Here is a 115,343-nt window from a genome sequence, read left to right on the forward strand (position 1 = left end):
AACTTACGTTGTATCAGTGTGGTAACGGGCAGAGGGACTGCAGCAGCCTGACTTACCAATACCATTTTCCGGGCAGTGGCGCTGCCTTTGAGGGAGAACCTGAACACACCCGCCACCTGGGTATTGGCTACATACCTTTCAAGTGTCTGGGTATCATATAAAACCGGAATACTTCCACCTGCATTGAAGTTCTTTATCTCCAGGTAATACCCCGCCGTTCTTGCTTCCAACTCAAAATAAAACTGGTTGGCACCCCCAAAATCAAACTCTCTCGGATAAATGATTTCATAAAAGGATAATACCAACCGATCAAGATAGGGATCAGGACCAGATGGTGGCGCCGGAGGCTGAACATTTGTAAATGCCACAGCCGCACTACCTGAAGAAAGTAAATTAGTTGAGAAGCTAACGGACGATACAAGATCATTGAAAAAATTCATTACAGTATCTTTCAACATGTTCCCGTTCACCGCCGCACTGATCCGCCTCGTTTTTACGGTATTGCCAAAAGCACCAAATCTAAGAACTGCATTAGGACCGGTGACCACAGGTTTCAGATTGGAGAGGTTTTCCGTACGGGTTACCCTTTGCCTGATATCCGTACTGGACCAGAATTCACCCCTGTCATAGGAAGATGAATAAATATATTGCTCAAGATCAGCAGCAAACCCAGGATTGATCTGCTGTTTGAAATGCGTTCCGACGGTGTGTAAAAAATAAGGTTCTGCAGCCAGTGTATTGCCCGCCACATCATTATCTACTGATGCAAAGCGCAAATTGGGAGATACAGGTTCAACAGTCAAAAAGTAAATGGCAGTATCAGCGTGAAGATTATACCTGGTGGAATGCTGGAACCTGGCATTACGATAAAGCACCCGGTCCGGTTCCCCATCATTCGCCCTTCCCCAGAACTCAATATACCCCCCTGCCGGCAAGGGTCCGCTGGCAGCCGATGTATACAGCGGAACTTCCACCCCATTCCTGTACAATCTGAAATGCTCAGCCGGTGTATTTTCCAGTCCGCTCGCACGAAGGGTGGATTCCGGAATGCGGTACAGACCGTCTTTGCCAACCTTGAATTTATAATAGGTATTGCTGAAATTGATCCATTCATTGTTGAATGGCTGGGCCTTTGTTATAAATGAAAAAGCCAGTATTGCTACCAGCAAAAAGCTTATTCTCCGCAAAACTATTGTTCGGTTATTTCGCATATGCTTTAGCACTTACTTATTTTTATTTTTTTTGACCAGGTCGAGCTTCAGCGAAAACACATGTGTATAAAGTGGATTCGACTGATTGGCAAGATTTGTAAACGCATAGTCGATCATCACATTCTGCAGCCTGAAACCGGCCCCCAGGGCAGGCTGGTATATCCATATCTTTTTAGAATAAGTGCTGTCATCGTCATCCAGTGCTTTCTGAAAATTGTTGATGCCTGCCCTTACAAAAAATACATTTTTCACAGCAGCTTCCAATCCGATCTTTGGGTCGATGCTCACTGCTGAACTGCTGATGACCGTATTCCTTCTTCCATCAAATGTAAAATCGAGGTTGGCTTCTGCCAGCAGGTTGACAGATTTGTTAATCCGGAAATTATAGGAAGCACCGGCAATTAGTTTGGGAGCGGTCAGTTCGGTTGATTTAACAGGGATATCATTCTGGGTAACATAAAATACTTCCCGCATTTTATCATTTATGCTGTAGGTCCAGGCATTAAAGGTGGTTGTTACATCCCTGGCAACAAGTCCCACCTGCAGCTTTTTGTTGATGTACTGCACACCGGCATCAAATCCGAAGCCCCATGCACTTGCAAAATCTCCGGCCTTACGGTGAATAACCTTTGCATTAAAACCCAGGTTGAGTTTTTTATCCGGGTCATTCATTTTCAGTTCCTGGGCATAGGAAAACAGGAAAGCATAATCGGCTGATGAAAACGTAGTGATATTATCAAAATTAATACTGCCATCCGGTTCTACCAGGAAGACCGTATTGGGAATATCATCCACAGCGAAGCGTAACACCGAAATCCCGATGGTTCTTTTACCATCGCTCAGCGGAATAGCAACATTTGCATAATCGTATTTTCCGATACCGGCAAAATATTCGGCATGCATTATGTTTACCTGCGCCTGGTTCTTTACATGAACCAGTGCAGCGGGATTCCAGTACCCCGCCGTACCGTCAGAAACGGAAGCTACCTGGGCCGACCCCATAGCCAGCCCCCTTGCACCAGCCCCGATATTCAAAAATTCATTAGAATATTTCCGGAACTGAGCCGACAATAATGCAGGCAGGAAAACACAAAAAGGGATCAACCATTTGATCTTGGCAGTCATTGGATCAACTTTCAGGATAAGCAATAAGTACGCTAATGAACACTAACGAGCGGCCGGCCTTAATATTGCCTTTCGCAGGCTAACCCGTTTGCGTTAGTTTTGCTGCAAATTGCAGCATTTTTTATGAATTTGATCGAAGAATTACGCTGGCGAGGCATGTTGCAGGATATCATGCCCGGCACCGAGGAACAGTTGAACAGGGAAATGACTTCCGCCTATATTGGTTTTGACCCTACCGCTGACAGCCTTCACATAGGCAGCCTGGTCCCCATTTTATTACTGGTTCACCTCCAGAAAGCCGGCCACAAGCCATTTGCGCTGGTTGGTGGAGCCACGGGAATGGTAGGCGATCCTTCGTTCAAGGCTGAAGAAAGGAAAATGCTGGATGAGGCCACACTGCAGCAAAACCTGGCAGGTATCAGGGCCCAGCTTGCCCATTTCCTGGATTTTAATGAAGCCCTCCCAAATGCCGCTGAAATTGTCAACAACTACGATTGGTTTAAAAATATCAGTTTCCTCGATTTTATCCGTGATGTGGGCAAACATATTACGGTTAATTATATGATGGCAAAGGACAGTGTGAAGAAACGGATCGAGGGAGATAGTGGCATCAGTTTTACAGAATTCACCTACCAGCTTATCCAGGGTTATGACTATTACTGGCTCAATAAGCACAAGAACTGTAAACTACAGATGGGCGGCAGCGACCAATGGGGTAATATCACCACAGGAACGGAACTTATCCGCCGCATGTCGGGTGGGGAAGCATTCGCTTTTACCTGCCCATTACTGACAAAGGCAGATGGCGGCAAATTTGGTAAAACCGAAAGAGGAAACGTTTGGCTGGACCCCAAAAAAACTTCGCCCTACCAATTCTATCAATTCTGGCTGAATGCATCGGATGAAGATGCCATAAAATGGATCCGGATTTTCACCTTCCTGCCCAAGACTGACATTGAACAATTGGTTGCGACTCACCAGGAAGCTCCCCACCTGCGGCTCCTTCAGAAAAAACTGGCCGAAGAAATCACTTCGCTGGTACATGGCCGTGAAGAATTTGAATTTGCGGTAAAAGCATCTGAAATCCTGTTTGGTAATGCTACTACCGAAGTACTGCAAAGCCTGAATGAAGACCAGCTTTTGCAGGTTATGGAAGGAGTTCCTGCACATGAATATGCCCGCACTGCATTTGAAGCTGGAGCTGATATCGTTTCCTTCCTGGCGGATACCGGCATTTTTCCCAGTAAGGGAGAAGCCAGGAAAATGGTACAAAGCGGAGGCATCAGCATTAACAAGGTTAAAGTGGAAGGAATAGATGCAAAACTCCAGATCAGCGACCTGTTGAATAACAGCTACCTGCTGGTTCAGAAAGGAAGAAGAAACTATTTCCTGGTGAAGGCGGTCTGAATACGTTCCAGGTTTCGTAAATTGAATACTGAACCTGTCTTTTATGAAATCATTGCCTGCCATTGTTGCCATTACCTGCCTGCCTGCATTGGGGTTTGCCCAACAGGATTTCCAGCGAAACTTACAGGCCCGGTTCATTGAGGCGGAACATCAGTCTGTGATTGAACTGCCGGAAGGAAATTTCCAGCTCAATGCTTCTTTGTGGCTGGACGGGAAAAACGGTATTACCATAAAAGGAAAGGGGATGGATAAAACCATCCTGAATTTTTCCGGCCAGATTTCCGGTGCGGAAGGCATCAAGATTACCAATGGCTCCAATGTTACCATCGAGGGCCTGACAGTACAGGATACAAAAGGTGATGCTATCAAAACACAACTGGTGGATGGAATTACCTTCCGCAATGTAAAGGCGGAATGGACCCGCGGCGCTCATGAAAAGAATGGTGGATATGGCTTGTACCCCGTTCAATGCAGCAATGTCCTTATTGAAGGATGTGCTGCAAGAGGTGCCAGTGATGCCGGTATTTATGTAGGCCAGTCCAGTAAAATCATCGTTAGAAATTCTCTTGCTATGGAAAATGTAGCCGGGATAGAAATTGAAAATTCGCTCCATGCCGAGGTTTACGACAATGAAGCGACCAATAATACGGGCGGCATACTGATCTTCGACCTGCCAGACCTGGTGGTAAAAAAGGGCGGATACACGAAGGTTTACCGCAACCATGTTCACCACAATAATCACCCGAACTTTGCACCCAAAGGGAATATCGTCGGCAAAGTGCCATTAGGCACGGGAATCATGGTTCTTGCCACCAATAATGTGGAGATCTATGGTAACAGGATCATCAATAACAAAACAGCAGGTACTGCCATTATCAGCTATTATATCACTGAGAACCCGGTTAAAGACAGCACCTATTACCCCTACCCCGGCAATATTTTCATTCATCACAACGAGTATAAACGACAGCGCGGCAGGGCTACCATGAAAGGCAGAATGGGCAAACTGTTCCGTTTTAAACTGAAATTCGGTAAAGACGTTCCGCATATCATCTACGACGGCATCCTGGATGATAAAAATCCTGGCAATAATAAAATCTGTATCCGTGAAAACAGCCAGGCAAGTTTTGCCAATATTGATGCCGCCAATAATTTTAAAAAAATAACACGGGATTTGTCATCGTACGATTGTGAACTCGACATTCTGATGCCAAATGCCGGCAGCAAATGAAATCAGCCACAATAATAATTTTGCTTGCAATCGCAGTCTTCGCGGCAGTAGCTTTTTCCGGCAAATCGCCGGATTTTGAAGCTCCTAAACAAAAGCTATCCGACTACGGATTTTTTACCGGAAGACTGGCCGACCTCATACCCGCCAAAAAGGTCATACCCTATGATCTGAACAGTGCATTGTTCAGTAACTATGCTGAGAAATCCAGGTTCATCGTATTGCCTGAAGGAGAGCCGGCCATTTACAATCCCGACAGCGCCTTTAATATGCCTGTTGGCACGGTTCTCATCAAAAACTTTTATTTCCCTGCAGACTTCAGGCACCCCGAAAAAGGAAGGAAAATCCTGGAAACCAGACTGCTGGTGCATGAGCCGGCAGGGTGGAATGCGCTGCCCTATATTTGGAACAAAGAACAGACAGAAGCCTATTATGATGTTGCCGGTGATACCCGACAGGTGCAATACACCGATTCAAAAGGTAAAAAAGTAAATACCAGCTATGTCATCCCTAATAAGAACCAGTGTAAAGGTTGTCATTCCTCCGGCAATCGCTTCCTGCCGATTGGCATCAGTGCAAGGCATCTGAACAAGGATTTTTCCTATGCCGACGGTGCAGAAAATCAATTGACCTTCTGGAAAAAACATGGATTGCTGAATGAACTCCCTGAAGACAAGATACCGGCGAATTGCAACTGGCAGGATGAAAGCAAGCCCCTGGAAGCACGGGCCAGGGCCTACCTGGATATCAATTGCGGGCACTGTCACAATTCAGCTGGCCCTGCCAATACATCGGGATTGTTCCTGGATATTCACAATAAAAATGAGACTTCGCTGGGAATAATGAAAACTCCTGTAGCCGCAGGCCGGGGCTCTGGCAATCTTGATTACGCCATAGTTCCAGGCAGGCCCGACAAATCCATCCTGCTGTACCGGATGAACACCACAGATCCCGGAATAGCCATGCCGGAAATCGGTCGCGAACAGATCCATAAAGAAGGTATCGAACTCATCAGCCGCTGGATCAGCAGCATGAAACAATAAACTCACTTGCCACCGGACGCAAAGGATTTGATTCCTTTCACAAGTATGTCGAGTTGTTGCGTTGTTGTGTACACATGCGGCGTAATCCTTACTCCACTGATATTTTCCCATTCAATTCCCACCGTATGAATCTTGTGCTGGCTGAAAAGGTATTGATCAAGTTCTGATGGCTTCCTGTCCTTTACGGATACTAACCCTATTGCACAACCGAATCCCTGCCTTGTTGAAGTGCCGATCCTTATTCCCGGCATGTCTTTCACCTGGTTGATCCAGTAATTCTTCAGGTATAAAAGGCGTTGTTCTTTGCGTTCAGCGCCGATCATTTGATGAAACTCGATTGCTTTGCCAATGGCCTGTTCAATAAAGAAGGGCCTGGTGCCCAGGTTTTCAAACTTCCTGATATCCGCGCTTCTGGCATCGGGTGATGCAAACAAGGGGTAGAGTTTGGCTATCTTTTCTTTCTTCACATACAGCAGGCCGCTGCCAATGCAGGCGCTAAGCCACTTATGGAGACTGGTCCCGAAATAATCCGCGCCTAATTCGGGAATGGTAAACTTAAAATGAGCAAAGCTATGGGCCCCATCCACCAGTACTTCGATTCCCCTGGCATGTGCCGCATCGGCAATTGACCTTACCGGCAGAATCTGCCCGTTCCAATTAATGATGTGGGTAAGATGTACGACTTTGGTTTTGGTGGTAAACGCTTTGGTGTATTGTGCCGCCAGGTAAGCGTTATCCTCTGATGGCAATTCCAGGTTCACCCAAACCAGTTTGATGCCATCCCTTAATTCGCGTTGTTTCCAGGCATTGATCATATTCGGGTAGTCCTGTTTGCTTAAAACCACTTCATCTCCGGCTTTCAGTGGCAGCCCGAAAATGACCGTTTCCAGTGCCTCCGATGCATTTCTTTGGATGGCTATTTCCTCCGTATCACAACCAGCCAGAGCGGCCAGGTTTCGGCGCAAGGGTTCGCGCCCCTGATCGAGTATCCGCCACATATAATAACTGGGTCCCTCATTGCTGAGGTCATGGTAACGTTTCATGGCTTCCTGGACCACTTTCGGCGAAGGGCTGACCCCTCCGTTGTTCAGGTTTATGATGGAAGGAGATACCGTATAGGCCTGCTGGATGGCATACCAGAAATCCTCTTCGCCAGCCAGTTCTTCGGGACTTGCTGAGCCATATTGCAGGATGCTTTTTTCCAAATGCCTGCTCCAGGCGGGTTGTGAAATTCCGGCTAATACAGCGCCAAAACCAATTTTACTTAACCCTGACAAAAAATTTCTGCGTCCAGTAGCATTCATGAGGGGAATTTTTCTAAATCTAATATGTATTCTGTAAACGGGCAAAGACAAATGGGGCTCCCCTGTTTGTTATCCAATCCTGCAGAAATTTCAGAGATTTTTTTGGCAGTAAAGTTTGGGCCCATTATTTTTGCACTCCCATTTAGGACGGATTGGCCTATAGTATAATGGTAGTACGACAGATTTTGGTTCTGTTTGTCTAGGTTCGAATCCTGGTAGGCCAACGAAAAAGCCATAATGGCAAAAAAAAGCTACAACTCAAATTGTAGCTTTTTTTTATTGCCATTATTTCCCGGTCCTCCCCTTGCATACAACCCGGCTCCAGGTATCAGTTGACCTGCAAGTAACATTCATCAATCTTCTGTAAAGGGTATATTGAGGTACGACAATTCCGGAAACAAATTTATCTATGCCAGTAATTGTTGCAACTGAAGCAGGCAGGCCTTCAGGCTATCCTTCCAGGGAATGGTCCGGATGCCAAACACTGAGCGGATTTTATCCTTGCTAAGCACGCTGTAAGCTGGTCTTCTGGCCGGCGTGGGGTAGGCGGTAGTCGGAATGGGATGAATTTTACATTTGCTGCCGGAAAGATCCCTTATGGCAACAGCAAAATCGTACCAACTGATAACCCCGTCATTGGAATAATGGTAGATTCCACCGAATTGATCAACATTTGGCTGCTGGTCAAGGATAACAATGATATCAAGGATCGCTTTTGCCAGGTCAGCAGCATAGGTTGGGGAACCAAACTGATCGTTTACCACACTCAGTTCCTTTCGCTCCGACATCAGGCGCAGCATAGTTTTTACAAAATTGTGGCCATAGGCAGAATAGACCCAGGCAGTCCGAATGATAATAGCATTCGGTGCATACGCTACAGCAAGTTGTTCACCTTTCAGCTTTGTTAATCCGTAAACCCCCAGCGGATTTACCGGAGTTTCCTCACTTATTGGTTCAGTGGCCTCGCCATCAAACACATAATCGGTTGAAATATGTATAAATCTTGCCCCGTTTTCTGCGGCTGCTTTTGCAAGGTAGCCAACCGATGTTCCGTTAACCAGCATGGCCATATCCTGGTCGGTTTCGGCTTTATCCACCGCAGTATATGCAGCGCAATTGATACAATAAGAGGGATTCTGTTCCCTGAAAAAGGCAAAAACAGCCTTCTCGTCATCTATCGGCAATTCTGCATAATCAGTAAACAGAAACTCAAAACCAGCGTATAAAGGGGCCAGTTGTTGCAACTCACTTCCTAATTGACCATTACCGCCTGTTACCAGAATTTTTTTCATGATGCTAGGGTAAAAACTTGTTCAATATCAGCAAATACGGGGTAAAGTTTGTCTTTATCCGAGAGTATCATTTTGTCTTCCGGTATCTGCCAGTCAATATTCAAAGCCGGGTCATTGAATAAAACACCTCCTTCTGATTCCTTATTGTAAAATTCGTCGCATTTGTACATCACTTCTGCTGTTTCACTTAGTACAGAGTACCCATGTGCAAAGCCTTTGGGAACCAATAACTGTTTTTTATTTTCAGCGGACAGTTCGATACTGAAAACCTTGCCGAAACTGGGTGAACCGGTCCTGCAATCTACCACCACATCCAGGATAGAACCTTCCAGGGACCTGATCAGCTTTGTTTGGGCAAAAGGTGGCTTCTGGAAATGCAGTCCTCTTACAACGCCATAAACTGATCTGGCCTGGTTATCCTGAACGAATTTGTATTGAAGTCCATGTTTATTGAACAAGGCCTCGTTGTAGGATTCGAAAAAATATCCGCGTTCATCACCAAAAACCCTGGGTTCAAAGATCAGCAGACCAGGAAAGCCCGTTTCTATAAAAGCCATTATTAACGTTGTTCGTATTGTTCAAGATAATATTTCTGGTAATCACCGCTGGTTACATGATTGATCCACTCTGTGTTTGCCAGGTACCAGTCAACCGTTTTTTCAAGGCCCTCTTCAAACTGCAGGGATGGTTTCCAGCCCAGTTCACGGTTCAATTTGGTGGCATCAATGGCATATCGCAAATCATGGCCGGGTCTGTCAGTTACATAGGTAATCAGCTCTGCTGACTCACCCTCTGTGCGGCCGAGTTTCCGGTCCATTATACTGCACAGCAGATGCACCAGGTCAATGTTTTTCCACTCATTAAAACCACCCACATTGTATTTCTCCCCTTCCTTACCATTGTGGTAAATGGTATCGATGGCCCTGGCATGATCCTCCACCCATAACCAGTCGCGCACATTCTCCCCTTTTCCATAAACCGGAAGGGGTTTATTGTTCCTGATATTATTGATCATCAAAGGAATCAGCTTTTCAGGAAAATGGTAAGAGCCGTAATTATTGGAACAGTTACTCATTACCACCGGCAAATGGTAGGTGTGATAATAAGCCATTACCATATGATCCGATGCGGCTTTTGAAGCAGAATAGGGTGAGCGGGGATCATAAGGAGTCTCTTCGGTAAAGAAGCCTTCTGCGCCCAGCGAACCATATACTTCGTCTGTGGATACATGGTAGAAACGTTTGCCGGCATAATTTCCATTCCAGTTTTTCCTGGCAACATTCAGCAGGTTGGCTGTTCCAAGCACATTGGTGCGAACAAACTGCAACGGGTCAAGGATACTGCGGTCAACATGGCTTTCAGCAGCCAGGTGAATCACTCCGTCAAATGCATACTTTTCAAATAATTCCTGCATGCGTTTTTCATCAGTAATATCACCCCGCTCAAAAATATAGTTTGATTTATCCTCAATATCCTTAAGGTTCTCCAGGTTTCCTGCATAGGTTAAGGCATCAAGGTTTACTATGAGATAATCAGGGTACTTATTGACAAATAACCGTACCACATGTGATCCGATGAAACCGGCACCACCGGTAACCATAATTGTTTTTGCCAACTTCCTCATTATAAACTCCAATATAGTCGTGAATGAATTTTCCCCTTGTAAATACCCTTAAGGTCGACAACAACACCATGTGCGCGGGTAATAGAGGCGAAATAAGCATCATCATACTGACGGTACTGATCATGAGGAACAGTGATAATTACCGCATCGTAGTCAGTTCCTGGCTGTCGTGTCAGTTGCAGGCCATACTCCTCTTTCACCTCTGCATGTTCCGCATAAGGATCCTGGACGTCCACATGAATATTAAATGCCAGCAATTCTTCAACCGTATCTACAATTTTCGAATTGCGTATATCGCTGACATTTTCCTTAAACGTTACCCCCTTAACCAATACCCGGGGATTATCAGAATTCCTCAATACATATTTGATAATCTTTCGTGCCAGGTATTTGGCCATATCATCATTGATAAAACGGCTGGCGGCGATTACACGTGACTGGTAGCCCAGTGAAGCCGCCTTATGTGTCAGGTAATAAGGATCCACACCAATGCAATGACCACCTACCAGTCCGGGCTGGAATTTCAGGAAATTCCATTTTGTTCCGGCTGCTTCAATTACATCATAGGTATTGATACCCATACGATCGAAGATGAGTGACAACTCGTTCATCAGGGCGATATTCATATCGCGTTGCGTGTTTTCCACGATCTTGCTGGCTTCAGCCACTTTGATGGAAGGAGCACGATGAACACCGGCATCCACCACCAATTCATAGGTACTGGCAATTTCTTCTGCAGCTTCGGCATCACTTCCCGAAGTCACTTTAACCACTGTCCTCAGCGTGTTCTTTTTATCTCCCGGATTAATCCTTTCAGGGGAATAACCCAATTTAAAATCGGCACCCAGTTTTAAACCGGAAGTTTTTTCAAGTACCGGCAAACAATCTTCTTCGGTGCAACCTGGATAGGTAGTTGATTCATATACAACATAATCCCCTGCTTTCAATACCTTACCTACGGTAGTAGAAGCTCCGATAAGGGGTTTAAGATCAGGTACATTGTATTTGTCAACAGGAGTAGGCACAGCCACAATGTAGAATTTTGCTGTACGTAACAATTCCAGGTCGTCCGTAAATATTATATCGCGGTCTTTGAACTCTTCGTGCCCCACTTCCTTGCTGGGGTCAATTCCGTTACGCATCAGTTCAACCCGGTGAGCGTTGATATCAAAGCCGATGACTGATATTTTTTTTGCAAACTCCAGGGCCAGGGGTAATCCCACATAGCCCAGGCCAATTACTGCGAGCTTTTCTTTTTTGTCGAGCAGGTCCTGATAAATTTTCATTGATGAAGGCTTTTAAATTCTTTTGGTTGCTTAAATAGTTCTTCGTGTGGCAATGCTTTAAAATATTGGTAGGTAGTTCGGACACCTTCAGACCTGTTGATCTTTGGTTCCCACCCCAGTAGTTCTTTGGCTTTTGTGATATCCGGTTTTCTTTGCTTTGGGTCATCCTTTGGCAAGGGTCTGTAAACAATCTTTTGCTGGGTCCCGGTAAGTTTTATGATTTCTTCAGCGAAATCCTTCAACGAAATTTCATCGGGGTTGCCGATATTAACCGGGTAGGGATGATCACTCATCAGTAACCTGTATATTCCTTCTATGAGGTCATCCACATAGCAGAAAGAGCGGGTTTGGGAACCATCGCCAAAAACGGTGAGATCTTCCCCCCTCAGCGCCTGGCCGATAAATGCAGGCAGTGCCCGTCCATCATTGAGCCGCATGCGCGGACCATAGGTATTAAATATTCTGACGATCCTGGTTTCAACCTGGTGAAACGTATGATAGGCCATGGTTATTGATTCCATGAATCGCTTTGCTTCATCATATACTCCACGCGGACCTACCGGGTTCACATTTCCCCAATACTCTTCCGTTTGCGGATGCACCAGCGGATCACCGTAAACCTCCGAGGTCGAGGCCACCAGCATTCGGGCATTTTTTGCCTTCGCAAGACCCAGACAGTTATGCGTACCCAAAGCACCCACTTTCAAAGTCTGGATGGGTATTTTAAGGTAATCAATGGGGCTTGCAGGAGAAGCAAAATGAAGTATATAATCCAGTTCACCGGGAACATGAATGAACTTGCTTACATCATGATGGTAGAATTCAAATTGTTCCAGCTTAAATAAATGCTCAATATTCCGGAGGTCGCCGGTGATCAGGTTATCCATGGCGATCACATGAAACCCCTCCTTTATAAACCTGTCACATAAATGAGAGCCGAGAAAGCCGGCAGCACCAGTTATCAATACTCTTTTTGCAGACATAGATTTATTTGTTGTGTTGGGTTACAGCCTTTCGACCAATACTTTCATAGTGAAAACCCAGCTCAGCTATTGCAGCTACATCAAAAAGGTTTCTACCGTCGAAAATCGCCTTGTTTTTCAGGCTGGTTACAATCTTTAGAAAATCGGGAGTACGGAACTCATTCCATTCTGTAGCAATAATCAGGGCATCTGCACCTTTCAGTGCGTCATACTGGTTTTCAGCATAATTGATCCTGTCGCCAATAGCCTGCCGCACATTCTTCATTGCCTCCGGATCAAATGCTGTAACTGTGGCTCCCGCCGCGAGTAATTCTTCGATGATATACAGAGCAGGGGCCTCCCGGATATCGTCCGTGTTGGGTTTGAACGCCAGCCCCCACAATGCGAAATGCTTTCCCTTCAAGTCATCCTTAAAATACCTGCGAACCTTGGGCAGCAAATGGAGTTTCTGTTTCTCATTTACATCCATTACCGCATTCAGTATCTGAAAATCATACGCAACTTCCCTGGAGGATTTCACCAGCGCCTGAACATCTTTCGGGAAACAGCTTCCACCATATCCTATACCCGGGAATAAAAACCTTTTTCCGATCCGGTCATCACTTCCTATTCCGAGCCGCACCATATCAACATCAGCGCCCAGTTTCTCACAAAGCTGTGCGATCTCATTCATGAAGGAAATCTTTGTAGCAAGGAATGAGTTGGCTGCATATTTGGTTAATTCTGCAGAACGCTCATCCATGTATATAACGGGATTGCCTGACCGAACAAAAGGGGAATACAATTCTCCCATCAGTTTGCGTGCCCTTTCGGAACTTGTTCCGATCACCACACGGTCAGGTTTCATAAAATCATCCACAGCAACCCCTTCCCGCAGAAATTCAGGGTTAGAGACAATATCAAACTCACCTGTATAATTTTTGGCTACAGCGGCATGCACTTTTTCCGCAGTGCCTACGGGAACCGTACTTTTATCAACCAGGACTTTATAATCAGTAAGGAGTTTGCCAATATCTTCAGCCACTCCCAGTACGTATTTAAGGTCAGCAGATCCGTCCTCCCCGGGAGGTGTTGGTAAGGCTAGGAATACAATTGAGGCGTCTTTGATTCCGGCCTCGAGGTCGGTGGTGAAATTCAACCTGCCTTCTTTCAGGTTACGTAGAAATAGTTTTTCAAGACCAGGCTCATAAATGGTTATTTCGCCATTTGCCAATTTTTCAACTTTCCTGCGATCTATATCAACACAGGTCACATCATTTCCGGTTTCAGCAAAACAGGTCCCTGTCACAAGACCAACATATCCTGTTCCTACAACTGCAATTTTCATTTGGTATACTCTTGGTTTAATGATTATTTATAAACTCCAGGACTTTTGTGCTGATGTATTCCAGCTGCTCAGAATCCAGTTCTGTATGCATGGGTAATGAAATCACCCTTTCGGTCAGCCAGTCAGTAACCGGCAGGTTATAGGAGGCTCCACCGAAGTCAGCAAACATTTGCTGCCGGTGCGCTGGCACAGGGTAATAAATCATGGAGGGAACCTGGTTATCGGCCAGGAATTTATTCAGCGAATCACGATCCACTCCTTCGAGCAACAAGGTGTACTGGTGGAATACATGTTTATTGTTATCTGCCCTGTATGGAACAGTAATTTTCGGGTTCCCTGCGAATGCCTTATCGTAAAAATCCGCAGCTTTTCTGCGGGCATCGATATACGCATCGAGGCGGGGCAATTTCACATTTAATACGGCAGCCTGGATACTGTCCAGGCGGCTGTTACAACCAACGATATCATGATAGTAGCGTTTGCTTTGGCCATGGTTGGCAATTTTGGTGATTTTTGCGGCCAATGCATCATCATTCGTACAGATAGCACCACCATCGCCATAACACCCAAGGTTTTTGGAAGGGAAAAAGGAAGTACAGCCAATGGTGCCAATGGTGCCGGTCTTCTGTTTGCGGCCGTCACTGAAAACAAAGTCACTTCCAATTGCCTGGGCATTGTCCTCAATTACTGCAATATTGTGCCTGTTGGCAATTTCCATGATGGCTTCCATATCGGCGGACTGTCCATAAAGGTGTACAGGAACAATTGCCCTGGTGTTGGGTGTGATTGCCTTTTCAAGTGCCACCGGGTCAATGCAGAAGGTTTTCGGGTCAACATCCACAAAAACCGGCTTTAACCTGAGAAGCGCCACCACTTCGGTGGTCGCAATATAAGTGAAGGAAGGTGTAATGACTTCGTCTCCCGGCTGCAGGTCCAGCGCCATCATGGCAATTTGCAGCGCATCCGTGCCATTGGCGCAGGGTATAACATGTTTCGCCCCCAGGTATCCTGCCAGAGAAGCGGAAAAATCCTGCACTGCTTTACCATTAATGAATGCAGCACTGTCGATTACTTCGTGAATGGCAGCATCTACTTCAGCCTTGATTTGCTGGTACTGCTGCTTAAGGTCCACCATTTGAATTGGTCGCATAATTCTTCCCCTCATTTTTAAATGCGCACAAAAATAGCAAAATATAGGTAGGGTGAAAGTTTGAATTTAGTTTTGCAGCTTATTAACCATTTGATTCCGTGAGCCTTTTACTTTACAACCTTTTTCTTTTATTCTACCGGCTGGCCCTGGGGATAGCAGCCCGCTTTAATCCCAAGGCAAGGCTTTGGGTGGATGGCCGCCAGGATTGGGAGAACCGCCTCAGGTCTGCCCTGGATAAGCAACATGGACCACTTGTCTGGATGCATTGCGCTTCCCTGGGGGAGTTTGAGCAGGGGCGGCCGATCATTGAACATATCAGGAAAAACCACCCCCAATACCGCATCCTGGTTAGTTTCTTCTCGCCTTCAGGGTTTGAAATCAGGAAAAATTATAGTGGTGCAGACCATGTTTGTTACCTGCCGCTGGACGGGGCAAAAGCATCTAAAAAATTCATTGAAATCGTTTCCCCCGACCTGGTTATCTGGATAAAATACGAATTCTGGTATCACTACCTCTCGCGCCTGAATGCCCTAAAGACCCCCGTTTTGCTGGTATCCGGATTGTTCAGACCTGGTCAGCCCTTTTTCAAGTGGTTCGGGCGCCTGCACCGTCATATGCTGTCCTGCTTCAGCCAGCTTTTTGTTCAGGACCAGGACTCCCGGCAACTGCTCGGAAAAATCGGTATCAGGAATGTGATTGTCAGCGGCGACACCCGTTACGACAGGGTTTCAGCAATTGCCGGCAACTTCGTTCCAATTGAGGCCATCGGTGCTTTCACTGCCAATCACAAGGTGATCGTGGCCGGAAGTACCTGGCCGGAAGACGAAGAAGAACTGGATCATTTTGCCAACACCAACCCGCAATACAGGTTTATCATTGCTCCGCATGAAACTTCTGAAGCCCATATCAGGGAAATGGAGAGACTATTTCACCCGGTTATCCGCTATTCCCGGTGGGAAAAAGAATGGACCAATGAATCATTCCGGCAGAATCACCCACATATAATGATTATTGATAATATAGGAATGTTGTCCCGTTTATACCATTATGCCGACATCGCTTATATAGGTGGTGGATTTGGTGGAGACGGACTGCACAATATCCTGGAAGCAGCAGTATACGGGGTACCGGTGATCCACGGGCCGAATTATGACAGGTTCCCCGAAGCAGCAGACCTGATAAATGCCGGCGGATCCTACGCGGTCAGCAATGCACTGGAATTGGAGAGCAAATTGAATGACCTGTTAATGGGAGACAATGCCTATCACCTGGCCTGCCAGGCAGCAGGCAGGTTCGTTCAGGAAAGAAAAGGAGCAACAGCAAAGATCATTCATTACATGGAAGAAAACCGTCTTCTAACCAGCTGACAAAAATGGCGGACGGTGTCTTTCGATTCATCCCATGCCAGTTTCAGCTTTAGTTCGCGTTCCATCCAGAATTCCGCTTCCTGGAGGATATTGAAGGAATTGATGGTCTTGATGCTTCTTTCATACATTACCTCGTCTCCCCGGAAAAGTTCATTTACAAAAACGAAACGGTCATTAATACCAATAGCTTTCTTAAGATCCCGTACCGGTTCACGGGTTAAAACCTCAGCTAATTCTGTAGAAGACTGCTTTAGTTTATCGTTCAGTGATGCGCCGTTTTGCTGACTGATCACCTCGTTCAGTTCACGCAGGTCTTTCTGGTGAGCTAGTGTCGGAATCTCCTGCATGAGGGAATGTAACCAATCAGAAGTGGCTTCAGAAGTTTGTGGCTGGTGGTTGTTGGTTGGTAATTCGTGGGCCGCAGCAGCAGCCACGGGTGCTTCCTCAGGCAGCGCCTCAGACCTTAGCTCAGGCGCATGGGAGGAGGTAATATCCGGAACACGGGGTCCGGAAGGCATCACAACAGCGACCTTTGCTGATCCTGCCCGGGCGGGAGCAGCATGGGGACTGGATTGCAATTCAGCCTGAAGCATCTGGACGGTAACCATTAATGCCTGGGAATCAGCCCCCTGATCAAATTGTTCCTGCAACTTGTTAATCAGTGCTCTAACTCTTTCCATACGATATGGTACTTTTGGGTTAGTATTGGATTTCATAAAGTTATATAAAAATAAACCTATAAAGCCGTTTGTAGTTGGTTGTTTGTCGATTGTGGTTCAGTTTAACGGAATCACAACAACAAGCCTCCTACTACAAACCATAAACAAACCATGTTTATCGAACCAAACCTCTCCGGCGGCCGGCGCGGATGGATTGAAGTCATATGCGGCTCCATGTTCTCCGGAAAAACCGAAGAACTGATCCGTCGTTTAAAAAGGGCCAGGATTGCCAACCTGAAGGTCGAAATCTTCAAACCCGCCATCGACGTGCGATACGACGAACAACATATCGTGTCTCACGACGAAAACGCCATTCAGTCCACCCCTATCGACAACTCCCAGACAATCCTGCTGATGGCCAGTGATGTGGACGTTGTCGGGATTGATGAAGCCCAGTTCTTCGATGATGAGTTGCCCATGGTCTGTGACCAGCTTGCCCGCCAGGGTATCAGGGTAATCATTGCCGGACTTGACATGGACTATCTTGGTAAACCCTTCGGACAGATGCCTTTTCTACTGGCCAAAGCAGATTATATCACCAAGTTGCATGCCATTTGCGTAAAATGTGGAAATATTGCAAGTTTCAGCTACCGGAAAGTGGCTGCCGAATCACAGGTATTACTGGGTGAGAAGGAATCCTACGAACCCCGTTGCCGCACCTGTTATGATGAAAAAGACTAACGCAAACCTATATTCTTGAAACACATCATCGCATTATTTAAAAAAGATCTGTTGCTTGAATTCAGGCAGCAGTACACATTTTATGGCATTGTTTTATATGTTGCCAGCACCATTTTCGTGCTCTACCTGGCAATGGGACAACCGGAAGACCAGGTATGGAACGGGCTTTTCTGGATGATCCAGTTATTTGTTTGTGTCAATGCCGTGGCAAAAAGTTTTCTGCAGGAAAGCCGGGGCCGACTACTCTACTTTTATTCAATTGCCGGTGCACGCGATTTTATTCTGTCCAAATTGCTGTTCAATGCACTGCTAATGGCCCTGCTCAGCCTGGTGGGCTGGATTTTATTCAGTCTTTTACTGGGCAATCCTGTGGCCAATGGACTTCGATTTATGGGAGTGGCCATTTTTGGCGGATTGGGTCTCAGTCTTGTTTTTACATTTTTGTCAGCAATTGCAGCAAGGGCGCAGCAAAATGCCGCCCTAATGGCCATCCTGGGCTTTCCGCTCATAATCCCGCAATTATTGCTGATGATGAAACTGGCCAATACGGCCTTCAGCCAGGTGATACTGGACAGCCTTAGCCAGATTGTTTTATTGCTTGCCGGCCTCGATATACTGGTCATTGCACTGGCGATTATCCTGTTTCCGTTCCTTTGGAAAGACTAGTTCTATTTGATGTTTGAAGTTTGAGATATGTTTTCCCTAATTTTGCCCGACTTATATAAACCTATGCGCTTGTCTTGGTGGAAAATACTCTGCATCCTATTACTCCTGGTCATTTCAATAGCCGGCTTCCTGGGAGGAGTACCCGCAAAACCCATCCTCAACGAAACCATCCGGAATCTATACTACCACGTGCCAATGTGGTTTGGCATGATGATTTTCTTTATCGTGTCGGTAGTCAACTCAGTGAAATACCTGCGTTCCGGAAAAATGAAATTTGATACCCTGGCAGTTGAATATGCCAATACCGGGATCCTGTTTGGCATCCTGGGGCTTACCACCGGCATGATCTGGGCCAATTATACCTGGGGCAAACCCTGGAGCAATGACCCCAAACAAATTGGCGCGGCAATTGCCATTCTCATTTATTTCGCTTACCTGGTTCTACGAAATTCCATGATCGATATGGACAAACGGGCAAGGATAGGCGCTGTTTATAACATTTTTGCTTTTGCCATGTTGTTTCCTACCATCTGGATCATACCCAGGCTGGTTGAAAGCCTCCACCCTGGTGGAATGGGTAATCCTGCGCTCAATACGAATGATATCGACAGCAGGATGCGGATGCTCTTCTGGCCGGTTGCGGTTCCTGCCTGGACCTTGCTGGGGGTATGGATCACCACCCTTCGCGTTCGCCTCAGATTAATCGAAGAAAAAAAACTGAACCATGCGTAAAATACCTGCCTTCCTTATCCTTACAATATTCCTGCTCGCAGCCGGCCCTGCGCTGATGGCACAATCGCCCATGACCGACGAACCCGTACAGATGGCCGACACATTCAGGGCCAATGGTAAAATCTTTGTGGTTGTTGCGGTAGTTGTAACAATCCTTGGAGGCGTAATTGCCTACCTGGTGACCCTCGACAGGAAGATCAGCCGTCTTGAAAAAGAGGGGAAATAAACCGTCGATTGCTTAAACACATATAAAACAAATTTCAAAAACAACAATCATGTCTGGACATCAAGAGTATAGCTTCTTTGGAGCTGTTGAGAAGAGCTTTGACAAGGCAGCTAAGTTCACGAATTGGGATCCGGGTATCCTGGAACAGATCAAACAATGTAATTCCGTTTACCGTATGCATTTCCCGGTTAAAATCGGCGATCAGATCGAAGTGATCAAGGCCTACCGGGTTCAGCACTCACACCACAAGACACCCTGTAAGGGGGGTATCCGCTTTGCCACATCCGTTAACCTCGATGAGGTAATGGCCCTGGCAGCACTGATGACCTACAAATGCGCTATCGTAAACGTTCCTTTTGGCGGCGCCAAGGGTGGTATCACTATTGATCCGAAAAAATATACCCCTTACGAACTGGAAAAGATCACCCGCCGTTATACCCACGAACTGATCAAGAAAAACTTCATTGGTCCGGGTACCGATGTTCCCGCACCAGATTATGGTACCGGTGAAAGGGAAATGGCCTGGATTCTCGACACATATATGAGCCAGAAACCCGGTGAAGTGGATGCACTGGGTTGTGTAACCGGGAAGCCTGTTACGCAGGGAGGTGTTCGTGGCCGTAGGGAAGCAACTGGACTGGGTGTATTCTATGGTATCCGCGAGGTATGTAACATGCCTGATGTTATGCAAAGACTTGGACTTACCCCCGGAATTGAAGGAAAGACAGTAGTAGTGCAGGGATTGGGTAATGTGGGTTACCACGCAGCCAAATTTTTCCGCCAGGGTGGAGCCAAAGTAATTGCCATTGCAGAATACGAAGGCGCCATCATGAACCCGGATGGTTTGAATGAAGATGAAGTATTCCAGCACCGTAAAAAAACAGGTTCTATCCTGAATTTCCCGGGAGCAACCAATATTGCCAAATCAACTGATGCACTGGAACTGGATTGCGAGATATTGATTCCTGCTGCCCTCGAAAACGTTATCAATGGAGAGAATGCTCCCCGCATCAAAGCGAAGATCATCGGTGAAGCAGCCAACGGTCCGCTGACTCCTGAAGCAGATGATGTATTTGCAGCCAAAGGCACATTGGTTGTTCCGGATATGTACCTGAATGCAGGTGGTGTAACGGTTTCCTATTTCGAATGGCTGAAAAACCTTAGCCATGTCCGTTATGGCCGCCTTGAAAAAAGGTTTACCGAAAACCAAAACAAGAATATCATCCAGCAGATCGAGGGACTCACAGGCAAGAAGGTGAATGATGAAGAGAAGGTGAAAATCGAACATGGTCCTGATGAAGTGGACCTGGTATATTCCGGACTGGAAGAAACCATGATCAGCGCAACCCGCGAAATCATGGAATGCTGGAAAAATAACCCATCCATTCCCGATATGCGCACAGCTGCATATGTGGTAGCCATTAACAAGGTTGCAACCAGCTATGCTGAATTGGGCATCTTCCCATAAGGGTATGAGGATAAATAAAAAGGGGTAAGATGTTTTGAACTTCTTACCCCTTTTTATTTCCTTCCTCCACCCGGTTCACCTCTCATTCCCAATCAGGTAAACCGGTCATTCTTTCAAGTTTCCCCTCCTTCCTTTCAAACACAAAAGTCCCTGTACCATTGGTTATCACCAGGTAGGTAACAGGAATGGAAATATTATATCTTAACAACTGATGCAATACATCATCATTTAAAGGAACTTCCATCGACTTGCATTCCACCATCAGCCAGGGTTGGTGATTTCTGTCGTAGACGAGGATATCAAAACGCCTGGAGAGTTCGCCAAGCTTCATTTCTTTTTCAACAGCGATCAGTGTAGAAGGATAGTTTTTTACCTGCAGCAGGTACTGCAAAAAATTCTGCCGCACCCACTCTTCCGGAGTAAGTACGATCCACCGTTTTCGGTGAATATCAAATATCTGGCGTTTGCCTTCCACTTCCCGCGAACGGAATGCATAGTCAGGGTATTGAAGCGATAACATTTGCCAAAGCTATGATTCGAAAATCGTATATTGCCAAAATTCACTTTTTTGTACTCAACATAATACCGCAGGGATGAAAACCAAAGAAGAGATCGTACAGAACTGGCTGCCCCGTTACACCGGGCAACAACTTGAGCAGTTTGGAAAATACATCCTGCTTACAAATTTCAGCAACTATGTGGAATGGTTCGCAGAATGGAATAAGGTGGAAATTATCGGCGCGGGAAAACCAATGCAGTGTGCCACTGCAGGAGATATCACCATCATTAATTTTGGAATGGGTAGTCCCACTGCAGCAACCATAATGGACCTCCTGACAGCCATCGAGCCAAAGGCTGTTTTATTTCTTGGTAAATGCGGGGGATTGAAAAAAAGAAATAAGGTGGGTGACCTGATCCTGCCAATCGCAGCGATACGGGGTGAAGGAACCTCAAATGATTACTTTCCTCCTGAAGTTCCTGCCCTGCCTGCATTTGCGCTCCAGAAAGCTGTTTCAACAACCATTCGGGACTATAGTGTTGATTACTGGACCGGTACAGTTTACACCACCAACAGGCGGGTCTGGGAGCACGATGAAGTCTTTAAGGAATATCTGCAAAAAGTAAGGGCCTACGCCATCGATATGGAAACTGCTACGATTTTTTCAGTCGGATTTTACAATAAAATACCAACCGGCGCCCTCCTGCTGGTGAGCGATTCGCCCATGATACCCGAAGGTGTTAAAACAGAGGAGAGCGATAAAAAAGTGACCGGAGAATTTGTTGAAAGACATATCCGTATCGGCATCGATTCACTGAAACAACTGATCAATGATGGCCATACGGTAAGGCACCTGAGGTTTTAAATATGAGGGGTGAGGACGGGGCTTGCAGGAAAAAAACCAACCAGTACAATTCATTGAGCTATCCATTATTATCAATACAGAACCTTTCTGTTGCCTTCGGATCAGGCAATAATAAAAACCTTGCTGTAAAAAAGGTTTCTTACGATGTGAATCCCGGCGAGGTGGTGGCGGTTGTGGGTGAATCGGGGTCGGGCAAATCAGTAACCGCTTTATCAGTTTTACAGTTGCTACCAAAGGAACAAACCAGTTATCCGGAAGGGAACCTGTTGTTCTGCCCGGATGGTTCCAGTCAAATTGACTTGCTACAGACAAATAACGCTCAGCTTCAACATATCCGGGGCAGTGAAATAGCCATGATCTTCCAGGAGCCAATGACCTCACTCAACCCGGTCTTTACCTGCGGCAGCCAGGTGATGGAAACCATCCGGCTACACAGAAAATGTAATGCTGCCATTGCCCGTGAAGCAACCCTCGATTTATTCAATAAGGTACAGTTGCCCGACCCGGCAGGAATGCTGAAAAAATATCCGCATGAATTAAGCGGGGGGCAAAAACAGCGGGTGATGATCGCCATGGCCATCAGTTGCAATCCTTCCTTATTGATTGCAGACGAGCCAACCACTGCATTGGATGTTACCGTACAAAAAAGTGTAGTGGAACTGCTGGCTAACCTCCAGGCACAAAGGAATATGGGCATGATCTTCATAACCCATGACCTTGGCCTTGTGCAGGATATTGCTGATAAAGTCGTGGTAATGTATAAGGGGGAAATAGTTGAACAGAACAATACCCGGGAATTATTCAGAAACCCCGTTCACCCTTATACGAAAGCATTGCTGGCCTGCCGGCCGATCTTATATCCTAAAGGGGTGCGCCTGCCGGTGGTGAGCGACTTTTTGAAAGCTGCGGATAAAGGGGAAACTGATAAGCCTTCCCTGCAGGATTCAACCGGCTGGGCAGTTTCAGGAGCTGAAAAATCCCACGGCAGGAAAACAGTCTCTGCGAATAAATTACCAGTTGACGGTAAAGCTACACAGCAAGGTGATACAGCCTTGCTCAGGGTGAACGACCTGAAAGTATGGTATCCCGTCCAAAAAAACCTGCTTGGAAAGGCCCGAAGCCATTTCAAGGCGGTGGATGGTATCAGTTTTGACCTCCTGGAAAGTGAAACCCTGGGTATAGTCGGTGAATCCGGCTGTGGTAAAACCACGCTGGGGAGGGCCATACTTCGCCTGGTGCCCATTACGGGGGGAAGTATTTTGTACAAAGGTGATGACCTGGCCAAACAAAACAGGGAACAAATGAACCGGCTCAGGAAGGATATCCAGCTGGTGTTCCAGGATCCTTATGGCTCCCTGAACCCAAGGATCAGTGTGGGGGAGGCAATCCGGGAGGCAATGACCGTTCATGGCCTACTGGATAACCCATCGCAGCGGAAAGAAAAGGTCATTGAACTGCTTGAAAAGGTAAATATGCAGGCCGATCATTATCACAGGCACCCACATGCGTTCAGTGGTGGGCAGAGGCAACGGATCGGTATTGCCAGGGCATTGGCCCTGAACCCGGGTTTTATCGTTTTTGATGAAAGTGTAAGTGCCCTGGACGTCAGCGTTCAGGCACAGGTGCTGAACCTGATCAATGATCTGAAGGCTGAATTTGGCTTTACGGCCCTGTTCATTTCCCATGACTTAGGTGTGGTTAAATACATCAGTGATCGCATCCTGGTCATGAACAAAGGGAAAATGGAGGAAATCGGGCCTGCGGAAGATGTGTTCCGCAATCCCCAATCGGACTATACAAAGCGGCTCCTGGATGCAATTCCGGGGCAGATTTAGAACGGCCTGAAGCCACCCGCAAACTTCCATCCGCGAACTTCAATCTTTTTCGTTACCTTTGCGACCGTTTAACATCATGCCGTAACATGATAACAAACCCGGTGCCGTAAGACCGGGCTGTAAAGACACCCAAACAAGACATTATCGTCCCCTGGTTTGTGTCGTGTGGCTGATGGTTGTAAAAACCATTTAATACATGAAGCTATCACAGTTCAGGTTTGACCTCCCCCTCAACCTTATTGCCCAGAACCCTGCGAAAAAAAGAGAAGACAGCCGTATGATGGTTGTTCATCGTAAGACCGGCAATATTGAAAACAAAAATTTCCGCGACATCCTCGAGTACTTTGATGACAAAGATGTTTTTGTAGTGAATAACACCAAAGTATTCCCGGCCCGGATGTATGGCCGTAAAGAAAAAACCGGTGCCAAGATCGAAGTTTTCCTGCTCCGTGAATTGAACAAGCCCAACCGTCTCTGGGATGTGATCGTTGATCCTGCCCGTAAGATCCGCGTAGGCAATAAACTTTACTTCGGGGAAAACGACGAACTGGTTGCTGAAGTTATTGACAACACCACCAGCCGCGGTCGTACCATTCGTTTCCTGTGGGATGGCACAGACGAAGAGTTCCGCCAGATGCTCGAATTCCTTGGCGAAACACCCCTTCCCAAATACATCAAACGCAAACCCGACGAAGAAGACAAAGAGCGTTACCAGACCGTATATGCGAAACACGAAGGTGCAGTTGCTGCCCCTACTGCAGGACTGCATTTCAGCCGCGAACTGATCAAACGTCTTGAGATCAAGGGTATCCGTTTTGCTGAAATCACGCTTCACACCGGCCTTGGCACTTTCCGCCCCATTGAAGTGGAAGATCTCAGTAAACATAAAATGGATGCTGAATACTACCGCATAGAAGATTCTGCCTGCCAGATCGTTAATAAGGCAAAAACGACCGGCCACAGGATATGCTCCATTGGCACCACTACCATGAGGGCAATTGAATCATCCTTCACTGCTGAAAAGTTGCTGAAGCCTTCCGAAGGCTGGACCAACCACTTTATCCATCCCCCTTACGAGTTTTCAATTGCGGATTCACTGGTAACAAACTTCCATCTTCCCAAGACCAGCCTGCTGATCATGACCTGTGCATTTGCAGGTTACGACCTGGCAATGGAAGCTTACAAAAAAGCCATTAAGGACAAATACCGCTTCTTCAGCTATGGCGATGCCATGCTGGTGATCTAAATATTTGAACTGAATATTCAAATGCCTGGCAGCAGACAAGCGTTGCCAGGCATTTTTTTATGATTTCACTTTAGGATGAAATCTTATTTTCATGGAACTAACAACTGATCTAGTAACATGAAAAAAAACTTACTGGCAGCAGCAATCGCCTTATTCACCATGAATGCCCGATCACAGGAAATCATTCCGCTCTATCCCCAGGACTCCATACCCAACAGCAGGTCATCCACCATAGCCGAAAAGGCTGAAACCGGTACTGATGGTATCCTTCGCATATCCGATGTCTCAGTTCCCACGCTCACAATATACCTGCCGGCGGCGGATAAGGCCAACGGAACCGCTGTGATCATTTGTCCAGGCGGCGGATACCGCATCCTGGCAGCCGGTCATGAAGGCGCTGATGTGGCAAAACAATTTACCGAATGGGGAGTAACTGCCTTTGTACTTAAATACCGGTTACCCTCAGACGAAATAATGGAGGACAGGACCATTGGTCCCTTGCAGGATGCACAAAGGGCCATCCAGATTGTGCGCGAAAAAGCAAAATTATGGCAGTTAAATCCGCGGCAGATAGGCATTATGGGATTCAGTGCAGGAGGCCACCTGGCAGGGTCTGCGACGGTACATTTCGACCGGGCGATGATCGCCAATCCGCTCAAAACATCGTTACGACCGGATTTTGCCATCCTGGTTTACCCTGTGATAAGTTTCACAGAAGAATTAACGCATAAGGGAAGCCGGGAAGAGCTCCTGGGGAAGGAGGCCGCTGCCGATAAAGTGAAATTTTATTCCCTTGAAACCCAGGTCACCAAAAAGACACCGCCTGCATTTTTGGTCCATGCCAAGGATGACAGAGCTGTAAAAGTCGAGAATAGTTTAGTCTTTGCTGCCGCCCTGGAAAAAAACAGGGTGAAGCACGATATTTACCTGTATGACCGCGGCGGACATGGATTCGGCATGAAAAATTCCACCAGTGATGTGGAATGGATGAAATACCTGAAACAATGGATGTTCAACCTGGATCTGATCCTGAAAAAGAATTAGGCGTCTGACGTGCGTCTGACGTACGTCAGACGCACGTCAGACGCGGAGGCTTTAATCCAGCCCGAATAATCCCTTATTCAGGAGCTGGAGGGTTTCAAGTTTATGGGAAGAGGGTATCAGCAGGGATACGTTGTGACGGCTGCCGCCATAACTTACCATTCGCACCGGAACAGGCTTCAGGCAGTCAAACAGCCTGCTGAGGATGTCCTTCGTTTCCGCGATCTCGTTACCCACAATGGAAACAATCGTCTGGTCATGGTCGACCTCCACCGTTCCGAAAGGCTCCAGTTCCTTTACGATCTCCTTCAGGAAAGCAGAGCTGTCGATGGTTACTGAAACCGCTACTTCCGAAGTTGTGATCATGTCGATTGGTGTGCGGTATTTTTCAAACACTTCAAAAATCTTGCGGAGGAACCCGTAGGCAAGCAACATCCGGCTGCTCTTGATATTGATGGCGATGATACCATCTTTGGCAGCAATAGCTTTCACCCCCACAGAACCGGCCTGCTGTGTAATGGTAGTACCCGCGGCCTCCGGCTGCATGGTATTGAGCAGTTTTACGGGCACCTTCTCCTGTTGTGCAGGCCATATACAGGTGGGATGCAGGATCTTGGCACCGAAATAGGCCAGTTCAGCAGCTTCTTCAAAGCTGAGCTGCTCTATTGGCAGGGTTTTCTTCACTACTCTCGGATCATTGTTGTGCATACCGTCGATATCGGTCCAGATTTCACAAACAGTTCCATGCACCGCTGCAGCAACCAGGGATGCAGTATAATCGCTTCCGCCCCTTTTCAGATTGTCCACTTCGCCGCGGGCATTGCGGCAGATATATCCCTGGGTAATAAAAAGGTCGGTACCATTATGCTGTTCAAGTAACGCACTGAGCTTCTGGCGGATAACACCAAGTTGTGGTTCGTCATTGGCATCAATGGTCATGAACTCAAGTGCCGGCAACAGTTCATGTTTAATACCCTGCTCTTCCAGGTAAATGGAAAACAGTTTGGTACTCATCAATTCGCCCTGGGCAAGGATATCCTTATTCAGGGCCTCATTGAAGGATATTTTGGTGATGATATTCAGGAATTCAAAATGCTCAGCGATGGTGGCGAAAGCTTTCTGCCTGGTTTCTTCTTTTTTCAGCAATTCCAGAATGAAGTTTTTATAATGCGCCTCAAGATTATCAACAACCTGTTTGGCTCCCGTTTTATCGCTTTTAAGCAGTGCTTCACCAATAGCCACCAAAGTATTGGTGGTACCGCTAAGGGCACTTAAAACAACAATCTTGGGCTCCTGGTCCTTTGTGATCAGCTGAGCTACCTGGTGCATCCGCTCCGGTTTTCCAACGGATGTACCACCAAACTTCATTACTTTCATCCGACTTGATTTTTTACGGTTCCGTAATTACCGGAACCAGCATTTTAGTTTAAATAATATTCAACAAATATTCCAACCCGCAAGCAAAACGGCTGCAAATTTACGAGATTATTAGTGGAATCGAAAACCTTTGCGATAAAGTTTGGAGATCTTCTACAACTGGCTGTAACAGGGGAATGCCCTGCTGCATCCGTTCTGCTTCCAGTTCCCTTTCAGGATCTCCCGGAACCAGCACTTTTTCTTCCCCCGCTGCGGGCCTGGCTGATTTAAATCGCCTGATCCATTGATCCATATTTGATTTAAAGTCTTCTGCAGGGCGGAAAGCATCGATGCGCATGGCGCCGAAAAAATGGCCTATCCCTTTTCCGGGCATATAGGTCGGCATGGGTACATAGGCGGGAAAAGGGGGCACCCAGGGGCCGAAACTGGCTCCACTCAATACACCGGACAGGATATCAACTATGGCTCCCAAAGCGTATCCCTTATGGCTTCCATGCTCCCGGTCGCCTCCCAGGGGAAGGAGTGCACCGCCGCTTTTAAGGGCGTGGGCATCAGTAGTGGGATGGCCATCCGCATCCTGGATCCAGCCAGGAGGAGCTGCCTGTTTTTTCCGCTGCAGTATCTCCAGTTTTCCGTTGGCAGCGGTGGTGGTTGCCATATCCGCCACAAAGGCAGGCTCAGTACCGGCCGGGATGGCTACCGCAATGGGATTGGTTCCCAGCATGCGTTCCGTAGAAAATGTGGGGGCGACCAGTGCGCTTGCATTGGTCATACTGATACCAATCATATCATGTTGCAGGGCCATCATGGCATGCCAGCCGGCAATTCCATAGTGGTTGCTGTTTTGAACACTCACCCAGCCGGTTCCGACCTGCCTGGCCTTATCGATGGCCACCTGCATGGCAAAAGGTGCCACAACCAGTCCCAGTCCCCGGTCTCCATCCACCACTGCCGTGGAGGGTGTTTCATGTATGACCTGTACATCCGGACGCGCATTAACCCTGCCCGCTTCCCAGAGCCTGATATAACCGCTGAGACGGGCAATGCCATGGGAATCAATCCCTCTTAAATCGGCGCTCAGCAAAACTCTTGTGGCGGTTTCGGCATCTGCCTCCGGGCAGCCGATGGCTAGAAATACCTGGCGGGAAAATGATGCTAATTGTTGGTAGGAAAACTGTGTGGAAGACATGCCGCAAAGAAACGAAACAAAGACATGCCGGAAATAAAAAAGCTCCCCGGAAGGGGAGCCTGAATTGATTTACCTGAGAATGCCATCAAAAGGGCAGATCATCACCCGGAGCATCCATCACCGAAGTGGAAGATATAGGCTGATTGCTGAAGCCCCCCTGCTGATTTCCGTACCCCTGCTGCGCTGCAGCCTGGCCGCCATAATTCTGGGCACCGGCAGAAGCGCCGTAAGATCCGCCCTGGTTTTCGGTTTTGGTCCCCAACAACTGCACACTTTGAACCCGAAGCGACAAAGAAGCTCCCGTACTGCCATCATTTTTGGCGTAAGTCCTTACTTCAGGAGTTCCTTCCACGTACACCTGGGTACCTTTTTTCAGGTAGGGAGCCACGGCCGTGCGGTCTGACCAGTAAGCGCAATCCACCCAGATGGTCCTCTCCTGCTGGTTACCCTGTGCATCCCGATATCTTTCCGTATGGGCTACGGTAAAATTCATCACTGTCCTGCCATTCACATTGTTGGTTGTGCAATCCCTTCCGAGGTTGCCAATCACCTGAAGCTTGATCATAACTGTAAAATTTAGCTACGTAAATAAAATAATTGGTCAGGCAAGATACATCCTCCATCCCCCCAAAAAAACCGTCCTTTAACGGTTGTTGATAACTTTTGCAAACCTTTGACCGGGCCATCACTCTTCTGCCCTTGCTGATCCCGCATCAATAAGGCGACCAAAGAAAATTGAATTCAGGAAGAGTTTCGCCCCTCCCAGCCAGTATGCCCTGAAATTGGGATTCTCAGCAATGGAAATAACACGTCCGGCACCAACAGCCTGAACCACCACGGCTGCCGATTCCTTCAACCCATCAAGGTTCTGACTGGTTACATAACCACTCTGCAGGGGCTGGATGCCATAGCCAACCGGGGCAGCAAAAGGATTGGCCGGCTTCTCCATGAATACCCTGTTTTGTTTGAACAGGGAGATGGTTGGCTGCGAATACCCATAACATAGCGGATGGGTAAGATCCATCCGGGCACCTACAATTGCGCCGCTAAGCTGCTGGGCACGTTCAATATAAGGGAGGCTGACATAAGGCAAGGCTTTACCGCTGTCCACCGCAGGCTTCAGTTTCTTCATGGCCAGTTTTACCAACCCGTTCTGCTGCGCCCAGGAGATGGCATCCTCCATCAACACCAGGTTGCCGCCGGCCTGCACCCAGGCCCTCAGTTTCTCTTTGTTGAAAGCGTCATAATTACCCGAAACCATCACAATGGTGCTGTACCTGTTCAGGCTTACCCGGTTGAATACCGCGGCTTCCAGCATGCTGGGCGGCATCTCAAAACGCTGGTCAAGCAGGTGCCATACTTCACCGGCATCAAGAGCGCTGACACCTGCGCCTACCAGCATCGCTACAGATGGTTTGGTTAACGGTAACATATACCTGCTGCCAATATCAGACCCTTCAACCGACATGCCAGTGGAGATCGCATATACATCAACGTTATTGGAAGCAGCCAGTGCCTTCAATTTTTCATACATCGCACCGGCATCCTCTTTCTGTAACTGAAGCGGAATTAATATTGTTCCGTAACCGAACTTCTTCGGCTGTCCGTTGACGTTTGTTACAAAGGGATTTGAGACCACTTTCGCAGCAATGCCTTCCTGTAACAGTTTGTTCAGCATCCGTGGTGCATACAGCGGTGCCCATTCGAAAGCATAGGCATAACTGCTGCTGCCACCAATCATCTTTCCGCCACTGTTGGCAACAGTATTGATGACTTCCGTTCTGGCTGCGCCCAGTTGGGCAGCATTCAGGGACGAATAAGGCAATCCCATCGCCAGCGGCATGGTCCATGCCGTGATATCGTAAAAAATACTGTCCCTGTATTCAAGCGTCTTTTCAAAGAATGTCTGGATCAGTTTGTATTGCGGTTGGTTAACAGGCACCACAAAAGCTTTGCCTGCCTCAAAGTTCTGCCCGCCAACAGCCAGGGGCGCAGTCAGGCGTTTCACTTTTATCTCATGCCTTTGCAGCATTTCGACGAAGATATGGTTCCGGCTTTCATCATCAGGATCACCAAAAACCCAGCCTTTCACCGGCGACGCTGCGGCGTCCTTTGCCATCTGGCGGTAAAAATCCCGCTGGTAATTCAGCAATTCTTTCCTGAGCCCCTTTGCAGCCGCCAGTGTGGATAATACTGTGGTGAACTGGTTACGAATGGTAAAGGGAAAACTGAGCACCCCGTTGGAGGTTTCCTGCGCATGACCACGCGAAGAGGCCTGTTCAAATAAAATACCGATACAGCCTTGTGCATCCGGATAAGTGGATCCCTTGCCATAATAAAAATCGTCGTAACCTTCCTTGGTATAGTATAGGGAACCGATCTTGTTCAGGTATGCTGCATGGTAATCCGCAACCGCCTGTGTCAGCTGCTGGTTCTTCACCGGCGTCAGTGGGTTCACCCTGCTGGGCTCCCCGGGCTGGAAAAAGAATGTGGCATCACTTCCCATTTCATGGTGGTCGGTCAGGATATTGGGTCGCCATTGCTGGTAAACCTTCAACCTGTTGCGGCTTTCCAGATGCTGGGCAGGCAGCCAGTCGCGGTTCAGGTCAAACCAGTAATGGTTGTAACGACCTCCGGGCCAGACTTCATTGAATTCCCTGGAAGCAGGATCTGTTACCAGGTGCTGGCTTTTATGCATATTGGCCCAGGTTGCAAATCGGTTGAGGCCATCGGGATTGAAGGATGGGTCGAATAATACCACCACTTCATTCAGCAGTGAGTCAACGGAGGGCCCCTGGGCGGCAGCCAGGTAGTAAGCACCAAGCAGCGCAGCATTGGCCCCGCTGGGTTCATTACCATGGATCGAAAATCCCTGCCATAATACCGTCGGCATTTTATCGGTATCAACAGGTCCGCCATAAGCAGGATCGCTGAGTTTGAGATGTTCCTGGCGGATATTCTCCAGGCGGGAATGGTTTGCCTGGCTCGTGAAAATCAACAGGAGCTGCGGGCGCGATTCATAGGTGCGACCGGTTTCCTGAATAGTAACCCTTGATGGGGCTGCTGCGGCGATGGCCCGCATATAACTCACCAATCTGTCGTGGGTAACATGCCACTCACCCACATGGTGCCCGATCACCTGCTCCGGGGTGGGGACCGCGGGGTCGTAGGTAACATTGGAGGGCAGGTAATAACTTAACTCCTGTGCCCCTGCTCCCAGGCCCAGCAGCATGCTGCTAATCAGAACAAAAAACCTTCTCATGTCTTGTGGATTTGTATTCGAAATAAATATACTTAGAAAAGGTGCAAAGTCCGGTTACTCCCGCCCGTTTACAGTTTCCGATCAGGGCAATCGCTTTAATTACCTGATCTGCATAACCAGGCGTTATGTCACTCCTGACTAACAGGGACCTGCAGGTAAGTCCCATACAAACCTTAACAATGTAAATTAATCCAGGATAAAAGATGCATTATCAGTTACTTACGAACCCATTTAATCTTTCTTATAACCTTCTGCCACTCCCCCTTCTCAAGCATTAGATCTCACTCCTTCTCCACTCTTCGTATATTTGCAAACTTAATTTTACACTATGAGCCGGAAAGGGAAAGTTTTGGTGGCTATGAGTGGCGGAATCGACAGCACTGTCACAGCCTTGATGTTGCACCAGGAGGGATATGAAGTGGTTGGCATTACCATGAAAACATGGGATTATGCCACATCCGGCAGCAGCAAGAAGGAAACGGGATGCTGTAACCTCGACTCATTCAATGACGCACGCATGGCTGCCGTGCAGCACGGCTTTCCGCATTTCATACTGGATATCAGGGAAGAGTTCGGCGATTTTGTAATTGAGAACTTTGTGGAGGAGTACCTTGCCGGCCGCACTCCCAATCCCTGTGTAATGTGCAATACCCACATCAAATGGCGCGCACTTCTAAAAAGGGCAGATGCGCTTGATTGTGAATTCATCGCCACAGGACATTACGGGAACATTTCACAACACAGCAACGGCCGGTATTTTATCAGCAAGGGACTGGATGAAACCAAGGACCAGAGTTATGTTTTATGGGGATTACAGCAGGACCTGCTGAGCCGCACCATATTGCCACTGGGAAAATACCGTAAAACCGAGATCCGGCAGATGGCACATGATTTCGGCTATCCCGAACTGGCCAAAAAAGCAGAGAGCTATGAAATCTGTTTTGTTCCGGATAACGATTACCGAGGCTTCCTGAAAAAGAAAGTGGAAGGACTCGAAGAGCGGGTTGCCGGTGGCGTTTTCGTTGATAAGGATGGGAAATTCCTTGGCCATCACAAGGGTTATCCTTTTTATACCATTGGTCAGCGCAAGGGCCTGGACATTGCTCTCGGCCGCCCGGTATTTGTTACCGGAATTTTCCCTGAAACCAATACGGTGGTTTTGGGTGATGAAGAAGACCTGAACCGCAGCGAAATGGTAGTGAACAAGATCAACTGGATGAAATACGATGGCATCTCCGAAGGCATGGAGGCCACCACCAGGATCCGTTATAAAGACAAAGGAAGTTTATCTACCTTGCACCAGCATGAAAACGGCATCCAGGTGAAATTTTTTGATGACGTGAAAGGAATTGCACCCGGACAAAGTGCAGTTTTTTACGAGGGAGATGACGTGATCGGCGGGGGTATCATCCAGCGGCCGCTCACTGACCTTATATAATGCAATAATTAGGGTTAAAAATCGTTACATCGCTATGAAAAAATCGCTCAGACTTCTGTTTACCATTCTCGGAACCGGCTTGCTTTTTTCCTGCGGAAAAGAATCGGCCAACCCGGAAATGGAAAGTCCGGAGGATTATTTCAACCTGCAACCCGGAAAGTACATTATCTACCAGCTCGACTCCATCGTAAAAGTGCCATTCAACGACACTGCGTTTACTACTAACAGTTACCAGGCAAAAGATGTGGTGGACGCTGCCATTACGGATAACATGGGGCGCCCCAGCTGGAGAGTATTCCGCTACCTGCGTCCTTTGAACAGTACCAGTGAGAGCGACTGGCAAAGCATTGATACCTACATGATCACCCCTACCCGTAATGTAGTGGAAGTTGTGGAGAACAACCTGCGTTTCCAGAAACTGATCCTGCCCATTAATGAGAATACAGTCTGGAAAGGGAATACCTATATCAATACCACCCCCGGAGGCCCCCTTGATCATTATGATGCATGGGAATACAGTTACCAGCAGATCGGATCCAGCTTTACACCCTTTGATACCCCGGTTGACAGTACAATAACAATATTGCAGACAGATGAAGGACTGGGAGTAGTAGATGAAAAGCCCCTCAGCGTTGACCAGGATGCTTTCCGGGTATACAGCATTGAAGTATATGCGAAAAATGTCGGCCTTATTTATAAATACTTCAATTACTGGGATTTCCAGGCCCGGACCGTTAACTCAAACGGAAACCCTGTTCCTCCCCATCCTTATGGCAATAGAACCGGCGGGGGAATCCGTTTACGTATGATCAGTCATAACTGATGATCAGTTTCCCTGGAAATAGTCATTCATAAACAGTAACTGGTATTTCACTGCGTTCTGCCAGTAAGTCCAGTTATGAACCCCGGGGCGTGTTACATATTCATGGGGTATATTCCGGTACAACAACTGACGGTGAAGGTTCTCATTTACATCATAGAAAAAATCTCCCGTACCGCAATCGATGATCAGCTTCAGTGATTTCGGATTGAGTAAATGAAGCATATTTATTACAGTATGCTGCTCCCACCGGGCAGGTTGATCTGCATACTCACCAAGTCTTTTGGTCATTTCCCAGTTATTGGGGAAGGGGCGGATGTCAACGCCGCCACTCATGCTTCCCGCCGCTCCATAAATATCCTGGTGACGCATGGCCAGGTAAAGCGCTCCGTGCCCACCCATACTGAGGCCGGTAACCGCCCGACCTTTCCTGTCTTTAATCGTTTTGTACCTGGAGTCGATCCATTGCACCAGTTCGGAGGAAATAAATGTTTCGTATTTATAGGAAGTATCTGCAGGACTGTCCCAGTACCAGCTGCTGAAGCCGCCATCCGGACAAACCAGCATCATCCCATACTGGTCAGCAAGTTTTGTTAAAATGGGGGCTTTTGTGATCCAACCAGAATAATTATCACTGTACCCATGGAGCAGGTAAACAACCGGGAGCTGTTTTAAATCGTTGTAATTGCCGGGGCGAACAATTACTGTCCTGATCGATTTTTTCATGGAGGGACTGTATGCATCTACCGTATCAACTATTGCGCCACGGGAAAACAACCCAACCAGCAGGAGGGCAAAAATGGAAAGAATTCTTTTCACTGGAACCTGTTTTAATGTTGTCAAATATACAAATCCGGCATGGTGGTCCACCATTTATTGCGGGCTGGTTAGTTATGAAGCATTGCGGCAAACATCGTATCGGCTTTCTGGGTATAGCCTTTGATTATACGCGATTCCATCAGCTTCAGGCCATGTTGCCGGGTAAGAAATTCAACATTTGCTTCATTTTCCGCGTGAAATACAGAGCAGGTAATGTAAAGGAAATGTCCACCTGGTGCAAGTTTTCTGACTGCGTTGCTGATAATCTTTTTCTGTAGCTCACTGTAATCTGTAACCGCTGATTCCTTGAAGAAACACAATTGTTCAGGAGTGCGGCTCCAGGTGCCGCTACCTGAACAGGGAACGTCCGCAATGATGAGGTTCTGCAATGGGAGATTTAAAAACGACTCACCAATCTCTGAAAGTGACTCCTTTGAAAGATCGGCCACAAACCCATCATAGGAATAGATACCTGCCTGCCTGAACCGCTGGAACAGGTTCTGTAAAATAGAATTACGTATGTCCGTAACCGTGAAATTAAGTCCGGGCATCCTGTCAAATGCCAGCAGTGTCTTGCCTCCGCTTGCGGCACAGCAATCCCATACCCTGGCATCCTCCATGGCACGTAACCCGGGCGATACCAGGTCTATCAGGTCCCCTACCCTTTGTGAACTCAGGTCCTGCACCACCACTTCCCTGTTCAGGACGAATTGATCTTCCACTTTAAATCCATTCGGAAGCCGAAGGCACAAATCACCTTCCAACGTATAGGCCTGACCGATTTTATTCAGCTTACGAAGGATGGCATCACGATAACCGGGTCTGATCCTGAGGAACAGGTCGGGTTGCTGCAGGTGCGAGAAGGAGAACTTCAGCGGATCAATTCCCTCGCTAAGCTGGCTGATCCAGGGAAATATTGTAAGCGGAAAGTTGAAAATATCAGGTGGGAGCAGTGAAATTTTTTCCTCCACGGGTAAACCGGCGGATTCGTTCCATTCGGGATGCAGTGAGGCCAGTAATGGATTGGGGCATTCCGAACAAAGGAACAGGGCAATGATCATCCGTTCCTCGCCGGGCACATTATTCAGCGAATGTCCCAGCCTGAACCAGCAATAACAGAGCTGCGCGATCTGTTTACGATCGCGCGAGCCATGTTTTTTATTCGTTGAGAAATACTGTTTGAGGTAGTGCACAAAAGGCATTTCACCTTTGTAACCGGTCACCAGCTTAATGGCCGCCTGTAAATGTGCTTTGGCAAACATTATAATTCAAGCAGGGTCTTCACCGGATCCTTACCAAAAAGCAGAAGCTCCGGTGTTTCCAGCAATTCCTTTACCCGAACCAGGAAGCCAACAGATTCCCTGCCGTCAATGATCCGGTGGTCGTAGCTCAGCGCCAGGTACATCATTTGTTTAACCACAACCTGACCGTTTTCAACCATGGGACGTTCCTGGATCTTGTGCATGCCCAGGATGGCAGATTGGGGGATATTGATAATCGGAGTACTCAGCAATGAGCCGAATACACCACCATTGGTAATGGTAAAGGTTCCGCCCTGCATTTCATCCATGCTGAGTTTGTTGTTACGTGCCTTTGTGGCAAGTTCAACTACTTTTTGCTCAATACCGGCCATACTCAGGCTTTCGGCATTCCGGATAACCGGCACCACCAGTCCCTTTGGAGCAGATACTGCTATGGAAATGTCACAGTAATCGTGGTAGATGATGCTGTCGCCATCAATATAGGCATTCACCGCCGGCCATTCCTGCAATGCATAGGTAACCGCTTTGGTAAAAAAGCTCATGAAGCCCAGGTTCACACCATGAATTTCCTTGAACTTATCCTTGTATTTGGCGCGGATAGCCATGATCGGTCCCATGTCCACTTCATTGAAAGTGGTCAGCATGGCAGTGGTGTTTTTTGCTTCCACCAGCCGGCGGGATACGGTCTTTCGCAGGTTGCTCATCTTTTCACGCTTCTCATTGCGTGTAAACATATCAGCTCCAGGCTTACGGCCGGGATTATTAAGTGCTTCCAGCACATCGTTCTTCAGGATCTTTCCACCGGTTCCGCTGGCGGTAACGGATTTCGGGTCCAATTTTTTATCAGCAATGATGGCGGCGGCAACAGGAGTTGCTTTCAGGTCATTGGGAATACTTGTAACCGGGGCATTCGCTTCAGCTGGTTTTGCAGCGGCTGCAGGGGCAGCAGCAGTTTTCGCAACTGCAACAGGCACAGCAATATCGGAATTGATTGTAGCTACCACATCGCCGATTTTCAGCACATCACCTTCCTTGGCAACAGGTAATAACTGACCGGATTCTTCAGCGTTGAGTTCAAAAGTGGCTTTCTCGCTTTCGAGCTCACACAGTACATCATCACGATGAACCAGGTCGCCTTCTTTTTTCAGCCATTTTACCAGCGTCACTTCCGTGATGGATTCCCCAACAGCAGGCACTTTCATTTCGATCACACCCTTCCCGGTTGCTTTCGCTTCAACAGCAGGCGCAACTTCGGCGGCAGGTACAACGACTGAAGGCGTTGCCGGTGCTGCAGCACTGGCAGGAGCGGCAGCTGTTTCATCAATTGATGCCACCACATCTCCGATCCTGATGGTATCACCCTCGGCGGCCCTGGTTACCAGTACACCAGCCTGCTCAGCATTCAACTCAAATGTTGCCTTTTCACTTTCCAGTTCTGCAATTACTTCATCACGCTGAACATAACTGCCGTTTGGTTTTAGCCATTTTACCAGGGTTACCTCCGTAATGGATTCCCCCACTGTTGGAACTTTTATATCAATCATATTATTGAATTCAAATCAATTTTCTATTTCCTTCGTTTTGATTTCCCCCAGGGGGTTAACATCATTCCACGCGGGTAAATGGTTTGCTTGTTTTCTTTTCCGGATTCATGCCCCCAACTGTCGGAAAAATCTTAAATACTAAAAGCTGTTTCAATAATTTCCGCCTGCTCCTGTGTATGTATTTTCATATAACCGGTAGCTGTAGACGCACTTGGCTGGCGACTGATCACGCCAAAATTGATATTAGCCAGGTTCATCTTCAGGAAAGAGGCCGCCCCCATGTTCAACGGTTCTTCCTGCACCCAGAACCAGGTGGCTTTGTTGTATTTTTTATACAAAGCATCCAGTTGTTTCTGGGGTAAAGGATAAAGTTGCTCCACCCTGATGATAGCCACATCGTTTACCCCATCCTTTTGCTGGCGATGAAGGAGGTCAAAATATACTTTACCGCTGCAGAACAATACTTTCTTTACAGTTGCAGGACTTGTTATCATCGCATCATCAATCACTTCCCTAAAACATCCGCTGGTAAATTCAGCCTTTGTTGAATAAGAATCCGGCAGACGCAGGTTGGCTTTCGGAGAGAAATTGATCATGGGTTTGCGGAATGGCCACTTGATCTGCCTGCGTAATGCATGGAAGAAGTTAGCTGAGGTAGTGATATTGGTCACCACCATGTTCATTTCAGCACACATCTGAAGGAAGCGTTCGAGTCTTGCGGAACTATGTTCAGGACCCTGTCCTTCGTAACCATGTGGCAGAAGCATTACCACTCCGTTCATCCGGTTCCACTTCTGTTCACCTGCAGCGATGAACTGGTCAATCATTGTCTGCGCACCATTGCAGAAATCACCGAATTGTGCTTCCCAAAGCACCAGGGAATTGGGACTTGCAAACGCGTATCCATATTCAAATCCGAGTACACCATATTCACTCAGCAGAGAGTTGTAAATATGAAACTGGCCGCTGGCGCCTTCAATCCTGCTCAAGCGATTATAAGGTTTGTCGGAAACCTCATCCCTCAACACAGCATGACGGTGGGAGAAAGTTCCCCTTCGTACGTCCTGGCCACTCATCCGCACATCATGTCCTTCGAGCAAAAGGCTGGCATATGCCATCAGTTCGCCCGATGCCCAGTCAAGTTTGCCTTCTTCCCTGTACAACTTGATCTTGTCCTGGATTATCTTTTCCACCTTTTTAAGTGGTTTGAAATCATCCGGCCACTTCATGATATCGGCAAACAGTTTTTCAAAACTAGCTTCACTGATTGAAGTGGAATCGGGGCTCTTGTCAAAGTCGGTTTCCACTGCCCTTCTCAGGCTTTTCCAGGCAAGCTCAGGTTGCTGGTACTTATATGGAAGCGGGTTCTGTTTCACTTCATCAAGCCGCTCCTGAAGGTCGGCCCAGAATTTCTTTTCCATTTCCTGCGCCAGGTCGCGAGCAGCAGGTTTGCCATTTTCCAGCAGGTAATGTGTATACACTTCCCTTGGATTCTGGTGTTTTTCAATCAGGGCATACAATCCTGGTTGCGTGAACTTGGGATCATCGCCTTCATTATGACCGTGGCGGCGATAACACACCATGTCAATAAATATGTCCGAGTTAAACTTCTGGCGATAGCGGGTGGCGATCTCTACACATTTAACCACGGCTTCCGCATCGTCTCCGTTCACATGCATTACCGGCGCCTGAACAGTAGCGGCAAGAGAAGTACAATAATCGGAGCTGCGTGCATCATCAAAATCAGTGGTAAACCCAATCTGGTTATTGATCACAAAATGGATGGTTCCACCGGTGTAATACCCATCGAGTTTGCTCATCTGCAGCACTTCGTACACAATTCCCTGACCGGCAATCGAAGCATCTCCATGAATCAATACCGGCAGTATCTTATCGTAGTTACTATCATAAAGAATGTCGGCTTTGGCACGGGCCAATCCCACTACCACAGGGTCAACAGCTTCCAGGTGCGATGGGTTTGGAGCCAGCCTGAGGTGAACAGTTTTCCCTTCCGGCGTTTGCACTTCACTGCTATAGCCCATATGGTATTTCACATCCCCGCTGCCCATGGTCTGGTCCATCACGGCGGTACCTTCAAACTCGCTGAAGATATGCTCATATGTTTTGCCAAGAATATTCGCCAGAACGTTCAGGCGGCCGCGGTGCGCCATCCCGAATACCACTTCTTTCACATCCAGTGAACCGGCTGTATTGATGATGGCATCCAGTGCGGCGATGGTGGTTTCGCCCCCTTCCAGGGAAAACCTTTTCTGGCCAATATATTTGGTATGGAGGAATTTCTCAAAGATGACCCCCTGGTTCAGTTTCTCAAGAATACGTCGTTTCTGCTCAATGCTGGTAGGCTGGTTGAATTCCACTTCCATGGCATGGGTCAGAAAATCTACTTTTTGCTGGTCGCTGATATATTTGAATTCAATACCAACATGATTCGCATAGGCCTGCCCGAGGTAGTCGAGGATATTGCGAAGGGTAGTGGTGCCCAGTCCCAGTTTGTTTCCCGCGTAAAATTTACGGTCGAGATCGGCTTCTGTAAATCCAAAGAATCCGAGATCCAGGTTGGCCCCCCTGTCCTTCCTGGTCCTGATCGGATTGGTTTTGGCAATCAGGTGCCCTTTGTTCCTGTATCCGAGAATAAGTCTGTACGCAGAAATTTCCTTGGCAATGTCAAAATCATCGGGAAAAGCAGCAGGAACCGCTCCGGTTGCGCCGCCTACAGCAGTTGCCTGACCGTTCGCCAGGCCTTGTTCCAGTGCAAAATCAAATCCCTCAAAAAACTTCCGGTATTCGGGGTCAACACTTGCCGGATCACTCACAAAATCCTGGTAAAGAGATTCAATATAGGCTGGCGACGAATTAGTTATATACGAAAAATCCTTCATATGGATAGCCCTCTTAATGGGTAAAAAATGGGTAGGCAAATATCGGGAAAAGTTTAGTTAGTTTGATGTTTGACGTTTGAAGTTTGATGTTAATTCCCCGGCTCTGTATCCCGCCAGCCACAAACTTTACCTCCCTGACCACAACCTGCTGCAGGTATTACCCAAAAAATCTTAATTTTATTTTGTTGTTACGGCAATGGATCATACCTTTGCCGTCCTAAATTTTGAAGAATGGCAAATCATAAGGCTACCAAAAAAGATGTGCGTCAGGCTGCCAAGCGCCGTGATAGAAACCGCTACTACGGTAAAACAACCCGTAATGCGATTCGTGATCTGAAGGCTTTGAACGACAAGACAGCCGTGGATGAGAGCATGCCCAACGTAATCTCTATGATCGACAAGCTGGCCAAGCGTGGTGTAATCCATAAGAATAAAGCAGCCAACCTGAAGAGCAAGCTGTCTAAGCGCGCCAACAACCTGGCCGTAGCCCAGTAATCTGGTCCCTGTATCCGACACATCTGACCTTACTATATTAGGGTCCAGTCATCCGGCTGGACCTTTTTCGTTTGCACTCACCTGAGTTTCAGCATTTTCTACCTTACAAAAGGACTTCCGCTCCATGGTTCTGCCTTGATTTAGCCATATATTGCCGCTATTATTTTCATGATATGCGCTATTTACCCCTTTTTTTGGCTGTACTGGCCTTCCCCCTGCTGATAAATGCACAGTTACCCGCCACCGTTTTTGAAAAAACAAATGGCAGGCAAACAGCTACCTACCAGGAAGTGATCCGTTTCTACCAGGAACTCGACAAAAGATCCGACCACCTTAAGTTGCAGGCAATGGGCCCCTCAGATGCCGGATTCCCCCTCCACCTTGCCTTGTATAGTAAAGATGGAAAATTTGACCCCGTCACCTGGCACCGGCAGGGTAAAGTAGTTATCCTTGTAAACAATGGCATCCATCCCGGGGAACCAGACGGCATTGACGCCAGTATGATGTGGCTTCGGGATATCCTAAGCGGGAAGAAAACCATCCCTGCCAATATAGCCCTTGCCTTTATTCCGGTTTACAATATAGGTGGCGCGCTTAACCGGAGTGAGTATTACCGGGTAGATCAGGATGGTCCGGCTGCTTTCGGCTCACGGGGCAACTCACAGAACCTTGACCTGAACCGTGATTTCATCAAATCAGACTCAAAGGAAGCCCGAAGTTTCGCAGAACTCTACCAATACCTGAACCCCGACATTTTCATTGATAACCATGTGAGCAATGGTGCTGATTACCAGCACATCATGACCCTTATTGCTTCTCAGCACAATAAGCTGGGCGGTAAAATGGGCCAGTTCATGAACAGGCAATTTGAACCGGGACTTTACCAGTTAATGAAACAGCGGGGGTACGACCTGGTTCCCTATGTAAATGCCTTCGGCGACACCCCGGAAAGTGGCTGGCCCGAATTCCTGGATGGCCCGCGGTACAGCAGTGGATATGCCACCCTCTGGAACAGTTTTGCCTTTGTACCGGAAACCCATATGCTAAAACCTTACCCGCAGCGGGTTGCAGCGACCTATGCGCTGATGGAATGTTTTGTACAGTTCGCCAGCAGTAATGCCGCTGACATCAAATCCCTCAGAAAGGAAGCCTTTGCTGCCCAGAAAACCGCATCCAGCTTCCCGGTTCAATGGAAGCAGGATCGCAGCACCTGGTCAGACTTACAGTTCAAAGGATATGAGGCAGGTAGAAAACCCAGCGGTGTGTCGGGCCTTCCCCGGCTCTATTACGACCGGAACAAGCCATTTGAGAAAACGGTAAAATTCTACAACCACTATTCCACGGCACATTCGGTAGAGAAACCTGTTGCCTATATCATTCCCCAGGGATGGTGGAAAGTGATCGACCTGCTCAAAGCCAACAAAGTACAGATGATTCCCCTGGCGAGGGATACCTCCCTCAAAGTGGAAGCTTACAGGATCGAAGAATACAAAGCCTCGACCAGGTCCTTTGAATCGCATTACCCCAATGGAAATGTAAAAATCAGCAAACAGATGATCACCAAATCTTTCCGCAAGGGCGATTTAATGATCCCTATGAACCAGGCGGCCAACCGCTTCCTGGTGGAAGTGCTGGAACCAGAGGCTATGGATTCTTATTTCACCTGGAATTTCTTTGATGGAATTCTGGGCCAGAAGGAAGGTTTCAGTTCCTATGTGTTCGAAGATACAGCGGAAAAATACCTGGCCGAAAATCCCGAACTGAAAAAACGGCTGGCGGAAAAAGCTGCAACCGATTCAGTTTTCGCGAAAAGTGCCGGACAGCAGCTTGATTTTGTATTTAAAAATTCACCCTGGTATGAGCCCGACCACAACCGTTACCCGGTGTTCAGGGTGCTGAAATAAAGTTATCGTGATATTTAACAGTTAAAAACTATCAGCCCTCTTGTTGTTACGTAATTTTGCAGCAATTGCCTGATGTCATGAAACATGTATTAAACCGATGGATGGTCCTGGTATTCAGTTCCGCCTCCCTGAACACATATGCCCAGTCCAATTTTCGGGAAAGCTCAGAAACCAATCCGGTTTCTGCCAGTGAACCTGGCCAGGTAAAGGAACCAGCCATCAAATCGATGGGCCCTGCGGCAAATAATGATCCCCTTTATACGGCCGGCTACAAAAACCAGCGCCCGCATGGAAACTACCAGAGCTGGTACTTATCCAGGCAACCCCGGGAAAATGGAAGGTTTCATAAAGGCATTCCGGATGGGGAATGGAAAGGATGGTACAGCAATGGGCAACCGCGTTTTATCAGGACCTACAGTGCAGACAAACTGGCCAGGATAAAAGATGAGACCAGGCGTCACCCACGGCATATCTTCACGCCACTGGCCATGGAAGCCAAAACCAACCCCGGTAAGCTCAGTAAGGCCACCGCGGCCGTTCAGTCATTCGCGGATCTTTACGGAAAGAAACCCGAGAATCTGTCGCCCATTCAGGAAGATTCTGACCTGGTGGCCTCCAATCAGTTCAATGAAATGGCTGGTGATGATGCCTACCGGGCACCTTTTAATGAATGCCTGCATCATGGCCTTTATGTAAATTATTACCCCAACGGTGCCACCAAGGATTCTGGTTATTACCGGAACGGCTTGCGCGAAGGCCATTGGGAAGAATGGCTGAGCAATGGCACCGTGAGGGCATCAGGAGCTTACCTGCATGGGCGCAGAACCCAAACCTGGTCTTACTATGATTCCAGCGGCAGACTGCGTTCCCTTGCCATTTATAATGGAAAAGGCGAATTGCAGGAACAGAAATTCTATGAGTGATAACCGGGAGTAACCGAAATCAGTATCAATCGATCTTACGGATATTACCGCTGCCCTTGATATCTGTCTTGATGGAGGGATTGCCTTTATAGGTTACATCACCGCTTCCCCTGACTTCCACTTCAAGTGATTTGCTGGCGAATGCACTGGCGTTGCCACTTCCTTTTATGTCGATACTAACGGATTCGGCTTTAAGGTCCACAGCCTTCAGGTCCCCGCTTCCGGCAGATTCCAGTTCAACTGTACGTGTTTCACCTGAAAGGACAATATTACCGCTGCCATGGGACACCGCTTTTACATCGGGCACCTGTATCTGCAAAGTAATATCACCACTTCCCTTGGTACCCAATTCCAGTTTTTCGCCATCCGAGATTATTGAATTGGCACTGATATTACCGGAGCCATATGACCAGATACTCTTGAAAGAAGGGGCAGTGACAACAATTCTGATGGAGCGGGTAGGTTTCAGCCTGAACCCCTCTTCGGTACGGATTACCAGCGTATTTCCATCAACATAGGTATCAATATGGGGAACCAGGTTGTCCTCCGCTTCAATTTGAACTTCATGGGAGGCACCCGTTTTCAGTATAATATCAAAGGAACCCTTCTGTTCCACCCCGGAAAAGCTGCCCGGTGTTTTGGTAGTGGTAGTGACATTCCCATTGCCCTTTACCCGCTTTCCCATCCCATAATAACAGGAACTTATGGATAAAGAAAGCATTGTCAGCAGAATTAAAACCGGTTTCATGTGTTGTTGTTTTGTCAAAAAAAGTAAAATTTCAAGGAATTTGACGCCCGCCCATCAAAAAAGTTACAGCCACTACAACAAACCACAAACAAGTTTTAACTTCGCCGCACCATGACAGAAAAGATACTCATTCTCGATTTTGGCTCTCAATACACTCAATTGATTGCCAGGGCTGTACGTGAAGCCAACGTTTACTGTGAAATCATCCCTTACCACAAGTCATTCGAATTTGAACCCGGACTGAAAGGGATCATACTTTCCGGCTCCCCGTTTTCCGTAAACGATGAAAATGCGCCGGATGTGGACATCCAGGCCTTTATTCAGAAAGTGCCGGTACTTGGAGTATGTTATGGGGCCCAGCTAACTGCCAAAAAATTCGGTGGCAAAGTGGAAAAGAGTAACAAACGCGAATATGGCCGGGCATATATTCAGCGGACAAAGGAGGATGTACTGTTTGAAGGTATGTCTGCAAACTCGCAGGTCTGGATGAGCCATGCCGACTCCATCAAGGAACTGCCTGCCGGATTTGAACTACTGGCTGTTACCGAATCCATTCCGGTTGCTGCTTTTAAAAAGATATCCTCACAGGAAACCCTATACGCTGTCCAATTCCACCCCGAAGTATATCATTCCATCGAAGGAAAAAAACTTATCCGCAACTTCCTGGTGGATATCTGTGGTTGTGCACAGGATTGGACGCCTGCGCATTTTATTACAGATACGGTGGAAGCACTGAAAAAGCAGATCGGCAATAAAAAAGTGATCATGGCACTCAGCGGGGGTGTGGACAGCACAGTGGCTGCAACCCTTATCCATAAGGCTATTGGCGATAATTTATACGGCATTTTTGTGGACAATGGTGTTCTACGAAAAGGCGAGTTTGAACAGGTGTTGAAAACCTACAAAGACAACCTGCACCTGAACGTGAAGGGAATTGATGCCAAATCGAAATTCTATGGGGAACTGGCAGGCAAAACTGATCCGGAAGAAAAGCGTAAAGTAATCGGCCGTTTGTTTATCGAGGTATTCCAGGAAGAAGCTACCAAAATCACGGGCATTGAAATGCTCGGCCAGGGTACTATTTATCCCGATGTAATTGAAAGTATTTCCGTGCATGGCCCTTCCGTAACCATCAAGTCGCACCACAATGTAGGTGGCCTGCCCGAAAAAATGCACATGGGGCTGGTGGAACCACTTCGCTACCTGTTCAAGGATGAAGTTCGCAGGGTGGGGCGCGAACTGGGTATTCCGGATGAGTTACTCGACAGGCATCCATTCCCCGGACCGGGACTTGCCATCAGGATACTCGGTGAAATCACTGAAGAAAAAGTTAAACTGTTGCAGGAAGCCGACCATCGATACATCTCAGGGCTGAAAGAACACAACTTATACAAAACAGTATGGCAGGCCGGCGCCATCCTGCTTCCCGTAAAGAGTGTGGGGGTGATGGGAGATGAGCGTACTTACGAATATACAGTAGCGTTAAGGGCTGTAACCTCTGTTGACGGGATGACAGCCGACTGGGCACACCTGCCATATGATTTTCTGGCACACATTTCGAGTGATATCATCAACAATGTTCGGGGAATCAACCGTGTGGTGTACGATATCAGCAGCAAACCGCCGGCTACCATCGAATGGGAATAATTGAATAAACCCTATAAAATGAGTGTCTTTATCAGGCTTTTTTTTCTTGCGGCTTTTTTCCTGTTGCAGATCGGAACACCACTGGTAGCCCAGGACAGTATCGTACAGTACAATGCTGTCAGGCCTGTAAAGACAAAACCGGTAATTGCCGTATTGCTGCCGTTGTACCTGGATTCGGCATTCGATGCAGGGGGGCAGTACCGATTCGGAAAACAGTTTCCAAGATATATATTACCGGGCCTGGAATTTTACGAGGGTATGCAACTGGCTATTGATTCCCTTAAAAAGGAAAATATAGCCCTTGATATACACGTCATTGACACGAGGTCTACACGTAATATCGGAGAAATTTTAAAGCTGCCGGCAGTTCAGCAGGCCAACCTCCTGGTTGCCCATGTAGCCAATAATGAGATCCGCCAGGTAGCTGATTTTGCAGGTAAAAAGCAGGTACCATTTATAAACGTGAATCTGCCTAATGATGCGGGGGTGACCAATAATCCGTTTATGGTAATCCTGAACAGCACGCTGGCGACCCATTGCGAAGGGATGTATAAATTCCTGCAAAAAAATTACAGCACCTCCCCCATTATTGTTTTCCGAAAAGCAGGGGTACAGGAAGACAGGCTGAAAGCCTACCTGACAGATGTGGAGAAATCCACCACAGCCACTCCGCTTAAGTTGAAATATGTGACACTGCCATCAGGTTTCGGGGCTGAAAACCTGTTACCCTACCTTGATAGCAATCGTGTAACCATGGCCGTTGCAGGAAGCCTGGATGAACAGTTTGCACGCAATCTTTCCACTCACCTGGCGGCGTTGAATAAGACCTATCCTGTGCGTGTGATGGGGATGCCTACCTGGGATGGTATCCGAGATTTTGATCGACCTGAATACAGGGACCTGGAAATATTTTACTCCACCCCATTCAACCCGATCCGTACCGATTCACTGAGTGAATCCATTAATATTCATTTCAGGGATTATTTGTATTCTCGTCCGAGCGATATGGTTTTCCGGGGCTATGAAACCATTTACAGGTTTGGAAAACTGCTGGCGGAACAGGGCAGTAATATTGCGTCGGGACTGGGAGAAAAAAAGTACAGGGTCTTTACAGATTTCGATATACAACCGGTATTGCTGAATAAGCAGCAGCAACAACTCGATTACTTTGAGAACAAGAAAATGTATATCATAAAAAAGGTAAATGGAAGCGTATCTACAGTGTTATGATCCTTCCAAACGCCTAATACGCCCAGACACTACCCCCTGAATTTTACATCCCCGCCTTCCAGTTGATCGATGCCTTTCAACAGCGACTCCTGCTGCTGTTGCTTCCTGATCTCAATGGGTTCAGCCGCCCTTTCCAGACAATCCGTGATTCCGCAGCGTTCGCAGGTGGTATGGACCACCCGGACCGGAATGTCAGGATCATTTACAAGCGGCATGGTCTTTAATAGTTGTTGCTCTATCATCAGGCCGATTGTAACACTCACCATTTCATCACTCCCCTTTGATTTCGGTTTTGCAATTGAGATGCAGAGATAGCGGTTCTGCGTATTCCAGTATTGCGAAACCTGTGCTTCCACAACCGGGTGCCGGTATTTCTTTTTAGCCTGCAGTTCCTGTGCATGCCGCATTGAATTGATGGCCACCCAGCGCCGGCAATAATGTTCATTCATCGCATTCGCATATGGATTGTGCAACTGGGAAAGATGCAATTCCTTGGTGATCTCATATTCATCCGTAATAGTATCGCCGGAAAGTCGGAGAAAAAAAAGATGATCGATACCAAAATGCTTAGGCAAGATGTTGGTAAGTCGCTGCATCATCATCTCGGGAGTAACATCGTAACGGGAACAGATATCCAGCCAGGATTTATCCTGCCATTTGGTCTGCATCACAATTTGTTTGACATCCTGAACGAATAACTCTTCCGGCATCAGTAATGCAGAGGCAAAATAGGAAGCCTTGAAATTATTCAGCAGCATCTCAAACGAAGCAGACAGGATAATCATGGTTGTAAAGGGGCGCTCTGTAAAACCCAGGAACTGGAATGCCAGTTCACGCGCCAGGAGAAATTTTTCCTGGGCAGTACTTAATCCTTTATTCAGAAAGAGTACTTTCTGCTGACTGGAATAATAGGACCTTACCGTTTGAAGTGATTCTATCCCGCCCATTTTCCTGCGGTTCACGGATATGCCCTTTTCTTCCAGCAGCCGGCACAGCGTTTCAACATCCGGTGAAACGCCATCACTGATACCATTTTGTAACCGGTAACTATTCGCGGCCTCTTCTATTTCCTCAAAATAATTATCCTGCAGATCCTGGTAGGAGCGCAAGGCCGCATTGTAAAATCCTTCCTTCGACAGTTGATAACTGCGTGAAATTTTGAGCAGTGTACTGATGAAAGCCGTCACCTTATCCGGTGTATTGGTGAAAAGATCGAGCAATGCAGCAGGTGTCAGTCCGAAATGCTCCCAGGGAATTGCATTGATGAAATCGGAATTGATCAGGTCTATTATCGGCTGCAGTTTTTTAGACGCATGGAGGGAAACCAGGTAATCGTAATCGGCTCCCAGGGCCTTTCCCAGGGCCAGTATCTTGTCTGCTTTAGGGTATTTTTTCCCTGTTTCGATATCATGCAGGTAGGAAAGGGATAAACCGGTTTTTTCAGACAACTGGTGGTAGGACAAGCCACGCCCCTGCCGAAGACTCTTCACTTTAAGGCCAAAAATCAGCCTGACGCTTTCGTTTTCAGTGATCATGCCACCAAAGTAGGAAATCCCATTAAATTTCGAAAATAATTTCTTTTGCGAAATTTTCGCTATTTGTAATTATTTCTTATTTTAGAGAAAAATTAGTAACCATGTTTGAAATCGCTCACCCCCAGACTGCCTCCCGGTACATGGCTCCGGCAGGCATGACAATCAGGGCTCCCTTTGAGGAGGCCCACCAGTTTATGCTTTCGGCTGAAGCACTCCAATTCCTCGCCGACCTTCATCGTCGCTTCAATGCCAAGAGGAAATCACTGCTGGTCGAGCGTGCCGGGATCCAGGAAAAGATCAACCATGGCTGGAAACCTGATTTCATGAAAGAAACGGCCATTATCCGGAACAGCGACTGGACAATCGCCCCGGTCCCGGCAGACCTCCTCGACCGCCGGGTTGAAATCACCGGGCCGGTTGACAGGAAAATGATCATCAATGCATTGAACTCCGGCGCCAATGTATTCATGGCGGATTTCGAAGACAGCAACACCCCAAACTGGCAAAATACCATCGGGGGGCAGCTAAACCTCTTTGATGCCATCCGGAAAAATATCCGTTATGAAAACCCGGAGAACGGAAAAACCTATCAGCTGAATGAAACAACCGCTACCCTTTTTGTCCGCCCCCGCGGCTGGCACCTGGAAGAAAAAAACATCCTTGTAGATGATGAGCCCATGAGCGGTAGCCTGGTTGATTTCGGCCTCTACTTTTTTCATAATGCGCAATACCTGCTCCAGCATGGTTCAGGTCCCTACTTCTACCTGCCCAAACTGGAACATTACCGCGAGGCCCGTCTGTGGGATGACGTCTTTGTATTTTCTCAGAATTATTGTGGCGTTCCCTATGGCAGCATCAAGGCAACAGTACTCGTAGAAACCATTCTGGCTTCCTTTCAGCTGAATGAGATCCTTTGGGAGTTGCGCGATCACAGTGCCGGCCTCAATTGCGGCAGGTGGGATTATATATTTTCCTTTATCAAAAAATTCCGCCAGCAGGAAGGGACAGTTTTTCCGGACCGTTCGCAGGTAACCATGACAGTTCCTTTCATGCGCGCTTACTCGCATCTGGTAATCCAGACCTGTCATCTCCGGGGCGCACACGCTATTGGCGGCATGGCTGCCCAGATACCCATCAGGAGCAATCCCGAAGCCAACGAAAAAGCCATGGAAAAAGTGATGAACGATAAACTTCGCGAAGTCACCGATGGTCACGACGGCACCTGGGTGGCACACCCCGCCCTGGTACCCATTGCCATGGATGTGTTCAACCAGCATATGCCCGGTGCCAACCAGGTGAACTCCGCCAAACAGAAAGATTTTTCCTGCACGGCAAACATGCTGCTCGAAGTACCTGGGGGAACCATAACGGAGGAGGGTATGCGAACAAATATAAATGTGGGCATTCTATATCTCGAGAGCTGGCTCAGGGGGAACGGAGCCGCGGCCATTTACAACCTGATGGAAGATGCCGCCACTGCAGAGATCTCGCGCAGCCAGCTATGGCAATGGATCCGCTGCCAGGCCAGACTTAACGATGGTCGAACTGTCAACCAGGACCTATATGAAACATTCCGCGATGAGGAGATTGTGAAAATCCGGGATTTGGTAGGCAGTGAAACTTACTGCACTGGAAAATTCACCCAGGCGATCGCGCTGTTTAACCGCCTGGTTACCCAGCCACAGTTTGAAGAATTCCTTACAATCCCTGCCTATTCAATGTTGTAATCCCGCCTGACTCTAACATCAATATTCTTACTTCATTTCTAAAAAAACACACAATGCAAATCAACTCCTTCCAGCTCAGCATCGACTGGCAAAACAATCCCCGTTGGGATGGTATCAAACGGCCATATACAGCCGAAGATGTTATTCGCCTCAGGTCAAAAGTGAATATCGAATATTCACTCGCCCGCAATGGTGCCGTAAAACTGTGGGAAAAACTGAAATCCCAATCCTATGTGGCGGCACTGGGAGCACTAACCGGCAACCAGGCCATCCAGGAAGTGGCAGCCGGACTGGAAGCCATCTACCTTAGCGGATGGCAGGTTGCAGCCGATGCCAATACATCAGGCACCATGTACCCCGATCAGTCTTTATACCCGGTGAATGCCGTACCCGAGGTGGTAAAACGCATCAACAACGCCTTGCTGCGTTGCGAACAGATCGATTCTGTTAATGGCGACAATGACAAGGACTGGATGGCACCCATCATTGCGGATGCTGAAGCCGGTTTTGGCGGTAACCTGAACGCCTATGAACTCATGCGGGCCATGATCGAAGCAGGGGCAGCCGGTGTTCATTTCGAAGACCAGTTGTCCAGCGCCAAAAAATGCGGACACCTGGGTGGTAAAGTATTGGTTCCGACGCAGGAAGCAGTGAACAAACTGATCGCTGCCAGGCTGGCGGCGGATGTCATGAACGTACCAACACTCATCATCGCCCGCACTGATGCAGAAGCTGCCAACCTGATCACCTCTGATATTGATCCGGTAGACCAGCAATTCTTAACAGGGGAACGCAGCACAGAAGGATATTACTATACACGTAATGGAGTGGAGTCCTGCATAGCCAGGGCGATTGCCTACGCTCCCTATGCCGACCTGATCTGGATGGAAACCTCGCACCCCGACCTTTCCCTGGCCAGGGAATTTGCCCGGGGAGTTCATGCAGTTTATCCGGGTAAAATGCTGGCCTACAATTGCTCCCCATCCTTTAACTGGTCGAAGCATCTCAGCGAAAAAGAAATGGAATGCTTCCGCGAAGAACTGGCGGCCCTGGGTTTCAAATTCCAATTCATCACCCTGGCAGGCTTCCATGCACTGAATACCTCCATGTTCGAATTGTCGAAATCTTACCGCGAGCAAGGTATGGCTGGCTTTTCCCAATTGCAGCAGCGCGAATTTTCCCTCCAGGAACACGGTTTCCGTGCCGTGAAACACCAGAGTTTTGTAGGTACAGGATATTTTGATTACATCCAGAACACCGTGCAACAGGGGCAATCTTCGACCGTGGCCATGAAAGACAGCACCGAAACCGCCCAATTCCATTAATCCCCCTTAGCAGGTGTCTGACATGTAGTGTCTGACATGTGGTGTCTGACATCTGTGTTTACCGCCCACAGTAATCAAAGATGTCAGACACCACATGTCAGACACCTAAAAATTCCGGTAATTTCACGTATGGAAAAATCTTACCGGTTTATATTCTCCTTCCTGTTGACAGCCATCGCTGGGGTAAATATCCTGAGTACGGCAACTGTAGCCGCCGACCCGGAAAAACCTGTGCCCATCCCTCCGTCAGCACAGCGCAGCGGTGATCCTGCAAAAGGGTTTGATTACCTGGTAAACGGCGACTATGTGAAAGGCGGTATCCCCTATGATTTTTACCTGCTGGGAAAAGGGAAAGAAAAGAACAACTACCTCAAAAGATCCGGACTTAACGGAACTGTCAGCCATGAGTATACAGTCGTGAAGGCTTCCAATGGCGAAAACCTGGTGGCCCCGAATTGCATGCAATGCCATTCCCAGGTTTTCAATGACTCCCTGATTATAGGAATGGGAAACAGTTTCATGGATTTCAGTTCCGGACAGCAGGTAAACAGCAACAGCATGAAAATACTGGCAACTATGCTGAAAGCCAGCTCCCCTTCAAAATATGAAGCTTCCAAAAACTTTATCCAGGTTACCGGCACCATCGGGCCCTACCTGAAAACCGAAGTCAGGGGCGTGAATGCTGCCGACCGCCTGGCCGCAGTTCTGGTTGCGCACCGCGATCCCATCACCCTGAAATGGACCGACACTCCCCGGATGGCCATCCCAACAGAAGTGATTCCAAGCGACGTGCCGGCATGGTGGCTGCTGAAGAAAAAGAACGCGATGTTTTACAATGGATTTGGTCGCGGCGACTTCGGCCGATTCCTGATGGCATCCAACCTGCTGACAGTTACAGACACCAGCGAAGCTGCCGCCGTAGACAAAAAGATCAACGACGTGCTGGCCTATATCTACACCCTGAAACCACCGGCATATCCGAAACATATCAATAATTCGCTGGCCGGGCAAGGCAGGAATATCTTTATTGACAATTGCGCAAAATGCCATGGAAGCTATGGTGATGATGAAAAATATCCCAACCTGCTGGTGCCTGCCGCTATCATCAGGACCGATACCGCTTTATTCAGCAGCAACTACCAAAACCCGCAGTTCATAAACTGGTTCAACAACAGTTGGTTTGCGCAGGGCGACCATCCCGCGAAACTGGTGCCATACAACGGTTACATAGCACCACCCCTTGATGGCATCTGGTCCACTTCCCCTTACCTGCACAACGGATCAGTACCGACCCTGGAAGCCCTTCTGAACAGTAAATCAAGACCCAGATACTGGTCCAGGGATTTTGCCAGCCCGGTGTACAATTATGAAAAACTTGGATGGAATTATACCACTCATGACAGTGCAGGCGGTAATACCATTTACAATACCACTCTTAAAGGCTACGGCAACCAGGGACATTATTTTGGCGACAAGCTTTCTGTAGCAGAAAGAAATGCCGTGATCGAATACCTGAAAACACTATAGAAATTCCACCTCATTGAAACTTCAGCAGACCATAGGATACAATGTAATACGTCAATGGTTAACCGAAAAGGGATTTTCCCCGTTTCCCTTCCAGGAAGAGACCTGGGAAGCCATCCATTCCAGGCAAAGCGGACTTGTTAACGCGCCAACCGGATATGGAAAAACATTTTCGGTTTTCCTGGGGGCACTGATCCGTTTTATCAATGAAAACCCGAAGGATTATCAGAGGCTATCAAAAAATAAATTGCAATTATTATGGGTCACGCCGCTCAGGGCATTGGCAAAGGATATCGGCCGGGCAATGGAAGAAGTGATATCAGAACTGGGAATGCAATGGAAGGTAGGCATCCGGAATGGTGATACATCTACGGCAGAAAGGCAAAAGCAGAAAGCACATATGCCGGAAATACTGATCATTACCCCGGAAAGCCTTCATCTCCTGCTTGCGCAAAAGGGGTATCCCGAAATTTTCCAATCCCTCCAGGTCATTGCCGTAGATGAATGGCATGAACTGCTCGGCAGCAAAAGAGGTGTTCAGGTTGAGCTTGCCCTCTCCCGCATTATATCTCTTCAGCAAAGCCAATCACAAACAACAAACCGCGAGCGTCAAACCATCTCGGTTTTCGCCATTTCCGCCACCATCGGAAATCTGGAACAGGCAAGGGAAGTATTGTTGTCGCCCCTGAATAAAATGGGAAGGACCATCACTGCAAAACTTCCGAAGACGACGGAGGTTTATTCTATCCTGCCCGATGAAATAGAAAAATATCCCTGGGCCGGCCACCTGGGCATCCGGCTGGTGGACAAAATTGTTCCCATCATCCGAAAAAGTACTACCACACTGCTCTTCATCAATACCAGGGGCATGAGTGAACGGTGGTACCAGGAATTATTACATGCTGCTCCTGACCTTGCCGGAGCCATAGCATTACATCACGGCAGCATCGAGCAGGAACTGCGTATCTGGGTGGAAGAAGCCTTGCATACTGCCAGGCTGAAATGTGTGGTTTGTACGGCCAGCCTTGATCTTGGTGTTGATTTTCGACCAGTCGAGACCGTTATACAGGTAGGCTCACCAAAGGGGGTGGCACGTTTTCTCCAGCGAGCGGGAAGAAGCGGCCACCAGCCAGGCGCACCCAGCAGGATATATTTCCTCCCAACACACTCCCTGGAACTGGTGGAAGCATCCGCACTAAAGGAAGCCATCCGCCAAAATATAATAGAATCACGGGAGCCGATGATACTTTGCTTTGATGTACTGCTGCAATACCTCTGCACCCTCGCCATATCAGAAGGCTTTGACCCGGAACAGATATTCCGTGAGGTCAAATCGACATTCTGTTTCAGGGAGATGACTACAGAAGAATGGGAGCAGGTGCTGCAGTTTCTGACCACCGGGGGGAAAGCACTTCAGCAGTATGATGATTACCATAAAGTTGAAATCATAAATAACCTGTACAGAATCACCAACAGGAGAATTGCGATGCGTCACCGCATGCATATCGGCACCATCGTCAGCGATGCCATGCTGAAAGTAAAATTCATCTCCGGTGGTTATGTAGGGGTAATAGAAGAATGGTTCATTTCGAGGCTTGAACCTGGTGAAAGCTTTACACTTGCCGGACGGAACCTGGAGTTGGTCATGATCAAGGACATGACCGTTCTTGTCAGAAAATCAACTGCGAAAAAATCAATCGTACCCAGTTGGCAGGGAGGCAGGATGCCCTTGTCGGCAAATCTGGGTAAGTTGCTTCGGGAACAGTTCAATGCAGCGGGTTCGGGCAGGACAGGAATCCCTGAGCTGGATGTACTACAGCCCCTTTTTGAACTACAATCGGAGCTGAGCAAGGTGCCCAGGGCAGATGAATTACTTATCGAGCAGATCGAAACAAAGGATGGCTTCCATCTCTTTGTTTTCCCTTTTGAAGGGCGTCTGGTACACGAGGCCATGGCTGCCATTCTTTCTTCCCGAATCAGCCGAAGACAGCCGATCACATTCTCCTTTGCCATGAACGACTACGGCTTTGAACTGCTGAGCGATCAGCCAATACCGGTTGATGATTCCAATGTGTATGAACTTTTCTCACCGGAAAACCTCTTTGCCGATATACAGCGAAGTGTGAATAGCACGGAGATGGCTAAACGAAAATTCAGGGATATCGCCGTCATCGGCGGTCTTATCTTCCAGGGTTACCCGGGTGAACATAAAAAAGCGAGACACCTGCAATCAAGTGCCTCGCTCATCTTTAAAGTATTCCAGGAATACGATCCGGACAATCTTCTCATGCGCCAGGCCTACCGGGAAGTTTTTGACCAGCAAATGGAGGAAACGAGGTTGCGGGAAATGTTGCATCGTATCCGGCAAAGCCGCATCATTCTGGAGTTCCCGGAAAGGCTTACACCTTTCTGTTTCCCGATCAAAGTGGACAGCATGAGGGAAAACCTGACTTCCGAAAAACTGGAAGACAGGATCAAAAAAATGCAATCGCAGTTGCTGAAATAACCATTTAATTCATGTGCCTCAACTGGGTGGCGTACAATACAGTGAAAAGAACAGGAAAACCAATCCCTGCTACATAACTGCCGGTACTGGGAAACTGGTTGGCAAACCCCAGAATAATTACACCACCAATCAAAGGCAGAAATTCACCAATTGCATAAATGTAAAATCCTTCCTTTTTTAATTTTCGCATCCGAATTGCGCCATATACACATAGCACAGCTGCAAGAATGGTAACAATCCACAAGGGTACAGCATTGGCCTCCATCAGGTCAAATGTGCGAACTGTCCTTTCCATTTCTTCCACCTGTTCGGCAGATAATTTATCCATTGCCTCAGAGTTTTCAAGCGCTTTTTTGGTCATGCGCATACTTAATTTGGCCAACGGCATGGAAAATAACAGAATGGCTGATCCGATAAAAGTCAGGATTGTCAAGACATTCAAAAAGGTGGGCAATTTATTGCCCTGCTGTTCAAACGGGTTTTGTGTACTCATATTTTCAGGATTGGCTGGAACAATTTCTTAAAAATAATCCTTTTAGATTTGCACCAGCATGCAGGCCCCGATTTCTTTTACCGTTTCCGGACAGCAACTTTGGCTGTCGCCCATGAAAGCCATTTTCTGGGAATCAAGGCGTTTTCTGATTGTATCAGACCTGCACTTTGGAAAAACCGGGCATTTCAGGAAGTCCGGCATAGCAGTTCCGCAACATGTATACCGTAATGACCTCCAGCGATTGTTTTCACTGGTACAATATTTCCAGCCTTCAGGCATTATCATTGTTGGTGATTTCTTTCATTCTGCCGCCAACAGGGAAGCCGATCTTTTTGCAAAATGGAGAAACGATCATTCCGGCATTGGCATTCGCCTGGTGAAGGGCAACCATGATATCCTGCCCATTGAATGGTACCGGGAGAACAATATCGACCTTCACGACGGTATATTAAGAGATGGCCCATTTTGCTTTACCCATGAATGGACGCCGGACCTGAGTCAGGCAAATGAACAATATATTTTTTCCGGGCATATCCACCCTGGTGTGCGGATCAGCGGGCAGGGACGGCAATCACTGCGCCTGCCCTGTTTTTATTTCGACCAAAACCATGCAATTTTGCCGGCATTTGGAGATTTTACCGGACTTGCCATCATTGAACCCTCCCCGGAAGCGCGTGTTTTTGTCCTTGCCGAACAGCAGATAATTTCCCTGCAATGAGTGACTCGAATCTTTACATTGCCTTTGATCCGTTATATGCCCATCCCCTTCCTGATGGGCACCGTTTTCCCATGTTAAAATATGAACTCATTCCCGAACAATTAATGTTTGAGCAGGTCATTACAGCGGATAACCTTCATCAGCCGGAGGTTTGTGCCGATGAGATCATATTGTCAACACACGATGCCGGTTACTTAAAAAAACTGAAAGACCAAACGCTTTCAGCAAAGGAACAAAGGCAAATAGGATTTCCGCAATCACCTGAACTGACACTAAGGGAACTGGTTATTACCCAGGGGACCATCAACTGCAGCATCCATGCATTGCAGAATGGTATCGGGCTGAATGTTGCCGGGGGCACACATCATGCATTTTCCGATCGCGGGGAAGGATTTTGCCTGCTGAATGACTTCGCGGTAGCAGCCAATTACCTCCTCCGCCATCACCTCGCTAAAAGAATTCTCATCATTGACCTGGATGTGCACCAGGGAAACGGTACAGCCAAAATCTTTGAAAACCAGCCCGCGGTGTTTACTTTCAGCATGCATGGACGGCATAATTACCCATTCCATAAGGAACGGTCAGACCTGGATATTCCGCTGGAAGATGGAACTGATACGGCTACATATCTATATCTGCTGAAACAAAACCTGCCTCCATTGATAGACCGGTTCCGTCCCGATTTCGCATTTTATCTTTCAGGAGTAGATATTTTATCAACCGATAAATTCGGCAAGTTAAAGGTCAGCAGGGAAGGTTGTCGTGAGCGGGACCATTTTGTTTTCAGCACCCTGCATGGGCATGGTATTCCCTGTACGGTAGCCATGGGTGGTGGCTATTCGCCAGATATCCGCGATATCATAACCGCACACTGTAATACATTTAAAGAAGCGGCTGCTTTTTTCTGAGGTCCTGGTAATCGAGAAAATAGATAAAACGGATGGTGAATTCATTGCCATGTCCCATGTTAAACACCTGATTGAGGTTCTGCGTATAACCAGGATGGGTTTTGATATCGTTTGTTGACTGCGGATCAACCCAGTTTTTCCAGCCGGCAACTATCCTGGAACCCAACCTGAAATCCCAGACATAAAATACATCCACATTAAATATGTTCACGTTTTGGTCCCTGCCATTAAGGAAAGGCCGATCAATCCAGTTACCATCACCGTCAACCGTAAAGAATTTTCTGTTGGTCACCTTACTCCAGTAATGTCTTCCCCTGAAGGTCATATTCATCCTTGGAGTGAAATTATAAATTCCGCTTAGGACCGTTGCTACATCATAAACTTTTCTCAATGCAGCGATTGGTTCACCGTTTGCTTCTCTTTCAAATGCATAGCCGACCTGCCCGTTATCACTCTGGAGGTTATTGCTGAGTTCTGCGGAAAACCTTTGACTGAAGCGATACCTGATACCATTATTCAGCCGGTAATACATGTCATTATACACATCCTTACTTTCTGCAAACCCGATATTCCAATATCCATACAATCTTTTACGACTGTCCGTGCTGCCACTCAATCCTACATAAAACCATGATGGCCTCATAAGTTTTTTATAGTTGGACCGCAATTCAAAATAATCATAGTATTTGACTGGATTCAGGACCAATTCAGCGGTCATATCCCAGAAATTCTTGAACCACCAGAAGGCACTTGCTTTTATTTGTACCGATTGAAAACCGTATGGTTTATAGAGGTTGGTTTGCTCGGCATATAATTTGTAGCGTTGCTGGAGAAAGCGAATTGTTGGGGTAAACACATTGTAACTGATACTGCCTTCGGTGGTAATTTCATTTGGCGCCAGCAGGAAACCCATGTCATTTGTATTATAACGGTCAGACTCAACCGAACTTCCCAGGTTCCATTGCCATTGTCCGCTTACTTTTCCAAAACTTGCATAATTGGCCCAGCCATCGTAGCCATCAGGGCCGGTAATCCTGCTATACCTGGGTTTCAGGAAGAGCGCATGCCTGTTGTCCTTTGTGTACAATCCAAGGTCGAGAGCCGTTACATTGGCATCAGCAGCAGATCCGTTCCTTAAAACATTGGTATTGGTAAAACTGATATAAGAACGGTTCTGCAGGGCCTTGTCGAGCACCACAATATTATAGTTTGCCATTTCTTCGGTCCTGATCAGTGAGTCGCGGCCACTGGATTGATTTCTTATAATGGCATTAACCGGGCGGGTTACTGCATTAAAGACTCCTATACCCAGGTTGTGCTTGTTACGTCCGGAAAATTTGATCGCATTATAAAGGGGGGTAACAGATGGATTTTTAACGACAGAATATTTCCCGTTATCTGCAAGAGCATCCACACCGGAATATCCTGCCGGGGTTCGGCCAACCCGACGTGAATAGAAGATGTCGGCCTTATTGAATAATTCGGTTCCTTCGGTAAAGAAGGGGCGGTTTTCCTGGAACTGGATATCAAAGGGTGTGAGGTTATTGACTTTATTATCGGAGATCACCTGACCAAAATCCGGCACCAGGGTAGCATCGAGGGTAAAACTTTCATTAACGCCCCATTTGAGGTCCATGCCCCCGCTTTTCAGCCATTCCTGCTGGCGGTTGCCACTCGGGTCAGGTGGGTTGGACCTGTAACCACCGCTGATATAGGGAGAAAAGCTCAGGCGAAGCGGTGGTGCAAGGTCCTTCAAACCTTCCAGGTCACCAAACTGGTTCACAAAACCATTAACCGCCGGATTGACCGGGTTCCAGAAACTCGTTTCATTATGGGCTCGTGAAAAACGGAGGAATTGTATACCCCAGGACTGCAGGGAATCCTTTGAAAATCGGATGGCACTGTAGGGGATTTTCATTTCCACTGACCATCCTTCTTTATTCATGGCAACCCGGCTATCCCAAACTGCATCCCAACTTACATCTCCGTAATTACCCCAGTCTCCTGAAAAATTAGCCGAAAGCCGGGCATCACTCTGTACGTTACGGGAAGTGACCAGGAACTGAAACCCATTCTGTCTGTCCTTATATGTATCAATAAAAATGGCAAAATGATCAGCATCTGCCCTGTTGTGCTGGTCGCGCGCTGTCAGTTGACGTCTTACAGCTGTGGGATCATCATACAATTGAGCGGCGATGTAAATAGCATAATGGTCGTATACAACTTTTACGCTGGTCCTTTGGCTGGCTGCCTTACCAAAACTTGGTTGGTTGGTAATAAAATCGCCGGCTTCTGCCACCCCCTTCCAGGCCTCATCGTCAAGCACACCATCCAGTTTCGGAGCGTGACCGACCCTGGTGGTAATTGTCTGTTTATTTTGGGCAGCCAGGAAATATCCTGACAGCAGAATCCATAAGAGTAAAAAAAATCGCATCATTTCCCTGTGAATTGTAAAACTAATCCATGCACCCGAAAGCCGTGAACCATTCATCAAACAATAAGAAAAACCCCGCCCTAAGGCGGGGATTACTAACCCATAATACTAAAAAACAACCAACTTTAATTAATTCATCTTCTTTTTCAGGGTGCTGACCTGTTCCTGCAGGTTGGTTACGATGGAAGCCAATTGGTTCACATCCCATCTCTGCTGCTGGTTAGCCCGGGTAATGACCATCTGGGCCTGCCAAACTTCCACAATATCATCTGCATCTACATTGTATGGCTGGTACACCGGGTTATCACTGACCAGCGTCAGTTTTTGCCTGGATCTGGGATTTTTCATCACCCTTTTATAGACAATGCCTTCCTGCCGGGAAACAACTATATAGGTATTGCTGGTTTTCAGGGATTCGAGGTCATCGACTTTTTCACCTACAATCACCGAACCGCTGGGTGTTGGCAGCATGGAATCACCAATGATTTCAAAAGCCCGGTATTGCCCGGGAGCCAGCATAGGCAGCGTAAAAGTATTCAGTTCATCAATGAACTCGGGGTCGGCAAAACCCGCCAGGTAGCCTGCTGCTGCCTTTACCGGAACAAACTGGATGACAGTAGGCTCAACGGTAAGTTTCTGAGCCCGCCGTTTCGCAATATAACTTCCCTTTGTGTCACCAAGGTCTTTCAGGAACAGCTCATCAAGGCTGACCTTAAAGATATCACTGACCATTTCAAGCACTTCCAGCCGCGGTTCAGCCCGTTCTTCTTCATAAGCTCCGAGCAGGGAACGCTTGATTTTTAACCTGGCTGCAAAATCCTCCTGCGTCCATCCACGTAGTTTTCGCAGGTACTTGAGGTTTTTTCCGGCAAATGACATGCTAACTGATTTAGCACAAACTTACTAATATTTTTATCAAACAACCAAAAAACAGAGAATTAAAAATTAAAGCTGATTTTTGATTTTTACTTATCGCTATGGCTACAACCAGAAAAAAGAAAGACCAGCCCATCATCCTGATCACCAATGATGATGGCGTAACGGCACCCGGCATAAAAAACCTGATCGAAGCAGTAAAAGACCTGGGCAAGGTGGTGGTAGTGGCCCCCGACAAGCCGCAATCCGGTATGGGTCATGCCATAACCATCGGTTCTCCCCTGAGGCTTCACCCGGTTCATTATTTTGAAGGCATAGAAGCATATTCCTGCACAGGCACACCTGTTGACTGTGTAAAACTTGCAGTGGACAAGGTATTGCACCGAAAACCCGATATCTGTCTGAGCGGCATCAACCACGGTGCCAACCATTCCATCAATGTAATTTATTCAGGAACCATGTCTGCTGCCGTGGAAGCTGCGATAGAAAGCATTCCGTCCATTGGTTTTTCGCTGCTCGATTACAGTATTGAAGCAGATTTTTCCGCAGCGGCTATCTATGCCCGTCAGATAACAGAAATGGTGCTGAGCAAAAAACATGACAAACACCTTGTTTTGAATGTAAACATCCCGGCAGTACCGGAAGATCAGATAAAAGGAATTAAGATCTGCCGGCAGGCTTATGCCAAATACCAGGAAGATTTTCTGGAGCGTCAGGACCCGCACGGGCGGCGGTATTACTGGCTCACCGGGGAGTTCCTGAACTTCGACAAAGGCAGGGACACTGATGTATGGGCGCTGCAGAATAACTATGTAAGTGTGGTGCCGGTACAATTTGACCTGACCAATTACGTTTTAAAAGCCAAACTTGAAAAAAGCTGGAAATCCGATGTTAAAAAAAGATAATATCAAATTGGGAATAGTGCTGGGAATTTTAGCCCCCCTGCTGGGTATGCTGATCTATTACCTCGTAGCCTTCCTCCCCAGGCATGTTCCATTTACAGAATACCTGGGTTATATGAAGCAGTACAAGTCATTATTGACTGCTGTCAGCAGCATTTCACTGGTGGCCAATGCTGTGCTGTTCACCATTTATATCAACAGCCGGAAAGACAAAACAGCGCGCGGTGTATTTGTAGCCACCCTCCTGTACGGAATTACCGTGCTGCTTATCAAACTATTTTAACCCCTCTCTCCGCTCACTTCCCACCTCTTACTATCTTTACCCATATGAAATATTACATCATTGCCGGTGAAGCAAGCGGGGACCTGCATGGGAGTAACCTCATCAGGGAAATAAGGAAAAGGGATACTGCTGCCGAGATCAGGTGCTGGGGCGGTGACAAGATGGAACAGGCGGGCGCAAGTTTAGTAAAACATTATTCCGAACTGGCGTTCATGGGTTTTGTGGAGGTGATAGCGAACCTTCGTACCATTCTCCGCAATATTGATTTCTGCAAACAGGATATTACAGAGTTTTCTCCGGATGTAATTATTTTCATCGACTACCCCGGCTTCAACCTTCGCATTGCTGCCTGGGCAAAGCAATCAGGCTATCGTACCATTTACTATATTTCTCCCCAGGTGTGGGCATGGAAGGAAAACAGGGTGAAGATCATCAAGTCATCCATTGACAAAATGCTGGTTATTCTCCCCTTTGAGAAACCATTTTATGAAAAATGGAACTATGATGTCGAATATGTTGGTCACCCGTTGATCGAAGTGATCGACCAGTTTACCGCATCAAATCCGGAAATAAAACCAGATGAAAAATTAGTTGCCCTGCTGCCCGGAAGCCGTCGGCAGGAAATACTGAAAAAACTGCCTGTGATGCTGGAAACAACCAAAATGTTTCCGGGACTCCGCTTTGTAGTTGCGAAAGCACCGGGCCTGCCCGATTCCTTTTATGAACCATTACTGGCTCCCTATCCCAATGTAACAACCGCCAGCAATGCCACCTATGCGCTGCTAATGCAGTCGCGCGCAGCCCTGGTCACATCCGGTACCGCCACCCTGGAAACAGCCCTGTTCGGCGTACCGCAGGTGGTTTGCTATAAAGGCAACAGGATTTCCTACCTAATCGCAAAAAGGCTTATCAAGGTCAGGTATATCTCGCTGGTAAACCTCATCATGGACCGTCTCATCGTTAAAGAATTGATCCAGGATGATATGAATGTGAACAACCTTGGGCAGGAACTTAAAAATCTTCTTGCAGAAAGTCCATACCGAAACCGCATTGAAACAGATTACAGGGAGTTAAAATCCATTTTGCAAAAAGGAGGAAATGCCTCCGCACAGGCGGCTGAAAGTATCTGGCAATTTATGCAGCACCCATTGCAATTCAGCGCCGGAAAAAAATAAACCTGATCAGCATGTAAATAAGTGCCGCAGCAAACATTAACAGAGACAGCCTGTTGATGCCATGCATGTATCCAATCCATTTTGTGCGGGGAGCATTCGGATCCCTTTTCTTTATATAGAGATATTCTGCCAATTGCCTGAGGATGCCCATTTTCTCTTTTTTAAAATATTAACAAAGCTAGTTGTTTTTTGTTGCAGGCTGACCTTCCTGCCACATGTCCGTATGCCCTATCGGTGATACAAATCACAGACAGGGCAACAACTATACAGGAATTTTGTACCTGCCCGGGAGAGCTTCAAAAGCTCCCTGCAATAAAAAATTACCGATGAAAAGAATTTTCAAATTTCTGTTCACTTTTATAATAATAACATCCACGCGACTGCAGGCCCAGGAGGAACACCCGCAACCGGACAAAAAAGAATCCGACACCACTTCCATTCTGCATGCTTTCAAAAAAGGGCATATCCATGGACACTTCCGGTATTTTTTCATGGCAACAGATAATGCCAGCGGACTGACGGATTATTATGCCAACGCATTGGGCGGAGGCATCAAATATGAAACGGCGCCCTTTAAAGGTTTTCAGTTAGGTGTAGGCGGTTTTTTTATATACAATATCGGCTCGTCTGACCTCGCCACTCCCGATCCGGCAAGCGGTGCTGCCAACCGTTATGAACTGGGACTATTCGATATCCAGGACCCGGAAAACAAAAATGACATTGACCGGCTGGAAGAATTGTACCTGAAATATAATTTCAGGAAATCCGATATCATAGCAGGTAAACAACTACCCGAAATGCCATTTATCAACCAGCAGGACGGCCGGATGAGGCCTACTGAAATGGACGGCGCCATGGTTAATTTCAGGGAATTCAAAAACACCACCATTACTGCAGGTTATTTATGGCAAATATCTCCCAGAAGTACGGTTGAATGGTTCAGTATCGGGGAATCTATCGGAGTATATTCCATGGGAGTGGCCGTTGATGGCACACCATCCAATTACCGCAACCAGCTTGAAAGTGGCGGAATAGCTGTTTTAGGCATTCAGAGAAAAATCGGAAAACACCTGACAGTTCAGTTATGGGAACAATATGTAGACAATATTTTTAATACAGCAATGGTGCAGGCAGACCTTGTGAAACCATTGAACAACCGGCTGAAACTCACTGCCGGTCTGCAACTGATCCGGCAGGATGCCATCAATGATGGCGGTAATGAAGATCCGTCAAAAACCTATTTTGAAAAGGGCAGTAAAAGTTATGTATGGGGCCTCATGGCCGGGGTCAAGGACACCCGCTGGGATGCCTCCCTCAACTATACACGAATTACCAAAGACGGCCGCTACCTGATGCCACGCGAATGGGGAAAGGATCCGTTCTATACTTTTTTACCAAGGGAAAGAAATGAAGGAAACGGTGACCTCGATGCTGTGGTGGCAAAATTCAGTTATGCCTTTCCCAGGGTACACCTGAAATCAACCCTGGGTTACGGACATTATTATTTGGCGGAGGTAACCAATACCGCACATAACAAGTACGGCCTGCCGTCATATAACCAGTTAAATGCTACGTTGAAATATGACTTCCAGAAAGTTTTGAAAGGGTTTGATGCACAATTTATTTATGTATATAAAGGAGGCATTGGAAAAGATTTCGGAAATCCGAAATACATAATCAACAAAGTGGACAAGTCACATTTCAACCTGATCATAAATTATAATTTTTAAAAACATTAACAATGCTGGAAAAAATTGATCCTGTCTGGCTTCACCGCATCATAAGGTTTGGATTGGGTTCAGTATTTATTGGAGTGGCCACCCAGTTTGACGATGCCTGGCCTTTATACATTTTCGGCGGGGTGATGTTCATCTCAGGATTCATCCGTCCCAGGCGATGTATCGATGATAAATGCGATCTGTGATAATTATCACATACCATGTTTTTCAAAATCCTCATTTTTAAACTTAATTCAATAAAAGGAATGGGAACGATTGCCAAATTACCGTTGAGAACCCTTGTCGTATTCGGCATAACCACCGCAGTTTTAGCTTCCTGTGGTGATGAAAAGACAGATACGGTAAAAGCTGATAAAGATTCTGCAGTTACTCCATGGAGGGGATGGAGCCACTATTCTATTAAGCCGGGTGATACGCTGGAAAGATACGGTCACGAACTGATTTCCAATACCTCTTATTACCTCGGCCCCAAAGGCACGGTAGCGCCTATCAGTAATGGAATGAACTGCCAGAACTGCCACGTTGAAGGCGGTACGATTCCCTGGGGGAATAACTACAGCGCCGTGGTATCCACCTATCCGAAACTGCGTGCCCGCAGCGGCCAGATTGAGACAGTTTCCAAAAGGGTTAACGACTGTTTTGAAAGGAGCCTCAACGGAAAAGCCCTGGACACCAACAGCAGGGAAATGAAAGCAATAATAGCCTACCTGCATTGGGTTGGTGATGAGGTTCCCAAGGGCGAATCACCAGCAGGAAGTGGTATCCTCGACCTGCCATATCTGGAACGAGCTGCCGACCCTGCAAAAGGTAAATCTGTTTATATCGCAAGTTGCCAGACTTGTCATGGCGCTAACGGTGAAGGACAACCTAAACCAGATGGTTCAGGATATGTATACCCGCCATTATGGGGGCCTCACAGTTATAATGATGGCGCAGGTTTATTCCGGTTATCAAGATTTGCCGGTTACGTAAAGGCCAATATGCCTTTCCTTCAGGCAACATATGACCATCCGGTATTAACAGATGCCGAAGCATGGGATGTTGCTGCATTTGTAAATTCACAGCCAAGGCCTAAAAAAGATATCAGCCAGGACTGGCCCGATATATCAAAGAAACCGATTGACCATCCTTTCGGACCTTTCTCAGATGGATTCGGTGAGGAACAACATAAATTCGGTCCATTCAAACCAATCAAAGAAGCAAGGGATGCTGCGAAGAAGAGTGTATCCCGTTAATACTGAACTTTAAACAATCGATTGCCATGCCAGTACATCACATTGCCGGCTGCAGCTGCAAAAGTTGCGGTGCGGAATCAATTTCGGAGAAAGAGAAAGAGTTACACCTGGAAATCTCTGCCAATAGTCGTCGTGAATTCCTTAGGACTGCAGGCAGACTGGGACTGGGACTCGGAGTAGGTGGTGGTCTTGTAACCCCCGTTGCGGCCAGCGCACTCGCTAATGAAGATGGCGGGTACCTGGAAAAAAATATCTACAACAACAAGGCTGTGAGAGAAGGTAAGGCAACCGTAGTTACCATGTTGCATACTGCCGACATTCACTCACAACTGGGCATACACGACGAGTTTTTTATTGAGAACGGGAAACCGGTGTATAAAAAGAGAGGAGGATTTGCCACCCTGAAATCTATGATCAACCAACTGAGGAAAAAGAATCCGGCAGGTACATTGGTCATTGATGGCGGCGATTGCTTCCAGGGCGGTGGTGTGGCGGCCCTCACAGAAGGCAAGGCCATTATACCGCTGATCAACAATATCGGTTACGACATCATGTTGCCCGGTAACTGGGAAGTAGTATATGGCAAGGAAATGATGATGAAAGACATGTTTGCGTATGATGGTGTGAAGGTCTGTGCCAACATGTTCCACAAGACCAATGACGATTTTAATGGCGACCTGATTTTCCCTCCTTACTTTATCAAGAATATCGGCGGGCGAAAGATCGGGTTCATTGGCTACAATGACCCGCTGACCCCAAAACGCCAGTCTCCGGCATATAGCGATGGTATCCAGTTCACCTTCCCCGAGCTGAATGTTGCCAAATACGTACGCCTGCTGAGGGAATACGAGCATTGCGATATGGTTTTCCTGGTTACGCATATGGGACTTGCACAACAGGTTGGCCTGGCAAATATGAAGGAAGTAACAGGAGTTGATTATATCCTTGGCGCTGACACCCACGAAAGGGTTCGTCAGCCTATTGAAGGGAAATATACTAAAGTAACAGAGCCCGGTGCTTTCGGATCCTTTGTTGCCAAACTGGATATTGTGCTGGAAAACGGCATTGTAAAAGACCAGTCATACCAGTTGCTGGATGTAGACCCCTATAAATACAAGCCAGATGCCCAGATGGAAAAACTGGTGGAAGAAGCAAGAGCTCCTTATAAAAAGGAACTGGATACCGTAATCGGAAAGACAAAAACACCACTGGTTCGTTATTATGTGATTGAAACCCCCATGGATAATTTCATCACCGACGCCATTATGTGGAAATTCAAACCAGATATCGCACTGAGTAATGGTTTCAGGTTCTGTCCGCCGCTGGTACCGGACCCTAAAACCGGAACCGCAGATATTACCCGCGATTTCCTCTGGAGCATGCTTCCGGTCGACAGCGAAGCCAAGGAAGGCTTTATTACCGGAAGGCAATTGTGGGACTGGATGGAGAAAGAACTTCAGAATGCATTTGCAAAAGATCCTGCCAAGCGCTTTGGCGGCTGGGTAGTAAGGTTTAATGGAATGGAAGTAAACTTTACCATTGGAAATGAATTGGGCAAGCGCGTAAACTGGATCAATGTTGGTGGCAAACCGGTTGACATGAACAAACAATACCGTTTCATTGCCTGTGAAAGGGAAGGTGATCCTGATACTACCATCTGCCGGGTGGAAGGAGTTTCCCAGCCCAAAAAGATGGGCGCCACCCTGCACAAGGTAATTGAAGAATACCTGGCAGTACACTCACCCATTTCTCCCAAACTGGAAGGAAGGTGTACCGCTACCGATGCCCCGAATAGCCTGCTGACGCAACTGATGGGCGTTGGGTATGAATTCAGGTAATCGGTTATGATCTATCTGCGCTGCTTGAAGTAGAAGGTAAAGAGGAAAAATATCAGGCGTATGAGATCATAGGAAAATTTTTGCCAGGCGCGTTGGAAGAGATTGTAATGCTGCGACCATTCCTGTTCTGTAATGGGAATACAGTGGTGGCTGATGATCTCTTCCAATTCGTTTTGGACAGTGCAGGAAAAATCATCATCCAGCACATCAAGATTTAATTCAATACTGGCATAGGCGCTGATGAAATTAATGTTGAAAGAGCCCACTGTAGCCCATTTGCCATCAGCGCAACTGATCTTTCCGTGAAGGATACTCGCCTGGTATTCGTATAACTCAACCCTGTTTTTCAACAACCACCTGTAAAGGTACCTTTCGGCATTTTTAGCCAGCATAACATCCGATTTCCCGGCCGCAATCATTCTAATGCGAACGCCCCTCTTTGATGCAGCTGCCATACTCCTGCGCAATTGACGACCGGGCAGGAAATAGCTCGACATCATCAGAATTTCTTCCCTTGCATTTTCCATCATCTCCAGGTAGCTGGCAGATATTTCTATACGCCGGCGCACCCAATCCTGGCGTCTGACCCGGACCAGGCAACTGTTTTCAGGTGGCTCTGTCAATGCAGGCTGCAACTTATATTTTTCAGTTTTTTTCTTACCCCAGCCCGACTTATTCCATAGGTCCTGGCAAATCAGGAAAAGTCTTCCTGCCACTTCCCCTTCAGCCAAAACAGCCCAGTCGAGCCATGCATCGCTTCCGGGGGTATCGTTATACCGGTCACTGATATTCACGCCTCCCACCAATGACCTGCATGCATCCACAACGATCACCTTATGATGCAACCTGCGGCCAAAATAAAAATAGGGGGACCTGAATAAGGGTTCAAACCAGCGGAACCTTATACCTGAATCAATGATCTGTTTTACCACTTTCCTGGAAAGTACCTGAGATGCATAACCGTCGAGCAGCATGAACACCTGGACACCTCTTCCGGCAGCATTCATGAGCGCGCCAATAATATTCATGCCTGTTTCATCATCATCAACTATGTACATCTGCAGATGGATCGAAGATTTCGCTCCATTGATAAGATTCACCAGGCTGTCAAAATATTGTTTCCCTCCGCGGATCAACTGAACCCGGTTATGGATAAAATACCCTTCTGTCGGAAATGTGCCGGCCATGATAGTAGTAATATAGTACATTTAGGGTGATTGATATGACAGCAATGGCAGATATATGGAAGATGATAGCAGGCATTGCCATTTTCATTTTGGGAATGCGATTCCTGGAAGATTCGCTTAAGACAATAGCGGGGCGTCCGTTTAAACTTCTTCTCCGAAAACAAACAACCAATAAATTCAAAGGCATTCTTGGCGGTGCGGTTGTTACCGGCATACTTCAAAGCAGTTCAGTGGTGAATATAATGGTACTGGCCTTTGTGGGGGCAGGCGTCATAAAAATGCAAAATGCGCTTGCCCTTATGCTGGGTTCCAATCTTGGAACCACACTAACCAGTTGGATTATTGCAACTGTAGGATTCAAATTCAATATTGAAAACCTTGCCTTGCCTATAACCGGCCTTGCAGGCATTCTCTGGGCCATGAACTCCGCCGGCAGTAAATGGCACAGGTGGCTGCAGTTTTTCCTGGGATTCGGCTTTATGTTACTGGGACTTGATTTCATGAAAACGGGCATGGAAGAAACCGTAAAACAGGTTGACCTGTCCCAGTTCAATCAATACCCATCCATTGTTTTTGTCCTGGCAGGCATGGTTATCACCTCACTCGTACAATCAAGTTCCGCAACTGTAGCACTGGTATTGTCTGCCCTTTATTCCGGCGGCATCAGCCTGTATGAGGGAGCAGCCATCGTACTGGGGGCTGAAATCGGTACCACCATAAAGCTTCTCATTGCTGCACAGGGCAACATTCCTGACAAAAAAAGAGTTGCTCTCGGCAATTTTTTATTCAATACCATTACGACATTGGTTGTATTCATTTCTCTTCACCCGATACTGGATCTCATAACTGGCAGTTTCGGGCTAAAGGATAACCTGGTGGCCCTTGTATTTTTCCAGAGCACCGTAAACATTATAGGAATACTGTTATTTTTCCCTCTGCTTAACGTATTTGGAAAATGGTTGCAGAACCGCTTTCATCAAACCGAAACAGAAGCCAGCTTTATTCATGCCGTACCCGTAACCGATTCGGAACTGGCTATCCAGGCTATTGAAAAAGAGATCAGGCATTTCATGTACCATGTAATAGATTTTGCGCTGGACTCCCTCGCCATTAAAAATATATCCGTACCCACCATACACCAGGCAAAGGGACACTCCGAACGCAGTATTCCGGAAAAATATGAATTCATCAAGGAACTGCATGGTGATATCCAGGGCTATTATATAAAACTTCAATCAAACACTTCCGAAAAGGATAAAACCGTAAGGCTCGAAAGCCTGGTGTCGGCGCTTCGGAATGCCATGTATGCGGCAAAGAGCATGAAAGACGCCTGGGGCGATGCCGTTCAGCTCAGCAACTCTTCCAATGAATTAAAATATGGATATTACAAATTATCACAGGATAGGATCAGCACGTTCATACATCAATTGCTGTCAATACTGGATGGACCAGGTGGAGAGCAGTCAGAAAAAATGATACAACTGTATTACCAGGTGGCAGAACAGTACAACCAGTCTGTACAAACCCTTTACAAGGAGAACATATATGTGCACCTGAGTGATAGTGAAATAACAACTATAGTAAATTATAACCGCGAATTATATACGGCGAAGAAATCAATCCTGCTGGCTGTAAAAGACTTCATACTTGACACGGAATCAGCTGCACGGTTTAATGAATTACCTGGTTTCATCCGGTAAGATTTATTATTTTAAGCAAACAGAAAACTATTCATGCAACTACCCCAACATACCCGGAATTTCATACTGGAAGCCGGTGAACTCAGCCGCTTTACCGGCCGCTTTTTCAGGGAATCTGTCAAACCCCGGTATGAGGTAAATGAATTCATCAACCAGTGTTTCATTGTAGGTTACAAATCGCTTCCGCTTGTGGGATTAACCGGCTTCATCATGGGCCTGGTGCTTACCATGCAACTCAGGCCTTCCCTCATTGATTATGGCGTGGAAAGTGAACTGCCGGCCATGGTAGGCATTTCCATAGTAAGGGAAATAGGACCGGTGATAACGGCCCTGATCTTTGCCGGAAAAATCGGAAGCAGTATTGGCGCAGAACTGGGCAGCATGAAGGTCACTGAACAGATCGATGCCATGGAAGTTAGTGGCACCAATCCGTTCAAATACCTGGTGGTAACCCGCGTAATGGCAACCACCCTGATGTTACCCATCCTGGTATTGCTGGGTGATGCCATTTCGCTATACGGCGCTTATCTTGGTGTAAACATCAAAGCCACTACCAGTTTTCATTTATATTACACCCAGGTATTCGACAACCTGAGTTTTGGCGATGTCATCCCGGCATTTGTAAAGTCATTCTTTTTCGGGTTTGCCATCGGTGTGGTCGGATGTTTTAAAGGATATAATTCCAGCAAGGGTACGGAGGGGGTCGGCAGGAGTGCTAACAGCGCAGTAGTAGTTGCAAGCCTGATGGTTTTCATACTGGACCTTATCGCTGTGCAGGTCACAGACCTGTTTGGATTGAATTAACTATGGACCAGGGAAAAGGAAATATGGAGGAAACAGTAATCAGCATCCGAAATTTACACAAATCATTCGGCAACAACGTTGTGCTCAAAGGCTTTAACCTTGACCTGAAAAGAGGCGAGAACCTGGCGGTACTGGGTAAATCAGGCAGCGGGAAATCTGTCCTCATCAAATGCATCATTGGTTTGCTCGCTCCCGATGGGGGGACAATCAATGTTCTTGGGCAATCCATCCCTGACCTGTCCCAGGATGAACTTGACAGAACCAGGGTCAGGATCGGGTTCCTCTTCCAGAGCAATGCCCTGTACGACTCAATGACAGTAAAGGAAAACCTTGAATTTCCAATGCGCAGGCACTGGTTGTCAGCAGATGAAAAAAAGGCAGAAGAAAAGATTGCTGAAGCACTGGAAAATGTGGGCCTTTTACACACCCTCAACATGATGCCGGTTGAGTTATCCGGTGGCATGAGAAAAAGAATTGCATTGGCGCGGACACTTATCCTCAAACCCGATATTATTCTTTATGACGAACCTACCACCGGCCTCGACCCGATCACTGCCAGGGAGATCAGCACACTGATGAATAATATCCAGAAAAAATACAATACTTCCTCCATCATTATTTCACATGACATGAATTGTATTAAAATAACCGCAGACAGGATCATTATCCTGATGAATGGTAGAGCCTATGCTGAAGGAACCTATGATGAGCTGGTAGCATCTGCAGACCCGGAGGTAAAACAATTTTTTGACTAAATGAAACTATCATGGCCGACAAGCGCATAAATAACCTCAAACTTGGAATATTCACAATTGCAGGCATCCTGTTCCTGGTTATCACCCTTTATATGATCGGGCGAGACCAGAACCTATTCGGATCAAATATCATCATCAAAGCACATTTCAGAAATGCCCAGGGAGTGGTGCCGGGTAATAATGTCCGCTATTCAGGTATCCAGGTAGGCACAGTCAGTTCAGTAAACCTGATCAATGATACCCTGATAGAAATTAACATGCTTATTGATGAGAAATCCAGCTCAAAAATTCTCACCAATGCCCTTGCAGCCATCGGAACAGAGGGCTTAATTGGAAACAGGATCATCAATCTTCTTCCGGGAGAAGGTACGGGAACCCCCATCAGGGAAGGGGATCTTCTGAAGGCAAAGAAAACCACTGATACAGATGCTATCCTTGAAACACTATCTATAACCAACCAGAATGCCTCAGTTTTGTCTGCCGAGCTGGTTCAAACAGTTAACCGCATCAATAGGAGCACCGCTCTCTGGAAAATACTTAACGACGATACCCTGGCAACCGACCTGAGGGCTTCCCTGCTCAATATCAGGCAGGCTTCTGAAAAAACCAATCACCTGGTAAGTGAACTCAATGGCCTGGTAGCCGATGTCAAAAACGGTGAAGGCACTGCGGGGAGATTACTTTACGATACCACGTTGGCAGTACAATTATCGGCAGCCCTGACCAAGCTGGATGAGGCGGCCAATAACGCTTCCAGCCTGACCGGAAAACTGGATGGCCTGCTATCTGGTATCCAGCAGGACCTTGAAACGGGTAAAGGGCCGGCAAATGCCATCCTGAAAGACAGCTCAATGGTGAATAAACTCCAAAACAGCCTGACCAACATAGAAAAAAGCACTTTTGCATTCAACGAAAACATGGAAGCCCTCAAACATAATTTCCTGTTCCGCGGATACTTCCGGAAACAGCAGAAGAAACAGGTAAAAGATTCTGTCAATTCCTTAAAAACACCTTAAAATCGGGATACCCAATGGTAGTATGATGAGGATCATGGGTGCAATTGTCACAACTCAGTTCAAATTGGTATTGTATTTGGTAACTTAGAATTGTTATCAGATTCCTTCATGTTTAAACCATTCGTTATGACAAACAATTATAAAATCCTGACTGCACTGGCTGCGGGTGTAGCTATTGGAGGTATTTTGGGAATACTGTTCGCTCCTGACAAGGGTGAAAATACCAGGCAAAAGATTGCTGACAATGGTAAGAAATTGTCAGATTCAATTAAGGACAAAATGAATGAAGGCAGGAACAAACTATCAGGTCTTCGCAATAATATTCGGGATCGCGTTGATTCAATGAAAGAATCAGTTGAAGAATATGTTTCCTGACACAGGAAATCGGGTGTCTGACAAGTTAAGGGTAAGCCGCATGTCAAATGGCGATCCTAACTGAAACATGTCAGACACCTTACTTTATTCACCCATAGCCCTTTTAATTAATGAAAGGGCTATTTTTTTGTCCCACCTGGCAAATCTTCCCCGCTGAACCACCAGATTATTATCTTCCGGGTGCTGCAAAAAATAATGGAACACAAATTTCTCCCGTGGATCGTGCCACCCGATAATTTGCCCGAAGCGAAGGTCGTTGAATACCAGGCTGTCGCCATATTTTTCAATGGTATAAAATTCCTGTGAAAACCTTTTCAGAAACTGCAGGTCCTCATGATCTTTTACAGGCTCCAGCAAGTAGGCGTTACGCGGAAAATATTCAAAATCAATTTCCCTTTTCTTATCAAACAGAGACCTGAATCCGACATAATAACCACTGTCATTGCCAGCCACAACAAACCATAGCCAGTTATTCAATGGCGCGGGAGTGGTGAAATAACGGGTTACCGGAAGTTGCCGGGCAGCAATAATTTCCCTGGTATCACTGTCTATCTTCGCCTTGTTCAGGGTGCAATAGAAGAGGTAAACCATCGGGATGAAAACACCAAAGCGCCACCAGAACTTTCTTTTGACACTAAAGATGGGAATCAGCGCCAGTACCGCTGCGGCAATGCCGGCCCAGATCGAAAGGAAAGGATCCGCAACATAAATGGCATTGAATGAAAAACGCTGGTGACTGAAGGGTTCCAGCCAACCTGTACCATAATTGTTGAACCCATCTATGAATATATGGATCAGCATTTCCGTAAAGAAAAACAGAAGCCATTTTTTCATGGTAATATCATGGGGCCGGTGCATGCGGTCTGCAGTCATTGCCAGCACCGGCGTCATGATGGTAATAAAAAGGAGGGAATGGGTGAACCCCCTGTGTGCGAGTAGTTCTTCAGATACCGGCATCCAGAATCCCGCCACAAAATCAATATCCGGCAGGCTTTGGGCAAGGGCTCCCCATATCAGCGCTTTCTTCCCGATGGAGCGGCCGAAAAAAGCTTCGCCGATACAGGCGCCCAGGGCAATATGTGTAATAGAGTCCATTGATTCCGGGCCTATTGCAGTGTATCTGTAACCTCACCGCAAGTGAGCATTTCATCCCCAAAATACGGATTCCTGATCGCTTCTTCATTACTCAGCCAACTCGCCCCCTTATTGTCAAAAGCCATCGGGCAATATTCCACATAAATTTTACCACTGCTGAGTCCACTCTGTTTTACCAGGGGAATCATTAAGGAACTCAGTTCACCAAATAGTTCACGTTGCTCTTTCAATCCACTCACAGCAACCAGTTTTGCGGCCAGTGCAGCTACATCCTTATTAGCCATGGATGTGCCGGCAGTTTCAATGGACCTGGCGGCACTGGAAGCGGAAGCACTGTCTCCGTTCACCAGGGCCGTTTTCAGGTCCAGGTAGGCTAAATACAGGTCGTTCAGTTTCGCATCTTTCAGGCTGGCCGGCGCTGCAGGCGCCACACTGTCCGCAGCAACAGCCTCATGCTGATGTCCTGTTGCCTTCTGATCTGCGGTATTTGAATTATTACCACAGGCAACAATCCCTGAAATCATCAAAACAAGCAACCCGCCTCTTACCATCGATAATTGCATACTTGAAGTTTTATGCAATTATCGATTTAATTTTTGGAAAATTATATCACCAATCTCATTAGTATCCCCATTTCGGCAATTGCTCAATACTACAACAGCCGTTTGAGTGACTGGCTGGAAAATCATCCGGCTCGTAAATCCGGAGGTTCCGCCCGAATGAAAAAAGAATTTCCCCTTTTCATTAGTATCGTAAAACCATCCTGTAGCCATTTTCATTTCTGTCTGGACTGAAGGCTCGTGGGAGGCGGACACATCCCTGCCGGTTTCAGATTCGCCGGGATTTAACTGAATGGCTGCATAACGCAACATATCTGAAATAGTACTTTGGATACCTCCAGCCGGAGCATATGCTATTACAGGAGTGTTTTTGACCTGCTTTCCATCGATCATGGAAGGCACCATATCACCGAAAGGTTTCTCGCCAATCAGGGCTGTGTTCTTCATTCCCAATGGCTTGAAAATGATTTCCTGGAAGAGCTGGCTGATGGTTTGACCAGAGATCCGTTCGCAGATATAGCCCAGTAAAGAATAACCATAATTGGAATACCGGAATTTCTGTCCCGGTTGCTCAAAGGGCTGCCAGTCGTTCAGCATGGCAAGCAAATGCTTTGACCCAAAATACTTCATCCGGTTGTCAGGATCATCTGAAACCGGTGCCCCATCCTGTTTCATATTTTCATGCGGCATACCGGCTGCATGCCCGATAATGTGCCTGACGAGCAAGGGTTCATTGTTCCACATGACAGGCCTGATGCTGTCGGGTAAATATTTGTTAACGGCATCATCGGGATTAATTTTTCCGGTGCGAATAAAATGCGCCACTACCGTACCGGTGAAGGTTTTGGAAATGGAACCTATCTCATAAACAGAAGCAGACCGGGGCATCCGGCCACTTCCCCAGGCAGTTTCACCATAATTGTAAATAGTCTGGCGGCCATTTTGAATGACGCCGATGCTCAGCCCGGCTGTATTGGACCTTACCAGCACAGATTTAACTACCGAATCCACTACCCTGTCCGTATTCGTTTGTAAAGTATTATCAGTAAACCAGGCATGTCTTTTTTTAATATCAAATAAGGGATCATCGTTGGTAAACAGCAGCATGGCAAGGCCGCCGGTATTAAACCTGAACAACATATTGATGGCTGACTTACTGCCATTCAGTTTGTACAGGTATTCACCATTTCTTTCCTTTAGTTTTTCAACTCCCTCAAATTTACCGAAGGCATTCTGCAGGGAAGGAACTGCATTTTTAACTTCAGCCAGAGGGAATTGGGTTTTGAACGTACTGTCAAAAAGTTCAAACAGTCTTTCCGGTATGCCGGAATTAATCTGGGTCGCTATCTCATTGGCCATCTTCCGGTCTGCCTGTGCAGAAAGCTGGAGACTGCAAACCAGCATGGTTACAAAAAGGATAAGGTGTCGCATATTTTTTTACAAACATAATCCGGGCAGATAATGATTCCAGCCACATGAATATGTAGTTGTGATGAACGGCAAGAACCTGCTTCGCTGTTCGAAAAATTCATCACATTAAAAAACTGAAAAAAAAGCAGTAAAAAAAATGGGTAATCCGTATTTTGTCAGCTATGAAAAGAATCGCCATTGATATGGATGGGGTAATAGCCGATTCCTACGCCCAATTTATTGAATACCATAGACGCGAAACCGGGATATTGAAATCCCGGGAAGAAAGCATCGGAATAAGTGAAGCCGCCGCTTTTCCGTTTATCAGGAAACATATCCTAACCCCTGGTTTCTTCAGGGATATACCCGTCATAAATGGTAGCCAGGAAATAATGAAAGCGTTGAACAATAAATATGAACTCTTTATCGTATCAGCGGCAACAGAATTTCCACAAAGCCTGGCTGAAAAGCAGGCATGGCTGAACGAATACTTCCCTTTCCTGGGCTGGCAGCAAATGGTTTTCTGCGGATGGAAAACCATTATCAAAGCTGATATTATGGTGGATGATCATTTTAAAAATCTCGACCATTTTGAAGGCCAGACCTTTCTGTACAACCAGCCGCATAACCAGTTGGCAGACCCCGGAAGGCATACCCGCGTGTTCAGCTGGGAAGAAATCGGCAGATACCTCCTGTAGGTTTAATCCCTGGTTACCTGCTTCAGAAACTCCGGTCATGCAGGTTCAACTTCTGCCAAAAAAAAGATCGCCCCGAAGGGCGATCTTTTTTCAAAACCAATGTCCATCCCTAATTCGGTCGGCCACCACCACCACGTTTCCTGGTGCTCTGGTTCATTTTACGATTGCTTTCCATATTCCGGTTGGTATTCCTGTTCATTTCCCGGTTTACAGAAGCCTGGGCCCTGTTAATCTGTTTCTGGGTCATCATTTTCCGGTTGTTAAACCGGTTCTGGTTCATATATCGGTTACCATCCATATCCAGACATTCCCCATTCCTGAGTTGAAGGCGTTCCTGGTTCTGGAGTTGGTAGGAACCATCCGGATTAACCATGGCACCATTGTTTAACCTGATCTGTGCCTGCACTTTTTCCTGAACACCCAGTTTGTACTGATATAATACCCCATCCAGCAGTCTCAGGTGATCTTCCTGGTGAATCCTGTCCTGTTTACGGTCCTGCAAACGATCCTGCGTTCTATCCTGATCCTGGGCCAACAATGTAAAACTGGTTGCTAGGAACAGAGAAAGCAGCATGATCAAGTACTTTTTCATTGCTCATATTTTGACTGGTTATAAAATCATTTAACACCATAAAAGTAATGGAGACATGATCTGAATACTGTAATCATAGTCACTCACAACCCTGATCTATATCATTCATTCGTAAGTATTATATCAGTATAATTTCATGCTGGAATGACTAGCTTTCAAGCACCAATAAAATAGTATGAAACAACTATTAACACTCATCCTGTTCATTTTGGCCAGCCCCGCCTGGGCGCAGGATGAAAATGCCAAAAAAGTTACTGGTAAATCCGGCAGTTTTACCAGTTTTATCGGCGGTGTGGAAACCAGCACCACCCCCTATATCAATACAAACACAAAAGACAGTACAGGCACCTCGGTTTATTTATCACCCTACCTGGATTACAACCATAAATCCGGTGTGGGACTAAAATTAAAGTCCTATGCCCTGCCGGGAGGAAGCGATCCTGGTTTTTTCCTGACAACAATCACTCCCTATTTTGCCCGCTATGACGGAAAAATACTGCCATATATCAGTTATACCCGTTACATCCAGCATGATAATCCGTCTGTTCCTTATTCACCCATACAGAATGAGGTCTATGCGCATATCAGGGTGAAAACAAAAATTGTTGATCCCAGAGCCGGTATTGATATTGGATTTGGACAGGATGAACAGAATAATGATGAAAGTGTAAGTGATTTTAATGCATTTGCAGGATTGAGCAAACTGATCCTGGTAGAGCCAAAAGACAAAGGAAGTAATTCCATGTTGGGAATCGTTCCAACCATACAGGTGAATGCGGGAACAGACCGGTATTTCAAATACCTTCGAACCACCAGTTATATTTCACAGAACAGGTCCGTGCAGCAGATGGGTTATGGCAAAGGGCGCCGGGGCCAGGGAGGCAGCGGTGAACCAACCACTACCACAACGGAAACATATACACTCAGTGAGGACAATGAATTCAGCATCAGCAATATTGAAGCAAATCTGCACATCATTTACCTGATTGGCAGGTTTTCCATTGAACCTTCCGGCAGTCTCTATTTCCCCATGCGGGGTGATGACAAAACACCTTATGGCTATTGGCAGTTGAATTTGAATTTCTGGATAAAGTAATTATTTGAGCAAATTAGCGAATCCCAACCTGTTGAACCAAACGCCGGGCAAATGACTAATTTTTGCTGATTACGCCAGGTTTGATTTCCAATGCCTTCATGCAATACCACTCCTGCCGGGGCAGGTGAAAGGGACCCTTGAAAAGGTTTCCTTTGGCAGTCTGGGCGATACTGCCATCGCGATGCAGGTAGCCAAACCATTCGCCCTGTTCCTTATCCGGGAAATGGCTGTACGCATATTCATGTACGAGTTGATGCCATTCGGCATATTTCGATTTACCGGTCATCAGGAAGGCCAGTAAGGTAGCAATAATGGTTTCGTTGTGCGGCCACCAGAATTTCATATCCTGCCAGTACTCCTGTACCGGCCTGTCAAACACATCCCTGAAATATAAAATTCCGCCAAACTCTTTATCCCATCCCCGCTCCCACATATAATCGAGCATCCGGCAGCCCAGATCAATGAGGTGCGGATCATTGTTTCTGTATTTTGCTTCATGCAGGATGAACCAGGCTCCTTCAATGGCATGACCGGGGTTCAGCGTACGGCCATCAATATGGTCAATAATGCTGCCGTCAGATGCCACCTGCTCCATCACACAACGGATATCATCCTTTACAAAATACCTTTCGATATCAGTGATCCATCTGGATATCCATTCATCACAACGTATATCACCAATGGTTTCCCGTAATTGCTGGGCAGTATTCATCATGATCATCGGCACGCCAATACCTTTGGAAGGCCTTGTAGCCGTGAATTTGGGGGACAGCAATCCCGGGGTGGTGGCATATTCAATGCATTTACCAAAAACCCTCCTGGCATTAGCGGCTGCCTGTTCATCACCGCTGGCTTTTGCATAGGCAGCTGCGGCAATCACATAGAATGTCTCAGAGAAAAAATACCTTCTCTTGCGTATCGGTTGTCCATCCCTTGTAACGTGAAAAAACATCTGCCCGTCGCTATCGAAACAGTGGCGGTTCAAAAACTCATAACCTAACCTGGCGCCTTCCAGCCACTCAGGTTTTTGTTCCACTGTATTATACAAGGTAGCCAGCATCCAGGTGGCCCGGCCCTGTATCCATACGGCTTTATCGTCATCAATCAGGCCGCCATCCGCATCGCGCATCAACAGGAAACCGCCATGCTCTTCATCAAAGGAACGCGGAAACCAGAATGGCACCGTATTGTTCAATAGCTGGTCAGTATAAAAGTCCTTAAGTGCTGTTAAATCCTTTTCAGAATACATCCTGCATTATTTAATGATTTCACCAACCGCCAGTTTCACAAAATACAAATCGCGGGTGCCTTCATATAAAATCCCGATAGTATGGTCATCCAGTTTAACCAGGCTGGAATAACCGTAACACTGCCTTTCATCTACCAGTAACTGGTTGGCCGGCAACCAGGTTTCACCCATATCCAGACTGGCTTTTACCGTAATATTATAGCGACCGGATGATGTATTCGGATTACTGAAGAAAAGCACATCCTTCATGGTACCTTTCACATTCACCTTTGCTTTAATGATGCTACCCATGCAAACCGGATCAGGCAAGGCTTTATATGAAGTCTGGTGTTCACTCCAGTTAGTGCCCATATCTGAGGTGGTGGCAACACTCCTGAAACCACCCCTGTTATCACGCATATTCAGCATCAGTGTTCCGGGCAAAGTTTCCACCACCTGGCTTTCTGTAGTGTTGGATTTCGGCCCGTTAATTTTCCCCTTCCAGGATGCACCTTTATCATCACTGTAAATAATAGTGGAATAAGGCATTTTCTTCTCATCCCAGTATTGTGCGGCGAAAACAAGTTTACCATCCTGCATGGCTATGCCATTTCCCGGACCATTGAAAAAAAGATGCCAGCCGGGATTTTTTACCTGGGGTGTAATAGTATAGGGAGCAGACCAGGTCAGACCGTCATCTTCACTGCTTACCAGCACGAACTGCCCGGTTGTATCTGGTGACAAGCCCGGGAGGGAACCTGCAATGGAACGATTCCCCTTGCTCCACAGGGCTGCAACCCAGAGTTTTTTAGTAACGGGATCAAATAAAACAGAAGGATCCCCTACCCCATTGTTCTCATGCGGAGCCCCCATGTCCATGATCACTTTCATTGGTTCCCAGGTTTGGCCATTGTCGGTGCTGCGGCTCAAACCGACATCGATATTCCCCGGAAGGTCTCCACTGTTTTTATAACGGATATCATAAACCGAAATAAGTGTTCCCCTGTCTGTTTGAACGATCCCCGGTATACGGTAGGTGTTCACTCCATCATCACCAGCCTTGCGTATGACTGCACCAGTCCTTTTTTCATAAACCGAATTATCCTGTTTTACAGCTGTCTCCTTATTGCCGGCATCCACCAGGCTGGTGCAGCGGAGTTCGATCCTGTTATCGATTGAAGCATCGTTCTTCAGCACAACATTCAACCAGAAAAAATGCATACCGGGCTGAAGGTCCAGCGTAACGGGAATATCAAAAGAAGTGCCTGAAGGTATGACCGATGCCAACAGGCTGGTATTGGAAAATGATTCATTTGCAGACCGGTAAACTTCCACTTTCTGAATATCAGGCAGTGATGCGGCATTTAAGGTGCAATGCATTTTACGGATCTGCTGTGGCGATGTGCCTGCCTGAACGGAAACAATCACCCTCAGAAAAGGATTGATTGACAGGCCCCTCAATACCGGTTGCTCAGGCGCATAAGAATCAGCCCCGATACTATTTGATGGCGACTGGGCCTGGCTCTTCCTGGAACAGTCAAAACTGCTCAGACTAATTATCAGCGCACAGATAAGAATATTAAATTTCATACTCTTCATTATAATGTTATTTAAGTATCAATAAAGTCATTTGTCACCGGCCTTAAAAAGGCAATTTGAATAACCAGTGCCACTGCAACAATTCCCGCCATCAGGGCAAAATCATTTCCCAGGCTACCCGCGTCCGTTGACCTGCCAAGCCAATCGGTAATGACGGCTCCCGCGAAAACACCCACCATATTCAGGAGGCCGTAAGCAGTGGCGCGGTATTTTTCTGAAACGAACTGACAAAGAATCGGCATATTGTTGGCATCAAACATACCGAACCCGAATCCGAATAAAAATGCAGCACCCACTAAATGGAAAAGAGAATGACCAAATCCGATGAACAATAATGCCGGTATCGTAAGTCCCAGCCCGATTGCACTGGTGTAGACCCTTCCGCGGATATTCTTCTGTACCCACTTATCCGATAATATCCCACCGAAGATCACTCCCAAAAATGAAGAGGCTGCAATGGTAATAGTAGAAAGCGGACCTGCGGCAGACATCTCAATTCCCAGGCTTTCTGAAAACAGTGTAGGCAGCCAGTTTTTAACACCCCAGCCAGGCAAACTTGGGATGGCGAAATAAAAGAGAATGATCCAGAAGGAAATATTAGTAAATAAAATTCCAAGCCCCTTGGTGAGGGAAGGTTTTGACCTGACCGACTCTTCAGCGGATACAGTCGTTGTTACAGAATTTCTTTTTTCTTTCAGGAAAGCCACCAGTACCAGGGAATATACAATCCCGACAAGGCCAAATGTTTCGAAAGCTTTGTTCCAGGAAAATTCTGCGGCAATGGTGGCACCAAATCCGCCCAGTGCCTGTCCCATGTATAAGCCGGTCATGTGTATGCCAACTGCCAGTGACCTGGTTTTATCGCGGTGATAATCGGCAATAAGCGATAGACCGGCAGGAATATACAACGCCTCGCTTACACCCATTACTGCCCTTAACCAATAGAGCTGGTCAAATGTTTTTGCATAACCCATGGCCAGGGTAACGCCACTCCACACAAACAGGCTGCCCACGATCAGCCATTTGCGGTTTACCCTGTCGGCGATGATCCCTGAAACCGGGCTCATGAGTCCGTAGATCCAGAGAAAAATGGCCATCAGGTATCCAAACTGCGTGGCGGATTGCAATTCTGCAATATCCATTTGCATGGAAGGTTTCATGGTCGACAGCATCTGCCTGTCCATATAGTTCAGCAGGGCAACCACCCACAAGAGTCCCACCACAACCCATGGATATGATTTTGAATTTTTCATTTGCCTGGTGTGGAAATTTTGGCTGATAAAATAAAAGGGGACCGGACACCTGCCCTGATCTCACCACTGGGTATAATGATGACATCATCCCATTTAATGGCAGTGGTGGTTACTGGTGAATCAAAAAGAATGGAATCGATTTTACTCCATTCATCTGACTTAACACTGTACATCAAAACCTCCCGGCTGAACCCGGGATGATTTGACTGCACATTCATTTTCTGATTATTGAGCTGCATTTTTTTTGTCTCATCCTTCTCCTTTCCAATAGCAACAATCAGTTCTTCCACCTGGTGAAACACCTCTCCTTTATCACCACCAAACAGCACTAAATGATCAGAATCTATTGCCAGCCCTGTTCCGGCTGATAAAGGATAGGGAAGTGATTTTTTTTCTGTCCATTGATTCTTCCGGAGGTCAAATTCATACAGTGACCGGTACAATTCGCTGATACCGTCAGCCTGACGGCTTCTGCCCCCTGCTAAAAAAATAAGTCTCCGGCCATTATGGTCAATAGAATTAAGCACCGTATGGGATACGGCCCTGGGTATTGCCGGCAATTGTTTCCAGCCGGCAGCAGGTTCATCAAGGTCAAGTGACAGGAATTGTGATGATGGCCCTGATGGCATTTCACCCCCGGCGATATAAATGGTGTTTCCTGAAAGGGTTGCCGCAGCATTGGTAACTGCAGTTGGCAGGGATGGTAATTCCATTGTTACAGCAGCATCGGTTGTAATATCCCACTGCAATAAATATACTTTATCAGAAATGCCGTGCTCATTTTCACCTCCCGCATAAAGAACCCCAAAGGGTGTGGTACAAACAGCCGCGTAGGCTATAGCGGAAGGAAGTTTGAATGAACCATAATGAACGATGTCATTGTTATTGTTTTTATCGAAAACATAGATATCATCATAATATTTTTTCTCTCCACCCAGCCAGGGCATTCCCTTTGGGAAATTAGCACCACCTGCAAATATTAGTTTGTCATGGTGCAAACCGGCCACTGGTCCGGCAAATCCGATTGACCTGTGGCCTTCTTTCATTATAGGCAATTCAGCGGCCTGTTTCCAATGAAAGGAAAGTAAAGGCGACTGCTGGTCTGAGCAGGAAATATTCAGAAGCATAATGGTGGCGGTTGCAATAGCAGGAAGCTGTGTCATTTTATTCAGGCTTTCAGAACAGCTGGTATCCTGGAGCAATAGCTGTTAAAGTGTAGTTGTATGGTATCATTCCTGAATAATTCAAATTCCTCCGGGGACATATTTTTAACGGGCAGGCGGAATTCTCCGCAATCGATCCCGATCAGTTTCATAAAGGCCTTACCGGTTGCGATGCCACCGTATTTGCCCAGGAGGCGGATCATCTCAATGGATTGCTCCTGAAGTTCCCTGGCAGTTTCCAGGTCGCCCCTGTTAAAGGCGTCGATCAGCTTATAATAGAGTGGCGCAGCATAGTTGAATGTGCTGCCAACTGCACCATTTGCGCCCAATGATAAGGCAGCCAGCATATTCTCATCCCTTCCCCAGAGCATATCAAATTTTCCGCCGCTGTAACGCAGGCAGGAAAGGAAGTCCATGAAATCTTCGTGGGTATATTTAATGCCGGCAAAATTTGGCAAATGTCCATCGAGTTCATGAAGGAGGTCGATCATTGGGAAATTCACACCCGTCAAAACCGGTATATGATAATAATAAAAAGGGATGTCCGGCACAACCGACGCCAGTTCCATACATACTTTTGCCAGCATCTGTACATTGGCCGGTTTAAAATAGAAAGGCGCTGTAAAGGAAATGGCATCCATTCCTACCTCTTTGGCATGAAGCGCCAGTTCCCTGCAATCCTGCAGGCTGGTTCCACCCAGTAAAGGCATCACCGTAAATTCTTTATCGTGCCCTGCGCAGGATGCCCAGGCATCCATAATCACCACTTTTTCTTTTGCCGTCATAGATACCCCTTCTCCCGTTGAACCGCAGATAAAAGCGCCCCTGACCCCATTTGCCTTTAGCATCTGGTAGTAAGCGGGAATGATCTCAGGATGAAGGCTTCCATCAGCATGCATCGGGGTAAATGGTGCGGCTATTAATCCTTTCAAATGTTGGATGTTCATTGTTGTTGGCTTATGCTTGCTTGGTAATTTAAACAAATTTATAAAAGGCCAGGGGCAAGACTACCCCCGGCTGCTAAACGACTACTTGCTTTATGAGAAAGGTTTAGTTGTATCCTGGTGTTTGCGAAAGTTTAGGATCGCTGTTGAGCATGGATACGGTAATTGGTAATAACATTTTGTATGCTACGGAAGGGTCAAGGAAACCGGGATTAACCCTGGCATACACAAAACTGTCACCCGCGCGACGCATGGCCCACCAGTACCTGCCTTCACCAATAAACTCGCGTTTATATTCTTCGAGAATTGCATCCAGGTTTTCTGTGAGCGACCCGTTCACCATTGGAAGAAAGCCGGTACCATAAGCCCTGAGGCGGATGGCATTTATTTCTTCGGATGGGTCTTCATTCAGTTTGGCCTTTGCTTCTGCCAGCAGCAGGAGAACATCAGCATACCTGTAAACCGGGAAATCGCTGTCATAAATCTGGGATGAGCTGATCGGGTCCGCGCGTCCGAGGAATTTGGTCAGCATGATACCCCTCAGCGCATAAGGGGCACTGTTATTATGCATGGTCCTGAACGTGCTGGCCATTCTTTTGTCTGCCGGCACGGAAGTGGTAAGGGTATTGATCAGGTCGGCTGTCATACCCACGCGATTGGCGCCGGAAACATATGGATAAACAGAAACAATGGAAACTGGTGCACCGGGAGGCGGATCAAAAATCAGCGACGCCCGCTGGGTGGAGTTAACCGTAAAATTGCCGTAGGATCCCAATCCCGCCTGGTCTTTTTCAAAATTGATGGCAAAAATAATTTCCCTGTTGTTGTTCTTTTTCAGTGGATCGAACACGTCACCGAAATTGTTTTGCAGGGCAAAAAAAGCGGTATTATTTTTCACCTCTTCAAGGGCTGTTTTGGCGGTTTGCAGGTCGCTGCTTCCACCACCCATATGGGTTGCGGCCCAGATATAGGCATCGCCCTTAAGGGTGAGGGTGGCCGCCCGGTTCCAGTAGACCCTTTTGTTGTTGTTCGGGTTGGAAGGAGTGGAATAGGATACGTTGGGGCCGATCAATGCCAGGGATGAATCTATATCAGATCTGATCTGCAGCATAATACTGTCCGCACTGGTGCGATGTTTGTAAAGGGCCGACAGTTCACCGATTTTTTCCAGCGGTTCAGTTGCCAATGGAACAGCGCCCCAGGTGCGGAGCATGGTATAATATACATAGGCACGCATTCCAAACATTTCACCGCGATACCGGTTTTTATCGGCTTCGGTAAGGGGCGCCTGGGGAAACAATTTGATAACGGTATTAATCCTGCTCAGCAGCCCGTAAAATCCGGCCCAGTTATTATAAGGTGCGTTGGCTTCATTGAAGTTGTGCATCCAGAACTGTGTCAGGCCACCGTCACCTGATTCGGTAAAGAGGCCATTTGCCCATGTTTCTGAACGCATTTCACCCAGCACAAAAAAAGTGCTCTGGTAACCTCTGAAAGTGTTGTACACCCCATTATACAGGGCAAATGCAGATGACGGATCGGCCAGCACCTGTGTGGGGTCCAGGGTTGTTTCAGGTTTAACTTCTTCCAGTTGCTTTTTGCATCCGGCCATACCCAGCAGGGCAGCCGATGATGCCAGGGCAAGTATATATTGTTTCAATGTCATGATAAGTCTTTTAAGCGATTTTTTACAATGTGATGTTTAAGCCGAATGTTACCACCCTGGGCAGGGGATACTTACCGTTGTCATAACCGCCCACTTCGGGGAAGGTGCCGGAGTATTTACTGATGTACAACAGGTTTGAACCTGCCACATATGCTTTGAAACCACGCACCCGGTTATTGAGATATTTGGTGAGGATGGCAGGCGGTACCTGGTAGCTCAGGGTAATTTCCCTCATGGCCAGGTAATCACCTTTTTCGAAGAAATTTGCAGCCGGAGTACCGCTACCGGCACCGGTTTCAAAGTTCCTGCCATAGTTTGCCCACATATACCTGGGATAGGCAGCATTGGGGTTTTCCGGTGTCCAGGTGTTCTTTACATCCACCGAACTGTTTTGTGAACCCTGAACCTGGCTAAGGCCCCGCATGCGGATCTGGTTCATGATCACAAAACCCAGCGCATAATCAAACTGTGTAAACAGGCTGAATCCTTTCCAGTTGGCAGCCAGTGAGAAACCACCCATTACTTTAGGAAGAGTGCGACCAACAAAAACATAATCGCGGTTGTCAAGTGTATCGTTACCATCTATATCTCTCCACCTGGCATCGCCCAGTTGTTTCACTTTCTTATCCCTCGTAGGCAGGAAGAGGTTGGCAAGATTTGATTTTTCATTGAGGTCTTCCTGTGTTCTGTACAGTCCGTCAAAAATGGGGGCCCATATTTCGTCTAGCCCTACCCGGTAGCCTTCCTGCAAACCGGCCACCCACTCATAGCTGCCTTTTTTGGCATCCCAAACACGGATAGCTCCCTGGCGGTTTCTTTCGAGACCATTATCAAGCAGCTTTTTAGTGAAGCTTTTCACATGGTAGATATTGGCACTCGCATCCAGGCTGAAACCGTTGGCTTTTTTAGGGCGGATAACGGCTGCCTTCAATTCCAGTTCAATACCCCTGTTCTGCAGGGTGGCCAGGTTGGTCTGGTAGGAACTGAAACCCGTCCAGGATGGAATGGCAATTCCCTGCAGTTTGTCGTACACATTCTTAACGAAATAATCGGCAATCAGGGTAAAGCGATCTTTCAGGAAACCAATATCCACGCCCACGTTAAAAGTGGTGGTTTTTTCCCAGCGCAGATCGGGGTTTACAAAACTCGTTTGTCCATATCCACCTACCCCATTGTAAAGGCCCAGGTTAACAAACTGCTGAACCGTACCAAAATCTCCGGAAGCCAGTGTACCATTCTGTCCCCAGCTGATGCGTGGTTTCAGGGTGGAAACTATGTTCCCGATTTTTGAATCGTACAGGAATTTTTCATTGTGAACATTCCAGCCGAAGGAAACACCCGGGAACCAGGTATAACGCGAATCATCATTCGTAAGTTGGGAAGTACCATCATAACGAAGATTCAGGTTCAGCAAGTAACGGTTATCGTAATTGTAGTTCACCCTGCCGATCAGGGATGCAAAACGGTTCCATGAACCGACTCCTGAAGAAGCCCTGGTTTCGGTAAAAATGGAGTTAGCCAGGTACATCAGGTTATCTGCAGCACTACCGATACCGGAGCCTGACTCGAGGTAAGATTTGTAATCGAAATATTCCGCACCGCCCAGCAGGTCAATATCATGTTTGTTAATGCTTTTGCCGTATTTAAGGAAAGCGTTGTAGGAATATTGATAAGTACGCACATTGCTGAAGGAAGCAGACCTGGCTGAATTCACTGCCCCGAAGGTTCCTGACTGAAATAATTTATTGAAATTCTGGAAGTTGGTAAAGCGCATGAAGCCTGAAGCGGATGAAACAAATTTCAGACCATTGAGGATATTGTATTCGAGGTTGATGCTGCCTGAGAAACGCTGTTCCTGTTCGTTGCGGATGAACTTATCTTTTAGGTACAGGGGGTTACCCATGTTTGAGCCGTCAACACCCGGAAGAATGGCCCCGGAAGAATCATGTGTAAGGCGCACGGTTGGAGCGATACCGGCAAAACGCTGGAAAATTCCTTCATCGCCAGCCAGGTAAGTTGGATTACCCTTATAATGGTAAGCAGCTATATTGGTAGTAATCTTGAGGTCTTTATTTACATTGAGTCCACCGTTGAAATTGAGGTTGTAGCGTTTCAGGTTGGAACCGATGGCTATGCCTATATCTTTCACAGTGCCTATACCAAGGGCAAAATTGCTGGTTTCACTGGCACCCGAGAAATTCACATAATGTTCCTGTAAAGTGCTTTTCTGAAGGATCAGGTCTTCCAACTGGCGCTGGCTGGTTGCCCGGTAAAGAATACTGTCCATCTGGCCGGCAATAAAGGGGTTTTTGTCCACCAGCAGGTTCCACTGGCGATCGTTCAGCAACTGACGGTTGTTGTCAGTAACCAGTTGGGTGGAATACAAACCATTGGGACGGGTAAAGTTGGAATTCATCGCAAATCCCCAGCCACCGGTAAGCTGGTTGCGGGTATTGTTCATTTCACTGGTATTGCCATCGGCCTGTGCCAGGGCATACCTGTTGGCCAATCCGATCCGGTTCCAGATAATATAATCAGCCGGACTCAGTAATTCGAGATCATTCCGGCGGATATAATTATTGGCATGGCGGAAAGTATAGGAAACCTGTGTTCTTCCCTTCTTTCCCTTTTTGGTGGTAACCAGCACTACGCCGTTACCGGCACGCGCACCATAGATGGCCAGGGAAGCGGCATCCTTCAGTACATCTATGGACTCGATGTCTTCGGTATTAATCCCGAACAGGGAAGGAACGATCACACCATCCACAATAAACAAAGGAGCGCCGGATCCGCCGAAATTGGTTCCACCCCTTAATACGATTGTAGGTGAAGCACCGGGCTGACCGGTATTTTGCTGAACCCGCACGCCGGCAACAGCTCCCTGCAATAAGGTTGCTGCGTTGGTACGGGGAACAGACTCCATCATTTTTTTGTTGACTGTAGAAACCGAACCTGAAAGGTTACGTCTCGACTGGGTACCATAGCCTGTCACCACCACTTCACTGAGGTTGGATGCATTGGCCTTCATGGAAATGTCCAGGTTTGAGGCATTACCCACCGGAATTTCCAGGGATTCATAACCGGCATAAGACAGCAACAACACATCTGTTTCAGATGCTTCAATGCTGAATTCACCATTTACATTGGTTTGTGTTCCGGAGGATTTTCCTTTAACCAGGACGTTCACGCCGGCTAGAGGTTTGTTATCCTCTTCGGCCTGAACTTTTCCGGAAACTTTCCTGGTCTGGGACCAGGTTGAAAGGGAAAGCAATAAGCAGGTAAGTAAGATTCCCACTTTACAGCAAGCAGATTTCATGAAAAGCAGTTTTTTATTATTGGCATTATGTAATACATAATGAAATTAACTACTCCTTTGGAAAAACCAAAAGAATTATTAAAATATTAATCAGGTTGCATTTTTTTCAGCCTCAAACTCATTCAGGCTCAACAAATAAGCAACAAAAAAATATTTCTTATGTCATACATAAGTCCGTAAAAAAAGGTGATTTTGGCAATATTCTTTGGGAAAAGGACCTGGGAAAAGAGATCGCGACACCCGGGGAAGTTGGAACGACAGCTATTAATTGAATCCTTTATGGATAGGGGGCAAAAAAAACGGGTGAAACAATCTATGATCGTTTCACCCGTAATGGTGGAGAATACCGGAGTCGAACCGGTGACCTCTTGCATGCCATGCAAGCGCTCTAGCCAGCTGAGCTAATTCCCCTTTTGATAAGAACTTTTCCCTGTTTGGGAGTGCAAATATAGAGTTCAATAAAATACCAGCAAAATAAAAACCGCCCCTGTTCAGGGACGGTTCCGTATTTCCAGCTGCCGGAGAAACAGTTGCTTATTTTTTGATCAGTTCTACATTGATGGCCAGTTTCACTTCATCGGAAACTACAATTCCACCAGCTTCGGTAACAGCACTCCAGGCCAGACCGAAATCCTGGCGGTTGATTTTCCCGGTCAGTTCAAATCCAGCCACAGTATTGCCGTAGAAATCCTGCTGGGTACCGCCGAATTCCACAGCCAGCTCCACCGGTCTGGTGGTACCACGAATGGTCAGGTCCCCCTTCAGCACATAATCGGATCCGCCTTTCGAAACCATGGAAGTGGACACAAAGTCCATGGTTGGATGACCGGCTGCATCAAAGAAATCGGGTGATTTCAGGTGCCCATCGCGTTGTTCGTTACCTGTTGTGATGCTGTCGATCCGGGCAGAAAACCTAATTTTCGCATCGCTGAAATCAGCCTGTTCGGCTTCTGCGCTTCCTTCAAAGTCAGTAAATTTTCCCGTTACAGTAGAGATTACCAGGTGCTTTACTTTAAAAGCAATTTCTGAATGGGTTGTGTCAATGTTCCAGGTTGCCATAATTGTATTTTTTTAGTGTGTGTTGAATTAGAATACAAATTTAATGTTTAAACATCAATCAACCAAATATTAAATAAAAAAATCCGGCAAGCCTGCCGGATTTAACTTTTTCCATTCACCATTCACCGTCTTAATCTCCCCAAACCTCATCTTCCCCCTTCAGCCACTTTTTCACCAGCTCAGTAGTGATGGATTTCGGCCTTTCCAGCGGGAAACCAAGTGCACGGTCCCAGATCAGGCTGGCCATTACTCCCAGCGCGCGGCTTACAGAGAACATTACGGTATAGAATTCATATTCCTTCAGGCCATAATGCACCAGCAGGGCACCACTGTGGGCATCCACATTCGGCCAGGGGTTCTTGATCTTACCAAGGCTTTGCAGGATTGGCGGAACAGTGTCGTAGATATTCCAAACAGTCTGGCATAAAGGATCATCGGGCATATGCTTTTTGCCGAATTCCATCTGCGCCGTAAATCGTGGATCGGTTTTACGTAAAACCGCATGTCCGTAACCAGGCACCACTTTTCCTGAAGAAAGGGTATTCTGAACGTATTGGGCGATTTGCTCCTTACTGGGATTTTCAGTCCCCAGGCTTTCCTGCATTTCAAAAATCCACTTGATCACTTCCTGGTTGGCCAGGCCGTGGAGGGGACCAGCAAGGCCGTTCATACCGGCAGCAAAACTCAGGTAGGGATCACTCAGGGCTGAACCAACCAGATGTGTGGTATGGGCGGATACGTTTCCACCTTCATGGTCGGCATGGATGGTCATGTACAAACGCATCAGCTCTTTGAAGGTCTCATCCTCAAAGCCCAGCATATGGGCAAAGTTACCGGCCCAATCGAGCAATCCGTTGGGCTGGATATGTTCATTGTTCTTGTACTTACGGCGATACACATACGCTGCAATCCTGGGCAGCCTGGCAATAAGGTCCATGGCATCATCGAATGCGAAATCCCAATAGTCCTTCTTGTTCATTCCCCTGGCATACTCCTTGGCGAAATTACTTTCCGTCTGGAGAGCCATCACCCCTACCACAAACATGGTCATAGGATGGGTATTCAGCGGAAGGGCGTCAATAGTATTAAAAACATGGGTTGGAACATGTGAACGACGCTGCCATTTGGATGTCATCTCAGCCACATCCTGTTCCCCGGGCAATTCATTAAAAAGCATCAGGTAGAAAAGGCCTTCAGGGAGAGGTTCACTGCCTCCTTTTGCTTTGGGCAGGCTCACCTGTAACTCAGGAATGGAATAGCCACGGAAGCGGATTCCTTCCTGTGAGTCAAGCAATGAAGTTTCTGTTACAAGTCCGGTTATTCCCCGCATCCCCTGGTAAACCTGGGATAGCGTAACCTCACCGATCTTTTTATTGCCATGCTCTTTAAGCAAGTCCTTGATCTCGGCCGCAGCCGCATCCGCTTTTTCTTTGAATTTTTCTTTATAAACTCCCATGAAGAACAATTTATATGTGAACTGACTAACTGGTTTCAGGTTGGCTATAACCGATAAAATTAGCTATTGTCAGTCGTACAACAAAGATTTATTACTTCCTGTTTAATTAGAAAACAATTTAAATGCGGTATTATTTACTTGGGTGCTTTTTTATACAGCCAAAGGGCTACGCAGGCGAAGATGATATTGGGAAGCCAGGCAGCCAGTAAAGGAGGAAAACTTCCTTTGGTAGAGAACACAGTGGAGAATTTATCCATCACTACAAACAATGCAGCGGTTACAATTCCAAATGCCATATGCAGTCCGCTTCCGCCTCTTGTCTTCCTGGCGGCAACGGCAACGCCCATGATGGTGAGGATAATAACGGATACCGGTGTGGCAAAGCGCCGGTGCAGTTCTACCTTATAGGTATTCAGTCCCTCCGTACCCCTGCTTTCTTCCCTTTTGATAAAATGATACAATTCGGGGATTGTGAGTTTGTCCTTAAGGTATTCGTCCCGGCGCAGTTCCTCCGGCTTCATGTTCAGGTTTAATTCCACGAATTCACGTTTGGTCACGACCTCTTTCAATCCAATGATTTTTCTTTCGAATGCATTTTCGACGCGCCATTTTTTGGATGCCGTATCCCAGCGTATATAATCTGACCGGAGGTTATAGACCATTTTGTTACCACTCACCCTTTCCAGGAAAAAAGAGCTGGCAGCCTTATTGACGGTATCGTAGTATTTCATTCCAACAAAAGTGTTGCTGTCGGACCTGAAATAATAATCGCGGCTTCCACCCTGGCCGGTATAGTAGGTACTGTTCCTGTCGATATAGGTTGACTTAAAACTGGCGTGAATCTCATTGGCCCGCGGGATGATAAATGCATTGGCCCACAACATGATTGCTGCCAGCAGTAATGCACCGGCCAGGTATGGCCGGAGCATCCGGTTATAGGGTATACCTGAAGCCAGGATGGCCACGGTTTCGGACCTTCCCGCCATTTTGGATGTAAAAAATATAACCGCTATGAAAACGATCAACGGAAAGATCATGGAAATGATAAAGGGTATGAACCCGAAATAATACTTGGTGACAATACCCCAGAATGAAAGTCCGGATTTTACAAAATCATCTGTTTTTTCACTGGTATCAATGGCCACTGCAATAACCGTTATGGTAAGGATCGTAAAAACGAAAGTGACCATGAATTTTTTAAAGATGTACCAGTCGAGGATCTTCATGAATTGCCTTTTGCAGCCTCCAAAAGTAGGTGAATTTTGGTTAAGGGTTTTATAACCTCGTTTTCAGCACTGGCACCATTTCGTTCTTCCAGCGGTTAAAATCACCGGCAAGGATATGCCTTCGTGCTTCTTTTACCAGCCATAGATAAAATGCCAGGTTGTGCACGCTGGCAATCGTTAGTCCCAGTATTTCCTTCGCCTTTACAAGGTGACGCAGATAGGCCTTGCTGTAAAAATTGCTGAAATGACAATCGATGCCATCATCGATGGGCGAAAAATCCTTTTCCCATTTCTTATTATCGATATTGATGACACCCCTGCTCGTAAACAACATGGCATTGCGGCCATTCCGGGTAGGCATCACACAATCGAACATATCCACTCCCAGGGAAATATTCTCGAGGATATTCCATGGTGTACCCACGCCCATCAGGTATCTGGGCTTATCTTCCGGCAGGTTTTCGCAGCAAAGGGCCGTCAGCTCGTACATGATTTCTTCCGGCTCGCCCACACTGAGTCCGCCGATTGCATTGCCTGCCGCTTCCCGGGAACTGATGTACTCACAGGAAGCCTTTCGCAGGTCGGCAAAAGTGCTGCCCTGAACAATCGGGAAGAGATTCTGGGTATAGCCGTATTTATCCGGGGTTTCCGACAGCCGGGTCACACAACGATCGAGCCAGCGGTGTGTGAGGTCCATTGATTTTCTCGCATAAGCATAGTCGCTGGGATAGGGCGGACACTCATCAAAAGCCATAATAATATCGGCCCCGATTACCCGCTGGATATCCATCACCGATTCGGGTGTAAACAAATGTTTTGATCCGTCAATATGCGATTGAAACAAAGCTCCCTGTTCAGTCAGTTTTCGGTTACCCGCCAGCGAAAAAACCTGGTACCCGCCGCTGTCTGTCAATATAGGACGGTCCCAGCCATTGAACCGGTGCAGGCCACCTGCTGCTTCCAGCACTTCTGGTCCCGGCCGCAGGTAGAGGTGATAGGTGTTTCCCAGGATGATCTGGGCCTGTACTTCTTCCTTTAACTGCTGTTGTGATACGGCTTTCACGCTGCCCACCGTGCCAACGGGCATGAATATGGGTGTCTGGATCTTACCGTGATCAGTGGTCATTTCGCCTGCGCGGGCTTTGGAACCCGGGTCAGTGGCTGTCAATGAAAATTCGAGTGATGGCATAAGCCGGCAAAGTTAAGCCGAATGCCGCTTATCCATGCAAGAGGTGGCTTTTTTCCCCACTTGTGAAATCTTTCGGACATATGTATCTGCTTACTGCCTTAATTTCGCCCCCGGCACAACCTTACCGAACCGTAGAAGTTTATGGATTTACCGCAGATTACTCTCAATTGGTGGCTGATCGCATTTATTGCTTTCTGCCTTGTTACCCTGATTCAACTCATTTATTACTGGGGAATTTTCAGCCGGCTGGCTTTTTTCAAACCCAAACCTAAAGAACAGTCCCAGCAACACCCTGTTTCTGTGGTGATCTGCGCACGCGATGAGGCGGCTAACCTTGCCCGTAACCTTCCCGGCGTGCTGTTCCAGCAATACCCGAGCACTCATGAACTGGTGGTGGTTAATCACAACAGCCAGGACGATACCCGCTACCTGCTGGAAGAATTCAGGAAAACCTTCAAGGGACTGGAGATCGTAAACCTCGAACACGAAGCCAAAGGAATTCCCGGAAAAAAATACCCGCTCTCCATGGGGATCCGCGAAGCCAATCACGAGATTCTTTTACTGACCGATGCGGATTGCGTACCTGCCAGTGAACACTGGTTGTATAAAATGCAGGATGCCTACCAGCCGGGAATAGAAGTGGTGCTGGGCTATGGTGCTTACCAGAAGAGGCCTGGACTGCTCAACAAGCTGATCCGTTTTGAAACCTATCATACCGCACTGCAATACTTTTCCTATGCGCTTGCAGGAATGCCCTATATGGGGGTGGGCAGAAATCTTTCCTACAAGCGGCAACTCTTCCTGGAAAACAAGGGGTTTTCTTCCATCAATCATTTGCCTGGCGGGGATGACGACCTGTTTATCCATAAGATCGCGAGGAAAGACAACACTGCGGTGGTGATAGATCCGGAAGCCTTCACCCTTTCGGAAGCCAAGAAAACCTTTGGTGACTGGATGCGGCAAAAAGAAAGGCATTATTCCACAGGCAAATATTACAGTGGAAAATTCAAGTTTCTACTGGGGATGTATTCAGGCAGCCAGTTCCTCTTTTATCCCTTGTTTGTACTCAGCCTGATATTTTTCAGCTGGAAGCTGGCATTGGCCGTATTTGGCCTTCGTTTCATAACCCAGGGGATCATCAGTTATAAATGTATGCAACGCCTCCGGGAAAAGGACCTCTGGCCCTGGTGGTGGCTGCTGGATATCTGGATGTTCCTATATTATTGCATCTTTGCACCAGCATTATGGAGAAAACCCCGTCAAAACTGGATCTGATAGAAAAGTATTTCAGTGATTTTACGCCCCGTCAACTGGACCAGTTCAGGGCGCTGGAAGACTTGTACAAGGACTGGAACAGCAAGATCAATGTCATATCGCGAAAGGATATTGATCATTTGTATGAGAACCATGTGTTGCATTCACTGGCTATAGCTGCGGCATTCAGTTTCCCACCGGGGGCCCGTATCATTGATATCGGCACGGGTGGAGGCTTTCCCGGCATTCCGCTGGCAATATTTTTCCCGGAAGTGGAATTCCTGCTTGCCGACAGCATCAATAAAAAGCTGACTGTGGTAAAGGAAGTTGCTGCTGCAATCGGACTCGATAATATTTCCACACGCCACACCCGGGTGGAGGAAATCAGGGACCGTAAGTTCGACTATGCCGTTTCAAGGGCAGTAGCGCCTTTAAAAGACCTCTGGAACTGGAGCAGGCCTATACTGCTCAAAAGGCCATCAACAGAAGAATACCCCGCATCGGGATTGATCTGCCTCAAAGGCGGCGACCTGGCCAGGGAAATTTCAGAAAGCGGGGTTAAACCCAGTTTGATAGAGGTATTTGACCTTTTCCCCGAGGAGTACTACCGGGAAAAATACCTGTTGTATGTTCACCGATAATTTGTATAACTACCACAAAGTAGTATTGCTCCGGCCCTGCAAAATCTTCAACTTTGCCAGATGGCAATAACAGTATGCATAGTTGATGATACCGCAGATATCAGGCATGCCCTGGAGGAAATCGTACGTTTGTCTGACGACTATAAACTGCTGGGAAGTTTTTCCAGCGGGGAAGATGCTTTACAGAAACTGCCGGTACTTCAACCCAATGTGGTGCTGATGGATATCAACCTGGGCGGCATCAGTGGAATTGAATGTGTAAGAAGGCTCAAGCCTGAAAACCCGGACATACTATTCATGATGTGTACGGTTTACGAGGAAGATGAGAAGATTTTCGAAGCACTCAGTGCCGGTGCCAATGGGTACATCCTTAAAAAAACCTCACCTGCCAAATTACTGGATGCGATCCGGGAATTATCTGAAGGCGGGGCCCCCATGAGTACCCAGATTGCCAGGAAAGTGGTGGCTGCTTTTCAACAGAAAAATTCCACTCCTGACCATGCCGTATCATTTTCAACAGAAGGCAAACTGAACACCCTTTCCAATCGTGAACTGGAGATACTGGAACTCCTGTCGAAAGGGTTGCTATACAAGGAAATCTCAGCCCAATTATTCATCAGCCAGGAAACTGTTCGCAAACACGTGTACCATATATATGAAAAATTACACGTCAATAACCGTATTGAAGCCGTAAACAGGTATTTCGGTCGATAAAATACCCACTTTGTGGTATATGGCGGAACAAATTCGACTGTAATTTTGGTACTTCTCTGGGATGCTGCAAATACAATTAATCATTCAACCTTTCCTTACCTCCCATTTCTGAAACCCGAACAACCGATGCTGTCCGAAATAAAATATTAAAGCCGCTGCCAGGCAACGGCTTTAATATCAAGGACTGTTTCTGGTTTTACCAGTTTAGTTCCAGTATGTTGTCTTTCGGATTAATATCTGCCATGCGGCCACTGGGATCAATTTCCACCTTTTTTATATCCTGCAGTTTTTTATCAGTGCTGATTTCATAAGTCGGATGCGTCCATTTCCAGGCTTCGTAGGTTTTGCGGTTTACGGAGGCATCTTCCTGCGGTTTCGCACCAAACATCAGGTACATGGGAACATAATGAAGCTCCCTGGAACCATCTTTATAGGTGATGAGCAGGTCAACAGGCATCGGAATATTACCCTTTCTTTTCAGCCGCAGGCGGGTTGCACCACCCTGCTCATATAAGCTGTCTATACCATAATCAATGGTTTTGGTAGTATTCACCCAATATTCGCGGTACCAGTCGAGTTGCATGCCGCTTGTCTTTTCAGCCACCCGGATGAAATCATTCACATTGGGGTGTTTGAATTTCCATTGGTTATAGTAATTCAGCAGGATTTTATCACGAACAGGTGCACCAACGATATAGCCCAATTGTTCCAGGAATACTTCCCCTTTTGAGTAGGAAGCGATGCTGTAGGCAAAATTGCTTTCAAAGTGATCGGCATGGGTGGTCAGAGGTTCTTCCCTGCCGCTTTTAACCAGGGCAAAATATGACTGATAGGCGCTGAAATGGGGATTCTGGCGCATGGCCGGATCCACGATGGATTTACGGGGTCCGGTACTTGCGCCTGCCGGTGCAGGTACCGGCATGTCCTTGTTGAGGTCCTGGTAATAACGGCTCACCAGGCTTTCCGCATAGGAAGTGAAGCCTTCGTCCATCCAGGGATAGAGGCTTTCATTGGTGCCAAGGATCATCTGGTACCATGAATGCATCCATTCATGGAAAGCCGTACCCAGGCTGGGACCGCTCAACAGGGTGGCCATCGGGTATTCCATGCCGCCATCTCCGCCATGGATAAACGAATATTGTTTGTAAGGATACCTGCCGAAATTTTTCTCGATGTATGGCAGCACATCAACTGCCGCATCTGCAACCCTGGTCCAGTCCGCATCATTTTTAGGGTCGTTTTCCTTATAATTGTACAATACATGGATAGCAGGACCACCCGGTACCTGGCGTACAATATGTTTAAATTCAGGATCTGCCGCCCACATGAAATCATGTACCTGCGGCGCGGTGAAATGCCAGGTCAGTTTTTTGGTAGCCGGTACCGCGGCTTTGGTGCCGGGAGCTTCATAACCGTGTCCGATGGACTGGGCATTCTGCAGGTAACCGGTTCCGCCGAGCACGTAGTTTCTGTCAATGGAAATCTTAACATCAAAATCGCCCCAGATGCCATAGAATTCGCGGGCGATATAAGGAGTGGGATGCCATCCCTCATAATCGTATTCTGCCATTTTGGGATACCACTGGCTCATGGAATAACGAACACCTGTGGATGGATTATCCCGACCTGAGCGACGAACCTGCAGGGGAACCTGTGCTTCGAACTCCATATTGAAAATCACTTTTGAACGGGGAAGGATGGGCTTTTTCAGCTTTACTTCCAGGATGGTCTCATGCACGGTAAATTCCTGGGCCACCCCGTTCATTTTCAGTGACAACACTTTCTGGTAACCTATTTCGTCAGGCTTCAGGTGCAGGATGCGGTCGCGGACCCTGCCATCCCAATCGGCACGGTTGTTTCCGTAAACAATTTTACCCAGTTCACGGCTGCGGGTATCCATCATGCTGTTAGGCTGGAAGGCATTCCAGTAGAGATGGTAAAATACACGGTGAAGGGTATCCGGTGAATTGTTGGTATACTCGAGTTGCTGTTTTCCGGTGAATCGGTTGGTATTTACATCCATATCGATATCCATCCGGTATTTTACCTTTTGCTGCCAGCGGTCGGGCTGGGCAAAAAGCGATTGGGAGGCCAGCAATATACAGCCAGCTAACCATAAGCCAGTTTTTCTCATAATTATGTGCATTTATTTATCAGGTAGCAGTCAGAGTGTCAGTTTATCCCTCAGCAACCGTCCCTTTTTATTAAAAGTCAGGTCCCTTTTATTCAGGTCCGACTTACTAACCAGGAGCCGGTATTCGCGGTGATCGTCGGGGAAGATCAGTTCAAAATAATTATCGATCTCCCATTCGGCGTATTTGCTCTTGTCGAGCCCGTCCAGCACTTCTTCCGGCAGGTCTTCGCGGGTGATTAGTTTTTGGGAGCCGGTCCAGGTACCATCGTTCCTGAAACTGGCTTCATAACTTTCGTCATCAAGGTGGAAGCTAACCACAAAATGCGATAATTTATCCTTCCATTCAACGCTTTCAGCGTTGCGGTATTTATATTTGAAGGCGTCGGTCACTACAGCCGGGATTTTCCTGATCTGCGCATAGCCATGCTGGTGAAAAAGTCCGGTTACAACCAATACCAAAGCAATAATCACTGATCTCATAGTGTAATTGTTAATTCCAGCAAATATCAGCACCATGCTGAAAAAGAAATCATAAAATCACGACTCCTGTCCGGCCACCACCAGTACGATCTCCCCTTTTACCTGCTTTTCCCTGAAATAAGCAGCCACTTCGGTCAGGCTTCCCCTTTTGTTTTCCTCGAACATTTTAGTGAGCTCGCGGCTTACGCAACATTGGCGGTCCGGGCCAAAATAGGTTGCCATCTCCTCCAGCGTTTTTACCAGGCGCATAGGCGATTCATAAAAAACCATGGTCCTTTCTTCCGTGGCCAGTTTTTTCAGCAGGGTTTGTCTTCCTTTTTTGAGTGGAAGGAACCCTTCAAAACAGAAACGGTTGATAGGAAGTCCGCTGTTGACGAGAGCAGGTACAAAGGCGGTGGCTCCCGGAAGGCATTCCACCTTTACACTATTACGGATGCACTCCCTGACCAGCAGAAAAGCGGGATCCGATATACCCGGTGTTCCGGCATCGGTAAGCACTGCCATGGTTTTCCCGGCCACCAGTTGATCTACCAGGTGTTGAAGCACTTTGTGTTCATTGTGCTGGTGATAGGGTGTCAGGGGTTTCTGTATCTGGAAATGATTGAGGAGCCGGGAGGAAGTACGCGTGTCTTCAGCCAGGATCACATCCACCGTGCGCAGCACTTCCAGGCCACGGAGGGTCATGTCCTGGAGGTTACCAATGGGAGAAGGCACGAGATAGAGCAAATCAGTTGATATTTATTTCAAACTGCTCCATAACCGGGTTTGCCAGCAATTTCTTTGCTGCCTGCTCGGCAATTTGCCTGGCTTCTTCTTCTGAGGCTGCTTCAATCTGGAGTGAGATATTTTTACCGATGCGCACATCATGGATGGCGTTGAGGCCGAGATTACCCAATCCGCCCATTACAGCTTTTCCTTGCGGGTCCAGCAATTCTTTCAGGGGCATTACTTTTACCTGTACTGAGAAAGTCATTCGTTACGATTTTTGAGCGCCAAAGATACAATAATATACACGAGGAAAACGACCGGCATAGCTGCCCATTTCAGGGTAATGGCCGCAATGATGGCCACTGCCAGCAACAGGAGTTTGGGCAGGTTGTTTTTAAGTGTATAGTCTTTAAATTTCAGGGCCATGATCGGCAGGGTGCTGACCATGAGGAAACTCAGCAATAATATGATGCCGTATAAAATCCATTTATTCAGCAACAGGCTAAGGACGGTTTCGCTGCCGGTATACCAGTAGATCATGGGAAGGGAAGCTACTACGAGACCCACTGCCGGAACCGGAACCCCCTTAAAACCATAAGACTGTGCGGGATCGATATTAAACCGGGCCAGGCGGTAGGCGGCGGCGCAGGGGATCAGTACTGCAGGCAGTAACCAGAGGATACTGGTGTCGAGACCATTTTCCTCACGGGCGAAACTAAGGCGCAGGAACTGATACATGATCAGGCCGGGTGCCACTCCAAAACTAACCACATCGGCCAGTGAGTCGAGTTGTTTACCCATTTCGCTGCCGGCCTTCAGCAGGCGGGCCACGAAACCGTCCAGGAAGTCCACCACGGCCGCGATGGCAATAAAAAGGGATGCCAGCCAGATCTTTTCGGGCATATCTACGAGGTATTCGCCTGCCGGGCCTGCTGCCATTGTGATTCCGTTTTGCAGGATCACGATGATGGCCATAAAGCCAAATACCAGGTTCAGCAGGGTAAAGAGATTAGGGATCTGTTTCATATTCGGTTAGTACTAATCGTTAGTTTTTTTGTTTTTTCATCAATCTTTCGATCTCATCGGCAGTAATAGGGATATTGGCCATCAGGTCTTTGTTCCCGGTGCGTGTGATCCAGAAATTATTTTCGATGCGAACGCCCATTTGTTCTTCTTCGATATAGATACCCGGCTCGATAGTGAAGACCATTCCGGCCCTGATGGGTTCATTCCTTGTACCCAGGTCATGCACATCTATGCCCAGATGATGTGAAATGCCATGATAAAGGTAACGGCGGTAGGCCCGGTTTTCGGGGTCTTCATTTTTAACATCCTCCTTTTTAAGCAGGCCGATTTTAAGGAATTGCCGGGTGGCTTCCTCCCCTGTTTTGTCGGTATAATCAAGTATGGAAATACCAGGTCTCAGAATACTCTTGCAATAGTTGTGGAGGTGCAGGCAGGAATTGTAGACTTCCTTCTGGCGTTTGCTGAATTTGCCGTTCACCGGAACCGTGCGGGTGAGGTCGGCGCAATAACCACCGTATTCAGCCCCAAAATCCATCAGCACCATTTCACCGTCTTTGCATTCCTGGTTATTGCTGACATAATGAAGGATCCGTGCCCGGTCGCCACTGGCGATAATGCTGCCATAGGCAGGCCCTGTAGCCCGGTTGCGCAGAAATTCGTGGTAGATCTCGGCTTCTATTTCATATTCCATAACGCCCGGACGGATAAAGCCAAGCAGGCGGCGAAAGGTTTTTTCGGTGATGTCCATGGCTGTTTGCATCACCGCCACTTCCAGGGGCGATTTGATGGCACGCAGCGATTTCATGATGCGGGCGCTGCGTTTATAATGGTGCAGCGGGTAGCGACGGCGCATTTCTTCGGCATACCTGTAATCGCGCACCGGTACCAGGTTGGATTTTCGGTCATTCTCGTTGGTATTCAGGTAAATCGTTTCTGCCAGATGTATCATGGGCTGCAGCAGTCCGTCAATGCTGTCCAGCCAGACAATTGTACTGATGCCGGAAATGGCGGTGGCTTCTTCACGGCGCAGGCGGTGGCCGTCCCACTTTTCTTTTAGTTCATTGGGTCGAACCAGCACCAGCACTTCGCGGAATTTGGGATCTGGATTGCCGGGAAAAAGAATAAGCATGCTGTCTTCCTGGTTGATGCCGGTGAGCCAGTAGAGGTCAGCATTCTGTTTGAATTTATGGATGGCATCTCCATTGGCAGGCAGTTCATCATTGCTGTTGAAGATGGCAATGGAACCGGCTTCCATCTCCCTGGTGAATTTCTTCCTGTTGTCGATGAAAATGCGTGCGTCAAGTGGTAGATATTTCATGAGATCTTGTTTCAGGGGGCTAAAAATAAGGATAGTTTTCAGCGGAGCAGCGATGACGCCTCTTTTCTTTTGATGAATTGTGATTTAAGCTACTGCGACCAACAGGCAGGCATAAGTGCCGGCCCGGATTATCCTGCTGCCGCAGATGCTCCCCGATGACCTTAAGGAAAAAAATTACAATTCGAACTGCAGGGAAATGGTTGTTTGAACATTCAAATTTCAAAAAATTAGCAGTCATCTAAACTAACAAACGTTAGTTTGTTATTTTGTCTATCATATTTGCCAATTATTAGAAAAAAATTCAACATAACTGAAATTGTATTGAATTTTATCTATAGTGTAGCAGGTACACATTACTATGAGGCTATAATTGCAACCCATAGATTTGCCCGAAACAACTATGATTCCGCTATGTCAATTCCAACGATTATGATGCCGGTTGAAGATCTGGTAAAAATCGGACTCAGGACCGCTGAAAATGTGTTTTACCAATTACCCCCCGATGAATTGATACAGGATGCCCTGAGGCTGGGTGAGGGTGTGTTGAATGATTCAGGGGCGCTGGTTATCCGGACTGGGGAGTTTACCGGTCGGAGCCCAAAGGACAAATTCATTGTAAAGGATGAAATAACGGCCGATACAGTACATTGGAATGATTTCAACCTGGCCATAGACGAGAAGCACTTCTTTACCATAAAGAAAAAGATCACCGATTACCTCGAGATGATTCCGGAAGTATGGGTACGCGACGCATACGCCTGTGCTGACCCGCGTTACAGGGTGAATATCCGTATCGTTAATGAGAAGCCCTGGATCAACCTTTTTGCATATAATATGTTCCTTCGCCCTACTGAGGAAGAACTGGAACAATTCAAACCGGAATGGACCATTTTGTCTGCACCCGGACTCAAACTGAATCCGGCTGAATGCGGAACCCGCCAGCACAATGCAGCAGTGATCTCTTTCAAACATAAAACCGTGCTGATTGCAGGTTCAGGATACACAGGTGAGACCAAGAAGGGAATTTTTACCATCCTGAATTTCATTTTACCCCACCAGAAGAATGTACTGAGCATGCATTGCTCGGCTAATATGGGACCTGATGGGGATACGGCCCTTTTCTTCGGCCTCAGTGGTACGGGCAAAACAACCCTCAGTGCAGACCCCAACAGGATGCTGATCGGTGATGACGAGCATGGCTGGACGGATGACAATGTTTTCAATTTTGAGGGTGGTTGTTATGCCAAATGCATTAACCTGACTGAAGAAAAGGAACCTGAAATATTTCATGCCATACGCCCCGGGGCACTGGTGGAAAATACTGTTTTCCATGAAGGCACCAATACCATCAATTTTGACGATGGTTCCATTACCGAGAATACCAGGGTATCCTATCCGCTGGACTATATCAGCAATGCAAAGGAACCTTCGACAGGAAATATTCCAAAAAATATCTTTTTCCTGACCTGCGATGCTTATGGTGTATTACCGCCGATTTCAAGGCTCACACCGGAGCAGGCGATGTACCAGTTCATTTCCGGTTATACAGCCAAGGTTGCCGGAACGGAAGCCGGGGTGACGGAACCCAAATCAACTTTCAGTGCCTGTTTTGGTGCGCCTTTCCTCCCTTTGCATCCGGGCCGCTACGCGGAAATGCTGGGTGAGAAAATGAAAAAGCATGATGTAAAGGTCTGGCTGATCAATACCGGCTGGACAGGTGGTCCTTACGGCATTGGAAAAAGGATGAAACTCAGTTACACCCGGGCCATGATCACTGCTGCACTGACCGGCAAACTGGAAAATGCCACCTATGAAACACATCCGGTTTTCGGAATGGCCATGCCAATTTCCTGCGAAGGTGTTCCTTCAGAAGTACTGAATCCGCGGAACACCTGGTCAGATGCTGCCGCTTATGACCACCAGGCGCTGCAGCTTGCCAATCAGTTTATCAAAAACTTTGAAAAATACGCTTCGGGTGCAGGTGCGGAGATATTGGCCGCAGCTCCAAAAGTCTAGTTCATAAATTTCGGTCTCAACGTTGCTTGCAAGTCCGCCCTGTTCCCAGGGCGGAATTTTTTTGTATCCATTTTAGCAATCCTTTTGTAAACCCAATGCCGTGGATTTGCATCTTTGTAGTCAGGGAAAATCATACTATGGTGCTGACACAATTTATATTCCTGCTCAACCTTTTTTTACCGGTGCCCCAAGCCGCTGCAAAAATAATAGCCGAACCGAACAGGTCGACTGTTAATCCAACAGCAGAAAACGCAGGGGCAAGTCAATGCAACCATAGCAGGGGGGCATTTACATTTATCAGAACCGGCACAGCCTTTTTTGCTTTCGTACCAATTGCCCCCCCTGAAACAATCGGAAGAAAGATTTCAGCTGAAAGGGAAAATATCAACTGGAGAAGCCGACGTATTTTAAACTGGAATGATTTTAAGGGCAATCCTGTTGCAGCTGCCTCCAATGCTGCCCTCACCAGTACTTCCATCCTGATCAATTTTGGCTATGATGACCAGTCTCTGACATATAAGATCCAGTGTGTGTTTTACCCGCAAAAATCCTGGACAAAGGTTCAATCGAATCATATCCTTGCGCACGAGCAGGGACATTTTGACATTTCGCAATTGTTCACCAGGAAATTACACAAGGCTTTAAGTGAATACAGGTTCCGGGCCGCATCCGTTGACAGGGATGTCCAAAAGATTTACCAGCAGATCAGTCAGGACCAGGCAGCATTCCAGCAGTTATACGATAACGAGACAAATTATTCCAGGAACCTTGCGGAACAAAAAAACTGGCAGGACAAAATTGAAAAAGAGCTGGAAGAACTGAAACCCTATGCCGGCTATCCGGAATAATACGTGCGGCCTTATAAATTATCCAGGTTGTTCCTGACTTCAGACCTTAATTCATCTGCTACAGCAGACCTGACCTTTACCGGATAATTTAACAGTTGTTCGGACCATTTCCTGGCCAGGATAATATTTCCCATCCTTTTATAACATTCTATCAGTTTGTATTTGGGATAAATAGCAGATGGCACCATAAATACGGCATGTAAATAATTTTGCTCAGCCTTTTCAAACAGGCCCTGTTCCAGGTAAACATCGCCCAGGTAGACATATATATTGTTGACTGACAAATACCTTCTTGATTTTTCCAGAAATTCATTTGCAATTAAAAGCTCCCCGGCAATGGCAGCCTCTGCCCCGTAATTAAAAAGAAAGGCACCATTTGCCCCCAATGCTTTGGCGGCGGCCATGTATCCTTCTTTTGCTTCTTCAAACCCATCATACAGGGCAGAGCGGGCAGCTTTTCGCCAGGTCCATTCCGCATCCAGTTGCCGGCAGGAATAGATACCGACCAATAATAACAGCATTCCCAGCGATAATGCGCTTACATATCCCGGCATCCGAACCGGCTTATTACACGTATCCCCGGAACTGAAGATGGCCGCCAGGTGAATGGTAGTCAATAACTGAATCGGACTTATATGGATTGGATTTGAAAACAGACCCGAAATAAAAATGGCGGCCAGGCAACCGATATGACCCGCACCGGATTGAAGGCTGATTGAAAATAGGCTGTCATTTTTCAGGTTTCTGCGAATAAAAAATACAACACCGGCTAAAACGATAAGGCCGGCCAGCCCGTATTCTACCAGGAATTGCATTGGAATATTAAATGCTTCCAATGTATTGGTGGCGAGCATTTCTATTTCCAAAGGCTTTTGCCCATACCGGAAATAACTACTTTGATAATTATTATAAACCGCAGCAAACCGGTTGGGTCCAACGCCAAAAAGGAAATGATCCCTGAATACCTGCCAACTTATTTTATAAATTGTCAGTCTGCCCATGGCAGAATTTATTTTTACCAGCAGGCTAATGCCAACTGTCAACAGAAAAAGTATACTAAATAATAATACCAGTCTGGTAATTGAAAAACCGAAACGCTTTTTATATAGGAAAACTGCAGAGGTCAGGCATCCGAATAAGGAGCCAACAATAGCAGCCCTTGCAGCCACCCGGAACAATAAAAAAACACCTGCTGCCAACAGCATCAGGCAAATAATCCTTGTCATCCGGGCATTGCCTTCATTACGGAAAGCATTGAAAAAAATCAAGGGAACCAGCGCGGCAAGGTAATTCCCCAAATAGCCAGAATTGTAAAACTGGCCCCTTACAAGAATGGTATTTGAGCCATGCTGCGATAACTGACCGAAAGCAATTAAAACCTGGACAGCACATGAGGCAATTAAAACCGACTGAAGCCAGAACGAAATTTTCGGCAGAAATGCGGATAGAAAACTAAATATCCCCAGGCAACAAAATAAGGTAATGGGAACCTGCAAGCTGCCGTCATCAGGATAAACCCTGAAAACGGAAAATGAAAGGTAACCAAAGAGTAGTAAAACAGGAAAGATATACTTCGGTTCGGGTAGAACATTTTTCAACCAGGTAAACAACCATGATAAAATACCCAGGCCCCAGAGCAGGTAATAATCCATCCTTACCAGGCCACCCTGCATGCGCCATTCATACAGCCAGGGCAACAGAAATATTGCCAACACATAAAACGCACACATTAACTGATAGGATCCCACTAACCTGCTCCACATAAACAGTTTTTAAAGGCATATGAATACATTCAATGACATGGATCAAAGGTCCACGCCATTCTTCCTGAGCCAGTCCCTAACCTTATTAAAGGTTGTGGGATCTGAATTGTCCGTTCCGGAGTATTGAAACAAATATTCCACTCTAGGCAATACCTTATTATAATTTTTATGAAACTTTTCCTTAAAAATCACCTGAGCTTTATACATTTTTGCACCCCGAATGCTGTCGAGACCCAATGAAAAACTATAAGGAAGTTTATTAAAACTCCCATCGTAGCTATAAAAAACAGAATCGTATGCATTAGGGTTTGTACCATCGTACACATACTTTTCCGTAAATCTTTTCTCAGCATATCTGATTGTCTCAATATATTTCAATCCCCTTGTAGTGTATTCATTATGAAACCCTCTTATTCTAAGTATTGAATCCACCTTTGCTTTCAGGGGAATTGCTGAACTATCCAAATGCTTAATAAAATATCCATAAGCGCTGTCTCTATGAAAAAAGAAATAATTTGAATCTCTGGAAAAGCTTTTCACTTCCCCATCGACTTCCTCTATCCGGTAGGCCGGGAGGAAATATAAAATTTCACTATCGCAGTATTGTATCCAAACCGTATCGTACAAATTCCTGATTGAATCCTCATCGATTGGCAAAACAGGATAATGAATATCCATTCGGATTTCAGTTACACGCCCCACGTCTTTCTGGCTCATACATGCGGAATGAAAGAAAAACAACACCAGCAATACACTAAGTGTATGCTTACTGGTGTTGTTGATAAAACTGATGATCATACTAAATATTTATTAAGGATTTGCACTCCATATTTGTCCGGCTTCATATGGGATCACATATGGTTTAATGAGTTCTTCAATTCCAATGCAATCACCACATAAGGGTGTAAATTTTATTGAATACTTCAAATGCATACCGGCATATAAAACGTTTGGCGTACCGGGAGTAAAACTTGGTGTCGCACTTCCTTCCTGTGGGGTTACTGTTCCACCTATTGCAAAACCTTCAAGAGCAATTCTCTCATGCTCAAGTGACTCCCAAACCCATTTATTGGTGGCGGGATCAACCAATTTTACAACCCCTTTTTCATAGGAATATATATTCCAGCCAAAGCCCCTATGAATTTTCCATTTAATATTTTTAAACTTCCGGATATTTGAAATGGTCTGGAATGTAACACTGACTGTTGAATTATCAGTGGAAGAACTACCAGACAAATTTTCAATGTTTTTGATACACTCTTCCATGCAATCAGTACTATTGGTTTGGGTGACACCGTCTCCATATTCAGGTTCCTTGTTCTCTTCAGAGCATTCATCCCATTCAGCCAGGATTTCGTAATCAACCACTTCAAAGGTTACTTTATCATACCAGAAGCCCACCAGGAACATTTTAGTACAGGTGCCGCAACTGCTGCCCTGGGAATAGGAGGCCATAATCCTGTCGCGTGCGGTGAATGCTTTTTTAAAGCTCAGGAAAAAATTACCTCCGGACCATACTCCGTTTGTCAGTTGGTAGGATCCATTATTCGCATAATTCCGATCGTAGAACAAAATGTTAGCAGTCAACCGTTCATATCCATCAGATTTTTTGAAATATCGGTTTTCAAACGCTGTTCTGGAAAGCTCCTGTAAGTTGTAGACAGCAGCTTCTTTACCCAGGATTTCAATAACATGCATGTCCATTTTTCCGGATTCATCGGCATAAAAAACTACAGACCTGCCGGCCGTATATTTTTTGTTATTGAAAGGCTGCGCAAGATTATCAAGGGGCACCACAACAAACTTTACATCATTCCTGGCATAGGATTTCGCTTCCTGCCATTTCAGTTTTTTCTCAACCCTGGTCATCCTGGCAAAGATTTTCCTGAGCGAATCCTGCCCAGACGGCATTTTATTAAGCGAAAGCAACTTCCTTTCCTTATCAACCACTTCCTTTAAAAACCAGGCTCTTGCCTTTGCGACTTCGCCATCTATCACCACTTCCTGTCCCGGACCTTCTGATTTTCGGCAGCCGGTATACAATCCACCAATTAAAACCAGCACCAGTGGGAAAATCATCAACAATTTAAAATTCCCTGAAAAACTCCCACGCAGCAGTTTTATCAAACCCTGCGCCTCAAATTCCAACTTTCTCATACTGCTTTCATTTAAATGTTGCGTACGCTTCTTTCGCTGCTGGCCGGCAACGGGCCTACCGTACAAAACTCCCCGGAACGCGTTCTTTCTGTTTCTGAGACTAAGCTACAAAACAGTAAAATCCTGTGGTACCGTGTTTTAACGGTACTTTGGAAGAGCTTTTCACCGCGCCGGAATACAAACTGAAGTAACATTACCTGCAAAAAAAATATTGCTGCCATCACAACCTGGTGATAGCAGCAATATGCACTGGACTTTTGGTGTATTGATTTTACCCGACTTCTTATATACAAGCACTTAACATAACAGACTCATCCCCATCAGCAAGAGGTAAAAGCGGGATTCTGATCCTGGAGATCAGGCTTTCAATAATTGCTGATGCACATTCTTCCACCTTTGAACCCTGAGTGGAAATTGTAAAGGTTGGAATATCCGGCTTTTCAAAAGAAGAATCAAAACCGGTAAACTTTTCAATCATTTGTGCCTTTGCCTTTTTATATAGTCCCTTCACATCCCTGTTCGCACATACTTCCAGCGGACAGTCAACAAATACTTCAAATATTTTATCACCAAGGATATCCCTGGCTATCTTCCTGTGCCTGCCAAGCGGGGTTATCAGGGAACAAATGGTAATTACATTATTACCGGTAAGCAGCCGGGCAATTTCGGCGGTCCTTCTGATATTCTCGGATCGGTCATCATCGCTAAATCCAAGACCTTTGTTGACACCATCCCGAAGTTCATCGCCATCCAGTCTTATGCTGAAAATGCCTCTTTCAGCCAACATTCTTTCAAGTAGTATTGCAATGGTACTCTTTCCTGCTCCAGAAAGACCGAAAAGCCAGATAGCTATGCCATTTTGTCCCGGAAGTTTATTCATAACAATTTCAATTAATTATAAATTAGTTGTTAACCCGGCAAACAAAACCTCCATTTCTCAGGTTTTCTTTGTTATACAGGAATGGCTGGAATTGATCGGTTTCCACAATTGCACCGCTAAACCCTGCAATGGCATGGCCTGCGGCAGTATCCCACTCCATGGTTGGACCCTTCCGGTAATATATGTGCGCTTTCCCTTCTGCAATCAGGCAGAATTTAATCGAGCTTCCAGCCGACTCATGCCTTACAATGGGGTATTGTTGCAGAAAATCTGATTCATTTGCAACCGAGTGCGATCTACTCCCAACAGACACCCATTCCCGTGAATCAGAATCCGATTTAATCGGAACAGGATTTTCACCCAGTCGCTGCTTAAAGCTTCCCTTACCGGAACCAAAATAAAGTGTGTTCATACAGGGCACAAAAATGACTCCAAGCACAGGCACATTTTTGTGTATAAGGGCAATATTTACTGTAAATTCCCCATTCCTGTTTATAAATTCTTTGGTGCCATCCAACGGATCTACACACCAATAATATTCCCACTCCTTTCTTATTTCAAAATCAATAGCGGCCCCTTCCTCGGACAAGATGGGAACCCCCGGGTATAATTCAGTTAGCCCTAAAACAATAATTTCATGAGAAATTTTATCGGCCAGCGTAAGTGGAGACTCATCCTCTTTGAATGTTACGTCAGGTTCAGGATTATCATTATAAACCCACATCACAGCAGCACCTGCTTTCACAGCTATATCAAGTATTGGTCCTATTTCCGGTTGCATATTAATTTTCCTGATTAAAGAGTACGGAATCCCGATTCTTAATTCTTTCCAGAACCAACTCCTGAGGGCGCCTGTTATCAAGGTCTGCTTTGCTGGCCTGTTGAATGGTTTCTCTTTTCAGAAGGGCATTTATCCTGTTGTATTCCATCAAATTCTCTTCAGAGAGCAACGCCTGTTGCAGACCTGCGTTGTCCTGTAAATCGATACCACTTTCCAGCCTGTAACCCAGTTTATTAAGCACATCTCCAGCCACTGCTTCAAATATCTGAAGATCGTTCCCGGAAAATGTTTGCATGTACTTTCCGGTATTATCTTTTATAATCGGCTTTTTCAGGTTGCTCCACATTTCTCCAGCTTCCGCAGCAAGTTTTGAAGTTCTTGATTCATAGAACGACATCATCGATGCTGCATATTCAATTCCCAGAAAATCACAAAGCGACTTTACCGATCTTTCCGGATCAGCAATAAGGGATTCATAGTTTAACCTGTAAAACCGGTCTTCTCCCATCATTTCCCCCAGGCGAATGCAGGCATCCTGGTCATGCTTCCATTGCTTTGCCAGATGGTAGATATGTTTTTCACCGACAACGGCTTTCTTGAATGAGGCAGCAACATCACGACCATCCCGATACAGAAAAATATATTTCAGATTCAAGCCGGCTTCCTCCAGTTCATTGGCGTAGTGAACATTTGCCATACTCTTGCAACACCAGTACTTAGACTTTTTTGACTGCGCTGCCGCTTCATAAATAAGCCGGTTTAATTCCGATAGTGAATAATGCCTGGATTCATGCATAATTTTATCCTTGTCGGGAATAACACCTTCCCAGGGAACGGGATTAGCCAACACATAATCCACTACATCATCAACCAGGCGTTTGTATGAAGCAGCGTTTAACTCTCCGTACAAATGCATAAGTGGCATGAATGTTACCAATATATGCGGTGGATGTGGTGAGGCAATTTCTGTTGACTGATCCAGGATAACCCTTAACAGGTTGGATCCTGATCTTTGTGTACCAATAATTTGTATGCCTGAAATATTTTCCATGACTTTAAAACTGATTTAATACTAATCCAATTGAAACGGAACCCAGAATAATATATACCGGACTGATTTTATACCTGAAACTGAGTAAGAATGATACACCAAAAATGAAGGCGGCAATCCAGTTCAGGGCACCAGTGATCAAAATCTTTTGTGCGGAAACCAGGATCAATGCCACCACCACCACTTTGACGCCTGTCAGTGAATTAACCATCAGTCTGTTTTCCCTGAATCTGTTCAGGTACTTTGAAACCACTATAACAAGAAAAACAGAAGGCGCGAATATTGAAATTGTTGCCAGAATGGCACCAACTATCCCTGCCACCTTATATCCAATGAAAGAAGCACTGATCAGTATCGGGCCGGGAGTTGCCTGGCTAAATGCGATGGCATCCACAAATTCCTTATTATTCACCCAATGCAATTCATTTACAAAAAGGCTTTCCATTATCGGGATCATCACATAACCACCGCCAAAAAGAGAAAGACTGATACCTGCAAATACCATCATTAATTTCAGCAATCCGGTATCCATGGCCTTTGTGGCATTACCAAAGAAAAGCATCTGATTCAGGAATAATAAGACCAAAATAAATTTGTTGAAAATCTGATTACCAAACAGGTCTTTGTCAGCAGGACCATACCCTGAGGCAGCTGCCATACCGGCGGTATTATTATTAGTCTGAATATCCAGTAAAGCCCCCACCAACGCCCCACCTATTAATAAAAGAACTGTTGCAATATAATTCCCGGTAAAGAGCATGATAACCAGTGAAACAGCAAAAACAATTCTTTTTGTAAAATTGCCGCCAATTTCCTTATTAAACATTTGCCAACCGGCAGCCAGGATGATGGCACCAACCGAACAACCAACATAGGTCATGGCATTCCCACTAATTACTGACTGTGAATTATTAAAATACATCCAGGTCAGCCCTATCATAAACAGGAAGGCCGGAAGGATAATAGCAAAAGTACTAATGAGTGCACCGGAAGTCTTTCTTAAATGATAGCCAGCCTGCCCGACCACGTTAACTGCAAGCGGGCCGGGCATTATACTAGCCACCCCTATGCATTCCATGATCTT

The 115,343-nt window shown here is 46.8% G+C and carries 100 protein-coding genes and 2 tRNA genes (2 of these 102 running past the window's edge); 46 read left to right on the plus strand and 56 right to left on the minus strand.

The annotated features are described in order from the left end of the window. Positions 1 to 1,169 carry the beginning of a putative type IX secretion system sortase PorU2 gene (porU2, locus tag BC349_RS04380; RefSeq protein ID WP_187255510.1) on the minus strand. It extends 3,913 nt beyond the left edge of the window, so only the first 1,169 of its 5,082 coding nucleotides appear in the window; it begins with the start codon at positions 1,167 to 1,169; the stop codon falls past the left edge of the window. A gap of 54 nt (positions 1,170 to 1,223) precedes the next feature. Continuing rightward, entirely contained in the window at positions 1,224 to 2,336 is a 1,113-nt protein-coding gene (locus BC349_RS04385; RefSeq protein WP_187255511.1) for a putative type IX sorting system protein PorV2, read from the minus strand. Positions 2,337 to 2,459: 123 nt separating this feature from the next. Here BC349_RS04385 and tyrS point away from each other — a divergent pair, with 123 nt between their 5' ends. From tyrS to BC349_RS04400, 3 genes are read left to right on the plus strand one after another with little or no spacing between them, the layout of a single operon-like run. Continuing rightward, positions 2,460 to 3,743 carry a tyrosine--tRNA ligase gene (tyrS, locus tag BC349_RS04390; protein ID WP_187255512.1) on the plus strand — a complete coding sequence of 428 codons (1,284 nt, stop codon included), beginning with the start codon at positions 2,460 to 2,462 and terminating at the stop codon, positions 3,741 to 3,743. Between the two features lie 43 nt (positions 3,744 to 3,786). Further along, positions 3,787 to 4,974, plus strand: coding sequence for a parallel beta-helix domain-containing protein (locus tag BC349_RS04395; RefSeq protein WP_187255513.1), 1,188 nt, complete (start codon positions 3,787 to 3,789; stop codon positions 4,972 to 4,974). Positions 4,975 to 4,994: 20 nt separating this feature from the next. Then, entirely contained in the window at positions 4,995 to 6,014 is a 1,020-nt protein-coding gene (locus tag BC349_RS04400) for an SO2930 family diheme c-type cytochrome (protein WP_222840064.1), read from the plus strand. A 2-nt stretch (positions 6,015 to 6,016) separates the two neighbouring features. On the opposite strand, the gene BC349_RS04405 is transcribed toward BC349_RS04400, so the two are convergent. After that, a complete protein-coding gene (locus BC349_RS04405; protein ID WP_187255515.1) occupies positions 6,017 to 7,318 on the minus strand; it encodes an aminotransferase class V-fold PLP-dependent enzyme in 1,302 nt (433 codons plus the stop codon). Positions 7,319 to 7,471: 153 nt separating this feature from the next. On the opposite strand from BC349_RS04405, the gene BC349_RS04410 reads away from it, so the two are divergent. Continuing rightward, positions 7,472 to 7,542, plus strand: a tRNA-Gln gene (locus BC349_RS04410). Positions 7,543 to 7,725: 183 nt separating this feature from the next. Here BC349_RS04410 and rfbD read toward each other — a convergent pair. The 7 genes from rfbD to BC349_RS04445 are packed head-to-tail and all read right to left on the minus strand — an operon-like array spanning position 7,726 to position 14,980. Next, positions 7,726 to 8,610, minus strand: a complete 885-nt coding sequence (rfbD, locus tag BC349_RS04415) for a dTDP-4-dehydrorhamnose reductase (RefSeq protein WP_187255516.1) — start codon at positions 8,608 to 8,610, stop codon at positions 7,726 to 7,728. Then, on the minus strand, positions 8,607 to 9,167 hold the full coding sequence (gene rfbC / locus BC349_RS04420; RefSeq protein ID WP_187255517.1) for a dTDP-4-dehydrorhamnose 3,5-epimerase: 561 nt from the start codon (positions 9,165 to 9,167) through the stop codon (positions 8,607 to 8,609). The genes rfbD and rfbC overlap by 4 nt, the downstream gene beginning before the upstream one ends. Positions 9,168 to 9,169: 2 nt before the next feature. Beyond that, positions 9,170 to 10,210, minus strand: coding sequence for a dTDP-glucose 4,6-dehydratase (rfbB, locus tag BC349_RS04425; protein WP_187255971.1), 1,041 nt, complete (start codon positions 10,208 to 10,210; stop codon positions 9,170 to 9,172). A gap of 23 nt (positions 10,211 to 10,233) precedes the next feature. Next, complete coding sequence (locus BC349_RS04430; RefSeq protein WP_222840065.1) at positions 10,234 to 11,520, minus strand: nucleotide sugar dehydrogenase; 1,287 nt, start codon at positions 11,518 to 11,520, stop codon at positions 10,234 to 10,236. Then, a complete protein-coding gene (locus tag BC349_RS04435; protein ID WP_187255518.1) occupies positions 11,517 to 12,503 on the minus strand; it encodes a UDP-glucuronic acid decarboxylase family protein in 987 nt (328 codons plus the stop codon). Before BC349_RS04435 ends, BC349_RS04430 begins: the two co-directional genes overlap by 4 nt. Positions 12,504 to 12,507: 4 nt before the next feature. Further along, a complete protein-coding gene (locus BC349_RS04440) occupies positions 12,508 to 13,830 on the minus strand; it encodes a UDP-glucose dehydrogenase family protein (protein ID WP_187255519.1) in 1,323 nt (440 codons plus the stop codon). Between the two features lie 16 nt (positions 13,831 to 13,846). Further along, on the minus strand, positions 13,847 to 14,980 hold the full coding sequence (locus tag BC349_RS04445) for a DegT/DnrJ/EryC1/StrS family aminotransferase (RefSeq protein ID WP_187255520.1): 1,134 nt from the start codon (positions 14,978 to 14,980) through the stop codon (positions 13,847 to 13,849). A gap of 98 nt (positions 14,981 to 15,078) precedes the next feature. Between BC349_RS04445 and BC349_RS04450 the strand changes: the two genes are divergently transcribed. After that, a complete protein-coding gene (locus BC349_RS04450) occupies positions 15,079 to 16,347 on the plus strand; it encodes a glycosyltransferase N-terminal domain-containing protein (protein ID WP_187255521.1) in 1,269 nt (422 codons plus the stop codon). Here BC349_RS04450 and BC349_RS04455 read toward each other — a convergent pair. Next, entirely contained in the window at positions 16,314 to 17,027 is a 714-nt protein-coding gene (locus tag BC349_RS04455) for a hypothetical protein (RefSeq protein ID WP_187255522.1), read from the minus strand. The genes BC349_RS04450 and BC349_RS04455 overlap by 34 nt on opposite strands. 150 nt (positions 17,028 to 17,177) lie before the next feature. Between BC349_RS04455 and BC349_RS04460 the strand changes: the two genes are divergently transcribed. From BC349_RS04460 to BC349_RS04480, 5 genes are all read left to right on the plus strand, one after another. Beyond that, on the plus strand, positions 17,178 to 17,747 hold the full coding sequence (locus tag BC349_RS04460; protein ID WP_187255523.1) for a thymidine kinase: 570 nt from the start codon (positions 17,178 to 17,180) through the stop codon (positions 17,745 to 17,747). 15 nt (positions 17,748 to 17,762) lie between these two features. After that, on the plus strand, positions 17,763 to 18,413 hold the full coding sequence (locus BC349_RS04465; protein ID WP_187255524.1) for a heme exporter protein CcmB: 651 nt from the start codon (positions 17,763 to 17,765) through the stop codon (positions 18,411 to 18,413). Between the two features lie 63 nt (positions 18,414 to 18,476). Next, positions 18,477 to 19,145 (plus strand): cytochrome c biogenesis protein CcsA, encoded by a 669-nt coding sequence (gene ccsA, locus BC349_RS04470; RefSeq protein ID WP_187255525.1) that lies wholly within the window; start codon positions 18,477 to 18,479, stop codon positions 19,143 to 19,145. Continuing rightward, the gene (locus tag BC349_RS04475; RefSeq protein ID WP_187255526.1) at positions 19,138 to 19,371 is read left to right on the plus strand and encodes a CcmD family protein; all 234 of its coding nucleotides are present in this window, start codon (positions 19,138 to 19,140) and stop codon (positions 19,369 to 19,371) included. Before ccsA ends, BC349_RS04475 begins: the two co-directional genes overlap by 8 nt. Positions 19,372 to 19,420: 49 nt before the next feature. Further along, positions 19,421 to 20,839 carry a Glu/Leu/Phe/Val family dehydrogenase gene (locus tag BC349_RS04480; protein WP_187255527.1) on the plus strand — a complete coding sequence of 473 codons (1,419 nt, stop codon included), beginning with the start codon at positions 19,421 to 19,423 and terminating at the stop codon, positions 20,837 to 20,839. 82 nt (positions 20,840 to 20,921) lie between these two features. Here the strand turns inward: BC349_RS04480 and BC349_RS04485 are convergent, their stop codons facing one another. After that, positions 20,922 to 21,359, minus strand: coding sequence for a type I restriction enzyme HsdR N-terminal domain-containing protein (locus BC349_RS04485; protein ID WP_187255528.1), 438 nt, complete (start codon positions 21,357 to 21,359; stop codon positions 20,922 to 20,924). Positions 21,360 to 21,432: 73 nt separating this feature from the next. Here BC349_RS04485 and BC349_RS04490 point away from each other — a divergent pair, with 73 nt between their 5' ends. From BC349_RS04490 to BC349_RS04505, 4 genes are all read left to right on the plus strand, one after another. Then, complete coding sequence (locus BC349_RS04490; protein ID WP_187255529.1) at positions 21,433 to 22,203, plus strand: AMP nucleosidase; 771 nt, start codon at positions 21,433 to 21,435, stop codon at positions 22,201 to 22,203. 53 nt (positions 22,204 to 22,256) lie between these two features. Then, complete coding sequence (locus tag BC349_RS04495; protein WP_222840066.1) at positions 22,257 to 24,038, plus strand: ABC transporter ATP-binding protein; 1,782 nt, start codon at positions 22,257 to 22,259, stop codon at positions 24,036 to 24,038. Between the two features lie 196 nt (positions 24,039 to 24,234). Then, on the plus strand, positions 24,235 to 25,284 hold the full coding sequence (gene queA / locus BC349_RS04500; RefSeq protein ID WP_187255531.1) for a tRNA preQ1(34) S-adenosylmethionine ribosyltransferase-isomerase QueA: 1,050 nt from the start codon (positions 24,235 to 24,237) through the stop codon (positions 25,282 to 25,284). A gap of 117 nt (positions 25,285 to 25,401) precedes the next feature. After that, positions 25,402 to 26,328, plus strand: a complete 927-nt coding sequence (locus tag BC349_RS04505) for an alpha/beta hydrolase (protein ID WP_187255532.1) — start codon at positions 25,402 to 25,404, stop codon at positions 26,326 to 26,328. Positions 26,329 to 26,379: 51 nt separating this feature from the next. Here the strand turns inward: BC349_RS04505 and BC349_RS04510 are convergent, their stop codons facing one another. The 4 genes from BC349_RS04510 to BC349_RS04525 all read right to left on the minus strand — a co-directional run bounded on the left by BC349_RS04510 (position 26,380) and on the right by BC349_RS04525 (position 32,153). Continuing rightward, on the minus strand, positions 26,380 to 27,702 hold the full coding sequence (locus tag BC349_RS04510) for an aspartate kinase (RefSeq protein ID WP_187255533.1): 1,323 nt from the start codon (positions 27,700 to 27,702) through the stop codon (positions 26,380 to 26,382). Between the two features lie 100 nt (positions 27,703 to 27,802). Beyond that, positions 27,803 to 28,891: an Ldh family oxidoreductase gene (locus tag BC349_RS04515; RefSeq protein WP_187255534.1), complete on the minus strand. Its 1,089-nt coding sequence runs from the start codon at positions 28,889 to 28,891 to the stop codon at positions 27,803 to 27,805. An 85-nt stretch (positions 28,892 to 28,976) separates the two neighbouring features. Then, on the minus strand, positions 28,977 to 29,456 hold the full coding sequence (locus BC349_RS04520) for a single-stranded DNA-binding protein (RefSeq protein ID WP_187255535.1): 480 nt from the start codon (positions 29,454 to 29,456) through the stop codon (positions 28,977 to 28,979). 120 nt (positions 29,457 to 29,576) lie between these two features. Then, on the minus strand, positions 29,577 to 32,153 hold the full coding sequence (locus tag BC349_RS04525; protein WP_187255536.1) for a M14 metallopeptidase family protein: 2,577 nt from the start codon (positions 32,151 to 32,153) through the stop codon (positions 29,577 to 29,579). A 328-nt stretch (positions 32,154 to 32,481) separates the two neighbouring features. On the opposite strand from BC349_RS04525, the gene mnmA reads away from it, so the two are divergent. Together mnmA and BC349_RS04535 are read left to right on the plus strand one after the other, a co-directional pair. Continuing rightward, complete coding sequence (gene mnmA, locus BC349_RS04530) at positions 32,482 to 33,591, plus strand: tRNA 2-thiouridine(34) synthase MnmA (RefSeq protein ID WP_187255537.1); 1,110 nt, start codon at positions 32,482 to 32,484, stop codon at positions 33,589 to 33,591. Positions 33,592 to 33,625: 34 nt separating this feature from the next. Further along, positions 33,626 to 34,414, plus strand: coding sequence for a hypothetical protein (locus BC349_RS04535; protein ID WP_187255538.1), 789 nt, complete (start codon positions 33,626 to 33,628; stop codon positions 34,412 to 34,414). 3 nt (positions 34,415 to 34,417) lie between these two features. On the opposite strand, the gene BC349_RS04540 is transcribed toward BC349_RS04535, so the two are convergent. From BC349_RS04540 to BC349_RS04555, 4 genes are all read right to left on the minus strand, one after another. Next, entirely contained in the window at positions 34,418 to 35,230 is an 813-nt protein-coding gene (locus BC349_RS04540) for an alpha/beta hydrolase (RefSeq protein WP_343063627.1), read from the minus strand. A gap of 68 nt (positions 35,231 to 35,298) precedes the next feature. Then, complete coding sequence (locus BC349_RS04545; RefSeq protein WP_187255540.1) at positions 35,299 to 36,492, minus strand: RsmB/NOP family class I SAM-dependent RNA methyltransferase; 1,194 nt, start codon at positions 36,490 to 36,492, stop codon at positions 35,299 to 35,301. Beyond that, positions 36,492 to 38,036: a 2-oxoglutarate dehydrogenase complex dihydrolipoyllysine-residue succinyltransferase gene (gene odhB, locus BC349_RS04550; protein WP_187255541.1), complete on the minus strand. Its 1,545-nt coding sequence runs from the start codon at positions 38,034 to 38,036 to the stop codon at positions 36,492 to 36,494. The genes BC349_RS04545 and odhB overlap by 1 nt, the downstream gene beginning before the upstream one ends. Before the next feature lie 131 nt (positions 38,037 to 38,167). Beyond that, positions 38,168 to 40,975: a 2-oxoglutarate dehydrogenase E1 component gene (locus BC349_RS04555; RefSeq protein WP_343063628.1), complete on the minus strand. Its 2,808-nt coding sequence runs from the start codon at positions 40,973 to 40,975 to the stop codon at positions 38,168 to 38,170. A gap of 192 nt (positions 40,976 to 41,167) precedes the next feature. Here BC349_RS04555 and rpsT point away from each other — a divergent pair, with 192 nt between their 5' ends. The 3 genes from rpsT (at position 41,168) to BC349_RS04570 (ending at position 44,258) form a co-directional block, all read left to right on the plus strand. After that, a complete protein-coding gene (rpsT, locus tag BC349_RS04560) occupies positions 41,168 to 41,431 on the plus strand; it encodes a 30S ribosomal protein S20 (protein ID WP_187255542.1) in 264 nt (87 codons plus the stop codon). Positions 41,432 to 41,604: 173 nt separating this feature from the next. Further along, positions 41,605 to 43,335 (plus strand): M14 family metallopeptidase, encoded by a 1,731-nt coding sequence (locus BC349_RS04565; RefSeq protein WP_187255543.1) that lies wholly within the window; start codon positions 41,605 to 41,607, stop codon positions 43,333 to 43,335. A gap of 77 nt (positions 43,336 to 43,412) precedes the next feature. Next, positions 43,413 to 44,258: a toxin-antitoxin system YwqK family antitoxin gene (locus tag BC349_RS04570; protein ID WP_187255544.1), complete on the plus strand. Its 846-nt coding sequence runs from the start codon at positions 43,413 to 43,415 to the stop codon at positions 44,256 to 44,258. A gap of 25 nt (positions 44,259 to 44,283) precedes the next feature. On the opposite strand, the gene BC349_RS04575 is transcribed toward BC349_RS04570, so the two are convergent. After that, positions 44,284 to 45,006: a head GIN domain-containing protein gene (locus tag BC349_RS04575; protein WP_187255545.1), complete on the minus strand. Its 723-nt coding sequence runs from the start codon at positions 45,004 to 45,006 to the stop codon at positions 44,284 to 44,286. Positions 45,007 to 45,117: 111 nt separating this feature from the next. On the opposite strand from BC349_RS04575, the gene guaA reads away from it, so the two are divergent. Both guaA and BC349_RS04585 read left to right on the plus strand, forming a co-directional pair. Further along, the gene (guaA, locus tag BC349_RS04580) at positions 45,118 to 46,653 is read left to right on the plus strand and encodes a glutamine-hydrolyzing GMP synthase (RefSeq protein WP_187255546.1); all 1,536 of its coding nucleotides are present in this window, start codon (positions 45,118 to 45,120) and stop codon (positions 46,651 to 46,653) included. An 18-nt stretch (positions 46,654 to 46,671) separates the two neighbouring features. Further along, the gene (locus BC349_RS04585) at positions 46,672 to 47,883 is read left to right on the plus strand and encodes a hypothetical protein (protein ID WP_187255547.1); all 1,212 of its coding nucleotides are present in this window, start codon (positions 46,672 to 46,674) and stop codon (positions 47,881 to 47,883) included. A gap of 29 nt (positions 47,884 to 47,912) precedes the next feature. On the opposite strand, the gene BC349_RS04590 is transcribed toward BC349_RS04585, so the two are convergent. Further along, a complete protein-coding gene (locus BC349_RS04590; protein ID WP_187255548.1) occupies positions 47,913 to 49,418 on the minus strand; it encodes a helix-turn-helix domain-containing protein in 1,506 nt (501 codons plus the stop codon). Between the two features lie 101 nt (positions 49,419 to 49,519). Between BC349_RS04590 and aceB the strand changes: the two genes are divergently transcribed. The 4 genes from aceB to BC349_RS04610 all read left to right on the plus strand — a co-directional run bounded on the left by aceB (position 49,520) and on the right by BC349_RS04610 (position 56,500). Next, the gene (gene aceB, locus BC349_RS04595) at positions 49,520 to 51,145 is read left to right on the plus strand and encodes a malate synthase A (RefSeq protein ID WP_222840067.1); all 1,626 of its coding nucleotides are present in this window, start codon (positions 49,520 to 49,522) and stop codon (positions 51,143 to 51,145) included. Positions 51,146 to 51,198: 53 nt separating this feature from the next. Next, a complete protein-coding gene (gene aceA, locus BC349_RS04600; RefSeq protein WP_187255549.1) occupies positions 51,199 to 52,470 on the plus strand; it encodes an isocitrate lyase in 1,272 nt (423 codons plus the stop codon). A gap of 129 nt (positions 52,471 to 52,599) precedes the next feature. Next, positions 52,600 to 53,997: a c-type cytochrome gene (locus BC349_RS04605; protein WP_187255550.1), complete on the plus strand. Its 1,398-nt coding sequence runs from the start codon at positions 52,600 to 52,602 to the stop codon at positions 53,995 to 53,997. Between the two features lie 13 nt (positions 53,998 to 54,010). Next, positions 54,011 to 56,500, plus strand: a complete 2,490-nt coding sequence (locus tag BC349_RS04610) for a ligase-associated DNA damage response DEXH box helicase (protein WP_187255551.1) — start codon at positions 54,011 to 54,013, stop codon at positions 56,498 to 56,500. A 4-nt stretch (positions 56,501 to 56,504) separates the two neighbouring features. Here BC349_RS04610 and BC349_RS04615 read toward each other — a convergent pair whose 3' ends face one another. Beyond that, positions 56,505 to 56,993: a hypothetical protein gene (locus tag BC349_RS04615; protein WP_187255552.1), complete on the minus strand. Its 489-nt coding sequence runs from the start codon at positions 56,991 to 56,993 to the stop codon at positions 56,505 to 56,507. A gap of 58 nt (positions 56,994 to 57,051) precedes the next feature. Between BC349_RS04615 and pdeM the strand changes: the two genes are divergently transcribed. Beyond that, positions 57,052 to 57,711, plus strand: a complete 660-nt coding sequence (gene pdeM / locus BC349_RS04620) for a ligase-associated DNA damage response endonuclease PdeM (RefSeq protein ID WP_187255553.1) — start codon at positions 57,052 to 57,054, stop codon at positions 57,709 to 57,711. After that, the gene (locus BC349_RS04625) at positions 57,708 to 58,619 is read left to right on the plus strand and encodes a histone deacetylase family protein (protein ID WP_187255554.1); all 912 of its coding nucleotides are present in this window, start codon (positions 57,708 to 57,710) and stop codon (positions 58,617 to 58,619) included. The genes pdeM and BC349_RS04625 overlap by 4 nt, the downstream gene beginning before the upstream one ends. Here BC349_RS04625 and BC349_RS04630 read toward each other — a convergent pair. Together BC349_RS04630 and BC349_RS04635 are read right to left on the minus strand one after the other, a co-directional pair. Further along, a complete protein-coding gene (locus tag BC349_RS04630) occupies positions 58,594 to 61,056 on the minus strand; it encodes a DUF5916 domain-containing protein (protein ID WP_187255555.1) in 2,463 nt (820 codons plus the stop codon). The two genes, BC349_RS04625 and BC349_RS04630, sit on opposite strands and share 26 nt — an antisense overlap. A 126-nt stretch (positions 61,057 to 61,182) precedes the next feature. Continuing rightward, on the minus strand, positions 61,183 to 61,932 hold the full coding sequence (locus BC349_RS04635) for an XRE family transcriptional regulator (RefSeq protein WP_187255556.1): 750 nt from the start codon (positions 61,930 to 61,932) through the stop codon (positions 61,183 to 61,185). A 98-nt stretch (positions 61,933 to 62,030) separates the two neighbouring features. Here BC349_RS04635 and surE point away from each other — a divergent pair, with 98 nt between their 5' ends. From surE to lpxB, 3 genes are read left to right on the plus strand one after another with little or no spacing between them, the layout of a single operon-like run. Further along, on the plus strand, positions 62,031 to 62,834 hold the full coding sequence (surE, locus tag BC349_RS04640; protein ID WP_187255557.1) for a 5'/3'-nucleotidase SurE: 804 nt from the start codon (positions 62,031 to 62,033) through the stop codon (positions 62,832 to 62,834). Continuing rightward, positions 62,818 to 63,114 (plus strand): hypothetical protein, encoded by a 297-nt coding sequence (locus BC349_RS04645; protein WP_187255558.1) that lies wholly within the window; start codon positions 62,818 to 62,820, stop codon positions 63,112 to 63,114. The genes surE and BC349_RS04645 overlap by 17 nt, the downstream gene beginning before the upstream one ends. Before the next feature lie 44 nt (positions 63,115 to 63,158). After that, complete coding sequence (gene lpxB, locus BC349_RS04650; RefSeq protein ID WP_187255559.1) at positions 63,159 to 64,289, plus strand: lipid-A-disaccharide synthase; 1,131 nt, start codon at positions 63,159 to 63,161, stop codon at positions 64,287 to 64,289. On the opposite strand, the gene BC349_RS04655 is transcribed toward lpxB, so the two are convergent. Next, the gene (locus BC349_RS04655; RefSeq protein WP_187255560.1) at positions 64,270 to 64,440 is read right to left on the minus strand and encodes a DUF6728 family protein; all 171 of its coding nucleotides are present in this window, start codon (positions 64,438 to 64,440) and stop codon (positions 64,270 to 64,272) included. The two genes, lpxB and BC349_RS04655, sit on opposite strands and share 20 nt — an antisense overlap. Before the next feature lie 175 nt (positions 64,441 to 64,615). Between BC349_RS04655 and BC349_RS04660 the strand changes: the two genes are divergently transcribed. The 4 genes from BC349_RS04660 to BC349_RS04675 are packed head-to-tail and all read left to right on the plus strand — an operon-like array spanning position 64,616 to position 69,101. After that, on the plus strand, positions 64,616 to 66,019 hold the full coding sequence (locus BC349_RS04660; RefSeq protein WP_187255561.1) for an OprD family outer membrane porin: 1,404 nt from the start codon (positions 64,616 to 64,618) through the stop codon (positions 66,017 to 66,019). A gap of 11 nt (positions 66,020 to 66,030) precedes the next feature. Next, a complete protein-coding gene (locus BC349_RS04665) occupies positions 66,031 to 66,213 on the plus strand; it encodes a hypothetical protein (protein WP_187255562.1) in 183 nt (60 codons plus the stop codon). 15 nt (positions 66,214 to 66,228) lie between these two features. Continuing rightward, positions 66,229 to 67,263: a c-type cytochrome gene (locus BC349_RS04670; RefSeq protein ID WP_187255563.1), complete on the plus strand. Its 1,035-nt coding sequence runs from the start codon at positions 66,229 to 66,231 to the stop codon at positions 67,261 to 67,263. 26 nt (positions 67,264 to 67,289) lie between these two features. Further along, positions 67,290 to 69,101: a bifunctional metallophosphatase/5'-nucleotidase gene (locus BC349_RS04675; protein ID WP_187255564.1), complete on the plus strand. Its 1,812-nt coding sequence runs from the start codon at positions 67,290 to 67,292 to the stop codon at positions 69,099 to 69,101. A gap of 11 nt (positions 69,102 to 69,112) precedes the next feature. Here the strand turns inward: BC349_RS04675 and BC349_RS04680 are convergent, their stop codons facing one another. Then, positions 69,113 to 70,309, minus strand: coding sequence for a phospholipase D-like domain-containing protein (locus BC349_RS04680; RefSeq protein ID WP_246456776.1), 1,197 nt, complete (start codon positions 70,307 to 70,309; stop codon positions 69,113 to 69,115). Between the two features lie 14 nt (positions 70,310 to 70,323). Here BC349_RS04680 and BC349_RS04685 point away from each other — a divergent pair, with 14 nt between their 5' ends. From BC349_RS04685 to BC349_RS04705, 5 genes are all read left to right on the plus strand, one after another. Next, positions 70,324 to 71,988 carry a Na/Pi cotransporter family protein gene (locus BC349_RS04685; RefSeq protein ID WP_187255565.1) on the plus strand — a complete coding sequence of 555 codons (1,665 nt, stop codon included), beginning with the start codon at positions 70,324 to 70,326 and terminating at the stop codon, positions 71,986 to 71,988. Positions 71,989 to 72,021: 33 nt separating this feature from the next. Then, a complete protein-coding gene (locus BC349_RS04690) occupies positions 72,022 to 72,792 on the plus strand; it encodes an MlaE family ABC transporter permease (RefSeq protein ID WP_187255566.1) in 771 nt (256 codons plus the stop codon). A gap of 23 nt (positions 72,793 to 72,815) precedes the next feature. Beyond that, positions 72,816 to 73,547 carry an ABC transporter ATP-binding protein gene (locus BC349_RS04695; protein WP_187255567.1) on the plus strand — a complete coding sequence of 244 codons (732 nt, stop codon included), beginning with the start codon at positions 72,816 to 72,818 and terminating at the stop codon, positions 73,545 to 73,547. Between the two features lie 11 nt (positions 73,548 to 73,558). Then, a complete protein-coding gene (locus tag BC349_RS04700; protein ID WP_187255568.1) occupies positions 73,559 to 74,563 on the plus strand; it encodes an MlaD family protein in 1,005 nt (334 codons plus the stop codon). Positions 74,564 to 74,689: 126 nt separating this feature from the next. Then, positions 74,690 to 74,938, plus strand: coding sequence for a YtxH domain-containing protein (locus BC349_RS04705; protein WP_187255569.1), 249 nt, complete (start codon positions 74,690 to 74,692; stop codon positions 74,936 to 74,938). A gap of 84 nt (positions 74,939 to 75,022) precedes the next feature. Here BC349_RS04705 and BC349_RS04710 read toward each other — a convergent pair whose 3' ends face one another. The 3 genes from BC349_RS04710 to BC349_RS04720 are packed head-to-tail and all read right to left on the minus strand — an operon-like array spanning position 75,023 to position 78,024. Continuing rightward, on the minus strand, positions 75,023 to 76,033 hold the full coding sequence (locus BC349_RS04710; RefSeq protein WP_187255570.1) for a metal-dependent hydrolase: 1,011 nt from the start codon (positions 76,031 to 76,033) through the stop codon (positions 75,023 to 75,025). 11 nt (positions 76,034 to 76,044) lie between these two features. After that, positions 76,045 to 76,596: a DUF3347 domain-containing protein gene (locus BC349_RS04715; protein ID WP_187255571.1), complete on the minus strand. Its 552-nt coding sequence runs from the start codon at positions 76,594 to 76,596 to the stop codon at positions 76,045 to 76,047. 18 nt (positions 76,597 to 76,614) lie between these two features. Further along, on the minus strand, positions 76,615 to 78,024 hold the full coding sequence (locus BC349_RS04720) for a serine hydrolase (RefSeq protein WP_187255572.1): 1,410 nt from the start codon (positions 78,022 to 78,024) through the stop codon (positions 76,615 to 76,617). A gap of 161 nt (positions 78,025 to 78,185) precedes the next feature. Here BC349_RS04720 and BC349_RS04725 point away from each other — a divergent pair, with 161 nt between their 5' ends. Further along, positions 78,186 to 78,701 carry a 5' nucleotidase, NT5C type gene (locus tag BC349_RS04725; protein ID WP_187255573.1) on the plus strand — a complete coding sequence of 172 codons (516 nt, stop codon included), beginning with the start codon at positions 78,186 to 78,188 and terminating at the stop codon, positions 78,699 to 78,701. 109 nt (positions 78,702 to 78,810) lie between these two features. On the opposite strand, the gene BC349_RS04730 is transcribed toward BC349_RS04725, so the two are convergent. Beyond that, the gene (locus tag BC349_RS04730; RefSeq protein ID WP_187255574.1) at positions 78,811 to 79,293 is read right to left on the minus strand and encodes a DUF6799 domain-containing protein; all 483 of its coding nucleotides are present in this window, start codon (positions 79,291 to 79,293) and stop codon (positions 78,811 to 78,813) included. A gap of 175 nt (positions 79,294 to 79,468) precedes the next feature. Between BC349_RS04730 and BC349_RS04735 the strand changes: the two genes are divergently transcribed. Continuing rightward, on the plus strand, positions 79,469 to 80,389 hold the full coding sequence (locus BC349_RS04735; RefSeq protein ID WP_187255575.1) for a hypothetical protein: 921 nt from the start codon (positions 79,469 to 79,471) through the stop codon (positions 80,387 to 80,389). Positions 80,390 to 80,444: 55 nt separating this feature from the next. On the opposite strand, the gene BC349_RS04740 is transcribed toward BC349_RS04735, so the two are convergent. The 12 genes from BC349_RS04740 to tgt all read right to left on the minus strand — a co-directional run bounded on the left by BC349_RS04740 (position 80,445) and on the right by tgt (position 96,488). After that, entirely contained in the window at positions 80,445 to 81,638 is a 1,194-nt protein-coding gene (locus BC349_RS04740) for an AGE family epimerase/isomerase (RefSeq protein ID WP_187255576.1), read from the minus strand. Positions 81,639 to 81,644: 6 nt separating this feature from the next. Next, positions 81,645 to 83,207: a sialidase family protein gene (locus tag BC349_RS04745; RefSeq protein WP_187255577.1), complete on the minus strand. Its 1,563-nt coding sequence runs from the start codon at positions 83,205 to 83,207 to the stop codon at positions 81,645 to 81,647. A 20-nt stretch (positions 83,208 to 83,227) separates the two neighbouring features. After that, positions 83,228 to 84,469, minus strand: coding sequence for an MFS transporter (locus BC349_RS04750; RefSeq protein WP_187255578.1), 1,242 nt, complete (start codon positions 84,467 to 84,469; stop codon positions 83,228 to 83,230). Continuing rightward, on the minus strand, positions 84,466 to 85,632 hold the full coding sequence (locus BC349_RS04755) for a Kelch repeat-containing protein (protein ID WP_187255579.1): 1,167 nt from the start codon (positions 85,630 to 85,632) through the stop codon (positions 84,466 to 84,468). The genes BC349_RS04750 and BC349_RS04755 overlap by 4 nt, the downstream gene beginning before the upstream one ends. A gap of 5 nt (positions 85,633 to 85,637) precedes the next feature. Further along, on the minus strand, positions 85,638 to 86,579 hold the full coding sequence (locus tag BC349_RS04760; RefSeq protein ID WP_187255580.1) for a dihydrodipicolinate synthase family protein: 942 nt from the start codon (positions 86,577 to 86,579) through the stop codon (positions 85,638 to 85,640). Positions 86,580 to 86,682: 103 nt separating this feature from the next. Further along, positions 86,683 to 88,242: a RagB/SusD family nutrient uptake outer membrane protein gene (locus tag BC349_RS04765; protein ID WP_222840070.1), complete on the minus strand. Its 1,560-nt coding sequence runs from the start codon at positions 88,240 to 88,242 to the stop codon at positions 86,683 to 86,685. 22 nt (positions 88,243 to 88,264) lie between these two features. Next, complete coding sequence (locus BC349_RS04770; protein ID WP_187255581.1) at positions 88,265 to 91,558, minus strand: SusC/RagA family TonB-linked outer membrane protein; 3,294 nt, start codon at positions 91,556 to 91,558, stop codon at positions 88,265 to 88,267. Between the two features lie 334 nt (positions 91,559 to 91,892). Next, a tRNA-Ala gene (locus tag BC349_RS04775) sits at positions 91,893 to 91,969 on the minus strand. A 123-nt stretch (positions 91,970 to 92,092) separates the two neighbouring features. Beyond that, complete coding sequence (locus BC349_RS04780) at positions 92,093 to 92,617, minus strand: YceI family protein (protein ID WP_187255582.1); 525 nt, start codon at positions 92,615 to 92,617, stop codon at positions 92,093 to 92,095. Positions 92,618 to 92,747: 130 nt separating this feature from the next. After that, complete coding sequence (locus tag BC349_RS04785) at positions 92,748 to 94,073, minus strand: citrate (Si)-synthase, eukaryotic (protein WP_187255583.1); 1,326 nt, start codon at positions 94,071 to 94,073, stop codon at positions 92,748 to 92,750. Positions 94,074 to 94,207: 134 nt separating this feature from the next. Continuing rightward, the gene (locus BC349_RS04790; protein ID WP_187255584.1) at positions 94,208 to 95,299 is read right to left on the minus strand and encodes an LptF/LptG family permease; all 1,092 of its coding nucleotides are present in this window, start codon (positions 95,297 to 95,299) and stop codon (positions 94,208 to 94,210) included. A gap of 49 nt (positions 95,300 to 95,348) precedes the next feature. After that, positions 95,349 to 96,488, minus strand: coding sequence for a tRNA guanosine(34) transglycosylase Tgt (gene tgt, locus BC349_RS04795; protein ID WP_187255585.1), 1,140 nt, complete (start codon positions 96,486 to 96,488; stop codon positions 95,349 to 95,351). A 141-nt stretch (positions 96,489 to 96,629) separates the two neighbouring features. Here tgt and BC349_RS04800 point away from each other — a divergent pair, with 141 nt between their 5' ends. From BC349_RS04800 to BC349_RS04810, 3 genes are read left to right on the plus strand one after another with little or no spacing between them, the layout of a single operon-like run. Further along, complete coding sequence (locus BC349_RS04800; protein WP_187255586.1) at positions 96,630 to 97,763, plus strand: glycosyltransferase; 1,134 nt, start codon at positions 96,630 to 96,632, stop codon at positions 97,761 to 97,763. Further along, on the plus strand, positions 97,733 to 98,383 hold the full coding sequence (rsmG, locus tag BC349_RS04805; protein ID WP_246456777.1) for a 16S rRNA (guanine(527)-N(7))-methyltransferase RsmG: 651 nt from the start codon (positions 97,733 to 97,735) through the stop codon (positions 98,381 to 98,383). Before BC349_RS04800 ends, rsmG begins: the two co-directional genes overlap by 31 nt. A 60-nt stretch (positions 98,384 to 98,443) precedes the next feature. After that, positions 98,444 to 99,097, plus strand: a complete 654-nt coding sequence (locus BC349_RS04810) for a response regulator (protein WP_187255587.1) — start codon at positions 98,444 to 98,446, stop codon at positions 99,095 to 99,097. A gap of 196 nt (positions 99,098 to 99,293) precedes the next feature. Here BC349_RS04810 and BC349_RS04815 read toward each other — a convergent pair whose 3' ends face one another. The 6 genes from BC349_RS04815 to BC349_RS04840 are packed head-to-tail and all read right to left on the minus strand — an operon-like array spanning position 99,294 to position 104,763. Continuing rightward, entirely contained in the window at positions 99,294 to 101,231 is a 1,938-nt protein-coding gene (locus BC349_RS04815; RefSeq protein WP_187255588.1) for a M1 family metallopeptidase, read from the minus strand. Between the two features lie 30 nt (positions 101,232 to 101,261). After that, complete coding sequence (locus tag BC349_RS04820) at positions 101,262 to 101,711, minus strand: PepSY-like domain-containing protein (RefSeq protein ID WP_187255589.1); 450 nt, start codon at positions 101,709 to 101,711, stop codon at positions 101,262 to 101,264. A gap of 57 nt (positions 101,712 to 101,768) precedes the next feature. Further along, positions 101,769 to 102,437 carry a 16S rRNA (cytidine(1402)-2'-O)-methyltransferase gene (gene rsmI, locus BC349_RS04825; protein ID WP_187255590.1) on the minus strand — a complete coding sequence of 223 codons (669 nt, stop codon included), beginning with the start codon at positions 102,435 to 102,437 and terminating at the stop codon, positions 101,769 to 101,771. Between the two features lies 1 nt (position 102,438). Next, the gene (gene purS / locus BC349_RS04830; protein WP_187255591.1) at positions 102,439 to 102,684 is read right to left on the minus strand and encodes a phosphoribosylformylglycinamidine synthase subunit PurS; all 246 of its coding nucleotides are present in this window, start codon (positions 102,682 to 102,684) and stop codon (positions 102,439 to 102,441) included. Further along, the gene (locus BC349_RS04835) at positions 102,681 to 103,445 is read right to left on the minus strand and encodes a CDP-alcohol phosphatidyltransferase family protein (protein ID WP_187255592.1); all 765 of its coding nucleotides are present in this window, start codon (positions 103,443 to 103,445) and stop codon (positions 102,681 to 102,683) included. The genes purS and BC349_RS04835 overlap by 4 nt, the downstream gene beginning before the upstream one ends. 19 nt (positions 103,446 to 103,464) lie before the next feature. Continuing rightward, positions 103,465 to 104,763, minus strand: coding sequence for an aminopeptidase P family protein (locus tag BC349_RS04840; protein WP_187255593.1), 1,299 nt, complete (start codon positions 104,761 to 104,763; stop codon positions 103,465 to 103,467). 411 nt (positions 104,764 to 105,174) lie between these two features. Between BC349_RS04840 and pckA the strand changes: the two genes are divergently transcribed. Together pckA and BC349_RS04850 are read left to right on the plus strand one after the other, a co-directional pair. Continuing rightward, complete coding sequence (gene pckA / locus BC349_RS04845) at positions 105,175 to 106,779, plus strand: phosphoenolpyruvate carboxykinase (ATP) (protein WP_187255594.1); 1,605 nt, start codon at positions 105,175 to 105,177, stop codon at positions 106,777 to 106,779. Between the two features lie 137 nt (positions 106,780 to 106,916). Continuing rightward, a complete protein-coding gene (locus BC349_RS04850) occupies positions 106,917 to 107,627 on the plus strand; it encodes a DUF922 domain-containing protein (RefSeq protein WP_187255595.1) in 711 nt (236 codons plus the stop codon). An 11-nt stretch (positions 107,628 to 107,638) separates the two neighbouring features. Here BC349_RS04850 and BC349_RS04855 read toward each other — a convergent pair whose 3' ends face one another. The 7 genes from BC349_RS04855 to chrA form a co-directional block, all read right to left on the minus strand. Next, the gene (locus BC349_RS04855) at positions 107,639 to 109,390 is read right to left on the minus strand and encodes an O-antigen ligase family protein (protein WP_187255596.1); all 1,752 of its coding nucleotides are present in this window, start codon (positions 109,388 to 109,390) and stop codon (positions 107,639 to 107,641) included. Between the two features lie 42 nt (positions 109,391 to 109,432). Next, entirely contained in the window at positions 109,433 to 110,107 is a 675-nt protein-coding gene (locus BC349_RS04860) for a hypothetical protein (RefSeq protein ID WP_187255597.1), read from the minus strand. Between the two features lie 93 nt (positions 110,108 to 110,200). Continuing rightward, positions 110,201 to 111,547, minus strand: coding sequence for a hypothetical protein (locus BC349_RS04865; protein ID WP_187255598.1), 1,347 nt, complete (start codon positions 111,545 to 111,547; stop codon positions 110,201 to 110,203). Between the two features lie 283 nt (positions 111,548 to 111,830). Next, the gene (cysC, locus tag BC349_RS04870) at positions 111,831 to 112,427 is read right to left on the minus strand and encodes an adenylyl-sulfate kinase (RefSeq protein WP_187255599.1); all 597 of its coding nucleotides are present in this window, start codon (positions 112,425 to 112,427) and stop codon (positions 111,831 to 111,833) included. Between the two features lie 22 nt (positions 112,428 to 112,449). Further along, positions 112,450 to 113,208, minus strand: a complete 759-nt coding sequence (gene cysQ, locus BC349_RS04875; RefSeq protein WP_187255978.1) for a 3'(2'),5'-bisphosphate nucleotidase CysQ — start codon at positions 113,206 to 113,208, stop codon at positions 112,450 to 112,452. Position 113,209: 1 nt separating this feature from the next. Next, entirely contained in the window at positions 113,210 to 114,259 is a 1,050-nt protein-coding gene (locus BC349_RS04880; RefSeq protein WP_187255600.1) for a sulfotransferase family protein, read from the minus strand. A gap of 4 nt (positions 114,260 to 114,263) precedes the next feature. Further along, a protein-coding gene (gene chrA / locus BC349_RS04885; RefSeq protein WP_187255601.1) for a chromate efflux transporter crosses the window boundary here: on the minus strand, positions 114,264 to 115,343 show its 3' portion. Its footprint extends 192 nt past the window's final position; only the last 1,080 of its 1,272 coding nucleotides appear in the window; the start codon falls outside the window, past its right edge — the gene reads right to left on this strand; the stop codon is at positions 114,264 to 114,266.

Origin of the sequence: Flavihumibacter stibioxidans (assembly GCF_014332695.1) — a bacterium.
GTDB classification, from domain to species: Bacteria; Bacteroidota; Bacteroidia; order Chitinophagales; family Chitinophagaceae; genus Flavihumibacter; species Flavihumibacter stibioxidans.

What these genes read in the sequence shown, in the direction of transcription:
- BC349_RS04635 (WP_187255556.1), bottom strand. Translation starts at nt 61,932, where the DNA reads ATGTCATTTGCCGGAAAAAACCTCAAGTACCTGCGAAAACTACGTGGA.
- guaA (WP_187255546.1), top strand. Translation starts at nt 45,118, where the DNA reads ATGACAGAAAAGATACTCATTCTCGATTTTGGCTCTCAATACACTCAA.
- BC349_RS04685 (WP_187255565.1), top strand. Translation starts at nt 70,324, where the DNA reads ATGACAGCAATGGCAGATATATGGAAGATGATAGCAGGCATTGCCATT.
- tyrS (WP_187255512.1), top strand. Translation starts at nt 2,460, where the DNA reads ATGAATTTGATCGAAGAATTACGCTGGCGAGGCATGTTGCAGGATATC.
- BC349_RS04535 (WP_187255538.1), top strand. Translation starts at nt 33,626, where the DNA reads ATGAAAAAATCGCTCAGACTTCTGTTTACCATTCTCGGAACCGGCTTG.
- rfbB (WP_187255971.1), bottom strand. Translation starts at nt 10,210, where the DNA reads ATGGTTACCGGTGGTGCCGGTTTCATCGGATCACATGTGGTACGGTTA.
- BC349_RS04510 (WP_187255533.1), bottom strand. Translation starts at nt 27,702, where the DNA reads ATGAAAGTAATGAAGTTTGGTGGTACATCCGTTGGAAAACCGGAGCGG.
- BC349_RS04490 (WP_187255529.1), top strand. Translation starts at nt 21,433, where the DNA reads ATGAAAACCAAAGAAGAGATCGTACAGAACTGGCTGCCCCGTTACACC.
- BC349_RS04735 (WP_187255575.1), top strand. Translation starts at nt 79,469, where the DNA reads ATGAAACAACTATTAACACTCATCCTGTTCATTTTGGCCAGCCCCGCC.
- BC349_RS04785 (WP_187255583.1), bottom strand. Translation starts at nt 94,073, where the DNA reads ATGGGAGTTTATAAAGAAAAATTCAAAGAAAAAGCGGATGCGGCTGCG.
- BC349_RS04790 (WP_187255584.1), bottom strand. Translation starts at nt 95,299, where the DNA reads ATGAAGATCCTCGACTGGTACATCTTTAAAAAATTCATGGTCACTTTC.
- tgt (WP_187255585.1), bottom strand. Translation starts at nt 96,488, where the DNA reads ATGCCATCACTCGAATTTTCATTGACAGCCACTGACCCGGGTTCCAAA.
- BC349_RS04515 (WP_187255534.1), bottom strand. Translation starts at nt 28,891, where the DNA reads ATGTCTTCCACACAGTTTTCCTACCAACAATTAGCATCATTTTCCCGC.
- BC349_RS04725 (WP_187255573.1), top strand. Translation starts at nt 78,186, where the DNA reads ATGAAAAGAATCGCCATTGATATGGATGGGGTAATAGCCGATTCCTAC.
- BC349_RS04565 (WP_187255543.1), top strand. Translation starts at nt 41,605, where the DNA reads ATGCGCTATTTACCCCTTTTTTTGGCTGTACTGGCCTTCCCCCTGCTG.
- BC349_RS04585 (WP_187255547.1), top strand. Translation starts at nt 46,672, where the DNA reads ATGAGTGTCTTTATCAGGCTTTTTTTTCTTGCGGCTTTTTTCCTGTTG.
- BC349_RS04455 (WP_187255522.1), bottom strand. Translation starts at nt 17,027, where the DNA reads ATGGAAAGAGTTAGAGCACTGATTAACAAGTTGCAGGAACAATTTGAT.
- BC349_RS04710 (WP_187255570.1), bottom strand. Translation starts at nt 76,033, where the DNA reads ATGGACTCTATTACACATATTGCCCTGGGCGCCTGTATCGGCGAAGCT.
- BC349_RS04835 (WP_187255592.1), bottom strand. Translation starts at nt 103,445, where the DNA reads ATGAAACAGATCCCTAATCTCTTTACCCTGCTGAACCTGGTATTTGGC.
- BC349_RS04715 (WP_187255571.1), bottom strand. Translation starts at nt 76,596, where the DNA reads ATGCAATTATCGATGGTAAGAGGCGGGTTGCTTGTTTTGATGATTTCA.
- BC349_RS04860 (WP_187255597.1), bottom strand. Translation starts at nt 110,107, where the DNA reads ATGAGCCAGAAAGACGTGGGGCGTGTAACTGAAATCCGAATGGATATT.
- BC349_RS04810 (WP_187255587.1), top strand. Translation starts at nt 98,444, where the DNA reads ATGGCAATAACAGTATGCATAGTTGATGATACCGCAGATATCAGGCAT.
- lpxB (WP_187255559.1), top strand. Translation starts at nt 63,159, where the DNA reads ATGAAATATTACATCATTGCCGGTGAAGCAAGCGGGGACCTGCATGGG.
- BC349_RS04865 (WP_187255598.1), bottom strand. Translation starts at nt 111,547, where the DNA reads ATGAGAAAGTTGGAATTTGAGGCGCAGGGTTTGATAAAACTGCTGCGT.
- BC349_RS04695 (WP_187255567.1), top strand. Translation starts at nt 72,816, where the DNA reads ATGGAGGAAACAGTAATCAGCATCCGAAATTTACACAAATCATTCGGC.
- BC349_RS04605 (WP_187255550.1), top strand. Translation starts at nt 52,600, where the DNA reads ATGGAAAAATCTTACCGGTTTATATTCTCCTTCCTGTTGACAGCCATC.
- BC349_RS04525 (WP_187255536.1), bottom strand. Translation starts at nt 32,153, where the DNA reads ATGAGAAGGTTTTTTGTTCTGATTAGCAGCATGCTGCTGGGCCTGGGA.
- rfbD (WP_187255516.1), bottom strand. Translation starts at nt 8,610, where the DNA reads ATGAAAAAAATTCTGGTAACAGGCGGTAATGGTCAATTAGGAAGTGAG.
- BC349_RS04740 (WP_187255576.1), bottom strand. Translation starts at nt 81,638, where the DNA reads ATGTATTCTGAAAAGGATTTAACAGCACTTAAGGACTTTTATACTGAC.
- BC349_RS04850 (WP_187255595.1), top strand. Translation starts at nt 106,917, where the DNA reads ATGGTGCTGACACAATTTATATTCCTGCTCAACCTTTTTTTACCGGTG.
- BC349_RS04855 (WP_187255596.1), bottom strand. Translation starts at nt 109,390, where the DNA reads ATGTGGAGCAGGTTAGTGGGATCCTATCAGTTAATGTGTGCGTTTTAT.
- cysQ (WP_187255978.1), bottom strand. Translation starts at nt 113,208, where the DNA reads ATGCAACCGGAAATAGGACCAATACTTGATATAGCTGTGAAAGCAGGT.
- BC349_RS04840 (WP_187255593.1), bottom strand. Translation starts at nt 104,763, where the DNA reads ATGAAATATCTACCACTTGACGCACGCATTTTCATCGACAACAGGAAG.
- BC349_RS04430 (WP_222840065.1), bottom strand. Translation starts at nt 11,520, where the DNA reads ATGAAAATTTATCAGGACCTGCTCGACAAAAAAGAAAAGCTCGCAGTA.
- BC349_RS04765 (WP_222840070.1), bottom strand. Translation starts at nt 88,242, where the DNA reads ATGACATTGAAACAATATATACTTGCCCTGGCATCATCGGCTGCCCTG.
- rsmG (WP_246456777.1), top strand. Translation starts at nt 97,733, where the DNA reads ATGGAGAAAACCCCGTCAAAACTGGATCTGATAGAAAAGTATTTCAGT.
- BC349_RS04655 (WP_187255560.1), bottom strand. Translation starts at nt 64,440, where the DNA reads ATGGGCATCCTCAGGCAATTGGCAGAATATCTCTATATAAAGAAAAGG.
- BC349_RS04590 (WP_187255548.1), bottom strand. Translation starts at nt 49,418, where the DNA reads ATGATCACTGAAAACGAAAGCGTCAGGCTGATTTTTGGCCTTAAAGTG.
- purS (WP_187255591.1), bottom strand. Translation starts at nt 102,684, where the DNA reads ATGACTTTCTCAGTACAGGTAAAAGTAATGCCCCTGAAAGAATTGCTG.
- queA (WP_187255531.1), top strand. Translation starts at nt 24,235, where the DNA reads ATGAAGCTATCACAGTTCAGGTTTGACCTCCCCCTCAACCTTATTGCC.
- BC349_RS04660 (WP_187255561.1), top strand. Translation starts at nt 64,616, where the DNA reads ATGAAAAGAATTTTCAAATTTCTGTTCACTTTTATAATAATAACATCC.
- rfbC (WP_187255517.1), bottom strand. Translation starts at nt 9,167, where the DNA reads ATGGCTTTTATAGAAACGGGCTTTCCTGGTCTGCTGATCTTTGAACCC.
- mnmA (WP_187255537.1), top strand. Translation starts at nt 32,482, where the DNA reads ATGAGCCGGAAAGGGAAAGTTTTGGTGGCTATGAGTGGCGGAATCGAC.
- BC349_RS04505 (WP_187255532.1), top strand. Translation starts at nt 25,402, where the DNA reads ATGAAAAAAAACTTACTGGCAGCAGCAATCGCCTTATTCACCATGAAT.
- ccsA (WP_187255525.1), top strand. Translation starts at nt 18,477, where the DNA reads ATGCGCTTGTCTTGGTGGAAAATACTCTGCATCCTATTACTCCTGGTC.
- BC349_RS04700 (WP_187255568.1), top strand. Translation starts at nt 73,559, where the DNA reads ATGGCCGACAAGCGCATAAATAACCTCAAACTTGGAATATTCACAATT.
- BC349_RS04815 (WP_187255588.1), bottom strand. Translation starts at nt 101,231, where the DNA reads ATGAGAAAAACTGGCTTATGGTTAGCTGGCTGTATATTGCTGGCCTCC.
- BC349_RS04615 (WP_187255552.1), bottom strand. Translation starts at nt 56,993, where the DNA reads ATGAGTACACAAAACCCGTTTGAACAGCAGGGCAATAAATTGCCCACC.
- BC349_RS04625 (WP_187255554.1), top strand. Translation starts at nt 57,708, where the DNA reads ATGAGTGACTCGAATCTTTACATTGCCTTTGATCCGTTATATGCCCAT.
- rpsT (WP_187255542.1), top strand. Translation starts at nt 41,168, where the DNA reads ATGGCAAATCATAAGGCTACCAAAAAAGATGTGCGTCAGGCTGCCAAG.
- BC349_RS04385 (WP_187255511.1), bottom strand. Translation starts at nt 2,336, where the DNA reads ATGACTGCCAAGATCAAATGGTTGATCCCTTTTTGTGTTTTCCTGCCT.
- BC349_RS04645 (WP_187255558.1), top strand. Translation starts at nt 62,818, where the DNA reads ATGTTAAAAAAAGATAATATCAAATTGGGAATAGTGCTGGGAATTTTA.
- aceB (WP_222840067.1), top strand. Translation starts at nt 49,520, where the DNA reads ATGTTTGAAATCGCTCACCCCCAGACTGCCTCCCGGTACATGGCTCCG.
- BC349_RS04690 (WP_187255566.1), top strand. Translation starts at nt 72,022, where the DNA reads ATGCAACTACCCCAACATACCCGGAATTTCATACTGGAAGCCGGTGAA.
- BC349_RS04820 (WP_187255589.1), bottom strand. Translation starts at nt 101,711, where the DNA reads ATGAGATCAGTGATTATTGCTTTGGTATTGGTTGTAACCGGACTTTTT.
- BC349_RS04770 (WP_187255581.1), bottom strand. Translation starts at nt 91,558, where the DNA reads ATGAAATCTGCTTGCTGTAAAGTGGGAATCTTACTTACCTGCTTATTG.
- surE (WP_187255557.1), top strand. Translation starts at nt 62,031, where the DNA reads ATGGCTACAACCAGAAAAAAGAAAGACCAGCCCATCATCCTGATCACC.
- odhB (WP_187255541.1), bottom strand. Translation starts at nt 38,036, where the DNA reads ATGATTGATATAAAAGTTCCAACAGTGGGGGAATCCATTACGGAGGTA.
- BC349_RS04475 (WP_187255526.1), top strand. Translation starts at nt 19,138, where the DNA reads ATGCGTAAAATACCTGCCTTCCTTATCCTTACAATATTCCTGCTCGCA.
- BC349_RS04480 (WP_187255527.1), top strand. Translation starts at nt 19,421, where the DNA reads ATGTCTGGACATCAAGAGTATAGCTTCTTTGGAGCTGTTGAGAAGAGC.
- aceA (WP_187255549.1), top strand. Translation starts at nt 51,199, where the DNA reads ATGCAAATCAACTCCTTCCAGCTCAGCATCGACTGGCAAAACAATCCC.
- pckA (WP_187255594.1), top strand. Translation starts at nt 105,175, where the DNA reads ATGTCAATTCCAACGATTATGATGCCGGTTGAAGATCTGGTAAAAATC.
- BC349_RS04460 (WP_187255523.1), top strand. Translation starts at nt 17,178, where the DNA reads ATGTTTATCGAACCAAACCTCTCCGGCGGCCGGCGCGGATGGATTGAA.
- BC349_RS04445 (WP_187255520.1), bottom strand. Translation starts at nt 14,980, where the DNA reads ATGCGACCAATTCAAATGGTGGACCTTAAGCAGCAGTACCAGCAAATC.
- BC349_RS04800 (WP_187255586.1), top strand. Translation starts at nt 96,630, where the DNA reads ATGGATTTACCGCAGATTACTCTCAATTGGTGGCTGATCGCATTTATT.
- BC349_RS04675 (WP_187255564.1), top strand. Translation starts at nt 67,290, where the DNA reads ATGCCAGTACATCACATTGCCGGCTGCAGCTGCAAAAGTTGCGGTGCG.
- pdeM (WP_187255553.1), top strand. Translation starts at nt 57,052, where the DNA reads ATGCAGGCCCCGATTTCTTTTACCGTTTCCGGACAGCAACTTTGGCTG.
- BC349_RS04750 (WP_187255578.1), bottom strand. Translation starts at nt 84,469, where the DNA reads ATGAAAAATTCAAAATCATATCCATGGGTTGTGGTGGGACTCTTGTGG.
- BC349_RS04730 (WP_187255574.1), bottom strand. Translation starts at nt 79,293, where the DNA reads ATGAAAAAGTACTTGATCATGCTGCTTTCTCTGTTCCTAGCAACCAGT.
- BC349_RS04485 (WP_187255528.1), bottom strand. Translation starts at nt 21,359, where the DNA reads ATGTTATCGCTTCAATACCCTGACTATGCATTCCGTTCGCGGGAAGTG.
- BC349_RS04570 (WP_187255544.1), top strand. Translation starts at nt 43,413, where the DNA reads ATGAAACATGTATTAAACCGATGGATGGTCCTGGTATTCAGTTCCGCC.
- BC349_RS04755 (WP_187255579.1), bottom strand. Translation starts at nt 85,632, where the DNA reads ATGACACAGCTTCCTGCTATTGCAACCGCCACCATTATGCTTCTGAAT.
- BC349_RS04680 (WP_246456776.1), bottom strand. Translation starts at nt 70,309, where the DNA reads ATGTACTATATTACTACTATCATGGCCGGCACATTTCCGACAGAAGGG.
- BC349_RS04720 (WP_187255572.1), bottom strand. Translation starts at nt 78,024, where the DNA reads ATGCGACACCTTATCCTTTTTGTAACCATGCTGGTTTGCAGTCTCCAG.
- BC349_RS04630 (WP_187255555.1), bottom strand. Translation starts at nt 61,056, where the DNA reads ATGATGCGATTTTTTTTACTCTTATGGATTCTGCTGTCAGGATATTTC.
- BC349_RS04670 (WP_187255563.1), top strand. Translation starts at nt 66,229, where the DNA reads ATGTTTTTCAAAATCCTCATTTTTAAACTTAATTCAATAAAAGGAATG.
- BC349_RS04880 (WP_187255600.1), bottom strand. Translation starts at nt 114,259, where the DNA reads ATGGAAAATATTTCAGGCATACAAATTATTGGTACACAAAGATCAGGA.
- BC349_RS04745 (WP_187255577.1), bottom strand. Translation starts at nt 83,207, where the DNA reads ATGAAATTTAATATTCTTATCTGTGCGCTGATAATTAGTCTGAGCAGT.
- BC349_RS04520 (WP_187255535.1), bottom strand. Translation starts at nt 29,456, where the DNA reads ATGATCAAGCTTCAGGTGATTGGCAACCTCGGAAGGGATTGCACAACC.
- BC349_RS04575 (WP_187255545.1), bottom strand. Translation starts at nt 45,006, where the DNA reads ATGAAACCGGTTTTAATTCTGCTGACAATGCTTTCTTTATCCATAAGT.
- BC349_RS04780 (WP_187255582.1), bottom strand. Translation starts at nt 92,617, where the DNA reads ATGGCAACCTGGAACATTGACACAACCCATTCAGAAATTGCTTTTAAA.
- BC349_RS04405 (WP_187255515.1), bottom strand. Translation starts at nt 7,318, where the DNA reads ATGAATGCTACTGGACGCAGAAATTTTTTGTCAGGGTTAAGTAAAATT.
- BC349_RS04440 (WP_187255519.1), bottom strand. Translation starts at nt 13,830, where the DNA reads ATGAAAATTGCAGTTGTAGGAACAGGATATGTTGGTCTTGTGACAGGG.
- BC349_RS04545 (WP_187255540.1), bottom strand. Translation starts at nt 36,492, where the DNA reads ATGTTTGCCAAAGCACATTTACAGGCGGCCATTAAGCTGGTGACCGGT.
- BC349_RS04705 (WP_187255569.1), top strand. Translation starts at nt 74,690, where the DNA reads ATGACAAACAATTATAAAATCCTGACTGCACTGGCTGCGGGTGTAGCT.
- BC349_RS04435 (WP_187255518.1), bottom strand. Translation starts at nt 12,503, where the DNA reads ATGTCTGCAAAAAGAGTATTGATAACTGGTGCTGCCGGCTTTCTCGGC.
- BC349_RS04760 (WP_187255580.1), bottom strand. Translation starts at nt 86,579, where the DNA reads ATGAACATCCAACATTTGAAAGGATTAATAGCCGCACCATTTACCCCG.
- BC349_RS04665 (WP_187255562.1), top strand. Translation starts at nt 66,031, where the DNA reads ATGCTGGAAAAAATTGATCCTGTCTGGCTTCACCGCATCATAAGGTTT.
- BC349_RS04395 (WP_187255513.1), top strand. Translation starts at nt 3,787, where the DNA reads ATGAAATCATTGCCTGCCATTGTTGCCATTACCTGCCTGCCTGCATTG.
- cysC (WP_187255599.1), bottom strand. Translation starts at nt 112,427, where the DNA reads ATGAATAAACTTCCGGGACAAAATGGCATAGCTATCTGGCTTTTCGGT.